Source organism: Psychrobacter sp. UBA6739 (assembly GCF_002453835.1).
Taxonomy (GTDB): Bacteria; Pseudomonadota; Gammaproteobacteria; order Pseudomonadales; family Moraxellaceae; genus Psychrobacter; species Psychrobacter immobilis_A.
In genome coordinates, this window is record NZ_DKHR01000031.1 from 1 (window position 1) to 101,106 (window position 101,106).

Annotated in this window: 85 protein-coding genes, 1 tRNA gene, 1 other RNA gene and 1 pseudogene; 47 read left to right on the forward strand and 41 right to left on the reverse strand. The window is 42.5% G+C overall.

Features of this window, described 5'->3' with window-relative positions; all coding sequences use genetic code 11:
* From B2575_RS07380 to B2575_RS07405, 6 genes are all read right to left on the reverse strand, one after another.
* On the reverse strand, positions 1-201 hold a 201-nt coding region (locus B2575_RS07380; RefSeq protein ID WP_414707426.1), incomplete at its 3' end, for a transposase.
* 62 nt (positions 202-263) lie between these two features.
* On the reverse strand, positions 264-827 hold the full coding sequence (locus B2575_RS07385) for a hypothetical protein (protein WP_238048849.1): 564 nt from the start codon (positions 825-827) through the stop codon (positions 264-266).
* Between the two features lie 239 nt (positions 828-1,066).
* Complete coding sequence (locus tag B2575_RS07390) at positions 1,067-1,480, reverse strand: hypothetical protein (protein WP_045443583.1); 414 nt, start codon at positions 1,478-1,480, stop codon at positions 1,067-1,069.
* Positions 1,481-1,815: 335 nt separating this feature from the next.
* Positions 1,816-4,275: a YgiQ family radical SAM protein gene (locus B2575_RS07395; protein ID WP_296240920.1), complete on the reverse strand. Its 2,460-nt coding sequence runs from the start codon at positions 4,273-4,275 to the stop codon at positions 1,816-1,818.
* 230 nt (positions 4,276-4,505) lie between these two features.
* Positions 4,506-5,261 (reverse strand): hypothetical protein, encoded by a 756-nt coding sequence (locus B2575_RS07400; protein ID WP_414707427.1) that lies wholly within the window; start codon positions 5,259-5,261, stop codon positions 4,506-4,508.
* A gap of 142 nt (positions 5,262-5,403) precedes the next feature.
* Entirely contained in the window at positions 5,404-5,871 is a 468-nt protein-coding gene (locus tag B2575_RS07405) for an Lrp/AsnC family transcriptional regulator (protein ID WP_250163675.1), read from the reverse strand.
* Positions 5,872-6,161: 290 nt separating this feature from the next.
* On the opposite strand from B2575_RS07405, the gene rarD reads away from it, so the two are divergent.
* Positions 6,162-7,172, forward strand: coding sequence for an EamA family transporter RarD (gene rarD / locus B2575_RS07410; RefSeq protein ID WP_250163676.1), 1,011 nt, complete (start codon positions 6,162-6,164; stop codon positions 7,170-7,172).
* 105 nt (positions 7,173-7,277) lie between these two features.
* Here the strand turns inward: rarD and smpB are convergent, their stop codons facing one another.
* Positions 7,278-7,754 (reverse strand): SsrA-binding protein SmpB, encoded by a 477-nt coding sequence (gene smpB / locus B2575_RS07415; RefSeq protein ID WP_011512728.1) that lies wholly within the window; start codon positions 7,752-7,754, stop codon positions 7,278-7,280.
* Between the two features lie 358 nt (positions 7,755-8,112).
* On the opposite strand from smpB, the gene coaD reads away from it, so the two are divergent.
* The 19 genes and pseudogenes from coaD to B2575_RS07510 all read left to right on the forward strand — a co-directional run bounded on the left by coaD (position 8,113) and on the right by B2575_RS07510 (position 28,164).
* On the forward strand, positions 8,113-8,631 hold the full coding sequence (gene coaD / locus B2575_RS07420) for a pantetheine-phosphate adenylyltransferase (RefSeq protein WP_238048852.1): 519 nt from the start codon (positions 8,113-8,115) through the stop codon (positions 8,629-8,631).
* Positions 8,632-8,732: 101 nt separating this feature from the next.
* Positions 8,733-8,981 carry a YfhL family 4Fe-4S dicluster ferredoxin gene (locus tag B2575_RS07425; protein ID WP_238048853.1) on the forward strand — a complete coding sequence of 83 codons (249 nt, stop codon included), beginning with the start codon at positions 8,733-8,735 and terminating at the stop codon, positions 8,979-8,981.
* Between the two features lie 3 nt (positions 8,982-8,984).
* Entirely contained in the window at positions 8,985-10,301 is a 1,317-nt protein-coding gene (gene bioA, locus B2575_RS07430; protein WP_238048854.1) for an adenosylmethionine--8-amino-7-oxononanoate transaminase, read from the forward strand.
* Positions 10,302-10,312: 11 nt separating this feature from the next.
* Entirely contained in the window at positions 10,313-11,053 is a 741-nt protein-coding gene (gene bioD, locus B2575_RS07435; protein WP_238048855.1) for a dethiobiotin synthase, read from the forward strand.
* A 113-nt stretch (positions 11,054-11,166) separates the two neighbouring features.
* An RNA gene (gene rnpB, locus B2575_RS07440) (RNase P RNA component class A) lies at positions 11,167-11,549 on the forward strand.
* Between the two features lie 119 nt (positions 11,550-11,668).
* Positions 11,669-11,745, forward strand: a tRNA-Met gene (locus tag B2575_RS07445).
* A 238-nt stretch (positions 11,746-11,983) separates the two neighbouring features.
* Positions 11,984-12,796, forward strand: coding sequence for an ABC transporter permease (locus B2575_RS07450; RefSeq protein WP_296240927.1), 813 nt, complete (start codon positions 11,984-11,986; stop codon positions 12,794-12,796).
* Between the two features lie 14 nt (positions 12,797-12,810).
* Positions 12,811-13,482: an ABC transporter ATP-binding protein gene (locus B2575_RS07455; RefSeq protein ID WP_045453663.1), complete on the forward strand. Its 672-nt coding sequence runs from the start codon at positions 12,811-12,813 to the stop codon at positions 13,480-13,482.
* Positions 13,460-14,566 (forward strand): capsule biosynthesis protein, encoded by a 1,107-nt coding sequence (locus B2575_RS07460; protein ID WP_226950228.1) that lies wholly within the window; start codon positions 13,460-13,462, stop codon positions 14,564-14,566. Before B2575_RS07455 ends, B2575_RS07460 begins: the two co-directional genes overlap by 23 nt.
* 55 nt (positions 14,567-14,621) lie before the next feature.
* Complete coding sequence (locus B2575_RS07465) at positions 14,622-16,403, forward strand: polysaccharide biosynthesis/export family protein (RefSeq protein WP_296240935.1); 1,782 nt, start codon at positions 14,622-14,624, stop codon at positions 16,401-16,403.
* Positions 16,404-16,483: 80 nt separating this feature from the next.
* Positions 16,484-19,066: a capsular polysaccharide biosynthesis protein gene (locus tag B2575_RS07470; RefSeq protein WP_296240937.1), complete on the forward strand. Its 2,583-nt coding sequence runs from the start codon at positions 16,484-16,486 to the stop codon at positions 19,064-19,066.
* Positions 19,067-19,226: 160 nt separating this feature from the next.
* The gene (locus B2575_RS07475) at positions 19,227-20,471 is read left to right on the forward strand and encodes a capsule biosynthesis protein (protein ID WP_296240939.1); all 1,245 of its coding nucleotides are present in this window, start codon (positions 19,227-19,229) and stop codon (positions 20,469-20,471) included.
* 362 nt (positions 20,472-20,833) lie between these two features.
* The gene (lepA, locus tag B2575_RS07480) at positions 20,834-22,630 is read left to right on the forward strand and encodes a translation elongation factor 4 (RefSeq protein ID WP_045443608.1); all 1,797 of its coding nucleotides are present in this window, start codon (positions 20,834-20,836) and stop codon (positions 22,628-22,630) included.
* Between the two features lie 104 nt (positions 22,631-22,734).
* Positions 22,735-23,637: a signal peptidase I gene (lepB, locus tag B2575_RS07485; protein ID WP_238048861.1), complete on the forward strand. Its 903-nt coding sequence runs from the start codon at positions 22,735-22,737 to the stop codon at positions 23,635-23,637.
* Between the two features lie 146 nt (positions 23,638-23,783).
* The gene (locus tag B2575_RS07490; RefSeq protein WP_227678196.1) at positions 23,784-24,176 is read left to right on the forward strand and encodes a DUF4845 domain-containing protein; all 393 of its coding nucleotides are present in this window, start codon (positions 23,784-23,786) and stop codon (positions 24,174-24,176) included.
* Between the two features lie 120 nt (positions 24,177-24,296).
* Complete coding sequence (gene rnc / locus B2575_RS07495; protein ID WP_045443615.1) at positions 24,297-25,094, forward strand: ribonuclease III; 798 nt, start codon at positions 24,297-24,299, stop codon at positions 25,092-25,094.
* Positions 25,095-25,455: 361 nt separating this feature from the next.
* Positions 25,456-26,424, forward strand: coding sequence for a GTPase Era (era, locus tag B2575_RS07500; RefSeq protein ID WP_250163685.1), 969 nt, complete (start codon positions 25,456-25,458; stop codon positions 26,422-26,424).
* Positions 26,425-26,480: 56 nt separating this feature from the next.
* The gene (gene recO, locus B2575_RS07505) at positions 26,481-27,257 is read left to right on the forward strand and encodes a DNA repair protein RecO (RefSeq protein ID WP_296240948.1); all 777 of its coding nucleotides are present in this window, start codon (positions 26,481-26,483) and stop codon (positions 27,255-27,257) included.
* Between the two features lie 118 nt (positions 27,258-27,375).
* Positions 27,376-28,164 (forward strand): annotated as a pseudogene (locus tag B2575_RS07510) (pyridoxine 5'-phosphate synthase).
* A gap of 52 nt (positions 28,165-28,216) precedes the next feature.
* Here B2575_RS07510 and B2575_RS07515 read toward each other — a convergent pair.
* Positions 28,217-28,942 (reverse strand): pilus assembly FimT family protein, encoded by a 726-nt coding sequence (locus B2575_RS07515; protein WP_296240950.1) that lies wholly within the window; start codon positions 28,940-28,942, stop codon positions 28,217-28,219.
* A gap of 560 nt (positions 28,943-29,502) precedes the next feature.
* Between B2575_RS07515 and B2575_RS07520 the strand changes: the two genes are divergently transcribed.
* The 3 genes from B2575_RS07520 (at position 29,503) to mscL (ending at position 33,749) form a co-directional block, all read left to right on the forward strand.
* A complete protein-coding gene (locus tag B2575_RS07520) occupies positions 29,503-30,813 on the forward strand; it encodes an OmpA family protein (protein WP_060490426.1) in 1,311 nt (436 codons plus the stop codon).
* 356 nt (positions 30,814-31,169) lie between these two features.
* Positions 31,170-33,020, forward strand: coding sequence for a translational GTPase TypA (gene typA / locus B2575_RS07525; protein ID WP_055125731.1), 1,851 nt, complete (start codon positions 31,170-31,172; stop codon positions 33,018-33,020).
* A 285-nt stretch (positions 33,021-33,305) separates the two neighbouring features.
* Positions 33,306-33,749, forward strand: a complete 444-nt coding sequence (mscL, locus tag B2575_RS07530; RefSeq protein WP_055125730.1) for a large conductance mechanosensitive channel protein MscL — start codon at positions 33,306-33,308, stop codon at positions 33,747-33,749.
* Positions 33,750-33,872: 123 nt separating this feature from the next.
* Here mscL and B2575_RS07535 read toward each other — a convergent pair whose 3' ends face one another.
* The 6 genes from B2575_RS07535 to cysM all read right to left on the reverse strand — a co-directional run bounded on the left by B2575_RS07535 (position 33,873) and on the right by cysM (position 42,059).
* Complete coding sequence (locus B2575_RS07535) at positions 33,873-34,313, reverse strand: hypothetical protein (protein WP_060490428.1); 441 nt, start codon at positions 34,311-34,313, stop codon at positions 33,873-33,875.
* A 328-nt stretch (positions 34,314-34,641) separates the two neighbouring features.
* Complete coding sequence (gene mutM / locus B2575_RS07540) at positions 34,642-35,580, reverse strand: bifunctional DNA-formamidopyrimidine glycosylase/DNA-(apurinic or apyrimidinic site) lyase (RefSeq protein WP_250163688.1); 939 nt, start codon at positions 35,578-35,580, stop codon at positions 34,642-34,644.
* A gap of 53 nt (positions 35,581-35,633) precedes the next feature.
* Entirely contained in the window at positions 35,634-38,186 is a 2,553-nt protein-coding gene (locus B2575_RS07545; protein WP_296240957.1) for a RelA/SpoT family protein, read from the reverse strand.
* A gap of 383 nt (positions 38,187-38,569) precedes the next feature.
* Positions 38,570-40,111, reverse strand: a complete 1,542-nt coding sequence (gene rlmD / locus B2575_RS07550; protein ID WP_250163689.1) for a 23S rRNA (uracil(1939)-C(5))-methyltransferase RlmD — start codon at positions 40,109-40,111, stop codon at positions 38,570-38,572.
* Positions 40,112-40,199: 88 nt separating this feature from the next.
* The gene (locus B2575_RS07555) at positions 40,200-41,024 is read right to left on the reverse strand and encodes a 3'-5' exonuclease (protein WP_250163690.1); all 825 of its coding nucleotides are present in this window, start codon (positions 41,022-41,024) and stop codon (positions 40,200-40,202) included.
* A gap of 66 nt (positions 41,025-41,090) precedes the next feature.
* The gene (gene cysM, locus B2575_RS07560; RefSeq protein WP_250163691.1) at positions 41,091-42,059 is read right to left on the reverse strand and encodes a cysteine synthase CysM; all 969 of its coding nucleotides are present in this window, start codon (positions 42,057-42,059) and stop codon (positions 41,091-41,093) included.
* A 512-nt stretch (positions 42,060-42,571) separates the two neighbouring features.
* Between cysM and B2575_RS07565 the strand changes: the two genes are divergently transcribed.
* From B2575_RS07565 to tsf, 10 genes are all read left to right on the forward strand, one after another.
* Entirely contained in the window at positions 42,572-46,120 is a 3,549-nt protein-coding gene (locus B2575_RS07565; RefSeq protein WP_296240959.1) for an ATP-binding protein, read from the forward strand.
* Positions 46,121-46,281: 161 nt separating this feature from the next.
* Positions 46,282-47,094, forward strand: a complete 813-nt coding sequence (locus B2575_RS07570; RefSeq protein WP_296240960.1) for a crotonase/enoyl-CoA hydratase family protein — start codon at positions 46,282-46,284, stop codon at positions 47,092-47,094.
* A gap of 317 nt (positions 47,095-47,411) precedes the next feature.
* A complete protein-coding gene (locus tag B2575_RS07575) occupies positions 47,412-48,671 on the forward strand; it encodes a multidrug effflux MFS transporter (RefSeq protein WP_055125721.1) in 1,260 nt (419 codons plus the stop codon).
* A gap of 369 nt (positions 48,672-49,040) precedes the next feature.
* Complete coding sequence (locus tag B2575_RS07580; protein ID WP_045443631.1) at positions 49,041-49,925, forward strand: transporter substrate-binding domain-containing protein; 885 nt, start codon at positions 49,041-49,043, stop codon at positions 49,923-49,925.
* Between the two features lie 12 nt (positions 49,926-49,937).
* Complete coding sequence (locus B2575_RS07585) at positions 49,938-52,148, forward strand: ATP-binding protein (protein ID WP_201552887.1); 2,211 nt, start codon at positions 49,938-49,940, stop codon at positions 52,146-52,148.
* Between the two features lie 62 nt (positions 52,149-52,210).
* Positions 52,211-52,573, forward strand: coding sequence for a response regulator (locus B2575_RS07590; protein WP_045443633.1), 363 nt, complete (start codon positions 52,211-52,213; stop codon positions 52,571-52,573).
* A gap of 29 nt (positions 52,574-52,602) precedes the next feature.
* Positions 52,603-53,052: a chemotaxis protein CheX gene (locus B2575_RS07595; protein WP_045443636.1), complete on the forward strand. Its 450-nt coding sequence runs from the start codon at positions 52,603-52,605 to the stop codon at positions 53,050-53,052.
* Between the two features lie 41 nt (positions 53,053-53,093).
* The gene (locus tag B2575_RS07600) at positions 53,094-53,543 is read left to right on the forward strand and encodes a chemotaxis protein CheX (RefSeq protein WP_250163697.1); all 450 of its coding nucleotides are present in this window, start codon (positions 53,094-53,096) and stop codon (positions 53,541-53,543) included.
* A 361-nt stretch (positions 53,544-53,904) separates the two neighbouring features.
* Positions 53,905-54,702 (forward strand): 30S ribosomal protein S2, encoded by a 798-nt coding sequence (gene rpsB, locus B2575_RS07605; RefSeq protein WP_045443642.1) that lies wholly within the window; start codon positions 53,905-53,907, stop codon positions 54,700-54,702.
* A gap of 346 nt (positions 54,703-55,048) precedes the next feature.
* Positions 55,049-55,933, forward strand: a complete 885-nt coding sequence (tsf, locus tag B2575_RS07610) for a translation elongation factor Ts (protein WP_045443645.1) — start codon at positions 55,049-55,051, stop codon at positions 55,931-55,933.
* A 212-nt stretch (positions 55,934-56,145) separates the two neighbouring features.
* On the opposite strand, the gene B2575_RS07615 is transcribed toward tsf, so the two are convergent.
* The 4 genes from B2575_RS07615 to hflX form a co-directional block, all read right to left on the reverse strand.
* Positions 56,146-56,958, reverse strand: a complete 813-nt coding sequence (locus tag B2575_RS07615) for a lytic transglycosylase domain-containing protein (RefSeq protein WP_250163698.1) — start codon at positions 56,956-56,958, stop codon at positions 56,146-56,148.
* A gap of 406 nt (positions 56,959-57,364) precedes the next feature.
* Entirely contained in the window at positions 57,365-58,054 is a 690-nt protein-coding gene (locus B2575_RS07620; protein ID WP_201539772.1) for an LrgB family protein, read from the reverse strand.
* Positions 58,055-58,076: 22 nt separating this feature from the next.
* Positions 58,077-58,511, reverse strand: a complete 435-nt coding sequence (locus B2575_RS07625) for a CidA/LrgA family protein (RefSeq protein ID WP_250163699.1) — start codon at positions 58,509-58,511, stop codon at positions 58,077-58,079.
* Between the two features lie 384 nt (positions 58,512-58,895).
* A complete protein-coding gene (gene hflX, locus B2575_RS07630) occupies positions 58,896-60,359 on the reverse strand; it encodes a ribosome rescue GTPase HflX (protein ID WP_296240972.1) in 1,464 nt (487 codons plus the stop codon).
* Positions 60,360-60,663: 304 nt separating this feature from the next.
* On the opposite strand from hflX, the gene B2575_RS07635 reads away from it, so the two are divergent.
* Positions 60,664-61,464: a lysophospholipid acyltransferase family protein gene (locus tag B2575_RS07635; protein WP_109591016.1), complete on the forward strand. Its 801-nt coding sequence runs from the start codon at positions 60,664-60,666 to the stop codon at positions 61,462-61,464.
* Positions 61,465-61,606: 142 nt separating this feature from the next.
* On the opposite strand, the gene B2575_RS07640 is transcribed toward B2575_RS07635, so the two are convergent.
* Positions 61,607-62,647, reverse strand: coding sequence for an aldo/keto reductase (locus tag B2575_RS07640; RefSeq protein WP_238048875.1), 1,041 nt, complete (start codon positions 62,645-62,647; stop codon positions 61,607-61,609).
* 50 nt (positions 62,648-62,697) lie between these two features.
* Positions 62,698-63,195 carry an FKBP-type peptidyl-prolyl cis-trans isomerase gene (locus tag B2575_RS07645; protein ID WP_250163700.1) on the reverse strand — a complete coding sequence of 166 codons (498 nt, stop codon included), beginning with the start codon at positions 63,193-63,195 and terminating at the stop codon, positions 62,698-62,700.
* A 148-nt stretch (positions 63,196-63,343) separates the two neighbouring features.
* Here B2575_RS07645 and B2575_RS07650 point away from each other — a divergent pair, with 148 nt between their 5' ends.
* Complete coding sequence (locus tag B2575_RS07650) at positions 63,344-64,015, forward strand: DUF1294 domain-containing protein (protein ID WP_250163701.1); 672 nt, start codon at positions 63,344-63,346, stop codon at positions 64,013-64,015.
* Positions 64,016-64,231: 216 nt separating this feature from the next.
* The gene (locus tag B2575_RS07655; RefSeq protein WP_250163702.1) at positions 64,232-64,843 is read left to right on the forward strand and encodes a glutathione S-transferase family protein; all 612 of its coding nucleotides are present in this window, start codon (positions 64,232-64,234) and stop codon (positions 64,841-64,843) included.
* A gap of 110 nt (positions 64,844-64,953) precedes the next feature.
* Here the strand turns inward: B2575_RS07655 and lspA are convergent, their stop codons facing one another.
* From lspA to B2575_RS07685, 6 genes are all read right to left on the reverse strand, one after another.
* A complete protein-coding gene (gene lspA / locus B2575_RS07660) occupies positions 64,954-65,601 on the reverse strand; it encodes a signal peptidase II (protein ID WP_250163703.1) in 648 nt (215 codons plus the stop codon).
* Positions 65,594-68,440 carry an isoleucine--tRNA ligase gene (ileS, locus tag B2575_RS07665; RefSeq protein WP_296240976.1) on the reverse strand — a complete coding sequence of 949 codons (2,847 nt, stop codon included), beginning with the start codon at positions 68,438-68,440 and terminating at the stop codon, positions 65,594-65,596. The genes lspA and ileS overlap by 8 nt, the downstream gene beginning before the upstream one ends.
* A gap of 425 nt (positions 68,441-68,865) precedes the next feature.
* Positions 68,866-69,423 carry a protein disulfide oxidoreductase gene (locus B2575_RS07670; protein WP_296241021.1) on the reverse strand — a complete coding sequence of 186 codons (558 nt, stop codon included), beginning with the start codon at positions 69,421-69,423 and terminating at the stop codon, positions 68,866-68,868.
* 145 nt (positions 69,424-69,568) lie between these two features.
* A complete protein-coding gene (locus B2575_RS07675; protein WP_045453728.1) occupies positions 69,569-71,206 on the reverse strand; it encodes a carbon-nitrogen hydrolase family protein in 1,638 nt (545 codons plus the stop codon).
* Between the two features lie 279 nt (positions 71,207-71,485).
* Positions 71,486-72,010 (reverse strand): IS630 family transposase, encoded by a 525-nt coding sequence (locus B2575_RS07680; RefSeq protein WP_349681514.1) that lies wholly within the window; start codon positions 72,008-72,010, stop codon positions 71,486-71,488.
* On the reverse strand, positions 71,985-72,335 hold the full coding sequence (locus B2575_RS07685) for an IS630 transposase-related protein (protein ID WP_296240977.1): 351 nt from the start codon (positions 72,333-72,335) through the stop codon (positions 71,985-71,987). Before B2575_RS07685 ends, B2575_RS07680 begins: the two co-directional genes overlap by 26 nt.
* Before the next feature lie 347 nt (positions 72,336-72,682).
* Here B2575_RS07685 and B2575_RS07690 point away from each other — a divergent pair, with 347 nt between their 5' ends.
* A complete protein-coding gene (locus B2575_RS07690) occupies positions 72,683-73,312 on the forward strand; it encodes a BLUF domain-containing protein (RefSeq protein WP_201602099.1) in 630 nt (209 codons plus the stop codon).
* A 98-nt stretch (positions 73,313-73,410) separates the two neighbouring features.
* Here the strand turns inward: B2575_RS07690 and B2575_RS07695 are convergent, their stop codons facing one another.
* Positions 73,411-74,781: an FAD-binding oxidoreductase gene (locus B2575_RS07695; protein WP_296241028.1), complete on the reverse strand. Its 1,371-nt coding sequence runs from the start codon at positions 74,779-74,781 to the stop codon at positions 73,411-73,413.
* A gap of 556 nt (positions 74,782-75,337) precedes the next feature.
* Between B2575_RS07695 and serA the strand changes: the two genes are divergently transcribed.
* Positions 75,338-76,564, forward strand: coding sequence for a phosphoglycerate dehydrogenase (serA, locus tag B2575_RS07700; protein WP_201602093.1), 1,227 nt, complete (start codon positions 75,338-75,340; stop codon positions 76,562-76,564).
* Positions 76,565-76,703: 139 nt separating this feature from the next.
* Positions 76,704-77,132 (forward strand): hypothetical protein, encoded by a 429-nt coding sequence (locus B2575_RS07705; protein ID WP_087814015.1) that lies wholly within the window; start codon positions 76,704-76,706, stop codon positions 77,130-77,132.
* Positions 77,133-77,198: 66 nt separating this feature from the next.
* On the opposite strand, the gene B2575_RS07710 is transcribed toward B2575_RS07705, so the two are convergent.
* From B2575_RS07710 to metX, 5 genes are all read right to left on the reverse strand, one after another.
* Positions 77,199-78,281, reverse strand: a complete 1,083-nt coding sequence (locus tag B2575_RS07710) for a rhodanese-related sulfurtransferase (protein ID WP_227697620.1) — start codon at positions 78,279-78,281, stop codon at positions 77,199-77,201.
* 265 nt (positions 78,282-78,546) lie between these two features.
* Complete coding sequence (locus B2575_RS07715; protein ID WP_198329678.1) at positions 78,547-79,047, reverse strand: DUF2569 domain-containing protein; 501 nt, start codon at positions 79,045-79,047, stop codon at positions 78,547-78,549.
* Positions 79,048-79,193: 146 nt separating this feature from the next.
* Positions 79,194-79,775, reverse strand: a complete 582-nt coding sequence (locus B2575_RS07720; protein WP_045443681.1) for a tetratricopeptide repeat protein — start codon at positions 79,773-79,775, stop codon at positions 79,194-79,196.
* 560 nt (positions 79,776-80,335) lie between these two features.
* Positions 80,336-80,953, reverse strand: a complete 618-nt coding sequence (metW, locus tag B2575_RS07725; protein ID WP_296240991.1) for a methionine biosynthesis protein MetW — start codon at positions 80,951-80,953, stop codon at positions 80,336-80,338.
* Positions 80,950-82,356: a homoserine O-acetyltransferase MetX gene (metX, locus tag B2575_RS07730; protein WP_296241030.1), complete on the reverse strand. Its 1,407-nt coding sequence runs from the start codon at positions 82,354-82,356 to the stop codon at positions 80,950-80,952. The genes metW and metX overlap by 4 nt, the downstream gene beginning before the upstream one ends.
* Positions 82,357-82,878: 522 nt before the next feature.
* On the opposite strand from metX, the gene hemH reads away from it, so the two are divergent.
* Positions 82,879-83,898 carry a ferrochelatase gene (gene hemH / locus B2575_RS07735; RefSeq protein ID WP_109591036.1) on the forward strand — a complete coding sequence of 340 codons (1,020 nt, stop codon included), beginning with the start codon at positions 82,879-82,881 and terminating at the stop codon, positions 83,896-83,898.
* A 200-nt stretch (positions 83,899-84,098) separates the two neighbouring features.
* On the forward strand, positions 84,099-84,914 hold the full coding sequence (locus tag B2575_RS07740; RefSeq protein WP_250163709.1) for a BPSS1780 family membrane protein: 816 nt from the start codon (positions 84,099-84,101) through the stop codon (positions 84,912-84,914).
* 118 nt (positions 84,915-85,032) lie between these two features.
* On the opposite strand, the gene B2575_RS07745 is transcribed toward B2575_RS07740, so the two are convergent.
* Positions 85,033-85,368: a hypothetical protein gene (locus tag B2575_RS07745; RefSeq protein ID WP_250163710.1), complete on the reverse strand. Its 336-nt coding sequence runs from the start codon at positions 85,366-85,368 to the stop codon at positions 85,033-85,035.
* A gap of 224 nt (positions 85,369-85,592) precedes the next feature.
* Between B2575_RS07745 and B2575_RS07750 the strand changes: the two genes are divergently transcribed.
* Positions 85,593-86,888, forward strand: coding sequence for a right-handed parallel beta-helix repeat-containing protein (locus B2575_RS07750; RefSeq protein ID WP_250163711.1), 1,296 nt, complete (start codon positions 85,593-85,595; stop codon positions 86,886-86,888).
* Positions 86,889-86,953: 65 nt separating this feature from the next.
* Here the strand turns inward: B2575_RS07750 and B2575_RS07755 are convergent, their stop codons facing one another.
* The 5 genes from B2575_RS07755 to B2575_RS07775 all read right to left on the reverse strand — a co-directional run bounded on the left by B2575_RS07755 (position 86,954) and on the right by B2575_RS07775 (position 90,933).
* Positions 86,954-87,739 carry an SDR family NAD(P)-dependent oxidoreductase gene (locus B2575_RS07755; RefSeq protein ID WP_198329684.1) on the reverse strand — a complete coding sequence of 262 codons (786 nt, stop codon included), beginning with the start codon at positions 87,737-87,739 and terminating at the stop codon, positions 86,954-86,956.
* Positions 87,740-88,033: 294 nt separating this feature from the next.
* Entirely contained in the window at positions 88,034-88,582 is a 549-nt protein-coding gene (locus B2575_RS07760) for a hypothetical protein (protein WP_227697621.1), read from the reverse strand.
* Between the two features lie 251 nt (positions 88,583-88,833).
* Positions 88,834-89,994, reverse strand: a complete 1,161-nt coding sequence (locus tag B2575_RS07765; RefSeq protein WP_250163713.1) for a hypothetical protein — start codon at positions 89,992-89,994, stop codon at positions 88,834-88,836.
* A 106-nt stretch (positions 89,995-90,100) separates the two neighbouring features.
* Positions 90,101-90,484, reverse strand: coding sequence for a transposase family protein (locus B2575_RS07770; RefSeq protein ID WP_244656536.1), 384 nt, complete (start codon positions 90,482-90,484; stop codon positions 90,101-90,103).
* Between the two features lie 8 nt (positions 90,485-90,492).
* Positions 90,493-90,933 (reverse strand): transposase family protein, encoded by a 441-nt coding sequence (locus B2575_RS07775; RefSeq protein WP_193007402.1) that lies wholly within the window; start codon positions 90,931-90,933, stop codon positions 90,493-90,495.
* A gap of 70 nt (positions 90,934-91,003) precedes the next feature.
* On the opposite strand from B2575_RS07775, the gene B2575_RS07780 reads away from it, so the two are divergent.
* Positions 91,004-91,780 carry a hypothetical protein gene (locus B2575_RS07780; protein ID WP_296241006.1) on the forward strand — a complete coding sequence of 259 codons (777 nt, stop codon included), beginning with the start codon at positions 91,004-91,006 and terminating at the stop codon, positions 91,778-91,780.
* A gap of 37 nt (positions 91,781-91,817) precedes the next feature.
* On the opposite strand, the gene B2575_RS07785 is transcribed toward B2575_RS07780, so the two are convergent.
* The 3 genes from B2575_RS07785 to B2575_RS07795 form a co-directional block, all read right to left on the reverse strand.
* Complete coding sequence (locus tag B2575_RS07785; RefSeq protein ID WP_250163716.1) at positions 91,818-92,609, reverse strand: WG repeat-containing protein; 792 nt, start codon at positions 92,607-92,609, stop codon at positions 91,818-91,820.
* A 122-nt stretch (positions 92,610-92,731) separates the two neighbouring features.
* Positions 92,732-95,722: a DNA polymerase I gene (gene polA, locus B2575_RS07790; protein WP_414707428.1), complete on the reverse strand. Its 2,991-nt coding sequence runs from the start codon at positions 95,720-95,722 to the stop codon at positions 92,732-92,734.
* A 197-nt stretch (positions 95,723-95,919) separates the two neighbouring features.
* Positions 95,920-96,333 (reverse strand): organic hydroperoxide resistance protein, encoded by a 414-nt coding sequence (locus B2575_RS07795; RefSeq protein ID WP_060490459.1) that lies wholly within the window; start codon positions 96,331-96,333, stop codon positions 95,920-95,922.
* A gap of 331 nt (positions 96,334-96,664) precedes the next feature.
* Between B2575_RS07795 and B2575_RS07800 the strand changes: the two genes are divergently transcribed.
* From B2575_RS07800 to B2575_RS07815, 4 genes are all read left to right on the forward strand, one after another.
* Positions 96,665-97,480, forward strand: coding sequence for a hypothetical protein (locus tag B2575_RS07800; protein ID WP_296241009.1), 816 nt, complete (start codon positions 96,665-96,667; stop codon positions 97,478-97,480).
* A 188-nt stretch (positions 97,481-97,668) separates the two neighbouring features.
* Positions 97,669-99,264, forward strand: coding sequence for a peptide chain release factor 3 (locus B2575_RS07805; RefSeq protein ID WP_296241011.1), 1,596 nt, complete (start codon positions 97,669-97,671; stop codon positions 99,262-99,264).
* A gap of 213 nt (positions 99,265-99,477) precedes the next feature.
* A complete protein-coding gene (locus tag B2575_RS07810; protein WP_296241014.1) occupies positions 99,478-100,332 on the forward strand; it encodes an RsiV family protein in 855 nt (284 codons plus the stop codon).
* 123 nt (positions 100,333-100,455) lie between these two features.
* Positions 100,456-101,106, forward strand: a 651-nt coding sequence (locus B2575_RS07815; protein ID WP_296241015.1) for an FHA domain-containing protein, incomplete at its 3' end; no start/stop codon positions are given.

The following is a 101,106-nucleotide window of genomic DNA, read 5'->3' on the forward strand; positions in this document are numbered from 1 at the left end:
TACGGTTTCTTCAGCATAGCTCAGGTCGGGTAGTTGTACCCATGCAATGATTTTAAAAGGATATTGTTGTTGAACTTGTTTGATGCTTTTTTTAAAGGCTTTTAAGAAGTCATCTTCACACAGTATTTTTCTTCGATCGTATGACACCAAAGTAAAAAAGTAGGTAGCACCTTTCGTGTATGAACGAATGTATTGTGACATTTATATTTACCGTATGAATTTTAATACTCTATAGGTGCGCAGGGCGCACCCTACAAATTAAATTACTCCACTACCTCTCCATGTGCCTTCGCTTCACCTTTTTTACCATCTGGCTGTATCACGATAGGCAATACCAACCCTTTCGCAAAGTCATCAGACAGCACATAATCATAGCTACTGGCAGCGATATCAGGCGTGGTATGAATGACAAGTTTCATCTCATTGCCATCGGTTAGCTCATGCGAGACATAGCTTTCACTGAGCTGATCCAAGGCTTTGGATAGTGCCTCATTACTTGCCATACTGATAGTGAGGTTGTGTTGAGCAGTGGCATTATCTACCTTGAAATACTCTGCGTAGTCGAGCACATTTTGGCTATCAAGCGCAAACGGATATTGATAATTGGCAGGGTCAGCGGGCTTCTCACCGCTCGCCATGACAGCCCAGTCGATAGTCTTAGTGGCTGTCGTTGAGGAGTCTGCGGTCGCCACTGCTGGCTCAGAAGCTTGAGCGGCCGTTTCAGCATTGTTGTCGCAGCCAGCCAGTGCCCACATGCTGGCAGTAGCGATGATTATCATATTCATTAAGCGCTTAGCCATCGACGTATCCTTAGTATTATTAATCATAGACAATGTCCTATCAGTGCTATTTTGACAGGTTTCTTGATGCTTCTCTAGACAAAAGCAGCAAACCGTTCATTCTCACCAATGCTTGACCTGAATCTGTGGTTTTGATGTCAGTTTTTATACAGATATTCAATGCAATATTGTTCAATCAATACGCAAAAAAAACAGCCATCCTATGATGACTGTCTTGTATATGTCGCTGGTTTTTTAAAACTGGCAGGCTGTTTATAGCTAGCTAACTAGATTTGGCAGTTTACTTGATATTCTTTACCGTTTGCCCATTTGATGGCAAAAATACCTTTATCGCCTTTCATGTGCCATGCATAGACAGCTTCTGGATTTGACTCATTAACGTAGCTTGCAGTATCACCTTGTACATCACCATTTAAGATGATTGGTTGCTCAGCCCATTTTACTTTAGGCAAGGTCGCATTGAGCATCACTTGTTTTTTATTGATAGATTGTTTAGCCATGATGGTGCTGTCGTCAGTACAGGTATAAGGTGCTGGTGCCATACGATCATAAGCGGCATCGGTGACGCTTTCTGATGCAGGCGTGTTTGATGCATTTGGCGTAGTAGGAGCCGTGGTCGCACAAGCACTTAATAAGGCAAGGGTAGGTAGCGCAACAGCAAATTTAGTTAGGGTGTTCATGGCATTCTCCAAAGATATAACAATCATAATGTATTTATTTTTAATAATGCGTTAAGCATATAGCGCATATGGTAACGAAAACAGCGCTCGAAGAATGTTAGAAATTGTTTGTTACGTGTTCATTAAGTTACTTAATCACTGACTAATGTAACGCATCATTTGGCGCGTTTTGATTGGTATTTAAACTTTGATTATGCATTTATTAAAAATAAGCTGCTTCAAATAAAAAAGCGCCTATCGATCTTTTGACCGATAGACGCTTGTTTGATGAGCTTAAATAAGTGTTCGTCACTCATTTAAGCATCTGCATTTAGCACTGAGATACAGAGCTTTAACTACTTGGTTTTACGCGGTGGCAGACCCGTATGCTGGGTTTGGAAATTGCCTTTGCTTACGCGCTTTTTGGTGTTTTTGCTGACCGTGTTTTGACCCGCAGTGCCTTTAGCCGATGCGCCATTGATTGACGAATTATTATTACGCTTCACCGAATCATTCCCGAGGCGGCTGTTCTTTTTACGCGCCGATTGATAGCTGTCTTGTGCCGCATCGCGCCCTTCTAAACTGGCGTTGAACGGCGGGATTAAGCAGCCACGGTTTTTACCAATCAAATCGCCACGACCCATATCTTGTAGCGCTTTACGCAGCAGTACCCAGTTTTTTGGATCATGATAGCGCAAGAACGCTTTATGCAATTTGCGCTGTTTACCAGATTTGACGATATCCATGTCACCTTCATCACGGCTGATCTTATGCAGTGGATCTTTATGCGTATGATACATGGTGGTCGCTGTCGCCATCGGGCTAGGATAAAACGCTTGTACTTGGTCAGCGCGGTAGCCATGGCTTTTTAGCCACAGCGCAAGGTTCATCATATCCTCATCTTTCGTGCCCGGATGCGCGGCGATAAAGTAAGGAATCAGATATTGCTCTTTACCGGCCTCGAAGCTGTACTGCTCAAACATGGCTTTGAATTTATCATAGCTGCCCATGCCCGGCTTCATCATTTTCGATAAGACGTTTTCTTCTGAATGTTCAGGTGCAATTTTTAGATAACCACCGACATGATGGCTGACCAATTCTTTGACGTATTCAGGGTCTTTCACCGCCAAGTCATAGCGCAAGCCAGAGGCGATAAGAATCTTTTTCACACCTTTGATATCACGGGCTTTGCGATACAGCTTGGTTAAATTACTATGATCGGTAATCAAGTTTTCGCAGACGTCAGGATAGACGCAAGACGGCTTACGGCAATTCTTTTCAATGGTCTCGTCTTTACAGCTCAGACGATACATATTGGCCGTTGGCCCGCCAAGGTCAGAGATAACGCCAGTGTAGTTAGGTGCGGTATCACGAATCGCTTCGACTTCTCGTAGGATAGATTCTTCCGAGCGGTTTTGGATAATGCGTCCTTCGTGCTCAGTGATCGAGCAGAAAGTACAACCACCAAAACAGCCGCGCATGATATTGACTGAGAATTTAATCATGTCATAAGCAGGGATGCGTGCATCGCCATAGCTTGGATGCGGCAAACGTGCGTACGGCAAGTCAAACACATAATCCATCTCTTCGGTCGAGAGCGGAATCGGTGGCGGATTGAGCCAGACATCGATGGAGGTGTGTGAGTTACCAGCACCGCTACTATGACGTTGCACGAGGGCACGGGCATTACCCGGATTGGTCTCAAGATGTAAGATACGGCTGGCATGAGCGTACAACACAGGGTCAGATTTGACGTGCTCATAATCAGGCAGACGAATGACTGTCTTTTCACGTGGCGGCATTTTTATTTTATGCTTACGCGCCGTCATTGGCTTGTCAAAACCACGCATTTGCACCACTTGCGTTTCTTCGTCAACTTGCTCAGCATTTAGAATTTTATTGGCAACTGGTTCAGAAACAAAGCCCGGATACTGTGAAGCCATTCCTGAGAGCGCTTGCCCAACTGGTGAATCGCTGGGTTTGTCTTGCTCGATTGAGCATTGATCCACGTCTTCGGTCATCACATATGGATTGATAATCGGGTCAACACGGCCCACGGTATCGACGTCATTACTAGCAACTTCGGTCATATCGTCTTGCCAATGGCGGCGCGTTGGCGTCAATAGATATGAGGTACCGCGCAATTTGCTCATTTGCTCAAAGCTGTAGCCTTTTGACAGACCATGTACCACATCGACGATGGCGCGCTCAGCATTACCGTACAATAAAACATCGGCACGGGCATCCATCAAGATACTACGGCGGACTTTGTCCGACCAGTAATCATAATGAGCGATACGGCGTAGGCTGCCTTCGATACCACCCAAGATGATTGGCACATCAGGATAAGCTTCGCGGCAGCGCTGGCTATAGACGATAGCGGCGCGGTCAGGGCGTTTATTTGCCACGTTGCCCGGCGAGTACGCATCATCGCTACGAATCTTGCGATCGGCGGTATAGCGGTTGATCATGCTGTCCATGTTGCCTGCGGTCACGCCATAAGCATAGACAGGTTTGCCCAGTTCCATAAAGGCATCTTTGCTCTTCCAGTCTGGCTGGGCAATGATACCGACGCGGAAGCCTTGTGCTTCTAATAAGCGGCCGATAATCGCCATGCCAAAGCTTGGATGGTCGACATAGGCATCGCCTGAGATGATGATGACGTCACAAGCGTCCCAGCCCAAATCATCCATTTCTTTACGGCTCATCGGCAGATAAGGCGCAGGCTCGTAGCAGCTCGCCCAGTGTTTGTCGTAGTCGTAAAGTGGCTTGGTGCCTTGTTTAAAGGCGGTGCGGGCGATGGTATCGGCAGACATGAGCGGACCTGTTAATTAGAAAAATGGCACTAAAAAAAGCCGTTATTCATTAAAAATATTAACGGCTCATTTAAAAGCGCTCATTTTAACATGAATTGTCTTCATGATGTCATAAACGATGACAAAGGATTGACGATAAGTTATTGATAGTTTAAGTAATCTATGAATAAAAAGGCTTCTAGGAACTAAGCGCATCTTTATTTCAAATCATCGTTTATAGTAAGGATTTACTACTCTAATAACTGAAATGGGAAAGTGACAACGTCAAAAGCTAAGGCAAAAGGCAATAAAACCAGCTTCTGAGCTGTATTTGCGCCACTACGAGACACTTGATTTTGCTGACTTTGGGTATAAAAGCTCACCGTATAAGGCTTAGTTAAAGGGCGATAATTGGATTGGATTAAGCTGAGATTACTCACTTGCGGATAAATAGCGCCTTTGACAGGAACGCTAAAGCAAAAGCGCTGAGCATTGATACGCTGGTCACTGGCTGAGGTACATTCTTTGCCGTTGTTTTGCAAAAAGAACTGATAGTCAGAACGTTTAAATTCATCTCTTAGTTTGGCATAAGACAGCTTCATTTCACCCTGAAAGTAGCCATCGTTATTGGGCACATAAAAGTTCATCTCATTATCGACTTGGATATTTTTTGGTGTCAAATTGGTCAGTAAATTCACCATCTCTGTCCCACCTTGGGTCAGCACATAGCTGTTTTTTTCGCCAACGATAACCATCGTCGCATTTGGCATTTTTGGTAATGCTTGTGCAGGGCGACCAAAAGCCACGATTTGATCTTCAGACAAAACATGTTTAGTTGTCGTTGTGTTGACTCGATTGTCACTGTCTAATAATGAACTGGTTGCACAGCCAGAGCTGGCGAGCAATGCCGCAAGCGATGCACTGGCCATCACTGTTTTAAAGCTTAATCCTTTTAGTACTGGATTATTACTTTCTTCTTTTCTAATGGTACGGGTGTTTTTAGTCATGGTAAGGCTTCCTTGTCTACTAGGCGATGGACTACTGGTGCGGCATCTATTATTTACTGCCAAACTTTCGTTGATATCGTACCTTGTTTGACCGCGACTTATCTACTTTTAATTAAACAGCCAAGCAGTTTTCATAATCAAATTAATCGAGCAAAATCTTTGTCCCACTTTTAGTAAAGTTCATCACAAATTGGCTTTTAAAGTTGCGCACATTATTCTCATAGGTGAGCAAACCAGTCGTGAATCGATGGTAGTCGCTCATATTTTTGGCATTGACCATCAACATAAAATCCGCATCGCCTGATACCTCATAACAGCTCATCACCTGTGGCTGCGCATTCATCAAGCGCTCAAACCGATGTTGCATCGAGGTATTTGAGCGCGCCATCTCTATCATCACCACCGCGGTCAGTCCGTAACCAACCTTGTTTGGGTCAACGATAGCAACTTGCTTGGTAATGACGCCATTGCTGATTAATGCTTGGATACGGCGCTGAGCAGTAGCGATAGACACATGCACTTGTTCTGCCACGGTTTTTAATGGCAAGGTCGCATCGTCCTGTAGCAAGTTTAAAATCGCTTTATCGATATCATCTAAAACTTGGCTCATGGTGTTCTCTCTTTTAGAAAGCATTTCATTCACTGGATTTTTTATAATTATTATCACTATAAGTCAAAATTTAAGAAAATATTTATTTTTAAAGGTCATAAAAGCTAAATTTGTTCATAAATAGATTTTTATAGAAATAATATCTCACCGACACTCAGTAAAATGGACGCTATTAATCAAGGTTTAACAATCAAAACTTAGCAATTAAAGCCTAGCAACCAAAGCTTAACCATAACAAGTAAAAGCTCACAGCTGGTTTTCTAATATCTATTTAAACTTATGGTGCTTTTATGTCTACTTCAATGCTATCTAACGTCTTTGCAAATACGCTCGCAAGCTTGCCATTGCCAGCGATTTGGACGGCGGGTAGCGCACAGCAACGCACATTAATATTGGGCGTCATACTAGCCATCTTGTCGAATTTGTTATTTGGCGTACTTTATGCTTACAGCAGCTTTTTGGCGCCGCTATCAGGTACGCAAGTTTTTATCTGGCGGATGCTAGCGATGTGGGCGGCATTGGTGGGATATTTGCTGATCAGTGGGCGCTTAGGTTTTCACATCGATAAACTCAAAGCGCTAGGCACAGTTAAGCAGTGGGCGTGGTTGCTATTGCCCACACCGATATTCTTAAGCCAGTTTTGGTTATTTATGTGGGCACCCGTGAATGGGCAAGGTGTACAAACCGCGATGGGGTATTTCTTATTCCCACTGATGATGGTTATATTTGGCTGCGTCTTTTTTGGCGAAAAGTTAAGCCGTCTGCAATGGTTGGCGGTTGGCTTTGCCGCATTAGGGGTCGGCAGTGAAATTATCCGTACGCAAAGTGTCTCTTGGGCAACGCTTTGGGTCTGCGGCACGTACCCGCTATATTATATTTTACGCCGCATGCAAGGGATTGGCGCGGTGACTGGACTCTTGGTTGATTTGACGATATTCGCACCATTTTCTGTGGCTTACTTATTGCTGTTTGCGCCAAGTAGCTTAAGCTTAGTGAGTGGTTCTGGCTTTTTTATTCTGATGCTGGCGGGACTAGGCGTCATGAGCGTATTAGCCATGAAAACCAATGTCGATGCCAGTCAGATGCTACCAGTCAACGTCTATGGCATGATGAGCTATTTGGAGCCAGCATTATTGTTTATCTTAGCCGTGACAGTGCTAGGCAATCCTTTCGAGTCAGCGATGATTTATAGTTATGGCTTAATTTGGTTAGGCATCGCATTTTTAGTGGCTCATGGGGTGCGCAAATTACGTAGCGCTCATAAACAATCGCAAACAACAAAGATTGCGCCAGCTATTTGAAAATTAATAAGTAAGCTTGATTGAACAAATAAAAACGGACGATTCAACACTATGCTGAATCGTCCGTTTTTTTTAAGATTAAAACCAATCTGTTGAAAGATAGCTTTAATCTAAATCCTTCTTGAAACCACGCTGCTTATCACGTTCCCAGTCACGGTCTTTAAGCGTTTTACGTTTGTCGTGTTGTTTTTTACCCAGTGCCAAGCCAATTTGACATTTCACCAACGAGTTTTTCCAATAGCAGGATAACGGTACGCAGGCATAGCCTTTTTGGTTGACTGCACCCATTAACTTTTCGATTTCGCGGCGATTAAGCAGCAGTTTACGGGTACGGATACTATCAGGACTGACATGCGTCGAGCTTGAAAGCAGCGGTTGAATATGCGCGCCAAATAAGAATGCCTCATTATTACGAAAGATAATATAAGCTTCGGTAATGGTCATTTTGCCTGCGCGAATGGCTTTTACTTCCCAACCTTGTAACGACAGACCTGCTTCAAACGTTTCTTCAATAAAATACTCGTGTCGAGCTTTTTTATTGGCACAAATTTGATTCTCTGGTTTTTTTGATTTTTTTGACATAATTTCTCCATAAGGACTGCCTACAAATACAAAGTCCTTATCTGACTAGTCCTACTGATTCCTCATCCTAACTCAATAAATGGTATTGTCCTTTATTTGGTTTATAAAACGGATGAGTCGAACCGCCTATTGTAGCAAAGCCTCTAATAAAAATGTAAGTCGGCTATTAGGACAAATGTAGCCAATATAGTCGAAGTCATTTAAGGTGGTCACACAGCAATCGAGCGCAAACAGAAGACTGAGTACATTAAGTGAGGTTAAGGCGGTAACTATTTACAAATGCATCGACGATAAGTATTAAGTTTGAGAAAAATTTGCTAGCATATAGCCTACTATTACTGACCCTATTAGCCACGCTATGAGCCACTCTACTTCTGCTAACCCCTCAAAGCTGCACACCAGAATTTTATATCCTGGTACCTTTGATCCTATTACCAATGGTCATGTAGACTTGGTCACACGCGCCACCAAACTGTTTGATGAGGTCTTTATTGCGGTGGCCTCAGGACATCACAAAAAGCCTTTATTTAACTTTGAGGAGCGCGTCGCCTTAGTCGAGACAGTATTTGCTGACTTACCACAAGTATCGGTGGTGGGTTTTGAAGGTCTACTCGTTGACTTTATGCGTGAAAAAAACGCCACCGCTGTCTTACGAGGTCTGCGTGCGATGTCAGATTTCGAATATGAGTTTCAGCTGGCCAATATGAACCGTGAGCTTGATGAAAACTTTGAAGCGGTGTTTTTGACGCCATCGCAGAATTACTCATTCATCTCTTCGACGATGATTCGAGAAATCGCCAAACTCGGTGGTGAAGTGACTAAATTTGTCCCGCCATGTGTCTCACAAGCTTTTGCTGAAAAACTCAATCTTAGATAGCAAAATACCTGCTGACAATGAAGATGTGTCGAACATTTAAACGCATCGAAATCGTCAAAGCCAACGATACAAGTGCTATAAGTAAATATAAGGAGCAGTCTATGGCGTTATTAATTACTGATGAATGCATCAACTGTGATGTGTGTGAGCCTGCCTGCCCAAACGAAGCCATCTCAGAAGGCGATGACATTTATGTGATTGACCCTGATTTATGCACCGAATGTGTCGGGCACTTCGACGAGCCGCAATGCGTAGTCATTTGCCCTGTGGATTGCATCCCTTATGATCCCAATCATGTCGAGACCGAAAGTGATTTGTTGTCAAAATATAAACGCATTACTGGTCAATAAAATATGACAACATCACTCTTATCTACGAAATCAACGAACGACTTTGACCAGCAACATCTCTGGCATCCTTATGCTAGTCTACCGCCGACTTATCCTAATATTGTGATTGATCACGCTGATGGTATTTATATCGTCACGCAAGATGGTACGCGTCTGATCGATGGTATGTCATCGTGGTGGGCGAGCGTCCATGGCTATAATCATCCCAAGCTGAATGCAGCGATGATTGAACAATTGGGTAAAATGGCGCATGTCATGTTTGGTGGTTTGACCCATCAACCCGCAATAGATTTGGGCAAAAAACTGCTGTCAATTGTGCCTGCTGGACTGGATGCCATATTTTATGCCGATAGCGGCAGCATTGCGGTAGAGGTGGCTTTAAAAATGGCATTGCAATATCAAATTGCCGCTAAGCGTCCGCAAAAGTGCCAATTTGCCTCGACCCATTCTGGCTATTATGGTGATACGTGGCATGCGATGAGTGTCTGCGACCCTATCAATGGCATGCACAGCTTGTATGGTAAACAGTTACCTATGCAGCATTTTGTGCCAGCTCCGCCACTAGGCTTTGAGCGTGATATTAGCCAGTCTGAATATGATGAATTAACGGATTTCTTTGATAAAAATAGCGATAAGTTGGCTGGATTTATTATCGAGCCGATTATTCAAGGCGCAGGCGGCATGCGCTTTTATAGTCCTCAATATTTACAATTGCTTCGCAAATTGTGTGATAAATACAAAGTGGTACTAATTACCGATGAAATTGCGACTGGTTTTGGGCGTAGTGGCAAGCTATTCGCTTGTGAGCATGCAGGTATCAGCCCTGATATCATGACGATTGGTAAAGCATTAACTGGCGGTTATATGACTTTTGCGGCGACTTTGTGCACTCGCAAAATTGCCGATACCATTAGCCAAAGTGATTATCCATCCCTTATGCATGGTCCGACCTTTATGGGCAATCCGCTAGCTTGTGCCGTCGCTTGTGCCTCAATTGATTTAATACTCTCCTATGATATTGAAGCACGTACAGCAAATATCCAAACAATAATGAAACAACAACTTGCGCCAGTTGCGAGTTTAAATGGCGTTGCAGAAGTACGTTGTTTGGGTGCAGTCGCCGTCATTGAGCTAAATGAAGCGGTTGATATGTCGACCTTTCAGTCTTTATTGATTGAAAACGGTATTTGGGTCAGACCCTTTGGCAAATTGGTGTATATCATGCCGCCATATGTGATTAGCGAATACGAACTTGTCACTCTTTGCGAAGCGTTATTAAAAGTGGTGAGCACGTATTTAAGCCAAGCTTATTTAACGTAAAAAGGTCAAGAATGAGCGTTCTCTTTATCTCCGGTATCGATACCGACATTGGCAAAACCTACGCCACTGGTATGATTGCAAAGGCACTCATGCAGCAAGGCGTCAACGTCATCACTCAAAAGCTGGTGCAAACGGGCGTGGCGATTAATCCACTCAATGGCGAGATGGGCATTGCTGACGATATCATAGCGCATCGTCAACTCATGGCTATTCCTCTACAGCCATGTGATCTTGATTTTACCACTTGCGTTCATCGCTATGAAAAGCCTGCATCACCGCACTTAGCGACTCGATTATCAGGAGAAGTGCTAGATCCTAAACTGATCACTAGTGCCACCAAACGATTGCAAGCTACGTATGACTTGGTATTACTAGAAGGTGCTGGTGGATTGCTCGTACCAATAACGGAGCAATTATTAATTTTAGATTATATTGCTGCTCAAGGTTATCCGATTGTTTTGGTCACTTCTGGTCGTTTAGGCAGTATCAATCACACATTACTGAGTTTGGAAGCAATAAAAGCCCGTGGATTATCTGTACATAGCGTTATTTATAATCATATCCATGACGATGCTGCTCAGACAGATGCTGAGATTGCAAATAGTACCATGGATTTTTTACAAAATTATTTAGCTGCAAATTACCCCAAAGCGCATTGGTTACAGATACCGTATATAGATGGCAGTCATCAAGCCAATTATGAGGCGTTATCAAAAAGCTATTCATTGTCTTTACCAGTCGATTTCGTCTAAAAGCTTTATGAGTGTGGTTTCTTTTCTATCGCAAAATAGGCTTTTATCTCAAGTCTGCAAATAAATAGAAAACTCATTCCCAATTAGTCGATATGTTTGCTATACTAGCGCGCTTGGTAGACTAGGCAATCGCCGCTGCACACTGGCAACAGACATGCAGGGGAGGAAAGTCCGGGCTACATAGGGCAGCGTGCCAGCTAACGGCTGGGCAGGGTAACTTGACGACCAGTGCAGCAGAGAGTAGACCGCCTTTGGCTTATATGAGTATCGCAAGATGTTCATGTCATCGGTAAGGGTGAAAGGGTGCGGTAAGAGCGCACCGCGTGGCTGGCAACAGTTCACGGCATGGTAAACTCCACGCGTAGCAAGACCAAATAGGCATCGGCATGGCGCGGCCCGCGTTCGATGCGGGTAGGTTGCTTGAGCGTACGAGCGATTGTGCGCCTAGAGGAATGATTGTCCACGACAGAACCCGGCTTATCGGTTTACCAAACCTTTTTTATTGTTCGTGATAAAAATGCAGAAAATATGAATAAATTTCATATTTTCTGCAAAAAATGCCCTTATAGGGGTTGACGACAGTCAACAGCTTGGGTAAAATGTGCATCCTAAAATGGCGATGTAGCTCAGCTGGTTAGAGCGCATGACTCATAATCGTGAGGTCAAGAGTTCAAGTCTCTTCATCGCCACCATTTTTAGTAATACCTGCAATATTAAAAATGCCAATCATTATTTGATTGGTTTTTTTTTGCCTGAAATAAATTATTCCAGAATATGGTGAATGGCTCAAGCCGCCCCATAAAACATAATAATTACCTACTGATTTCTTGCTAAATCATAGCTTTATCTGTTTAGGTACAGATTAATTGTTGTAACTTATGTCCCGCTTACTTATCATAGGGGCTGTTTTCGGTAAAGTCCTGTAACGCCATGTCTGTACAACTACCTCCTTATCGTCCTATTAAGCACCGCAGTGGTCTAAAAGTCATGGGTGCCGCATTTCATGCTTTGCTGATGCGTGAGCTGCAAACGCGCTTTGGTGGTTATCGCTTGGGCTATCTATGGGCGCCATTAGAGATAATGTTTCAAGTTGCTATTTATTTGATAGTATTTGGCGCTATTATGACCCGTGTGCTGCCAGGAATGGACTACATGTTATTTCTGGTGGCAGGCCTAGTGCCTTTTCGTATGATGAGTACCATAGCAACACGAGCGTTAGGAGCAGTTGAGGCCAATCAAGGGCTTTTAATGTATCGATCAGTACGTCACATTGACGTCATTATTGCCCGCTCATTTTTAGAACTAGTGATTTACTTTTTTACCTTTGTACTGCTGTTAGTCATACTTGCTTTTATTGGTATTCCTATCAGTCTTGCACATTTGAATGTGGTTTTGTTTTGCTGGTTAACTTTATTCTTATTTGGCTTTGGATTAGCTATGATAATGATGGTTGTTGGCTATTATGGGGGTGAAATCAGCAAAATTATTGGTTTGATTTTTACTATTTTATATTTTGTATCTGGAATTATGTATTCTATTCATATTATTCCTGAACCATATCTGAGTTATTTATTATATATTCCATTTGTCCATAATATTGAACTAATGAGAAATGCACTATCTCCTACTTATCCTGCATATCATATTGACATAACGTATTTTTTAAAATGGATGGTCGCAGTCAATTTCTTAGGTTTATTGATGTATAAAGCGGTCGAAAAAGACCTTATCCGTTCAAAGTAGTGACAGGTAAATGAATGATTGAGATTAAAAATGTTTCTAAGTCATTTATGACCAAGCAAGGTCGGCATTATCTATTTAAAGATCTAAATCTGACTATTGGTGATAAAAAAAGTGTGGGTTTACTCGGTCGTAACGGGGCGGGTAAATCGACTTTGCTGCGTATTATTTGCGGACTAGATAAGCCTGATCACGGAGAGATTATTACCGACTCGACGATTTCTTGGCCAGTAGGGGTAGCCGGCGGTTTCCAAGGTAGTTTGACGGGTCGTCAAAACGTCCGCTTTGTTTGCCGTCTTTATTCAAGCGGTCCCTATATTGACGAAAAAATTCGTTTTGTGGAAGAGTTTGCAGATATCGGAAACTATTTCGATATGCCGGTAAAAAGCTACTCTTCAGGGATGAAAGCACGCTTAACGTTTGGCTTAAGCTTGGCCTTCGATTTTGATTATTATATGCTTGATGAAGCAGGCGCTGTGGGTGATGCGGCTTTTCGTAAGCGTAGTGAAGAGATATTGGCCGCGCGCCGTGAACAAGCAGGGTTTTTGATCGTATCGCATAACATCGGTGATATTAAGCGTAATTGTGATATTGGTATTGTGCTAATGGATCAAACAGCACACGTCTTTGAAGACACAACAGAAGCGATTGAGGTATATGAAGAGCATGTCCACAAAGCGAAAAAATAAGATAATTGACTTCTCGCTGTTTATTGGCTTGGTGGTCCTCCCTTGGGTATTGGTGATATTTTATGTCATGACCATTGCTCATCCGCGGTTTATTTCGACGGCTGATGTGGTGGTCAAACAAGTCAGTGATACCAGTGTGCCTTCTGGCGGTGGACTGTCGGCCTTGTTGGGTGTGAACAGTACCAGTAAAGAAGATGCGACTTATCTGACCGAGTATATTCTATCCAATGATATGGTGAAGCGCCTTGATAATAAGTTCAAGTTCCGCGAAGCGTATCATGTCGATGGCTCAGATCCGCTTAATGAGATTGAGCCTGATGCCACACAAGAAGAGTTACTTGAGTACTTCAAAAAGCGTGTACACATCAATCTGGACGAGCAAAGCTATGTGCTGTCAGTATCGACGGAAGCCTTTGATCCAAAGTATGCTTTTGAGCTGAATAAAACGATCCTCAATGAGTCTGAGCAGTTCGTCAACCGTATTTCACAAGAGGTGGCTCGTGATCAGCTGGTATTTGCTGAGACACAGTTAGATGAATCACAAGATCGCCTAAATGATGCCAAAGAGCAGCTATTAAAGTATCAAAACGAAAATGAGATTTACGATCCACAATCCAATGCTCAAATTGTGAATCAGCTGATTGGTAGTTTGCAAGCGCAATTAAGTTCATTACGTACCGAAGAGCGTCAATTACTCAGCTATCTGAACCCAGACGCACCGCAAGTAGTGTCATTAAGAAGTCAGATTAAAGCAGTCGAAGAGCAAATCAACCAAGAGCAAACCAAGCTGACATCACCGAATACCACCAAGTTAAACCGTCAAGCGGTACAGTTTGAGACTATCAAGGCAGATGTTGATTTCGCTACTGAGCTCTATAAATTGTCGTTATCTTCACTTGAGAAGGCACGTTTAGAAGCCTTTAAAAAGATGAAAAATTTGATTGTCATCTCAACACCATATCAAGCTGAAGAAGCAACTTATCCACGCCGTGCTTATATTATTTGGACGTCGCTAGCATTACTTTTGATGCTTTATGGATTTGTGCGCCTAGTGATGGCGGTTGTCCGTGATCATCGTAGCTAGTTTTAACACACCAGATATCAGTAATGATCGATAGATCAGCAAAGGAATACCACTCATGAATATGAAACCACGTCCTCTTGTGACCGTGATAAAAGTGTTAAGTTTGGCCATGGCAGCCAGTAGTGTGCCCGCGCTAGCAGCAGGCAGTTATGCGGATCAAATCTCAGGATCTAGCTTTGGCACCAGCAATAACAGCATGAGTCAAGACCAAAACCGCAATAACATCAATGTCTCAACACAGGCATTTGCAGGTGGTGTATCAGGACAAGCGACCCCGCAAGAAGCGGTTAATGCCTCAAGTTTGCCAAGTCAGTCAGTCATCAATACCACGCGCCCCTATCAAGAAATCAACACGCAAGACATGATGTTTGGTGAGCAGCTCTTCCGTGGAGCATTTTCGACCACCTCTGGCTCTACCTTTAATGACAGTTACGTGATCAACCCGGGTGATAACGTCCAAGTACGGATGTGGGGCGCTTATCAATATGCTGCTACCATGACCGTCGACCCACAAGGCAATATTTTCTTGCCAAATATCGGTCCAGTACGTGTCTCAGGTGTGCAAAATGGCAGTCTGCAAAATGTGGTAAAAAGTGCTGTCAGTCGTATTTATCGCTCGAACGTTGGCGTTTATGCCTCATTAGAGCAAGCACAGCCAGTAAAAGTATTTGTAACAGGTTTCGTTAAACAACCTGGTTATTACGGCGGTTTAGCAGCAGATTCCGTATTGTCTTATTTGGATAGAGCGGGCGGTGTTGATCCGACTCGTGGTAGTTATATTGATATTCAAATCAAACGTAATGGGCAAATGCTACAGCAAGTCAACCTGTATGATTTTTTACTGGCGGGTAAATTACAAGCATTCTCTTTTCGTGATGGTGATGTGATTACGGTCGCGCCGCAGAAAAAAACCTTTGAAGTAGGCGGTCAAGTCCAAAACGAATATACTTTTGAATTTGACGTGAACGATCTGACCATTGGTGATGTATTGCAAGTGGCCAATCCAGCAGCAAATGCGACCAACGTTAGTATCACTCGTAGTGCAGGACGCGCGCAGACGGCAGAATATTACTCGTTAGCAGAAGCTCAAAACGTGCCTGTTTATAATGGTGATCAGATGGTAGTTACTTCCGATCGCTATGCGGGCACAATTGCGGTGCAAGTAAAAGGTGCGCATACGGGTAATGGTGCCATGGTTGTACCATATGGTGCTCGCTTAAAGGACATCGTGCCACAGCTACAGCCAAGCCCACTCGCTAAACTGACTCATCTGACCATTTATCGTGAGTCTGTTGCTGAGCAACAAAAACGCATGATTAATGAGTCGCTCGATCGTTTAGAAGAGCTGACGCTTGCCACGCAGTCAACCACTCGTGAAGAAGCAGCACTGCGTCAAGACGATGCAGCGTTGGTTAAGCAGTTTGTTGCCAAAGCGCGTAATGTTAAAACGACGGGTCAAATTGTTGTCGTCCCGAATTCGTGGCAGGATATTATCTTACAGCAAGGTGATATCATTGAGATACCTGCGCAAACGTCTGTCATTACCGTTAATGGTCAAGTACGAGCACAAGGCGCGCTGACCTTCAACCCAGATTATACCGTTGGTGATTATGTTGCCAATTCAGGCGGTTTCTCTGACAATGCTGATGTTAAAGAAATCTTGATTATCCATCAAAATGGCGCCAGTGAGGTGGTCAATACCGCTTACCGTATCCAGCAAGGCGATGAGATTATGGTATTACCAAAAGTCAAAACCAAGCGCGTAGAAATTGCTCGTGGCTTATCGCAAATTGTTTATCAGTTGGCCATTGCTGCTAAAGTGGTTCTCGATTTATAACCATTATTGAAAAGTTGTATAACAAGAGAAAAAGTCATCTGCATAGATAGATGCAAAAGTAATGAATAAGGGTGTTAAAAATGGCAAAAAGTGCGGCAGATGATGTCAATGTGGCAGTGACCTCTCACTCTGATAATGCCCTGCTTTTGCCATCATCCCAATACCAATTGCCACAGCATTTGGCAGTCATTGGTAAGGGTATGCGTCAAAACAATGTACTTTTGTCCCAGGTATTGCAAGCAGATATTCAGCGCTGGTATCCGTGGTCAGGTATACCGCAACGTATCAATGCAGGTAAAACGCTTTTACTGTCTGCATTACCATTACCAAATATGATAAAAAATCAGATAACTCATTTGTCCAGTTCCTCTCTCTCTTTTCAGCAACCCGATGCCTTTATCGGTTGGGGTCGTAAAAAAAGTTATCAACGAGCTAATAAAGTGGCTAAGCGGCAAAAGCTTGAGACATTGAGTGTTGAAGATGGCTTTTTGCGCTCATTAGATTCTGGTATTGGTAGCCGTCATGGCCTGAGTGTCGTCGTTGATGACCTTGGTATTTATTTTGATATGACGCATGACTCACGCCTTGAGCGGCTGATTATTGAGCGTACTAAAAATGCTACTACGCCTAATAATCACGAAATAGATGACGCGCACGCGAGGCAATTGATTGCACGTATTTGTAATGAGCAGCTCAGTAAATATAACACAGTGATCGATTGTCCGTCCTTGAATAAATTGATAAATGAAGACGGCGTTAATACAACAGCAGATCCATTGAAATCGCATGTTTTATTGATTGACCAAGTGGTTGGTGATGCTTCTATCACCGGTGCGGGCGCGGATAAACGTCAGTTTAAGAAGATGTTAACATCTGCGTGTCGTAATCATCCTCATGCCCATATTTGGATAAAGGCACATCCTGCATCAAAATCGGGATACCTGACTCGTTTAAAACTACCTAAGCAGGTTCGGTTATTAACTCAAGCGCTCAATCCTATCGAGCTATTAGAGCAAGTTGACCATGTTTATACGGTCAGCTCCCATATGGGCTTTGAAGGGTTGATGTTAGGTAAAACAGTACATTGCTTCGGGGTCAACTGGTATAGTGGCTGGGGTCTAACTGATGACAGCGGCGCACCCAAAAATCTGCTTAAAGCGGTCGAAAAACGTCGTCAAAAACTTGTCAGCAAACAGCTAGAGTCTAGGGGACACTCAAATCCTGCGTTGTTTCCTACATCATTTGCTAAAAAAACATCTGCAACGTTAGAAACGTTATTTTATAGCGCCTATATAGATTATAGTCGTTATGTAGATCCAGCCACCAAGCAAGCCTGTGATATTGATACAGCGATAGAATGGCTAGTGACTAATCGATATTGGCAAGCGCGCCTTGAAGGGGATCTCACGATATATGAATTTAGTCGCTGGAAATTACCATTTGTAAAAGCTTTTACGAATCTACCGCGTACGACATTATTTATCAAACCCAAGCCACGTCTCAAGAATTTATTGCATCCTGATCATTTTCGTGTTGATTATCAGCAGCCTCTACTAGCGTGGGGTTTGGCTAAACGCCAGCAAGTACAAAATAAATTACAGCGTAAGCTTGAGAGACAGCCACATTTGTCCATACCGTCTATATACTGTATGGAAGATGGATTTATCCGCTCAAATGGTTTGGGCGCGACGTTGTTAGCACCGTTGTCGGTCGTCATAGACAAGCAAGGTATTTATTATGATGCGACCCAGCCTTCAGATTTAGAGACGTTGCTACGCCATTGTCAAGCACTGAACCCACAGCAAAGTGTCCGTGTACAACAGCTGCAAGATAAATTGCTGAATCAGCGGGTGAGTAAATACAATGTTGGAGCTGATGTCGCCAGTGCCAATAACCAGCATACTTCTTGGATGCATGAGGCTAGAGTATCTGGCAAGCGCCGTCTGCTTATCATCGGTCAAGTCGAAGATGATTTATCGGTGCAGTACTGCGGCTCGACGATCAAAACCAACAGCGGCTTGATTGAGCGTGTATGCCAAGATAATCCTGAGGCTTATCTTATTTATAAGCCGCATCCTGACGTTGAAGCAGGACTAAGGGCTGGTAAGGTTAGCGCAGAGTTTTTACAGCAGGTCAGTGCCGTCGCCTATGATACCGCGATGCCTGATTGCTTAGAGTGTGTTGATGAAGTACATACGATTAGCTCATTGACTGGCTTTGAGGCGTTGCTGCGCGGTTTAGACGTTACTTGCTACGGCTTACCGTTTTATGCTGGTTGGGGGTTAACGGCAGATATTGATGCCCAGTTTTCACCGAAAGCTGACTATTTAGAGAGACGAAAACGCGACACTGCATTAACGCTTGAGCAATTATTATATTGTGCGCTTATTCACTATCCCTTATATCGTTTACCTAATGGCTATGGGCTTGCACAAGTAGAGCAAGTGATTGACTATTTATACCCTCCTAAAAGCGCTCCTTTGCTTAAAGATATTCATAATGCAGAATCTCAAGCTCAAATATCCAGCCCTATAAATAGCTCGATTAACCATGCGACTTCAGTTTTATCAACGCTACCTGAAAATTTTAAACGCCAAATGACTACTCGTTTTATGCAGCAGCGTCATCAATGGCAGCAGCGCCTGCGTAAATTATCTCGTTAGTTTATTCTAAACTTGTGACGCAAATCCATTGCGACAAGTAGGGGCTTTTTCGGTATAATCAGTGATGATTAGTGTGTATTTACACGGCTTAATATTCAAGTTATTTAATAAATACTCTCGATTTTATTCTTCATCTTCTCATTAATGGTAATTCAATACTATGGCAGCTTCGATGTCTCACTTGCTTACTCATCGACACGTCTTGCTGTTACAAGGAAAGATGGGCGGATTCTTCAACCGTTTTTCGACATTTCTGCAAACTCAAAATATTAAGGTTAGTAAGATTAACTTTAATGCAGGTGATGCATTTTTTTATCATCATGATAATACCTATGAATATACCGATACGTTAGCGCAGTTCTCTTCTTGGTTGCAGGCTTTCATTGAAGAAAATAGCATTGATGCGATTGTCTGTTTTGGTGATTGTCGTCCGCATCACACCCAAGCTGCTTATATCAGTGAGCAGTTGGGCACCTCTTTTTTTGTATTTGAAGAAGGCTACTTGCGTCCCGATTACATTACATTGCAAGAATATGGCATTAATGGCTATTCGCGCTTAAATACGGCAGATATTAAAGCGCTCAAAAAAGCCAATGATAAACCACTGTATACTCATAATCGTTTTTATCGTTTGAGTATCGCTGCGATTGTCTACTATATTATCGTTTGGGTGTACAAAAGTCGCTATCCGCATTATTCGCACTATCGCGGTATGACAGCGTGGCAAGAAGCAATCGCTTGGCTCAAAGCACCATGGCGTAAATTGCGAGGGTATTTACCTGATAAGCAATTGCAAAATAAGCTGACCAAAGAACAAAGTGATAATTATTTTTTGATTAGTTTACAAGTGCATAATGACTCGCAGATTACCCATCATAGTGACTATCATGATGTGGTGCAGTTTATTGATGAGTCTATTGCCAGCTTTGCAGAGTATGCTGATAAGCCGCAATTACTGGTATTTAAGCATCATCCGTTAGATCGTGGTCATCGAGATTATCGCGAGCTGGTATCTAGCTTGGCTAGACGCTATCAAGTGGCGGATCGTGTGTTTTATGGTTGCGACATGCACCTGCCAACCTTGATGAAACACAGTATTGGGATGGTGACCATCAATAGCACGACAGGGTTGCAATCGGTATATCATAAAAAACCTACCAAGATCATGGGTCGCGCGATTTATGATACGCCGAAACTGATAGACCAAAAACCACTGAATGAGTTTTGGCAACGACCTAACCGCCCAGATAATGAGTTTTATCTTAGATTCCGTGAATACTTGATAGAGCAAACTCAAATCAACGGGGCTTTTTACGGTAAGTCACCATGGATGCATAAATATCTGCATAGCGCAGGATGTGAACCCATAGAGAGGGATCTGTCCAAAACCAATACCCCTCAGTAGATTATTGATTGTTCATATCCAGTTAGCATGAGTCTTGTTGAAGTAAGTAAGGTGCTATCAAGCGGCTCGCTTTCTATCTGTACAGTTATCCGCTCGTAACTTCACTTGTAAATCCTCCCTCTGCTAATAAAATCGCCTTACTTTATGGTAGAAAACTGCTAGAATACTCTTTCATGCCTGCGCGTAAGAGTTGACGTCCTGAGCGGTTGATTGGAGATGATAATATTGGCAAATAAGCTGATTCTAATTATTTTCTCTTGTTATTGCTCCCTTAATGATGGACAGCTATTTTAGCGGTTGCGCCTGACAGCATTTATTTCTTAATTTTATTATTCTATCACCCTTAATTTAGTAGGCGCTTTGTGACTGCATTAGCAAATATTCGTAACTTTTCAATCATTGCCCACATTGATCATGGCAAGTCGACGCTTGCTGATCGTTTTATTCAAATGTGCGGTGCCTTGCAAGATCGCGAGATGCAGGCGCAAGTACTTGACTCCATGGATATTGAGCGTGAGCGCGGTATCACCATTAAAGCGCAGTCGGTAACCTTATTCTACGATCATCCTAATGGTGAGCGCTATCAGCTCAACTTTATCGATACTCCAGGACACGTTGACTTCTCATATGAGGTGTCGCGTTCACTAGCCGCTTGTGAAGGCGCGCTATTGGTTGTTGATGCCGCGCAAGGGGTGGAAGCTCAGTCAGTGGCCAACTGCTATACTGCCGTTGATCAGGGTCTAGAAGTCATGGCGGTATTAAATAAAATTGATTTGCCACAAGTCGAGCCAGAACGCGTTATTCAAGAGATTGAAGACATCATTGGTATTGACGCAGTTGATGCGCCACGAGTTTCTGCTAAATCGGGTTTGGGCGTTGATAAATTACTAGAAGCATTGGTTGAATTTATCCCTGCACCGACTGGTGATCGTGAGGCGCCACTACAAGCATTGATTATTGACTCTTGGTTTGATAACTATCTAGGCGTTGTGTCTTTAGTTCGGGTACGTGAAGGTACTATCCGAAAAGGTGATAAACTTTATATCAAATCAACCAAAGAGTCGCATTTAGTCGGCTCGATCGGTGTCTTTACGCCCAAGCCTGTCGATACGGGTATCTTGGAGGCGGGTGAAGTCGGTTTTATTATTGCTGGTATCAAAGATATCGCTGGCGCGCCAGTGGGTGATACGATTACCCACGCCAAAACGCCAGACGTTGAGCGTATTCCAGGTTTTAAACAGATTACTCCGCAAGTCTATGCCGGTATGTTCCCTGTTGATTCTACTGATTTTGAAAAATTCCGTGAAGCGCTGCAAAAGCTACAAATCAACGATGCGTCATTGTTCTTCGAGCCTGATACCTCAGATGCACTAGGCTTTGGTTTCCGTTGTGGTTTCCTTGGTATGCTGCACATGGAGATTATCCAAGAGCGTTTAGAGCGTGAATATGACTTGGATTTGATTACTACTGCGCCATCCGTTATCTACGAGATCGTCAAGAAAAATGGCGATATCATGTATGTTGATAATCCATCAAGACTCCCTGAGCCGAATAATATTGAAGAGTTCCGTGAGCCCATTGCCCGCTGTCAGATTTTAGTACCGCAAGATTACTTAGGTAATGTCATGACGCTTTGTATCGAGCGCCGCGGCGTACAGGTAGATATGCGTTTTATGGGTCGTCAAGTACAGCTGATCTTTGATATTCCGATGGGAGAGGTGGTCATGGACTTCTTTGACCGTCTAAAATCCGTTTCGCGCGGTTTTGCCTCACTTGACTATAATTTTGAGCGTTATCAAGTCGATAAATTGGTTAAAGTAGATGTATTAATCAATGGCGAAAAAGTCGATGCGCTGGCCATGATTGTGCATGAAACCCAATCGCGCTATCGTGGTAATGCGTTGGTGACTAAGATGAAAGAGTTGATTCCGCGTCAGATGTTTGATGTGGCAATTCAGGCCGCGATTGGTAGCCAAATTATTGGGCGTAGTACGGTGAAAGCCATGCGTAAAGACGTCTTGGCTAAGTGTTATGGCGGTGATGTGTCGCGTAAGAAAAAGCTATTGTCTAAGCAAAAAGCGGGTAAGAAACGTATGAAGCAAGTCGGTAATGTGGAGATTCCACAAGAAGCCTTCTTAGCGGTATTGCAGGTTGAGTAAGTCATTACTAATTGACTGGTCAACGATAGTTTTGTTGGTGTAATTAGTGGCGCAGTTGATAGTATAGATAGCCAGATAAGTCGCTCGTTAATAGGCAATTGAGTATGGATTTTGATTTTAATTTAATTTTAGTACCATTAACCATTGGTTTGGGTATTATTTGGCTATTAGATAAGCTGACCCTGAAACAGCGTAAAACTCGCGGGCGTGGTCAAGAAAGTCTCTTGGTACGCTGGGCTTACGATTTTTTCCCCGTATTGGCAGTGGTGTTAATAGTACGCTCGTTTTTGATTGAGCCTTTTAATATCCCTTCATCTTCTATGGTGCCGACATTATATACGGGCGATTTTATTGCGGTTAATAAGTATGCCTACGGGGTGCGCCTACCGCTGACGTATAACAAAGTGCTGGATACGGGCGCGCCTGAGCATGGTGATGTGGCGGTATTCCGCTATCCTGAAAACCCAAGTATTTATTATATTAAGCGTGTCATTGGTTTGCCTGGTGATACTGTTAGTTATGATCAAGGGACACTTTCTATCAATGATGTCCCAGTTGACACTAAGCCTATCGATTTTGCGGCGAACCCTGAGTTGACCTCACAGCTTTATTTACCAGGACAAATCGGTCCAGGGCAAGTACTGACCGAAGACAGTGCGGCAGTGATGGGTGAGCAAGAAGAGGGTGAGGCGCAATACTTTCAGGAAACACAAGGTGAAAACAAGCATCTTGTTCGTTACTTGAATGGTATGAATAGCTCTCAATATGCACCATTTTTGCAGCAGCAATCGCCAGAAGTGGTTAGCTCAGCAGGTACTAAATGGCGTATTAGCGTTCCAGAAGGTCAGTATTTTGTGATGGGCGATAACCGCGATCGTAGTGCTGATGGTCGGTTCTGGGGTTTTGTTCCTGATGAGAATTTAGCGGGTAAAGCGGTTTATATCTGGATGCATAAGCCACCCGGACTTAATTTACCAACCTTTGAACGCAATGGTACTATTGATTAAGATTATGTAATTAAGATTATGAGACGCTCTATTGGTTGATTTATCGATAATAGTTTTATGCTAATATTGTTGCTATCTAATAAACGGCTACCTAGTATTTCGGTAGCTCCTAAAAAATAGTTGTTTACCAGTAGAGGGATATCATAGTGCAGCAATTATCTGGAATCGCCACACAGCGTGGTGCTAGCGTAACGAGTATCGTTTTAATTATTCTTGTGTTAGGAGTTGCTGCCAAATTGATGGTTGCTATCGTACCTGCTCAGATCGGTGATTATCAATTGACCAAGACCTTAAGCGCACAGCTTAAGGAAGCAAATAATAATAATGAGACGGCCAAGCAGTTTGTCGAGCGTGTTAATAGACAGCTATCTATTAATGCTGATTATGATACTCAGGCGGAAGACGTATTTACTTTTATTGATAAAAAGACGGGACAATTGGCTATTCGTAAAGAATATGCAGTCACCAACAATTTCTTTGGTAATGTTGATATCGTCAATCGCTTCGAAGGTGATATCGATATGACAACAGCAGAGTAACTAAAAAGAATGTTAGATCACTCTTAAACTTTTTAATCTCTGAATGTCTTTATAATATTCATTAATCCATACTATTACTAACCAAATCAGTAAAACAGAAGGGATAACCACAAGCCACGCATGAAACCAACTTTGCAGCATTCCCAAGCGATTACTACTCCTCAACAAAATAGCACGTCTGTCGACACGCTGATTGTTAGCTCAGAATTTATTCAGCAGTTAGCCGTATTAACACGCAAGTTAGGCTATGTGTTTAAGGACTTGAGTCTCCCCAAACTTGCGTTGACACACCGCTCATTTGATAGCAAAAAAAATTATGAGCGTTTAGAGTTTTTAGGAGACGCTCTGTTAGGAATGATTGTGGGTGAGGCTTTATATCATCGCTATCCTAGCCAAAATGAGGGTCGCTTGACTCGTATGCGTGCCACCTTGGTACGTCAAGAATCATTGGTCATTATTGCGCAAAACTTAGAGCTCTCTAACCATCTGATATTAGGGATAGGTGAGCGTAAAGGTGGTGGGCGCAATCGCGCTTCTATATTGGCTGATGCCGTGGAGTCTTTGATTGGTGCTATTTATTTAGACAGCCAAGATTTGGATATTACTCGCGATTGTGTTCTCTCATGGTATGGTGATTTGATTGACAACGTTAATGACCAAAAAGCCTTAAAAGATGCCAAGAGTCGATTGCAAGAGTGGCTACAATCTAAGCAATTTGATCTGCCACATTATGAGCTAATGGAAACACGTGGTAACGCGCCGCATCAAATTTTTGTTGTACGTTGCCATGTTAATATCAATAACTGTGCTGATATTACTGAATCTGGTGAGAGCCGCCGTATCGCTGAACAAAAAGCAGCAGAACTAATGATTAACCAATTGCATAAGCTGCCGAGCTCAGCTAAAAAGCGATCCTAACTAGGATTAACCTATGGATCGCACATACCACTTTTTTTGACAATATATGTTAAGTGACGTTTTAAGAATCGTTTATTTGAATTAGCGTAAACGTCACACATTTCAAAACCTTAAATACTTCCCAGCCGATGATGGTTTTGCTTTTTTAGTGCTGATACAGCCAATACATCATTAAGCACCATTTGACTGGATATAAATTCTATAGGATTAACCTATGAGCAATCGTACTGACTTGCCATCCAATGATGAAGATAATGCCAAAAATATGACCGAAAACACAGAATTGAATCAAAACCAAGATAATATCGATACTACTAACGATGGCATCAATCAAGCAGAAGATACTACTGTAGACAACGATATGGCAATTGAAGAATTCTTTGCCCCTACTAGTAGTCATGCAGGTATTGCTGATGATTTTAAAGCGGGTTATGTCGCGATCGTTGGACGTCCAAACGTTGGTAAATCGACTTTGATGAATCACTTATTGGGTCAAAAGCTGTCTATTACATCACGTAAGCCGCAAACGACTCGTCACCGTATCCACGGTATTTTGTCAAATCATGAGATGCAGGCAGTATTCGTTGACACGCCGGGTATTCATCGCAATGAAGTACGTGCTATTAATGAGCGTATGAATAAAGCCGCGGTATCTGCATTAGTAGATGTTGATTTAGTGTTATTCGTTGTTGATTCAGATCAATGGCGTGATGATGATTTGTTGGTTTTACAAAAGCTTGGCGATACCAATTTAAATGTAGTATTAGTTATTAATAAATCTGATACCTTAAAAGATAAAGGCAGCGTGTTGCCGCTGATTGAGACGTTTAATGACAGTTTTGATTTTGCCGATATCGTACCAGTATCTGCCTTAAAAAACAAAAACCTAGATCGTCTACAAGAAGTGATTGCTTCGCATCTTCCTATTGCTGCCCCTATCTATGATACCGAGCAAATTACTGACCGCTCAGAACGTTTCTTAGCCAGTGAAATCATCCGCGAAAAAATCATGCGTAGCGCTGGTGACGAAGTGCCATATGACCTAACTGTACAGATTGATGGGTTCAAAGATGAGCCTGCGCACACTGATCCAAAAACAGGGCGTCCACGTAAGGCTTGTACTTTCATCGATGCGACTATTTATGTTGAACGTAGTGGTCAAAAAGCCATTGTGATTGGTGATAAAGGTCAGCGTATTAAGCAAGTGGGTATGGATGCTCGTGAAGATATGGAGCAGCTGTTTGATAAAAAGATTATGCTGACACTGTGGGTGAAAGTGAAACGTGGCTGGTCTGATGACGAACGTGCATTGACTAGCTTAGGATATTGATTGAAGAATAGCGCTTTAATCACTTTTCTATATGCTCGATGCTGAGGTGATAAAAAATGCGTAACGAAGCGTTAATCGGTTATTTATTGCATCAGCGTCCTTATCAAGAAAAGCGCGCCTTATATTATCTGTTTTCTCAGCAACATGGCGTGATTCATGGTATTGGGAAAAAAGGCGCGCCATTGTTCATGCCATTGCAGCTCTTTTCCACTGGTAAACGGGATTTAAAAACGTTTAGTCAGATCAATATTGCATCGCAACACGCAACTCAAACAGGCATAGCAAAAGATGATGGCATTGCCACTGTTTTAGAAGCACTGCCCTACGAAAATATTACAGGTCAACATCAATATGCGGCGTTGTATTTAAACGAAATACTATGGCGGTTGTTGTCGACTGAAGATCCAATGCCAGTATTATGGCTACATTATCAGGACAGTCTGTCTCAGCTTAGGCGACCTCTGAGCGCCAACGAATTACGGTTGTGCTTGCGCCAATTTGAGCAGCATTTATTCAATGAGTTGGGTTTTAGCTTAATGTTGACTCACGATAGTGTTGAAAACATCATTCAGCCTGACGATTCTTATCGTTTTTTACCTGATGTTGGTTTAGTGCCTGTCTTGCAGAATGATATACAGACTGAGCATTTAGATAATACTATGGGGCAAATTTTTTTCAAAGGTACTGATATCATTGCGATGACGCAGTTAGGTATTACTGACAAAACCTTAAATAATTGGTCAAAAATGCATCGACAGCTTATTGACCATTTACTGGATTATCAACCATTGCAAAGCCGCCTACTGTGGCAGCAGCAACAGCGTTACCAATAAATAATAGTACCATCCTCAAAGTGCTATAACCAATCCGATTGCTACTGAGACTGTCTAAAGTTTCATATTCTTATACCGTTTATCAGTCAATTGGTTTTCGTTATCAAAAAAAATTCTTATGACCACTGCTTCGCTACCTTTATCCAGCAACCCTTTGCAAAAACTTTTATTAAGTGTAAACATTGATTACGTAGCAACTTTACGTCAAGCGCGTGGGGTTAGTTATCCAAGCCCTTTAGCCGAAGCTCTTTGATGTGAGAAGGCGGGAGCAAATGGTATTACTATCCATCTACGCGAAGATCGTTGTCATATTAAAGACGCAGATGTTTATGAGATAGCAGGGTAGTTGATGACTAGAATGAATTTAGAGATCGCCGCTACCAATGAGATGCTGGCGATTGCTTGTGAACGTCAGACAATTTTGGGTATGTTTAGTATCTGAAAAACGAGCAGAGTTGACAATAGAAGGCAGTCTTGATGTCGGAGGGCAGATCACTTGGTTGACAGACTATATTCGCAAGTTACAAGCGGTAGGTATAAAGGTTTCTTTATTCATTGACCCAGAAGAAAAGCAAATCGCTGCTGCTATAGAATGTGGCGCTGATGCTGTTGAGTTACATCAGGCGCTTATGCTGAGGCAAGCTTGGTAGCCGATATGAACATGCAAAATGCTGAGCTGAAACGAATTAAGCAAGCTGTTGCTACTGCTCGACGCAGTGATAATAAGCTCTTAATTAACGCAGATCATGGTCTGACATGTGATAATGTGAATGCTATCGCAAAAATTGAGGGTATTTATAAGTTGAATATTAACCATGCATTCATTGCAGGCGCTGTATTTGTAGGACTCGAGCAAGCCGTCATTATGATGAAAGAAGCAATATATACAGATCTACAAAGCTATTAAAAAATATCATTGGTAATTTATGTGAGTGGTAACTTATGCCATTAGTAATTTCTTATTCGTCACATTCGGTGGGATGATCTTCATTAAATTTTTGTTTAATAATACCTCCTTGGTTAAATGATATTAGATACATTGCTTCATTATAAGCAACGATGGGACAGTATTTTATATGGCCAAAATGTCCTCGTGGTTTGCCACTATCACCCCAAAATTTGGTGTAGTGGCGTCGACTTCCAACTCGTAAACTTAGCTTACTGTATTTAGGATTTAAAGACTGCTGAACGACTAATGAATCTACATGAGCATCAAAGTGATTATTGTCATTTTTATCTATGAATAACAAAAGCGTCTTATCGCTGTCTCTATGGCAGCGGCCTCCAGTATCAGACAAGCAAACAATGATATTCTGTCTTCTGATATAACTCTCAGCCTTGGCTAAGGCAAGAGAATTCTCTAACTGACTTTGAATCCGTTTGGCTTCCATACGTGCTAATTGCGTTCGTATGACTGGGGCTGCGATCGTCACTATAATTGCTAATACACATACAGTGACGATAAGTTCAACCAGCGTAAAACCCTTGTTATGTCTATTAACAGTGCTTGAGTCTGTTATATTGTTTGTATTAGGTGCTCTTTTATAGAGAGATACTATATATCTTTGATACACATAAAGAATCAATCGGCTTTGAGCTAGCCTGTGCTTATTTGAAGTAAAAACCCATAACATAAATGCTGAGAGCTTTTTATAACTTGATAATGTTTTATGCAGCAATGCCATGAGGCTTGTTACCTATAATAAGTAGTTTAGTTCAATAAAACAGTCTCGCTTCTTTAAATGTTATTCAATCCAATCATTGCCTAAAATCGAGCCAATATGCTCGTGAAATTTTGCAGTAATGATCGGATTTATGATGTATGAAATAATGTTGAGTGATATAATATAAACAGAATATATGTCTACTGTCAAAAAATGTTTCAATTAGTGAATGACTGGTTTTAATAATAGAGAAAAAATACTAACTGTACTAAAATACGCCCAGACAATAGATACTGTTAGGTTTACTATCTATTGTGAACTGACATACAAAAGATAAAAAGCGTAAGGTGTGTTAGTTCTAGGTAACTTAAGCTGGTTATTGTGTTTTAGTTACGACATTATCGTGTAATAATGTGTAGCTCGTTAACGAAAAAAGTTGTAAACTGAATTGATAATCGCTAAGCTACTCCTTAATTGGTTTTGCTTTGTCACTTAAAATTCGTAAAAGATGTCTATTTTAGAGCATCTTGAGAAGCGGTTTTGCTTAATGCATCACTCAAATTATCCTTTGGAGGAAGTCCATGAAATTGAATAAAATTGCTCTAGCTCTGGTTGCTGTAGCAGCTGCACCTTTAGCAGCTAATGCTGGTGTAACTATTAGCCCATTGTTACTAGGTTATCATTACACTGGCGAAGCTCATGACGAGCAACGCGAAGTCCTTAAGACTGGTAAAGACCTTTATATGAATGGTCAGAATCCATCACAACCAATTGATGGTCGTAACGGAAATCTAAACGGTGGCGTAGCTAAAGAAAGCAGTCTATATACTGGTGCTGCACTAGGTATTGAACTAACTCCTTCTACTCAGTTCCAGGTAGAGTATGGTGTATCAAATGCAAACGGCGAAGCTTCAGAAAGATCAGCAGACGCTGGTGTTAACCGTTTTGACGTAGAACAAACCATGCTTTCTGGTAACTTCTTAATCGGTACTGAAGAATTTACTGGTTATACTGATAGCGCATTCAAACCATATGTATTGGTTGGTGCTGGTCAATCTAAGATTAAAGTAGAGAACCAAGAGCAATATGTTGCGACGGGTAATGCGCAAGGTACTACAGCAGGTCAACCTGTATCAGCTGGTACTGAAGTTGCAGAGTCTAAAGATACCATTGGTAACCTAGGTCTAGGTGCTATGTATCGTATCAACGACGCTTTAAGCCTACGTGGTGAAGCTCGTGCGATTCATAACTTTGATAACAACTGGTGGGAAGGCATGGCTTTGGCCGGTCTAGAAGTTGTACTTGGTGGCCATTTAGCACCTACAGTAGCAGTACCACCAATGCAAGAGCCAGTTATCGATACTACTCCAGTAGTCGTAGTTGAATCTGATCTTGATTCTGATGGCGATGGCGTACCTGATAGCATCGATGCATGCCCAGGCACTCCTATGAATGTTGTAGTAGATGAGCGCGGTTGCCCAGTACCAGTAGATATTACTGATGAGCTGAAAATGGAACTACGTGTATTCTTTGATAACGATAAATCAACGATCAAATCACAGTATCAACCTGAAATCGCTAAAGTAGCAGAGAAGATGCGCGAGTATCCTAACTCTACAGCACGTATCGAAGGTCATGCTTCTAAAACTGGTCCTTCAGCACGTTATAACCAACGTTTATCTGAAGCCCGTGCCGTTGCTGTTAAATCTATGTTGACTAACGAATTCGGTATTGCTCCAAACCGTATATCAACAGTTGGCTATGGTTATGACCAACCAATCGCTCCAAACGACACTGAAGAAGGACGTGCTATGAACCGTCGTGTTTATGCCATCATCACTGGTGACAAAACAATGACTGTTGAACAAACTAAAGATATGGTTGTTCAGTAAATATTATTGGACCGATTGTTTTACTAAATATATAGTTACAAAAAAAGTCACCTAATGGGTGGCTTTTTTTTATTTATGGATTGAGAAAAGCAAGTTATTACATAAATTTGTGAAGCAATAATGTTATACTAGCTGCCCAAACATTCTGTAAATTGACAGAATGTACATTAGCATAGCTATCTGTATGATGAATTTATCAGTGTAGATACTTGATTATATTGAAATTATTTGATTAACCGCATCTATTGTGCAGTCTTCTAAAAGTAAGTACTCAATATCTATCTGGTTGATGATAAAAGTTTATCCAGCGGCGCTTATTGCTACTGCATTTTTTTAAGACGAAACGAGCATTTTATATGGCGAACGATATCAAACACCTGCGTAACATTGCAATTATTGCCCACGTTGACCACGGTAAAACAACTTTGGTTGATAAGTTATTACATCAGTCTGGTACTTTTGGCGACCGTGCAAACATTGCTGAACGTGCAATGGATTCAGGCGATATTGAGCAAGAACGTGGTATTACCATTTTGGCTAAAAATACAGCCATCCGCTGGACAGATAAGACTGATGATACTGAATATCGTATCAACATTGTTGACACCCCAGGTCACGCCGACTTTGGTGGTGAAGTTGAGCGTGTAATGTCTATGGTTGACTGCGTGCTTCTAGTCGTTGATGCGGTCGATGGCCCAATGCCACAGACCCGTTTTGTGACGCAAAAAGCGTTCGAGCAAGGTCTAAAACCTATCGTTGTCATCAATAAAATTGACCGTCCTGGCTCACGCCCTGACTGGGTAATGGATCAAATCTTTGATCTTTTTGATAACTTGGGTGCAACTGATGAACAGCTTGATTTCCCAGTTGTTTATGCCTCAGCATTGAATGGTATTGCAGGTTTGGAAGCTGACGATTTGGCTGATGACATGACACCGCTTTTCAAAACAATTGTTGATGTGGTTCAGCCTCCTCAAGTTGATGCTGACGCACCGTTCCGTATGCAAATCTCAAGCCTTGATTACAACAGTTTTGTTGGCGTTATCGGCATTGGTCGTATTCAGCGTGGTAAAGTTAAAACCAATACTCAAGTGACTGTAATCGACAAAAACGGCAATACCCGTAATGGCCGTATTTTGAAAATTATGGGTTATCATGGTCTTGATCGTATTGATGTTGAAGATGCACAAGCTGGTGACATCGTTTGTATTACTGGTATTGATTCGCTTAATATCTCAGATACGATTTGTGATCCTAGTGCTGTCGAAGCGTTACCAGCATTAACGGTTGATGAACCTACCGTTTCAATGAACTTCCAAGTAAATAACTCACCTTTTGCTGGTCGTGATGGCAAGTTTGTGACCTCGCGTAATATCCGTGAGCGTCTTGAGCGTGAATTGATTCATAACGTAGCATTACGTGTAGAAGATACAGAATCTCCTGATAAATTCAAAGTATCAGGTCGCGGTGAACTTCATCTATCTGTATTGATCGAAAACATGCGCCGTGAAGGTTTTGAGATGGGTGTTTCAGGCCCAGAAGTTATCGTCAAAGAAGTGGATGGTAAGTTACAAGAGCCGTATGAAAACGTTGTTTTTGATATTGAAGATGAGCATCAAGGTTCTATCATGGAGCAGGTTGGCTTGCGTAAAGGCGAGATGACCAATATGGAACTTGATGGTAAAGGTCGTATGCGTATCGAAGCGACGATGCCTGCCCGTGGTTTGATTGGTTTCCGTTCTGAATTCTTAACCTTGACTTCAGGTACAGGTATCATGACGTCAAGCTTCTCACATTACGGCCCACAAAAGATCGGTGATGTTGGTGGTCGCTCGAATGGTGTCTTGGTTTCTATGGCAAAAGGTGTTTGCTTAGGTTTCGCGCTATTTAACCTGCAAAAACGTGGTAAATTGTTTGCTGAGCCACAGCTTGAAGTTTACGAAGGTATGATCGTTGGTCTTAACTCACGTAACGATGATATGGCTGTTAACCCAACGACTGCTAAGCAGTTAACCAACGTTCGTGCGAGTGGTACTGATGAAGCATTGACGTTGACTCCAGCAGTCAAGTTCACACTTGAGCAAGCGCTCGAATTCATTCAAGATGATGAATTGGTTGAAGTAACACCTAAGGCGATTCGTCTGCGTAAGCGCTATTTGACTGAAAGTGAGCGTAAGCGTCACGGCCGTGGTAAAAAAGGTGCTTAATATTGAGCCATGAATTACTGAGTAATTTATTGGATTGATATTTTGTAGAAGCATTTGATGCCATTATTATTTAATAATGGGCATCAAGATAACTAAAAAATTAGCAGTATAGAGTGAACTGAATATGGTTCATTTTATGCTGCTTTTTTTTGTTGTAATTTCCATAGAATATAGACAGAATAACTGACAGTAGTAGTGTTTCTTACTATTACTCTTAAGGCTCAAGATTGGGTCGACTGTTGAGATACTTATTCGATTATAGATTGGTATTTTGAGGAGAAAATAATGAGTATGGTTTCTGAGTTTAAAGAATTCGCTCTAAAAGGTAATGTGATGGACTTAGCGGTCGGTGTCATTATCGGTGGAGCATTTGCTACTATCACAACGTCCTTAGTTGAAGACATTATTATGCCAATAGTGGCCTTCATAGCAGGTGGCGAAATCAATTTCAAAAACATGTTCTTAGTGTTGGGTGATGCGCCTGAAGGTGTTGCCATGACCTATGATGCTCTCAAAGCAGCTGGCGTTCCTGTATTAGCCTATGGCAGTTTCATTACTGTACTGATTAATTTCTTAATTTTAGCATTTATTATTTTTATGATGGTTAGAATGGTTAACAAAATGCGTCGTAAAGAAGAAGTGCAAGAGCTGGTAAAACAACCTTCAGAAGAGGTGCAATTGCTTCGTGAAATTAGTGCTAAGTTAAGTAATACCACTGTTTCAAAATAAAATATGATGATTTGATTAAAAACACAAAAAAGGCTAACGTCGTGTTAGCCTTTTTTATGGATAATTTATAAATGCATTGTCTTTAGCGCAGTTGTATCATTTAACCAGCTGTTAATATAAAGACTATGGCGTAACTACGACATAATCGTTGGTATTAATCAAAATCTCAGATGGTTGATCAACGACAATACGGACAACATTATCATTAGTCACTTGTGATTTGTAATAGTTGTCTTCAGCCACAGTACAACCTAAGCAGCGTCCCATCGCATCCCAAGGTTCAACAAAAAGTTTCTGCTGCGCCTGATCCGCATTACCACCGATAAGCGAGAAGGGTAGACTAACTAGGTAGGCGGCAGTACCAGCAACGGCACTGACCAGTTGTAGAGGTTTACCCACTACAGTATCAACCACCATTGTCTCATAAGAGGGCCCAAAGTCTGTCTCATCAATTTCTATGGCTGCCAAGGCAGGCTGCATAGTAGCAGCCATTAAACTTAAGCTTGCGGCTATAGTAATGGCTTTTTGCTTAACTGTGCGTTGGTTTTTGGCTTTAACAGTCATAACGATGTCCTAAAATTCATAATTGGTATGATTATTAGCTGCTGCTATTTCCACACAGAGACAATTTCCCTATATAAACAATGCGCAACGATAAGTAAGCTAAATATATTACAGATGTATAAACATTATGCACTATTTATGTAAGTGCTCATACTATTAAAGCAAGATGTGTGTCAATAAGCAACAAAAATGGCGCGCGATATAATAATCTTAGTGCAAAATAATAAGACACTTAGTCAAGAGTATTGTGCTGCCATATTCTACGACTTGATACCTAAGTTATTCTGGTACTTAAGGCGAAACAGATAGTGATAGTTTCAGATAATATTTAAAGGATTGGCTGACAGTTGGGGCAGAATACACTGGCGCGACCATTAATTTTGATATTCTCAAGCACCGCATCACAATGCGGACAAGTTTCCCCTTGTCTACCATAGACATTTAATGTCTGCTGGAAGTAACCGGTTTGGCCATCTGCTACGGTGAAGTCTCGTAGTGTGGAGCCACCAAGCGCTATCGCCTTTTTTAGAATAACTTTAATATGATCGACCAAAATAATCATCTGAGCATAGGACAGTTGGTGAGCGGGGGTGGCTGGATGAATAGCTGATAAATATAGGCTTTCAGTCGCATAGATATTACCGACACCCACGACGACCTGTTGTTCCATGATGACTGATTTTATAGCGCGAGCAATGGGCTGCTTCTTTGATTTGGCGTTGCCAATTGCTACGGTATCAGCACTGTGATCAAGCAGGTTTGTCCGTTGAATCAATTGATACAGGTAGTCTGCAGTAAATTCATCTGATAATGGTTCAGGACCTAAATGATCTAATAGCTTAGCACTATAATCCTTGTGCCATAACACTGACCCAAAACGTCTTGGGTCGTAGTAATGTAGCTGGACTTTTGTATTATTAACGCCCTTAAAAACAATGATGAGATGATCATGCTTGCGCTTTTCAGTACCGTAGCTCTGCTGTTGCAGGCTGCCCGACATGCCTAAATGAACCAAAATTTGACGCGGTACTAACGTAGCAGTTTGAGCCGCAGCGCTATCGTCATTGGGTAATAAAGGTAAAAAGTTAAGAATTAAATATTTTGCGCGGCGCTCAACGCTATCTAGTGTGTAATCAATCAAGCTATCTAAATCATCTGGCATCGCCCAGCGCAGCTTTGGCTGAAAAACTTTTATATCGATAATGCGTTGCCCTAATAACGGTGCAAGGCTGGTTTTGGTTGTTTCTACTTCAGGCAATTCAGGCATGATATTTTTATAATAACCTTATGATTCAGTGGATGTACTTTGTGAGTTTATATCTAAGCGACGGCGCGGCGAGCATGCAAGATACCATGCTGTTGCTCTAGTTTCGCCAAAAGCTTAGATAGGTGCGCCAATCCTGAGACTTCAATATGAAATTTTAAAAAGGCAATGTTATCATCATTACTAAGCGTTTCAACTTGACGAATATTGACATTTTCTTTATCAATAATTTGCGTCAAGTCACGCAACAGTCCGCGTCTATCATAGGCTTCTACGTGAATATCAACGGGTTGATAACGACCAGCTTGTACCCGCCACGAAGCTTCTATTTCGCGCTCAGGATCGCGTTCAATCAAGCGTGAATATTCAGGGCAACCACGATTATGGACACTGACACCTCGTGATAAGGTAATGTAACCAGCAATTGGCTCGCCATGCACAGGGTGGCAACAGCCTGCTAGATTGATTTCTATATTATCCAGCCCATCGATACGAATTTTATAAGCATCGATTTTGCCTGCCTCTCTAGCATCTATACTTGGCGCAAAATTTTCTGGCGGTCTTTCAGGTTCTAGGTGTAGCTGACGAGAGATGTGGCTGGTGAGTTGGTTGAGACCAATGTCGCCTGTGACCAATCCAACGATAATATCATCAGTCGTATTGACATGGAAATGCTGAATATAGTCGTTTAAATCGATGCTATTGGGATGTACCGATAATCGTTCAAGCTCTTTACTGAGCATTTGACGACCAATTTCAATGTTTTTATCACGGTCTTGCTTATTGAACCATTGACGCAATTTTGAACGTGCACGGTTGGTATGAATGTATCCAAGTGAAGCAACTAGCCAATCACGGTTGGGCTCACGTGATGCTTTGGTGATAATTTCAACTTGTTCACCCGTTTTGAGTTGATAGGTTAATGGTACATAGCGCTGATTGACTCGCGCAGCTTGGGCACGATTACCGACTTGTGTATGTACATAATAAGCAAAATCAAGAACGGTCGCCCCTTTTGGCAGTTCAGTAATGTCACCATCACGGCTAAAGATATAGATGCGTTCGAGCTCGTCAAAGTCAACGAGTTGCTCTTCTTCGTCAAACTCCATGCCCTCTATTTCTTCACCAGTTAGTAAAGGTGAGCGCGGTTGGTTACGAGTTTCATTATTGATAGATAACAGTTGGCGCAGCGAGCTGATTCTTTGATTAAGATAATTGTCTTTTTTATTCTTTAGACCTTCTTTGTAGTTAACATGAGCACACATGCCAAGCTCAGCTTCGAAATGCATTTCATGAGTACGAATTTGCACTTCCAGTGACTTGTTTTCAGCAATGACTGCCGTATGTAGTGAGCGATAACCATTGGACTTGGGGTTGGTAATATAGTCATCGAATTGTTCTGGAATATATCGCCACAAGCCATGTACCAATCCAAGCACGTGGTAACAGTCTGATGGATTGGTGACCAATACTCGCAGCGCGCGAATGTCATAAAGCTGATCAAACGATAAGCCTTTGAGCTTCATTTTTCGGTAGATAGAGTAGATATGCTTAACACGTCCAGAGACTTCACCTTCGATATTAGCCTCTGCTAGTGCCTCATTGAGCTTATCTTGTACGCGCTGAATATAGGACTCGCGTTCGCTGCGTTTTTCGGAGAGCAGTTTGGCAATCTCTTTATAGCGTTCAGGCGCAAGGTAGCGAAAGGCTAAGTCTTCTAGCTCCCATTTAAGTTGCGCGATGCCCAAGCGATGCGCCAGTGGTGCATAAATGGTCATGACTTCACGCGCCACCCGATTCTGACGCTCTTCATTAGAAAAGGTCAATTCGCGCATGGCGAAAGTACGCTCAGCCAATTTGATAAGGACGACACGTACATCATTGGTGACGGAGATTAGCATGCTATAAATATTAGATAGCTGGTCGCGCTGATTGTTTACGAAGTGATCTTCTAGACGCTTATTGCTTTCAATAATCTCAGACAGCTTACCCATTGCCAAGGTATCTTTGACGAGGGTCGATATGTCTACACCGAATTTTTTCTCGATATCAGCGAGGCTTATGATTGATTTTCGCGCACTACGATAGAGCATTGCAGCCACAAGAGCGTCTTCGTCTTGGTAGAGATAGGTCAATATGTCTGTCATGCCAATACCCGTGACATAAGCGCCTGAACGCTCAGACTCGCTGGTATTCATATGACTGCGAATAAATTCACAAGCAGCATTCAAGTGAGGTACAGACTCTTGTCCGATACGTTTGGCGACATTGTCTAACCAAGTGGGAACATCAATATTGACTTGATCTAAATCAATCGCTTCCAGCTCTTTATCTGAGAGAGCATTATTTTTATCTAAAAGCGGGTTATCAGAATATTCGTTTTCAAGCTTTGGATCATGACTATGAAAAGCATGTAGTGCTGAGCGATCAAAAGTGGTGTGTAGTTTATGAGTGGACAGCTGGTATTTGATATCGAGGGGGATTTGGGCATAGCTATTGGCAGACTGGTGCGAGCGTTGGCTCGCGACCAGTTGAGCGGCAAGTGCTGCACTATCGGCTTGGGTGGTCTGTCCATCCACCAGCGGTAATCCTTCACGAATTTTTACCATAGCCGACTCCTCTTAGCTATTTTGAATTGATTATAACCTCATCTACTATGCACACACGTTGAACTTACGATTCATAAAGTGTCAGCTATAAACCAATATAACTGCTAAAAAATCTGTTTTTTAGCAGTCATAAAATGCGCGTAAAATATATAAAGCTATGAGTGCAAACGTTCACAAGAATGGAAAAAACCAGTCTAGGAATATTGTTTACTATTATCTCACTTTAAAGAGACAAATCAAGCGAGGCTATGTAATGTCTGCGGTTAATCAGGATAAATAACCATCATTTTTTGCCACCGCTTGACTCAAATTTTGAATCAAGCTCAGTGACCTTTAGCATGGCTATTTAATGCTCTGAACCGCTCACTTAACCGTAAATTGAATTACACCGCTACTTTTTCAAAACGAGCGATGGACTCAACATGACCGGTATGACAGAACATGTCCATTACGCCAGCATGAGTCAGACGATAGCCTTGCTCTAATAATGCTTTTGTATCACGGGCGAGGGTTGCAGGGTTGCAAGAGACATAAACGATTCTCTCAGCGTTAAATTTCGGCAAGTACTGCATAATTTCCCAAGCACCAGAACGCGGCGGGTCGATCAATAGCGCATCAAAGCCCTGATTTGCCCAAGGTTTATCAGTACAGTCTTGCGTCAAATCTTGGCTATAAAATTCTGTATTATTGATGCCATTACGACGTGCGTTATCGGCTGCACGTGCGGTCATCGCTTCGCTGCCTTCAACACCAACCACAGAACCTGTCTCACCAACGAGGCGCGCGAGTGGCAAGCTAAAGTTGCCTAGACCACTGAATAAATCAAGTACGCGTTCACCTGCTTTTAAGTCTAACAAATCGCAAGCAAGCTTGGTCATTTGACGATTAACGGACAGGTTCACTTGGGTAAAATCTGTCGGGATAAACTCGAAAGTCAAATCGTATTCTGGCAATTGGTAATATAAACGACCAAATTGCTGGCTCATGTCATCATCTGCAGTCAATGCAATACGCTGGATACTGTCCGCACCTTTAGACTGCAAATATAGCTGCCAGTTGCGTGCGGCAAAAAATACTTTTAGCTTTTCTATATCCGCGTCTGATAATGGCTCCAAGTTGCGTACGATAAGGGCAACGGGCTGATTGCCATCTGGCAGCTCAGGCATCTCCTCACCCATGGCCAACTCAAGCTGAGCAATCTTGTTACGGCTCTCTAGCGTACTAATCAGTGTTTTTAAGTTTTCAATCTCAAAACCAATTCTTGGATCTAAAATATGACACTCATTTAATTCTGCCAAAAAGTTACTTGAGCGCTCACGAAAGCCGACAAGCGCGGTTTCTTTTTTGGTGACATAACGCACACCCAATCGTGCTTTGGTACGATAACCAAGACGATCACCAACTATTGGAGCAAGCCAGTTATCAGGCGTGACATTGGCTTGGTGTATCAGCATTTCAGCCAATACAGATTGCTTAAAGTTGATTTGACCGTCTGGCTGCCAGTGTTGCAAATTACAGCCGCCGCAGACGCCAAAATGTGGGCAGGGCGGTACGGCACGTTCAGAATTTGGGTTGGCAGTAATACTGACAGCCTCGCCTTCTTCAAAGCTGGCACGGCTATTGGTTATTTTGACCAAGGCACTTTCACCCGGCAATGCAAAGCTTACAAAGATTTTTTTGCCATGTTTGTCTTCGACATGACCATCGTCTATACCAAAACCATTACCATAAACGGCAACGCCGCGACCATCATGCGACAAACCATCAATGGTGAAGGGCAGAGGTTCTGCATCCTTTAGGCGGCGGCGTGTCTTTGATGAGGGTTTAGATTTTTTCTTATTAGGCGGAATAGTAATCGTTTGGGTCTCGCTCGTTGCTGGCGTAACATCAGAGGTTGTAGACGTTTTTGAATCGGTGGGTTGCATAAACCTGCCTTAATAATAAATGATAAATAACTAAAAAAATGAGGATAAACGCGATGTCTTATAACGCGCCTTCATATAACTTCATTTGTTATGATGTGGGCGCAGATGACCAATCAGCGATGAAGTCTTGATGGCGAGCATGACCATCCGCTTGGGTATATTTTACTAAATAGTCATAGCTCTGCTGCTGCCAAGCGTCAAAATCTTGTGAGGATAGTTGCCCAGTTAAACGCAACCAGCGCAAATAGATTAGCCATGTATTCATGACGTCAGACTCGCAATAAATAGACAGCGTTTGCCAGTCATTAGTGCTGACAAGCTCACCAACCATACTACCGTCGACAGCTGTTTTACCCGGTAGACCATATAAGCTTGCGACAATATCCATGGCTTCGCGGCGGCTGGCACCGTACTGGCTAAATCTGTCCATCAAATCAAGGTGACGGGTGTGGAAGCGATTGACATAATTATCAAAGCGCATGTTTTTGATGCGCTCGCCTTCTTCAAATAACCATGGCGCTGATAAATCGTATTGCATAGCCCGATATATCAGTACAGGAATATCAAAACCTGAGCCATTCCAACTAATAAGCTGTGGCAGTTTTTCAAGGTCACTAAATGCCCGAAAAAATTTGGCAAGAATATCTTTTTCACTAAATTTATCAGCGGTCAATGAGAACAACGACAACTTGCCATCTTTGATATATAACGCTGAGATACAGACGATACGCTGCAGTGGCAAGCGCATAAAATCATGCCCAGCTTCTTGTATTCGAAGCGCTGTGAGTGCGCTCAATGCATCTGCATCATTCAACTCTGCCAATTGCGGATAGATACGGCGCGCCGCATCGGTATTAGCGACAGTTTCGATATCAAAGACCAGTATAGGGTCGGATGGTAGAGCTTGTGACATAAGAAATCCTGATTGAATCAACTAAACTGAGCAGGGTTGTCTGTGCGTTAGGTAATTTATGTGCGGTTATCGATCGACATTGCTGGCGTCAATATTGTCGTCGTTAATATTGTATAAACCCGTCGACAAATAACGATCGCCGCGATCACAGACAATAAAGGCGATGACGGCATCAGGGTTTTCTTTAGCGACTTGTACGGCAGCCCATGCTGCAGCACCTGATGAAACGCCCGCGAAAACACCTTCAGTTTTCGCCAGTTTGCGCATATAAATTTCTGCGATACGCTGATCCACATCCATGATTTCATCAACCAAATCTGCGTTAAAGATACCCGGCATGTAAGCTGCAGGCCAGCGGCGAATACCAGCAATCGAAGCTTCTTCATCAGGCTGTAGTCCGATGATTTTGATATCTGGATTTTGTTCTTTGAGGTATTGCGATACACCGGTAATAGTACCAGTGGTGCCCATTGAGCTAATAAAATGAGTGATTTTACCTTCGGTTTGCGCCCATAGTTCAGGCCCTGTGGTCAGGTAATGGGCTTGACTGTTATCAGGGTTATTAAACTGATCCAATACGATGCCTTTGCCATCTGCTTGCATTTGCAGCGCTAAATCGCGTGCGGCTTCCATGCCTTCATCCACCTCGATTAACGTCGCACCATACGCAATCATAGCATCTTTGCGCTCTTGAGTTGAATTGGTTGGCATCAGTAGCGTTATCGGATAGCCACGCATCGCCGCGACCATGGCTAAAGCGATACCCGTATTGCCACTCGTGGCTTCAATCAGCATGTCGCCCGCTTTGATATCACCGCGCTGTTCTGCCTGATAAATCATATTAAAAGCAGGACGATCTTTAACAGACCCCGCTGGATTGTTACCTTCAAGCTTGGCCAGTAACGCAGCACCATTGGTCAGCTGCTCTTGCTCAGGTAAGCGCTGCAATTTAACCAATGGCGTCTGACCGACGCAATCAGCAAGTTTGGTAACTTGAGTAATGAAATTAGAGTTGGAGATAGCCGTTGCGGACATAAAGTATCCTTGCGAATTTTTAAAATTGATTTTTAATTACCGTTTATTTTTTAATTGTCATTTTGATTTTTGAATAAATATCTTGATACGGCTGCTATTGAGTGAAGTGAGTAATTTGATCGTTAATGATATTTCTACCGCTTTAACCAAATAGCAATAAATGAAAAGTTGCGTCATTATATCATTTTGTTTTTGGCTACGCTGAAGGCATCAAGAGATTTTGGTAAATGAGTGGTGTTTAAAAAGGGCTGGACAGTTAAAATGCCTTTGCATCATAGCCACTCACCATGATCGATGAAATGCGTTATAGTTATGGCAATATATAGGTACGGCAAGAACAAGAATCACTAAATTTATCATGGGTATGCAGTTATCATTTTTGAAATGACGATAGCTTTGAAATGAGGAGAGCTTTGAAATGAGCACAGCCCCTAAAAAAATTATGATTGGCTAACACCGCTTACCGCCGCTATTGATTCATAGTGCAATTTTCTGTAGAGAGTAAAGCTAGCATGGCATACAAAAAACGTTTTGATACTAGCAGTGCGTATGGCCAGTTGATTATATTGGTGTTCCTACCCATTTGTATCTTGGCAGCGGTGGGCGGTATTTTGGTCTTTTATGAGACCATGCGTGCCAGCAATTCCGAACAAGAAGTATTGGCGGAGGCGGTGCTGATTCGTTATACCCCAGCGATTGCAGAGCTAATCCCTGAGCTGTTGGCGCAAGAGCGCCAGCAAGCAGACGGCGAACCCAATGTGGATGGCGAAATCAGAGCAAATGATGCCACTCAAACGACCATCACGAAGCTTGAGGAAATTCAAGATAAGCTGGGTCGTATGCAGTCCGAGCAACATGTACAGCGTATTGCGATCATCAATGAAAGCAATCAAGTGCTCGCCGCAGTCGGTTATGGACTGAACGAAGCATGGCCTGCAATAGACACAAAAAAGAATTTTTTATCGCAGCAACCAACGCCTATTGGAACCGCTTATGGCAGTGTGTTAGGGGAGTTTGAAGGACAAAAACTGTGGCTACTCGTCGATATGGACAATGAACCACTCTACATCGCCCGCTACCGTATCGCCATGGCGTTAGTGATTACCGGCTTGTTCACCATTTTGATTTTATTGCTGAGTTTAAATATTTATTCAAAGCGCTGGATAGCACCAATTTATGAGCTACGTTTGCAGTTGCAGCGTACCCATGTCGACAATCTGTATCAGCCTATTCCTGTTGAGTCAGATGGTGAGCTGAACTTATTGCAGCAAGACTTGGTCAAAACGCTACGCCGCCTGCATAGAAGCTTTCAGGAGTTAAAAGACCATGCCGAGCAAACCGAGGATGATTTGCGCCTTGCGTTTGATGAGATGGAAATGCAAAACATCTCTATTCGTAATGCACGTGATGCGGCAATTTCAACCAGCCAAGCCAAATCGGCGTTTTTGGCCAATATTAGCCACGAGCTGCGCACGCCATTAAACAGTATCGATGGCTTTATCAATTTGCTGGCAAGGCATGGCGAATTGAATCCTGAACAAGATTTGTACGTGCAAACCATACGTAAGTCATCAGCACACTTGCTTGCCTTGGTTAACGATGTTTTGGATTTCTCTAAGATCGAGGCGGGCAAGCTGGTACTTGACCGTCATGAGTTTGACCTTTATGACACTATTTATGATGTGGTCGATATGCTTTCGCCCGTATCCGCAGAAAAAGGTCTGCGCATGGCGGTGCTGTTTTATAATGATGTGCCGATGCGCATCAATGGCGACGCCCTACGCCTCAAGCAAGTATTGACCAATATCGTCGGCAATGCGATTAAATTTACCGATAGTGGCGATGTGGTAGTGCGTGTCAGCTTGGATGATCATCGTGATAATTATCTCATGATCAGTGTGCAAGACAGCGGTAAGGGCATCTCTTTAGCCGATCAAAAAATGCTGTTCCAAAGCTTTAGCCAAGGCGACCCTTCAATCACTCGTCAGTATGGCGGCACAGGGTTGGGGCTCGTTATCTCCAAGCAATTAACGCGGCTAATGGGCGGTGATATTGGCTTTCATGATAACGCTCAAGAGAATATTGCCAATCAGGGCGCAACGTTTTGGTTTCGGATGCCAGCACATGTCGATGTGTTAGAAGCCGCTACTGGCCAGACAATTGAGCTTCCAGTCTTGGCTCCATTGGCGAGTGAGACCGATGAGTTTAATGTATTGGTATGGATCAATCATACCGCCTCTATCCAAGTGCTCAAAGCCAGCTTGCAATATTTGCCGATTAAATTGACCCAAGCCAATTCCTTACCAGGCGTACTTGAGTCATTAAAAGAGTATGGTAATTATTGGGATTGGGTCATCGTCGATGATGATACCCAAGACGATATGATGGCATTACTCAAACAAATTCGTCTGCATTATCAAGGCAAGCTTGCGGTATTTGGTTATCAAGTTGCTGCCGATCAAGCATTATTAAATCGTTATCATGCCAATATTTTGTATGAGCCTTTAGACAAAAGACAGCTTTATGCCATGCTCGACACCCAAAATCGCAGTACCAAAAAAAGCGTGCAAGAACCGCGCTGGACAGGGGTGACGGTACTGGCAGTCGACGATCATCTGCCCAATTTGTTGGTGCTCGATGCATTACTTAGTGAGCTTGGCATCCAAGTCATCACAGCGAGTAGTGGTTTTGACGCCATAGAAATTATCAGCAAACAACAAACCAAAAATCTTAAAACCACAAAGAATGATAAGCAAAGTCTGTCGAATAAAACGCAAATCTCTAAAGCTGAAACGCGCGATGAGGTAAACAAGAAATCAAATAGTACGCTTCATGAAGAGATGAATACCGACGATAAAGTTGCTACTCAGGATAAAGGTCATATTGATCTAATATTCATGGACATCCAAATGCCGCGTATGTCAGGGCATGAAGCCGCAAGACAAATTCGCAACATTGAAAATGATGATAGCCGTATCCCGATTATTGCGTTGACTGCCCATGGTTTGGCTGATGAGCGAGACAAACTGATCGCCAGTGGCATTAATGACTATGTGGGTAAGCCCATTAGCCAGCCTCAGTTATTACAAGTACTGCAAAAATGGCTTGGACGCACAACGACAATGCCGCAGTTAACAACGTTGCCTGATACCAATCTGCACAGTACGGATGTGCACAATACTGATGTGCAGGTTATCGATTTGTCAAAAGATAACTCACACTCTACTGATTTACAGAATAGGGAGGCTGAAACGTATTCAACGTGGCCATCAGACTCTACAACCATTGCCTATCCTATGGTGAAAGGGGATGAAAATAACCGTCATAGCGATTCTAATACAATCAATCAGCCAAAAATAACGCGTCCTTTATCATTGAAGAAAATTCGTGATAATTACTTGCGAGACAGCCAACCTCGTGAGGATTATAGACGCGAAACACCGCGTGACACCCAGCCACGCTATGAGAACTTGCGCTTACATAAACAAGGACAGTCGCCACTATTAAAGCCATCGGAAACACCGATAAATAGTGCTCGCGATGGAGTGGTAACGCCTACAAATTCCCACACATATGCGCAAGAAACGAAGAATTGGGACAGCAGTCACCACCATTTAAGCCATCACTCTTTGGGGGCTAACGAAAGTGATGGGTTTGCTATTTTAGATTGGCAAGACGCGTTGACCCGCTCAGCGAATAAGCCCGACTTGGCAGCCAAGCTTATCATTATGATGCTTGATACGATCAATGATGAAAAGCAGGCGCTGACGCAAGCGTGGGACGCCCGTGATCGCAGTATGCTAGCGCAAATTGCTCATCGCATCTTAGGCGGCAGTCGTTATACTGGTGTGCCGCAATTACGTCAGGCCAGTCAAGACCTAGAAGATAAATGCTTGCTGAATGTCCAACACACCACCCCTGCGCAGTTTGCTATGCTTGAGCCATATTATGCCGCATTAATAACAGCGTTAAATAATTTGCAGGCGCTAGATTTGTCAGCCTATCCTCAGCTCAATTATCATCGTTTGAGTGAAAATGATATGACGTGGAAAATGATTTAGAGATGATGGTTTTATGACATAAATGGTGAATCGAATCGTTGCAGTCAGTTATTGATGAGGTAGCGTCGTAACAAGGCTGTTAATATTGTTGCCATCAGCTTTAGACGTATCGGCATCATATTTAGATGCCATTTCTATTTTATTCATGAATAAGGATTGTTATGAACGCGATTGCCACTTACCAATATGAAACCTTACAAGTTAGTATGACTGACAATATACTTACGGTAACCTTAAATCGCCCACACAAAAAAAATGCCATGAGCTTTAAAGTGGTGAAAGAATTGATTGCTGTCGCAGAAAGCATTGGTAAAGACAAAACGATACGTGCGGTGATTCTCAATGGTGCTGAAGGCACGTTTTGTGCGGGCATCGATTTGGGTGATTTAAATCATCCGAAAAATCAAGCGTTCGCCGTTTGGGAGCTGGTAAAGCCATGGCAGAGCTCGTTCCAGCGAGTTTGTCTGGTATGGCGCGATGTGCCTGTACCGGTCATTGCTGTATTAGAAGGCTATTGTATCGGTGCAGGGCTTCAGCTAGCGCTGGCTTGCGATGTGCGCATCAGTCATCCAGATTGCAAACTGTCTATTATGGAAGCTAAGTGGGGGCTGGTACCAGACATGGGTTTGACGCAATCGGCGTTTGGCGTGGTACGTGAAGATGTGCTAAAAGAGCTTGCCATGAGTGCGCGTATCGTGACTGCCAGTGAGGGCAAAGCATTGGGTCTTGTCAGCCATTGCAATGAAGCGCCACTTGATCAGGCGCAAAAGCTCGCTGCTGAATTTGCAGAGCGCTCTCCTGATGCGGTGTTGGCGAGTAAGCGTGTGGTCAATGCTATGTTCCAGCAGCCAGCCACTACTTTATATAAAGAAAAAGTATGGCAGCTTAAAATGATGCTCGGTCGTAATCGCAAGCTTGCTTTAAGAAAAGCCAAGCAAGCCAGTACGGCATTTGGCAAGCGCCAGTTCCGCTAAATATCTTTTACTAATTATGCCGCTATGCTAACGCTCAGACCTATTTTGACAAATTATTGTGATTGTTTTTAGTTGTTATTGTTTGTTTTATTCACGTCATACCTCTATTGAAATGTGAGGGGATAGTACGATATATCACTATCCACTTGCGCCGCTGCATGCAAATGTGCACTAATGGTGGCAATGACCCTTGTTTTCAGTATTGAGTAAAGACTAAATATTAAAGACAATGGAAGCCTGAATAATACAATAACAATCACTAGGGTGTATTGAACCTTTATAACGATTCAATACACTCTATATAAAATGGTCTGAATATGTCTGCTCCAAAATCCTCTCTACCCAATCGACCCATTGCTTCTGAGCGCGTACGCTCTGCTGATTTGCCTGTTGCATGGATTATGATGCTTGGACTTATCGTGGCAGTGGGGCCATTGTCTATTGATATGTATCTGCCTGCATTACCATCTATGGCAGATGACTTTGGCGTATCTACAGCCTTTATGGCCAATTCTGTTCCTGCTTATTTTTTAGGCTTGGTATTTGGCCAGTTATTTTATGGACCATTTAGTGATCGTGTCGGTCGTGTTAAGCCTTTATATATCGGTATGACGCTATATGTCATCGCCTCCATTGTTTGTGCGACTACTAATAACGAGTATGTATTGTTTGTTGGACGGACGATGCAAGCGCTTGGTGCGTGTGTTGGCGCGGTGGTCACTCGTGCCGCGATTCGCGATCGATTGACTGCTAAGCAAACCGCAAAAGCCTTTTCTATTATGATTTTGGTGATGGGTTTAGCGCCGATATTAGCCCCATCGCTTGGTGCGCTATTTCTACAGTTTTTTAGCTGGCACTCTATTTTTTGGTTTTTGGCTGCTTTTGGCACGTTGAATTTATTACTCACAAAGTTTTTCTTCTTTGAAACGTTGACGGAAGAAAATCGTAATGTACGTCCTGCAAGAGAAGTACTGAGTCAGTACTGGGACTTATTAAAAGACCCGACGTTCAATTATCCAGCGATTGGTGGCGGCCTGCTGATGGGGGCGATGTTTGTTTATATCAGTTCAGCCTCTGAGCTAATTATGGATACCTATGGGGTATCCGCAACCCACTTCGCTTGGCTATTTGGGATGAATGCTGCTGGTTTTGTGGGTTTGACTCAGCTGAATCAGTGGCTCACCAATCGCTTTCGTATTTTGAGTATTTTGCGCTTTGGTGCGATGATGCAGGTTATTTCTGCAGGCGTGCTATTTGTAATAGGTCTATTTTTGGGTACTGATGCTTGGCTTCCACTGGTGCTGGCTTGTATTTTCTTCTGTATCGCAGGCTTAGGTCTTACTCAGCCAAATGCTTCTGCTATTGCGCTGGCCTTTCAAAAACGCCGAGCGGGCATGGCAAGTGCGCTACAAGGCTCGCTCATGTTTTCAGTCGGTATCTTTGGTGGATTATTATTAAACCTATTTCCAGTTAATCCCGTACTCAAAATTGGTATTGCGATGTTCGCGTTAATGAGTCTTGGCTGTTTTTTAATTTGGCAGATAGATCGTAATTTAAATCTGGACGATGCGGAGTAAGCCAGAAGCTTTATAGTTTTTTGCACTAGAATCTTAAAAGGCATTCTTAAAAGGCATTCTTACATTAATTATGTAGGGATGCTTTTTTTGTACTTTTTATTTTATTTTTTGCATAAGACTGCGCATAAAACAAGGACATATTACAAGTTTTCAGTCATATAGATAGACTTATGTATGCCCTTAATATCCTTTATTTGCCATATATAACAAATTGTACGTAATAACTAAACATAATTATTGCAATCATAAAGTTAGGCAAGTATTATCAAACGTAACTTTCTGTAAGTAAGTATTGTGAAGATATTACCTAACCTTGCTAGATTGTCATTAATTAATATGTACAACCACGTGAAGCTTTAAGGGTAAATTATGATGCAGTTATATCGAGTGTTACCAATTGTATTGAGTGTTGGCCTGTTTGGCTGCGGTAACTCTTCCACTCAAGAAAATGCCAATTCGACTGGTACGCCAGTAACAGAAAACAAAGATAATTTTGTCAGTAATTTGCCTGATACGGCACCAACATTAAAGGTCGCTATGACGGGTGATTTACCACCTTTCTCGTTTCAAGATGACTATGGCAATATGCAGGGCACGGACGTTGATTCCATTAGAGCTATCGGCGAGGAGCAAGGCTTTAAGGTCGAGTTTTATAAAGAAACTTGGCAAGATATGTTCGATAGTGTGGAGTCAGGAAAACGTGATTTAGCTATTTCTGGTATCTCTTATAAAGATGATCGCGCAGTAAGATACGGTCTATCAACGCCTTACTTTTTTAACCCAGCTACCATCATGTACTTGGAAGGTAAGTTTGATATCAAAGGCTTAAACGATATAAAGGGTCTAAAAACTGGTACGTTGGCAGGTTCTAAAGAAGAAGATACTCTGAAACAGATGGGTAGCTCGGTTGAGTTGGTTTCAAGATCTACTGCATTTTTGGCTTATCAGGACTTAGTGCAAGGTAAGACTGATGTTTTCTTATACGACATGCCAGTGCTGCAGTACATCATAAAAGGTTATCCAGAACATAAAGTGAAGATTGTACCTTATGAAGCGGCAGACGCACCTTCAGCGCAACAAGTCGTATTAATGGCAAAAGAAAATACTCAGTTGATTAATACGGTTAATGAGGGTATTGCTAAACTGAAAGAAAAAGGGACATTTAAGGAAATTGAAGAGCGCTGGTTAGGTGAGGCTGTACCTGCATCTGCTGATAAGAGCAATTCTGATACTAATACTACGCAATTGAACTAAGGAATTCTGAAGATGGCAACCACTCCCAATGTTGACAATAAGCGCTATCAAGGTCTGATCATTTCAATTGCACTATTTTTATCGCTCATCGGTGCTTTGTTAGCCTTTACGTTCTATACCTCAAACTTATTAGAAAGAAATACCGCGTTAATTGACCAAACCAACCAAGTCGCTAATAGCGCGCAGGCGGTAATTAAAGATTTATTCGATTTAGATAATAGCTATGGAGAAGATACGAACTCTCCACATATTCAGCGCGTTTTGGAGCGTTTGGAGGAAAATACGGCGTTGATTACCAGCTCTATTGCTGCTATTGAGCAAGGTGCAACGATCACTGACGTTGATGGCAAAACTTATGATCTGCCAAAGATTGACAGCAACGCACAAGTAAACATTACCGCGGCTAATGAGCAGTGGAAAGCGTTAGAGCCTAAGATTCAAGCATATCTCAAAGATGCTGATAATATTATGGTTTCCTCTGAAGATGATCTGACCCAAGCCGTTGAACAAGCCAAGACGTCAAGTCTATTGATTAACGATTCGTTAGACAATTTGACCAAAGATGTTTTCAATAGTGCCGAACGCCAAGCGACGACCATTCGTCTTATTCAGGTACTTGGTGTTGCCGCCATCTTTACCTACTTTCTAATCTTTGTATTCTTCTTTGTACGTCGTTTACGTGAAACCGATGCTGAAGCGTTCGCTGCTCGTCGCGAGACGCAAGAGATTATGGAGACGGTAAATACGGGTCTATTCTTACTTGATAAAGACTTGAATATTGGTCAGCAGCATTCTCGCGCACTGAATGATATTATCGGTGAGGACAGATTGTCAGGAGAGAACTTTACCAACGTTTTACGTGGGCGTATTTCTGATAAAGATCTGAAAACCACACAGCAATTTATTGAGCAGCTTTACAATCCACGCGTTAAAGAAAAATTGGTAGATTCTCTCAATCCACTGCACAAAGTCATGCTACACAACAATGCTGGTGATAAAGCACAGAATAATCGCTTTTTAGACTTCAAGTTCTCACGTGTTTATGACAACAAAGACATTGCCCGTATTTTGGTCAACGTCAACGATGTATCAGATGCCGTATATTTAGAGCAGCGTCTAGAAAAAGAGCGCTCGCAAAATGATATGCAGATTGAGATGCTCACCACGATTCTAAATGTAAATCCAAAAATCATTAATGAGTTTATTGATAATACGCAGATGCACATTGAGAAGATGAACAATATCTTGAAAAATCCTGGTAGCTCTCAATACGAGCTTGAGGGCAAACTAAAAGCCATCTATCGCGAAATGCATAGCTTAAAAGGTGAGGCATCTGCGCTAAAACTGCACAGCTTTACTAAAATTGCCTCAGATGCAGAAGACAAACTGCACGCATTGCAAAACCAAGGTCAATTATCTGGTAACGATTTCTTGCCATTGGCCGTACATTTGGATGACTTATTAAGCCTATCAAATACCATCGCAACCTTGGGCGAGCGTATTAACCGTTCAGCACCAGCGACTGCACCAACTGCAAATGGGTTAGATGACAATAGTGCTCAAAACAGTATGTCAAAAACGGTAGTGACTGACAGTCAGACATCAAATCCTTCAATCAGTAGCATGGATACTGATATTGGTCAGGATATTGACCTAGATAATGAAGCAACTGATGACCATCTGTCTTTTTATAAAGCATTTGCAAAAGATATTGCCGCAAGACAAGGTAAGCAAGTAGAGCTAAAGAGTAATACGCTGATGCAAGCGGACATACCAGCGCATCTGGTAAAGCCGATTAAAGAGATTAGCATTCAGCTACTACGTAATGCCGTGGTGCATGGCATTGAAGCGCCAAGTGTTCGTCATTCGATTGGTAAGACTGCGGTTGGGACGATTGATTTAGAACTAAAAGACAACGGCTCAGATTTCATGCTGATGGTGCAAGATGATGGTCAAGGTATTGATTATGACAGCATTCGTGCCAAGTTAAGCAGTGATGGTCGTTTTAGTACAGAAGAAGCCAGTCAGCTCAGTCAAAGCGAGCTGCTCAAACAACTGTTTTCTTCGGGTTTCTCTACCAAAGAACATGCAGATGAAGATGGCGGACGTGGTGTCGGTCTCGATATCATTAAAGCAAAAGTAAAAGATTATGATGGCAAGCTTAACGTAAACAGCGAATTTGGTCAGATGACACGGTTTGTTATTACTTTACCAAAAGCTTAATTAGAAACAGCAGGTATATTGTCAAGGATGACAAGCACTTCATTAAAGGTAATAGATCAGTTATGCATAAGTTAATGATTGTTGATGATTCAAATATTATTAGAAATCGTATTCAACGCGCGTACGATTCAGGGCAGTTTATGCTGGTTGCGACGGCAACCAGTGGCGTCCAAGCCATTGAAAAGTTCAATGTCCATCGTCCTGATGTAATCACCATGGACTTGACCATGCCGCAAATGGACGGACTTGAATGCATTGAGAAAATCATTGCGATTGACCCTGAAGTACGTATTTTAGTGGTGTCAGCACTGTCTGATAAAGCCACTGGCATTGAAGCATTGTCGTTGGGTGCCAGCGGATTTTTGTGCAAGCCTTTTTCAGAAGAAGAGCTTGTAGAGTCTTTGTATGAGCTAATGCAAGACTAAACCATTCAACGACTTAAGTAGATGTCATTATGAAAGAACAAAAGCTACAGATTTTTTTAAGTATTATTAGTAATTATTTTAATCAGTTTGGGGGCGAGGAGCTTGTCGCTGACACCCCATATCTGTTAGAGAATAAACAGCCAAAAGTCCATGATTATACGGGTGTGATCGGTATATCGGGTGGACAAAAAGGCGTGGTGTATTTTTCGGCAACCCGTCAGTTATTGTCCGCTATACTAGATAGCATGGGTGAAACGGATAAAAGCGATGAAAACTACATCGATTTGGCTGGTGAAGTGGCCAATACAATCGCTGGTAACGCGCGTAAAGAGTTTGGCTCAGAGTTCCATATTTCTGTGCCGTTTGTATTTAAAGGCTCTCCACAAAGTATTGTGTTGCCGAATGATGAGCGTTCTTTTATCATTCCCATCACTTGGAACTCGCAGATAGGCGAGATTGTGGTCTGTTTGCAGGATTAACGTTGCTGCCACCGCGTCATAAAGATGGATATTAATATATTATGGTTAAATTAGAAAAATTGGGTGTGTTTCTGAGCTCGATCAATGCATTTTTTGCACAAATTGATGGCTCGGAAGTGTCCATTGATACCCCTTATTTAAATCATAACAAGAGTGCTGTTGGTTATGATTATAGCGGCGTTATCGAGATATCAGGGCCTCTGGAAGGCTGTGTGTATGTGAGTGCACCAAGCGTGATGCTGCGAGAGGTCATAAAAGTGATGGGCGAGCCTGACTCATCGATCACGATGATGAAGGATCTGCTCGGTGAGATGGCCAACACTATCTCTGGTAATGCTCGTACTGAGTTTGGCTCAGAGTTTATTATCTCGCCGCCGCATATTGTTGAGAGCGCACCAAGCGTGTCTTATTTGCCAAAAGATCGCCAAAGTTACGTCACACCATTTACGTGGCGTGGGTATAAAGCGGTCATTGGTATCTGTATCGCTTAATCTACAGCTGCTCATTTATTCAGTATAAAGAACGACGTTAATGCGTCGTTTTTTTATGCGTTATCATCTACTTAAACAGCATAATAGCGCTAGCAGTCGCTAAGCATTATATGATAAAATACAGCCCAGCTATTTTTTATCACATCGTATTTTTACGTTCAAATGATAGCTCAATTTTTTAAACCAACCCATCAACCAATGACACACACATCATGGCAAAAAATTGCTGGGTGTTTGGCGACTTGATTAATTTGCAAAAAGTTAGTGCTGCCACAATAAGCATTAACCGTTAGCAGATGCGTGTCGCTAGATAGGCAGTTTTTGTGATGTGGAGGCATAACCCAACCAATAGGAATTTCACATGTCTACAAAGAATCCAACCAAAATCGAAATGCGCGACTTACTACAAGCCGGCGCTCACTTTGGTCACCAAACACGTTTTTGGAATCCAAAAATGGGACCATACATTTTTGGTGCTCGTAATAAGATTCATATCATCAACCTTGAGCACACAGTAAAAGCGTTTAACGAAGCATTGACTTACGTTAACGGCTTAGCTGCTAAGAAAAACAAAGTATTGTTTGTTGGTACTAAACGCGCAGCAAGCGGTATCATCGCTGAGCAAGCAGCACGCGCTGGCATGCCATACGTTGACCATCGCTGGTTAGGTGGTATGTTGACTAACTGGAAAACACTTCGCCAGTCAATCAACCGTCTAAAAGAGCTAGAAAAACAAGCAGAAGACGGTACTTTCGCCAAGCTTACTAAGCGTGAAGCGTTAGAGCGTACTCGCGATATGGAAAAACTTGAGCGTTCACTAGGCGGTATTAAAGATATGGGCGGCCTACCTGACGCAATCTTCGTTGTAGACGTAGATCATGAAGCGATTGCTATCAAAGAAGCTAAAAATCTAGGTATCCCAGTTATCGGTATCGTTGATACTAACTCTAGCCCAGATAACGTTGATTACATCATCCCAGCAAACGATGATGCTATCCGTGCTGTGACCTTGTATGTGACTTCTATGGCTGATGCGATTATCGCTGGTAAAGAATACGCACAGACTCAAGCGGGCGGCAAAGCTGAGCAAGAAGCACCTGCTACTGAAGAAGCACCAGTTGAAGCCAAAGCAGAAGAAGCAGCGACTCCAGCAGAATAATTGGCTGACCCCAAAGGTTTAACTTTGTAAGGATAGCTTGATAGTCACACTATCTGCATCCATATAACGTTATTAACAGCGTATAAGCTCACACGTATAAGCTCACAATAGGCATGATGTAGTTTTACTCGTCATGCCTTATTGTTGATGGAACACTCGTTAATAAGCGAGTATTATCGCTTATATATGCCCTCGTGATGCACAATATCTGTCATTACAATGATGTCTGTTATCACGATCAACCATGAGTGCTTCCGTTACTATAAGAGCGATATAGTACCAATAGATAGCAAAGATATATCTCATAGAAATTAAGCACTCCCATACATAATAAAAGGTAACTCTTATGTCAGAAGTAAAAGTATCTGCCAAAATGGTAAAAGAATTGCGTGACCGTACTGGTCTTGGCATGATGGAATGTAAAAAAGCGTTAGAAGAGTCAAACGGCGATGTAGAAACTGCCATTGATAACCTACGTAAATCTGGTCAAGCCAAAGCAGCTAAAAAAGCGGGTAACATTGCAGCTGATGGCGCTATCATCATCGCTCAAGGCGACAACAAAGCATTCTTGTTAGAAGTAAACTGCCAAACTGACTTCGTTGCAAAAGACGAAAACTTTACGGCATTTGCAGAAGCAGTAGCGAACATTGCATTAGAAAACAATGTGACTGACGTAGCTGCTATCGCTGAATTGCCATATGGCAATGGTCAGACTGTTGAAGAAGCTCGTGTATCTTTGGTACAAAAAATCGGCGAAAATATCCAAGTACGCCGCGTTGAAGTATTAGAAGGTAGCAACCTTGCTTCATACCGTCATGGTCTACGTATCGGTGTTGTGGTATCTTTTGAAGGCGGCAACGCAGATACTGGCAAAAACCTTGCCATGCATATCGCTGCGTTTAACCCAGTTGCGGTTGATGACGAAAGTGTAGATGCTGATTTATTAGCACGCGAAAAAGACATCATCGAAGCAAAAGCTCGTGAGTCTGGCAAGCCTGATAACATCGTTGAAAAAATGATCGAAGGTGGCCTACGTAAGTATTTAGAAGAAGTGACTTTATTACGTCAGCCATATGTTATGGACAACGAGAAGAAAGTTGGTGATGTACTAAAAGCTGAAGGCGTAAAAGTACTTGCTTTCAAACGTCTAGAAGTTGGTGAAGGCATCGAGAAAAAGCAAGAAGATTTCGCTGCTGAAGTTGCTGCAACACAAGCACTGGCTAACAAGTAATTTTTAAATTTTGCTAAGAAGAATGGTGAGTGCTAAACTTTTTGGTTTGGTACTCGCCGATCAGCTTTATTATTAATCTTGTATCGAACTCAAAAAAATATGACAAGATAGATTATGAATGAATAGATAAAGCCTCTTATCACAAAAAAGCCCGTTAATTATATTAACGGGCTTTTTTACGTTTGGATTCAACGGTTCATATAGTCTTCATTTTAGCGTAGCGCATCATATGCTGAGTTGGCATAGCTGGCACTATTGCTATTACTGCTGGTACCATAGCTGACGTTTTGTAAGCCGCTACTGAGACTAGGATTGGCGATTTGATTGCTAGCGTTCATGGTACTGCCTGATAGCCCTGAGTCGTTTTTATACAAGCTATGGTAACGGCTCATGACATTTTTGACATAGTTACGGGTTTCTTTAAAAGGCGGGATGCCGTTATATTTATCAACGTTACCTTCACCCGCATTGTAGCCCGCAACCGCAAATTCTACGTTGTTATTAAAACGCTTCATCAGCCATGCAATGTATTTAGCAGAGCCTTCGATATTATCTGCAGGGTTCCAAGGGTTGCTGACTTTAAAGCGTCGCGCAGTCGCTGGCATTAGCTGCATCAAACCTTGTGCGCCAACAGGTGAGCGTGCATTTGGGTTAAATGCGGATTCGCTATGCATCATTGCTTTTATAAGCCCAGGATCTACGCCATGACGCTGAGCTGAGGCGCGAATATAACTGTCGTATGAGTTGCGGCTTCCGCTACTGCTGGCAGAGCTACTACCATAGCTATCGCCACTGCCATCATACATTTTGGATTTTTTATAATGGGTAACTTTGACTGTTTTAGTAAACTTATTAAAGTTACCACTAGGTTCACTGCGATTGGTAAGTAGTATCTGACCGTCGTTACTTTTTTTAATATACATACTCTCCGCGTGAGCAGTAACAGAAAAGGCAAGTGAGCTAGTAATGACAATTAATAGAAGAGGAGACAAGCAGCGAGTCACTAAGGTTGTAACATTTATCATAGGGTTATCACTTTTCATCGAGTAATAGCAAATTGCTTTGCCTATAGGCGCGTCGTTCTGCGCATTTAAGCGGTTATCGTGCTGGTAGGATTTTATCGCTGTAAACGATATAGCACCCTAGCAAAAACCACGTCTAACTAGAAACCACTCGCATTGGATACAAAAAATAATAGTTGCTTACTATAACATATAATAACTTTTCGACGCATACGATTATCAGTACAAAGTATAAATGTCATTTTTAATTTGTAAAAAAATCAACACACTACCGTTTTTGAGTACGTTGATTGAGTATCGGTTTTATTATTTTTAGGCGTATGTGGTACGTGAATATTCTGGCTGTGGCAATGAATGAATCATGAGAAATAAAAGCTGTTCAAAGCACTGAAAACTGCTTTGAACAGGGTTATATAGAAAGTGCACTGATAAAAATAGGCACCCAAACGGCGGTGACCAGCCCGTTTACTGCCAATCCAAATGCCGCATAACGCCCAGCAGTGTGGCTAATTTGCCATGCTTCGACGGTACCAAAAGCATGCGCTGCCAATCCAAGTGCTAAGCCCTTGGCACGGTCATCATCGATACCGCGAAATAAAAAGCGCGCCAAAGTACCACCGATAAGCCCTGAGACAATAATAATTAAGTTCGCCATGGCTAGTGGTGCTTTAATTAAATCTGCGACACTCAGACCGATGGGTGTGGTCACTGAACGCGTTGCGAAAGCGAGTATGGTGTCGTGACTTAATGAAAATAAATAAGCCAATGACATCGGTAGCAATGCACCAACCACGCTTGCAAGGATAACTATGAGAGTAAGCTTTTTGACTGGCAGACCTTTAAAGTTCATTGCTGCTAATGGTACTGCCAACAGTACGGTGACATATCCCAATAAGTGATCAAATACAGGCTTGGCAACATCGTAATAATCGTTGTAATCCCATTGTAGGATAAACAAAAATAAGAGAACAAGCGCCAACGCCGTAATCACCATCGGCAGCCATGAGAGCTTACGTGCCAGTACACGAGCAGTCACATGGGCGATTAGCGTTAATAATATCGCCGCAAAGGTTGCCACAAACACGTTATCAAAAATCATTGCATTTCCTTGTTCATGCAGCTCATAGCTGTCCTTTGTGCTCTTCAACGGTGGTGCTATCGATGCTAACATCGTGATTGAGCGAACGGTTGGCAAGTATGGCAAGTCCCCAAAGCGGTATGAGTGTGCTAATAATCATCGTCAGCATAACGCCCCAAAGCTCATCACCTAAAGCAAATAGCAGTAAGCCTGCACCTGCAGACACGGGCAAAAAAGCAAAACCGCTATCCACCAATAAAGTGTTACTGGCTTGGGTGAGCCAACTGGGCAGCCCTTTAAGTAATCGCCATGCCATCAAAATAAAGAACATGGCGACCAATCCAACGATGTTGGCAGCCTTTTCTATTCCTGCTAATTGACAGATGATAACGGCTGATTCACGAACCACGATGACCATCGTGAGTGTCAGGATTAAGGCAAGCCATAGCGGCAAATGGGCGGAATGAGTAGATTTCATAAGAAATACTGGCCGATTTAGAAATAGATAGGATGGGAGCCACAAAATAGGTAACCGCACTCTAATGAGTGTGTTCTATCTATCAATGATATGAATATTGGTTGAACCTATAGCCGATGATTATATAGAGAGTAGGCAAACTAATAAAGCTTATAGCATATCGTCAGTGCGATTATAAATAGCAACAGTGTTAAGCTCGCTTACTATAATGAATGTATCATTTGCGCCAGGCTACCTTGTGCTCACTTTGAACGACATAGGCTATGGTAGCGCGTTTTGGTGATCGGAAAGCCCCAAATTTAATGCTATGTGCCAAAAAAAAGGATGATATCAATGGATATCATCCTTTTGTCTTTTATAAAGTTATTTTACAGATTCAGTCATTTATATCTTTAAGTCAGGAGTTTCCGCTTCTACTGCTAATTCCTCTGACTTAGCGGCTTCAGAATTCAGCGCATCAAACTCATCAAACGCTTTTTCTTCTGCCTCGGTCATCGTCGGCTCTTCAACCTCATCAGGCCTTTCGAAGTCTTCAAGTACTGGCATCAATAATGTGGCTTGTGCTAATGGCAGTACATCTAAAGGCTCTAAATTGGCCTGACCCAGTAGCTGTCTTAGCGTATCGCTTGGCAAGCGAATTGTTAAGCACTCATGACCACTGTCATCGTAGCTCTCTTCCTGAATAACACCCAGCTCATATAAGGCGTTTTTTAACTGACCTGCATGATAAGGTAAGGTCAACTCAAAGGTGGTGAGTGTACCAGTAAGTAACTGCTGGACGGCTAACGACAACTCTTCCATACCTAGGTTTTCTCTAGAAGAAACATAGACGCGATTGGGTTGTCCTTCGCTAGCATAACCAATATGTGCAGGCTCATCTGTCAAATCAATCTTGTTGTAGACATTGAGCACTGGTACATCATTATCAATCTCTGCTAATACGTCTTTGACCGCTTGAATTTGCTCATGCATATCTTCACTAGAAGAATCGATAACGTGTAGCAATAAATCTGCTTCCAAGGTTTCTTCTAATGTCGCATGAAAGGATTCGACCAACTCATGCGGCAGATGACGGACAAAACCTACCGTATCGACTAAAACAACACGACCAACGCCCTGCCAGTCTAAACGGCGTAAAGTAGGATCTAGCGTGGCAAATAGTTTATCCGCTGCATAGATATTCTCGTCGACCAAGCGGTTAAATAGTGTCGATTTACCAGCGTTGGTATAACCGACAAGCGAAATCGTCGGCACATCTGATTTTTGGCGACGGGCTCGACCTTGCGCACGTGTCTGTCTGACTTTCTCGATTCTGCTTTTAAGCTGATTCACGCGCACTTGTAGCAATCGACGATCGGTTTCAAGCTGGGTTTCGCCGGGACCACGTAGACCAATACCGCCTTTTTGACGCTCCAAATGCGTCCAACCTCGTACCAAACGCGTCGATAAATGGTTGAGCTGCGCCAGCTCTACTTGTAGCTTACCTTCATAAGTACGGGCACGCTGCGCGAAAATATCCAATATCAAACCCGTACGATCCAGTACGCGACATTTAACCAAGGCTTCAATATTACGCTCTTGTGATGGCGATAAGCTATGGTTGAATAAGACGATATCCGCATCATGTTCGCGTACCAATTCTGCTATTTCTTCTGCTTTACCGCTACCAACGAAGTATCTGGCGTCGGGTCTTTGGCGTGAGCCTGTGACTAAAGCCAAACGATCAGCCCCTGCTGAGTCTGCTAACAGCTCAAATTCACCTAAATCATCAGGATCTTGAATTTGACGGATGTCTAAATGTACTATAATGGCGCGCTCGCCACCTTCGTGTCTTTCAAAATAATCCAAAGAGTATCACCTATTTAATAAAGTAAATATATCGCTATTATCCATTCAGTAAACGTCGATATAGCGTTCATATGACCATATATATGTGGTCTCATCAGTTAATATTAAAGCGTTATAGCACAATTAACGATGGTTTTATGTTACAGCGTAAATGAAAGCAATAGGCAAATCAGTGAACGCAGCAGAACTGGTTAAATAAACAGCAACTCAGTGAACAAATCGTCACTGACTGAATAAATTTTGTTATACTCATGGCGCTTGTTTACGATATATAATCATAAGTTTTTAACCACGAGGGACACAGATGAGCCAATCTAAGTCAGGCTTCTCACTCAGACAACAGTTGGGGCGCGGCAAACAAATTGCTGGCATGACCACCACTATCGCTGGTGGATTGCGCGCCGCCCAACGTATTGGCGCATTTAAGCAGCCCCCACGCGAAAAATTGCCACGCTATATTCAAGCCTTTTGCCGCAAAATGGCAGGCTCTTTTGGCGTCAAGGTTGTGGCAGTCGAGCGGGTAGAGCAGCACCACGGATTATGGGTATCCAATCATGTGTCATGGATGGATATCCCTGTGGTGGGAACACTGAGTCCTGCTTTTTTCTTATCCAAAGCTGAAATCGGTGAATGGCCTGTATTTGGTAAGCTGGCTCATGCAGCAGGCACGGTATTTATTGAGCGTGGTTCTGGTGATGCAGGGTCGGTCGCCGCCCAAATTGCCAGTTTTTTGACCAAAGGTTTCTCGGTCATATTCTTCCCTGAGGCGACCACCACCGATGGCAAAAAAATCAAACGTATTCATGGTACTTTGCTACAAGCTGCCATAGATGCTGACGTGCCCGTACGCCCGCTGGTAATTGCTTACGTCAATAAAGACGGCACGTTAAGTGAAGAGTTGCCTTACTATGGCAAGCTTACGATGAAAGAGAGCATAAAAAAGGTGCTCGATACGAAAGATGTGACCGCCTATGTATTGCCACTGGAGCCAATAGATCCTAAAGGGTTGAGCAAAAGTGAATTGACGGATTTGTTACAAGCCCGTATGCAAGAAGGTTTGGCGGAACTGCATTCGCGAGTCTTAACGAAAGTCGCTAAAGTTTAAGCGCTGACAGCTTAATAGTTTCGAATATTTAACACGCTCTAATAAAAAAGGCGCAAATCGCTCAGTTTATAACTGCGATTTGCGCCTTTTTTGTTTACTAAATACTCAAACATTAATTTATAAATGCTTTACCTATATCAAACTAAGGTGATGGATTGGGATGCTGTGTATGCACGGCTTCAATCGCTTCTAATATTTCTGAGCTTAAGGTTAAATGGATACTATCGATGTTGGATTTTAGCTGCTCGATTGTAGTAGCGCCAATAATGTTACTGGTAACAAATGAGCGTGAGTTAACGAAAGCTAGTGCCATCTGTGCCATATCTAAATCTGCATCTGCCGCTATTTTGGCGTATTGAGCAGTGGCTGATAGCGCTTCTTCATTGGTATAGCGCGCAAAGCGATCATACATCGTCAGACGCGCACCCGCTGGACGTTTGCCATCGAGATATTTACCAGATAAGACACCAAAGCCAAGCGGTGAATAAGCCAATAGACCTACATTTTCACGGTGCGTAATCTCGGCCATAGCGACTTCATATAAGCGATTTAGCAAACTATAAGGATTTTGCACCGTGATAGGAGCGATCAAACCATTTTTATCAGCCTCCCATAGATAGCGCATCAGTCCCCAAGCGGTGTCGTTCGATAGTCCATAAGCGCGAATACGCCCTTTTTTAATCTCATCATTTAACGCTTGAATGGTCTCTAGAAATGGTGTCAAATCATCTAATGGTTGCGATGCCATCTCTTCGGTATAGCCAAGTTGACTAAAAAAATTTGTTTGGCGTTCAGGCCAATGGAGCTGATAAATATCAATATAATCGGTCTGCAAACGCTGAAGATTGCCATCGATGGCGCTGCTAATATGTTCGGCATTAAAACGCGTTTGCCCATCACGCAAAAAATCCATCGGCGATATTTTGCTAGCAAGGATAACTTTATCGCGCTGTTTGGTTTTATTAAACCATGTGCCCATGAAGCGTTCAGTATCGCCTTGCTTGTCTTTATCTGGCGGCGATGGATACATTTCCGCCGTGTCCCAAAAATTCACCCCTTCGCTTAGCGCCATGTCCATTTGTTCATGTGCTTGGATCTCGGTATTTTGCTGTCCCCATGTCATCGTGCCTAAACAAATCTTAGAAACTTTTTCATTGAGTTGTGGCAACATTTGATATTGCATATGAATGTCCTTTGTAAATGTATTTTTATAGCTGACAGTTTTTCAAGCGATTACATGAGCTTTATACCAGTGACACCAGGCGGGGTAACTTTAAAGATTTTTACTTTAAATAACAGGGATTGTCCGGCAAGGGGATGGTTAAAATCCACTTCGACTTGATCGTCATCGAGTGCACTAATCGTACCCGGCAGCGTGTTTTTGCCTTTGTCTTCGAACTCTACCATCATGCCGATTTCTGGATTATCAGCGATTAACGCAAACTGAGTACGGCTGAAATGTTGGATGTTGTCAGGATTCCAATCGCCAAATGCCTGCTCCGGCTCAAGGTGGGCAGAGCGCGTGTCACCTGCGCGCAGGTTCATTAATACCTGCTCAAAGCCAGGTAACAAACTTTCATCACCAATGGTGAGCGTCACAGGCGCATCACGGCTAAAGGTAGAATCAATCATCGTACCGTTCTCTAGTGATACTTCAAAGTGCAGCTTTACAAGGCTGCCAAAACTGATACGGGTGTCTTCATTGGGATTGATAAATTGTGAGTCGGTCATAGTCAACAGCCATTTATTACGGGATTAGGAATTGGTTTGGCAAATAATATAAGAAATGATAAGCCATCTTGGAGAGTATGTAAGCGTAAATAGTGTAACGCAAATAGTGTAATATATTTGGCAATTCTAAGAGCAGGCAAGGGTTTTTATGGTAAATAAACAACAAGGTCACATTAAAAAGTGGCAAGACGACAAAGGCTTTGGTTTTATCGAAACACAGAATGGTGATTCAATATTCTTTCATATCAATGAGTTTAAAGCGCGCCGTCGCCCTGAGGTCGGTGAGCCAGTTGTTTTTACGTTTGGGCAAGACAATCAAGGGCGTATGCAAGCAAAAGATGTACAAGAACTGAGCTTTGTGCAGCAAAAAATGGCGCAAAAGAATCAGAAAATCCGTCAGCGTAATCACAAACGTAGCATGCAAGCAGACTTTGAAGCAGGACAAAAGAAACGTTTGTTCCTTGGTGTGGGCTTTTATGGCGTATTAATCTTGTTGGCTGCCATGAACAAGCTCAGCTGGCTGGTCGTGGGTTGGTATGTGGCCTTGGGTCTCATTACTTATATGATGTATGCCAAGGACAAAGCCGCTGCTCAGAATAATGATTGGCGCACACCTGAATCAACCTTGCATCTGCTAAGTGCGCTGGGAGGTTGGGTGGGCGCGATAGTTGCGCAAACGTATCTACGCCACAAGTCGCAAAAGCCTGAATTTCGAGTGGCGTATTATTTAACTGTCGTAATTAATATGGCGGGGTTATTGTTTATATTGACAGGGGGAGGCTTAGCATTTTTGCAAGGATTACTTGATTCTTTGGTATAAAAGCACTTGTTTATTTATCATAGTGAGCGGTGTAGTTTTGATGTTTAATGCTTAAGTCTAAAATAAACGGCTGATGAAACATCAAAGTTTTATATCTTGAGTGGCTGGTTGCCGTGCATTGGTATTTTGTGCGAGTATGACGAATCGTACGCAATGAGCACGATTTTTCAGAATAAACCTTAAATGGATTTCATTAATAATAAAAGGCGAACGTAAGTGATTACTTTATACAAATATAGCCATCCAAGTCGCGCTGAAACGGTCATTTGGGCATTACAGGAGCTGGGCTTAGAATATGAGACCAAAGAAATAGATGGCAAAAAAGGGGAGCAGCGAAGTCCTGAGTTTTTAGCCGTTAACCCCTTTGGTAAAATCCCTACCATCACACATGAAGGCAAACACTTTACTGAGTCGTTAGCTATTATTGAATATCTCAATGAGTTACACCCTGACAAACCTTTGACACCAAACACAGCAGATGAGAACTTCGCTGAGAAAAACTATAAACTTCGCCAAGTAATTTCATTTGGCATGATCGAGATTGAGAGTTATCTATGGATACTCACCAAAATCAAGGTATTAGACAATTATGAAAACTGGCCTGAGGGCACCGCTAACAACTGCCTGAAGTGTATCCAAAAAGCCCTGCCGATTGCTTATGCTTGGGTAGATGAGCAGGAGTATATAGCGGGGGACAGCTTTACGCTGGCAGACATTTATTATCAGCATTTGTTTTCATGGTTGAAGATGCTGGGTGTTGAGTTGCCTGAGCAGGTTCAAGATTATCTTGGAAAACTATCGAAGCGTGAGAAGTTTCCTAAGAGATAATCAATCATGANNCTTTATCAGAAAAAATGATGAATAAAAAAGGTGGGTTACGACTGAGTAACCCACCTTTTTTATTTATAAATTGAATTAATATCTCTAGCTGTAGACGGTTACGACCGTGGCATTTCACGCTTTTTTTCTAAAAACAGCATGTCAATGACAATCAACGCCACACCGATACTAATGCCCATATCCGCAATATTAAAGATAGGGTAATGCCAGACATCAGCGTTGTGTACATGGATAAAGTCGATGACGTGACCATGTAGCAAGCGGTCAATGAGATTGCCAATCGCACCGCCGAGCACTAGCGCTAGACCTGTCGATAGTAGCTTGGCTTGGCGCGGGGCTTTTATCAGGTAGCCAATTAAAAATAGCGACATTATCAATGCCAATCCCGAAAAAAACCACTTCTGCCAACCACCAGCATCTGCCAAAAAGCTAAATGCCGCGCCATAGTTGTATGCCAATGTCCAATTCAGAAAAGGCTCAATCACAGGCACTGGCTCATGAAAAGTCAGCTTAGTTTCAGCCAGCCACTTCGTCCATTGATCGATGATTAGCACGACCAACGATAGGAGATACCACGTAAACGCACGACGGCCATTCGCAATCATTTTTGGCGTCTTATTCAGACGACTTTTCGGTGTCGTTGAGCTGCCTGTGGTTGCATGAGCTGGCTCAGGTGATTTATCGACTTCACCATATGGCGGCTTGTTGTCTGATGATTCTGTTGAGTTAGGCGTATGGTTAGGCATAGTGGCGCACCTCACCATCACCGCTGACGTTAGTCACGCAGCGTGCGCATAATTCTGGATGTGCACTATCGGTACCGATATCATCACGGATATGCCAGCAGCGTACGCACTTGGTGCCAGCTGCGGCGCTCACATTGACCACTAAGTCTACTGATTCATCCGTGCTGGCGTCAGTTTGCTCATCTGTGCTTGTTTTATCGGCAGGAGCGTCGCTCATAGGTTTCAAAGTTGCGCTACTAGTGATTAGTACAAAGCGCAGCTCTTCACCCAGCTTGGCCAAGCTTTCGTGCATTGCACCGTCAGCATATAGATTAACATCGGCAGACAAGTTAGCGTTGATGATTTTTTCACCACGTGCCGTTTCGATATGTTTATTGACCATATCCTTTGCCAACATGATACGTTGCCAGTCATCGTTGCTGATCGCGCTTAGCTCAAATTCTGGAAATGTATACCATTCTTCAGTAAATACATAATTGTCAGCGCCATGCAATACTTCCCACGCTTCTTGTGCCGTGAATGACAAAATCGGCGTAATCCAGCGAATGAGCGCCTGAACGATATGATAAATAGCCGTTTGCGCAGAGCGGCGTGGCTGTCCATCAGTCTGAGTCGTATACTGACGATCTTTGATAATATCTAAATAGAAGCTGCCCAAATCTTGCGAGCAGAACGCAGTAATATGCTGGGTGACTTGGTGAAAATCCATGGCATCATAAGCACTGATGATTTGTGCTTGCACGGTTTGCGCGCGCTCAATGATGAATTTATCAAGGCTGACCAGCTCATTGATATCGACGCTGTTGGTCGCAGGATCAAAGTCATCGGTATTGGCAAGTAAGAAACGCAGGGTGTTACGGATACGGCGATACATATCGATTGCACCTTTAAAGACCGTTTTACCTGCGCTCATCTCATAGCGATAGTCGCTTGAGGCAATCCACAAACGCAGCATGTCCGCGCCTGTTTTGTTGATCTCTTCCTGCGGCGTGATGATATTGCCCAGTGATTTACTCATCTTGCGACCGTTTTCATCAACCACAAAACCATGCGTCAGTACTTGCTTAAATGGTGGGCGACCGTATATGGCTTCTGAGGTCAATAATGAAGTCTGGAACCAACCGCGATGTTGGTCAGAGCCTTCCAAGTAGATATCTGCTGGATTGGTCAATTCATCGCGCTGCTCAAGGACCGCAAAATGCGTCGTGCCAGAGTCAAACCAAACGTCTAAGGTATCGGTTGCTTTATCATAGTCAGCAGCCTCGTTGCCTAAGAAGTCTTCACAGCTGGCATCAAACCAAGCTTCCACACCGCCCGCATCGATTTTTTGTGCAGCGACTTCCATCAGCTCAAGCGTGTTTGGATGCAGCTCGCCTGTTTCTTTATGGGTAAAGAAAGTAATCGGCACGCCCCATGTACGCTGACGTGAGATACACCAATCTGGTCGACCCGTCATCATGGCTTCGATACGGTTTTGTCCCCATGCTGGTGTCCAGCTTACTGCTGGGATATCTGCAAGCGCACGCTCACGCAGACCTTTGGTTTCCATATTGATAAACCACTGCGGCGTTGCGCGGAAAATAATCGGTGACTTATGACGCCAGCAATGCGGATAGCTGTGCTCAATCTTGGTATGACTGATTAGATGTCCATTGTCATGCAGTGCGGCGATGATTTTTGGATTGGCCTTATAAATGTGCTCGCCCGCAAATACCGCTGCGCTGTCCAGATAAACGCCCGTACCACTGACTGGGTTTTCAACGGGTAAGTTATATTTAAGACCGACGATATAATCGTCAAGACCGTGACCGGGTGCTGTATGGACGAGGCCAGTACCACTATCTGTGGTTACGTGATCTCCTAGGATAAGCGGTACTTGACGGTCTGCAATCAGTGGATGCTGGGCACGCAAGCCTTCAAGCTCGCGCCCAGATACGGTCGCTAGCACGCCTTGATTGCTAAGTTTGAGTTCCGTTAATGCTGTTTCAACCAAGTCCGCGGCTAATAGCAAATTACCTTTTTCAGTCGCCACCACGCTATAGTTGTGTTCAGGATGTACAGAGATGGCTTGGTTAGCAGGTAGCGTCCAAGGGGTCGTCGTCCAAATAACAGCGGCGATATTGCCTGCTACATCAGCCAACGAGGCAACCTTATCCGTATCTAAAACATCGAAGCTCACATAGATAGCATCAGACACTTTATCTTGGTATTCCACTTCCGCCTCAGCCAGCGCAGAGCTACAGTCTAAGCACCAGTTGACCGGCTTCATACCGCGAGTCACATGACCATTGTCATAAATTTTGGCCAATGCGCGCACGATGTTGGCTTCTTGATGGAAGTTCATCGTTAGATAAGGATTGTCCCAATCACCAAACACGCCTAGACGTTTAAAATCCGCCTTTTGCAATTCAATCTGGGTACTCGCATACTCGCGGCACAGGCCACGGAATTCAGTGGCGGAGACTTTTTGACCAACCTTGCCGACTTTGGCTTCGACCTTTTGCTCGATAGGCAGACCATGACAGTCCCAACCAGGGACATAAGGCGCATCAAAGCCGGATAGCGTTTTTGACTTCACGATAATGTCTTTGAGTACTTTATTAACCGCGTGACCCAAGTGAATCTGACCGTTGGCGTAAGGAGGGCCATCGTGCAAAATGTATTTGGTCGCCCCAGCACGTGCCTGACGAATTTTGCCGTACACATCATCCGCTTCCCAAGCAGCAAGCCAATCTGGCTCACGCTTGGCAAGGTTGGCACGCATCGCAAATGGCGTATCGGCAAGGTTTAGCGTGTCTTTATAATCTTGGCTTGGCGTATCAGTACTTTTATCAGTCATAGAAGGTGTCTTTTTAGAAAATGGATTAAAAATCGATGTAAAGTCAGATGTGACATTTAGGGTAATGCTTAGCTGGCTGCTTAACCGTTGATGATCGCTTTCTCACTTATAATATATCGCTGTGCATCAACGTCATAAATATGCTTACGTCAATAATAAATGCTATCGAGACGAATGCAACATAAAATATGCTTATGGATAATAAAATACCGTGATAGCAATAAACTAAAAAGAGGCAATGAGATTGCCAGCTATTATATGACAAAAAGGCTAGGGTAAAAAGAGCTGGTCAGTATTGTCCTTATTTTAGCCAAAACCAATCATTTATATGAGTGATGCATCACCTATTGAATCATACGGATGGCAAGTGCCATTGTCTATCGATTGGGCTCTAAATAATTGGACTCTAAATAGCAGGCTAAGCGTTAAAAAACGGATGATAACCATAAGCGCAATTTAAGCGACCATAAGGGTTGAATGCCCGTCAAACCTTGAGTCATCTCGCCATTCTTTAAGATGACATACGAAGGTGTCACTTGTCCTTGCCAATCAGCGAAGATGCTGCCTTCTTGATCATTTATCGTCGTAAAGCGATAGCTGTTTTTATTAAGGTAGCGGTGCAGCTCTTGGTCAGTGCTTGATTTAATGGCAATCGTAACGACTGGATAATCATTTGCGGCGGCAAGTTTGTCTATGGTCGGCGAGGTGATACTACAAATGGGACACCACGTGCCCCAAAAATACACCAGCGTTGGTTGTTCATTGCTCAGCGCCGCTAAGTCAACGACTTGCCCTTGATAATCGGTCAGTTGCAATTGCGGGTTGGCGGGCATGATAGGCTGTCGCCACCAATTGATAGCGGTATAAATAACAGCAAATACCAAGCCATATATGAGTAGGTTTTTAGCGATAGACAACCCCTTTTGCTTGGGTGTTTTCTTTGGCTTTTTAATGGATTTTTCAGTATCAGTATCAGTCGTCATAATGGCTGCTTTTTTGCTATAGGTTTTGTATAAACGGCTTTGATAAGTAGTTGTTGATAGATAAAAATAAACGGCTGAAATGTCAGCCGTATTACTCATAAATTTTATTAAACCGTGTTCAGTGTTGGTATTTTAAAGTGACTGATTAAGGTTTTTGCGCACGGTTTTGTAATGGGTCACCGAGCAGGACACTACCAGAGTTTTCGAGGCGCTCATCATCGCTTAGCTTACTGGCTGATACTTTAGATTTTCTCTTCCACTTCAAACTATACAAGTCGTCACGGCGATCAAGCAGATTATGTACCGAGCCTTCGTTACGGACATGAATAAGCTTGTCTAAGTTCACATCTGAGAAAAATACCATCTCAGTGTTGGCGGTGGTTTCTGCCATAATCGCATCATGCGGGAAAGCAAAATCTGATGGCGAGAAGATAGAAGACTGTGCGTATTGAATATCGAGACTTTCAACCTGTGGTAAGTTACCAACCGAACCACAAATCATCACATAGCATTCGTTTTCAATCGCACGTGCTTGGGCGCAGTGGCGCACGCGTAGATAGCCGTTTTGCGTATCTGTCCAAAAAGGCACGAACAAGATATCCATATCATCAAGTGCCATGAGGCGGGCAAGCTCAGGGAATTCAACGTCATAGCAGACCAAAATACCGATACGACCGGCATCGGTATCAAACACCTTGACCTCGTCACCGCCTTCGATGACCCAAGCGCTACGCTCATGCGGGGTAATATGGATTTTGCGCTGCTCTTCGACCGTACCATCGCGGCGGCACAAGTAGCTGACATTATATAACGTATCGTCCTCGTCCAAGTACGGCATCGAGCCTGTAATGACGTTGACGTTGTAGCTGACCGCTAAATGCGATATCTCATTTTTAAACCATTCGGTATAACCGGCCAAAAATCGAATAGCGACGTTTTGATCCGTCGATTCACACAGACCCATCAGCGGTGCGTTAAAGAACTCTGGTAAACAAGCAAAGTCAGAATTGTAATCAGCCATAATATCGACAAAGAATTCGACTTGCTGCAGCAGCTCTTCAGGTGACTCGACTTCACGCATTTGCCATTGGATACCACCAATACGCACCTCAGACTTACGAGTGTTTGGCTTATAGTCCTGCGGCTCGTAATAAATATTTGCCCACTCAAGTAAAGTAGCAAAACCTTTAGATTGTTTATCGTCAGGCAAATAAGCCGTTAAGATGCGCTTGACGATAAAGCCATTTGAGAGTTGGAAAGACAATGCAGAATCATGAATTTCACGAGCCGCGACGGCTTCAATATATTCGCCAGGTGTGAGATCTTGATGGTTATGATAGTTCGGGATACGACCACCAGCCAAAATAGCTCGGAAGTTTAACTGGCGACACAGCTCTTTACGGGCATCGTATAATCGACGTCCTAGGCGATAACCACGGTATTCAGGGTCGATCAGCGCATCTAAACCGTAAATAGCATCGCCTTCAGGGTTGTCTCTGATAATCTCTTTATGACCAATCAAGTCGTCGTAGGTGTGCGGGTTAGAAAACGTGGCATAATCAACACGCATAGATAACACGATACCAATCAATTGATCATGATCAAATAAAGCGATCTGACCTTCAGGGAAGGCATCGATTAAGGTATTAATAGTGTTCTTTGACCATGCACCGCCCAAGTTGACATAGACGCGATCCATCAGTGCTTTTAATTGTGGATAGTCTTTCTTCTTGATTTCAGCGATGGTTAGATGAAAGTCGTCTAGTTTTTCTATTTTGCTCATAATGTTCCTGCTTTGGATCTTTATTAATTTTAGTGATATCAAATAGCATGCGTTGCCACAATTTGGTTGGCAATTTTTTGTGTAAAAAAAGTGATAAAAATATTCCAATCATAAAATATTACCGTTACAATAAATTATCATTGTATTTACAATAAGTTATGAAGATAGTTTATCTTATAACTTCTGTCAGCTTTGGCGTTACTGATGTGTTTTTTGAACCTCATATCATTTTAAAGTAGCTATAAATTTAAATTAAAGTGACTATAAATTGAAGTATAGTCAGTTCAAAACAAAATTGTTATGGTTAGGACAAACATCATAAAACAACTTGGATAAGTCGTTTTCCAACCAGCCTTGGCGTAGAAACTTTACTTGTGCCCATTTCTTTTCAATAGGGTTCAAATCAGGGCTGTACGGTGGCAGCCATAGAATACGATGACCATGCCTGTTCAGTAGCTTTTGAATACGCTTACTCTTATGAAATCTGGCATTATCCATCACAATCACGCATTTGGTTTTAAGACTTGGGATTAGGGTTTGTTTGCACCATTCGTAGAATATGCTGCTGTTAATGTTGTGCTTAAAGTAATCTAGTGCAAACAGCATCTTGTTATACAGAGCGCCGATAACGTTGGTTCGCTTTTTACCTTGCCAGTTGTAGCTATCGATACAAGGCTTACCAATCGGTGCATAACCATGAGAGCGAATGGTCTCAGACTCAAAGCCACTTTCATCCATATAAACGATGGGATAGCCTTGCTGCCTAAAGCTATTAAGCTTACTCTGATATATCGCTCTTTTGATCGGACAGGCTTTTGGGTGTTCTAAGGTCTTTTTTTTGACTGATGCCTAGGCGCTTTAGGGCATGATAAATGCCTGTTTTACTACAGTTTAAGCGACGAGCTCGCTCATACTGGTAATCATCAGGATGTTCTTTGACGTCATTAAGTAGCACGTCATCTGGTATTTTATAGGGCTTGGTTTGCCTGGTTGTTTTACTATGAACACGCCGCTTCCAGTTCTGTATGGTGGTTGGGCTCAGATTATAAAACTCAGCCGCCTCGGCAAAGGTCATACCCTCGTCTAAGCTTTTTAGTACCTGTTTGCGAAAATCTAGTGAGTAAGTCATGGTCTTTATAATAACAATTGGGTTTGATAATTAGTTTATAACACTTTTAGGTGGAATTGACTATAACTATAAAATTTTTCATAATGTTCACAAACAGTCGTTGGGGTTAATACAAGCCAAGTGTTTGGTACAGATTTTAACCTGAGGGTGTCAGTACAGATATTCTGTTAGCTTAACATTATTTTTAAATANNTCTATTTGTTTTGCTGGTTATCATAACAAGCTACTCAAGTAATGACAGTTTAACGTGGTAACTATTTGCTACGTTTTTGTGAGTCGCTGTCTTTTTTCATTGGGGCATCGTTTTGTTTAGCCGTATTTAATCGGCTTTTTAGGATTGTTTTATTATGCCCTCAAGTCACAACAATAGAGTCAGTAGCTGGGATGAGATAGAAGACTCAGCGCTGGTTCAATTGGTGTATGTTAGTAGTTTGACACTTGTCTCACGTTTAAGCGCCTCTATATTTGATGAAGTAGAATGTCATGCGCGTAACTATAATCAACAGCATGGCATTACAGGTACTCTATGTTATGGTAGTGGTCATTTTTTGCAATGCATCGAAGGTGAGAAAGCGCACGTATTTGCCTTAAAGCAACGCATATTTGCGGATAATCGTCATAAGAATACTGAAATATTGCTGTTGCAGACGATAGAACATCGCCGTTTTGCGGATTGGCGTATGCGCTTATTATTTTTAGAGCGTTGGTTATGGTCACCAGCGAGCAAAAAGCAAGCTGCACAGTTATCGCCATATTTGCCATTTGCGCCGCATAATTGGTCACCTGATCGTACCGAGAATTTTTTACAAATCATCAAAACCTTTGATACGCCGCCACATATCAAAGCGGCTGGTATTACCTATAATGCACTGGGCAATATGTTTCGTCATATCGCCGCCCCGCACCAAGCATTTTTAATCGTTCAAGGTTTTTTAAGTGTGTTATTAGTGGTAGCGCTAGTGTTGTTATTTTTATAAATAATCGCTTTGATAAGCCAAAAAAAGACGCTAAACCATCACGTTTAGCGTCATTTTTTATGCCATTTTAATTATGAGCTTAATCATTGAATAAGCACTTACATATCAAAAATCTTGCCACGGTTCATAATATTATTTGGATCAAAGACTTTTTTCACCTCTCGTAAGTACTCAATCTCAGTCTCACTGCGGCTATAATGTAGATACGGCTTTTTAGTCATACCGACGCCATGTTCAGCCGAAACCGAACCGCCATACTTCTGTACCGTCTCAAAAACGTGTTTGTTGACGATTTGACACTCTGCAAAGAAATCATCTTTACTCATGTTTTCAGGCTTTAGAATATTAAGATGCAAGTTACCATCACCGATATGACCGAACCAGCAAACCTCAAAGTCAGGGTAGTTACTGCTGACGATGTGATCAATCTCGGTGATAAACTCAGGGACATAGCTTATCAGTACAGATACATCGTTTTTATAAGGCGTAAATACTGAGATGGTCTCAGAAATGTATTCGCGCAATTTCCACAGCTCTTCAGCCTGTGCCAAGCTCTGGCTCATGACACCATCGACGACCCAGCCTTGCTCCATACAATGCTCAAATATCGCCATGGCTTTATCCATGATAGGCTCGTATGGTGCTTCAAACTCTAATAGCGTATAGAACTTGGTGCGCGACTCAAATGGCTCTTGTACTTGACCATGTGCCATCAACTTATCAATCGCCACATCATCAAAGAATTCAAACGCGGTCAAGTCAATCTTCGCTTGGAAGGCTGATAGCACATTCATGACATCATTAAAGCTGTCCATGCCCAGTACCATGACATTTAAGTCTTGCGGCTGACGCTCAAGCTTAACTTGTGCATGGGTCACAAGCCCAAGTGTGCCTTCGCTACCGATAAACAATTGACGCAAGTCATAACCAGTGGCGTTTTTGACCATACCGCGGTTGAGCTGCAAGATATCGCCTTTACCAGTGACCACTGTCAGCCCCATAATCCATTGACGAGTCATGCCATAGCGTATGACTTTGATACCGCCTGCATTGGTGCCAATATTGCCACCGATTTGACTTGAGCCAGCTGAGGCAAAGTCGACAGGGTAGTACAAGTCTTTAGACTCTGCGAATGATTGCAACTGCTGAGTAATGACGCCTGCTTCGACTTCAACTATTCGATCGGCTGGATAAAACTGTCCGATACGGTTCATTTTATCCATACTGACGACAATCTCGCCATTGGCGGCGACGGCACCAGCTGACAAACCGGTACGACCGCCACTTGGCGTTAGTACCACATTGTGCTCATTGGCAAGCAGTACAATCGCTTGTACTTGCTCAGTAGTCTTCGGAAAGACGATGGCAGCAGCAGCAGGCGCAAAATGCTTAGTCCAGTCTTTGCCCCAATGCTCTAAGCTCTCAGGGTCGGTTTTGATTTGGATGGCGTCAAACTGATGAACATCCATCAAAGTGCTCAAAATAGTTTGAACAGCAGCTGTTGTATGGGTTGCAGAGGTGCTTTGGCTAGATAAAGAAGTCATGGTCAAATCTCGGTATAAACGTAAGCGCTATGCCTAAAGGGGATTATTATATCGCTAAATGGATATAAACATAGCCACATAGGTATGTTTATATAGTACGTATTTATATGATTATAAGTGAGCCAGTAAAGCAATGATAGAAAGATGTCATGTTGCGTGCTTATATGGCGGTAAATGGTAAAAAATAGTTTAATAAACGTCGAACAGCGTGATTTACTATAGCATAAAAATTTTTCAGGCTTGATAACCAATAATTCATCTAATCTGCTAACATCGCCGCCCAATTTTGTGTAAGATATCCAGACTGTTTTCGTTTCACCCACCCTATAGTTAAAGCATTGGTAAGTGGTTACGACGTTAACCTCATTTAATGTACTCAGTGTATGGTTTGCGCTTGGTTACTTTGTACCTACTTTAAACGGCTTCGACTACAGATTATCCCTCAGATAATTTTACAAGACAATTATAGGACAGTTCTCATATGGCGTTATCACTACAAAAAGACAAAATCCGGTTTTTATTGCTTGAAGGTCTACATGACAATGCTTTAAAAGTATTGGAAGGAGCTGGTTATCATAACATCGAGAATATCAGTCACGCATTAGATCAAGATGAGCTGATCGAAAAGATTAAAGACGCTCACTTTATCGGTATCCGTTCGCGTACGCAATTGACACGTGAAGTACTTGAGCACGCGCACAAGCTCATCGGTATTGGCTGCTTTTGTATCGGTACTAACCAAGTAGACTTAGACGCCGCTCGTGATTTGGGTATTCCCGTCTTTAACGCGCCATACTCAAATACCCGTTCGGTGGCTGAATTGGTATTGGCCGAAGCCATCATGCTATATCGCGGCATTCCTGAAAAGAACGCGACCGTACATCGTGGCGGTTGGGGCAAGTCTGCGACCAACTCACATGAAGTACGTGGTAAGACGATCGGTATCGTCGGTTATGGTTCTATCGGCTCGCAACTGTCTGTCTTGGCAGAAAGCTTTGGTATGAAAGTCATTTATCATGATGCTGTGACCAAATTGCCACTAGGTAATGCGGTACAAGTAGGTAGCTTAGAAGAGCTACTATCAACGGCTGACATCGTGACTTTGCATGTACCTGATGTACCAAGCACCCGCTATATGATGAAAGCTGAGCAGTTCGCCCATATGAAAGACGGCAGCTACTTCATCAATGCCGCTCGTGGTACTTGCGTAGAGATTGATGATTTAGCCGCTGTGCTTGAATCTGGTAAAATACTGGGCGCGGCGATTGACGTGTTCCCGAAAGAGCCAAAATCAGCTGATGAAGAGTTTGAATCTCCACTACGTAAGTTTGATAACGTTATCTTGACGCCGCATATTGGTGGTTCAACGCAAGAAGCGCAGGCCAATATCGGACTTGAAGTCGCTGATAAGTTCGTTAGATACTCTGACCAAGGTGATACGGCAACCGCAGTCAACTTCCCAGAAGTTTCTGTTCCGTTCAAAGAAAACTCACACCGTCTGCTACATATTCATAGAAACGTACCAGGCGTGCTGTCACAGATTAACCGTCTGTTTGCAGAAGCAGGGATTAACATCCTCGCGCAAAGCCTGATGACAGAGGGCGATGTCGGTTATCTAGTGATGGATGTTGATTATAACGATTCAGATGCCGCACTAGATCAACTAAAAGACGTAGAAGAAACGATTCGTGTGCGTATTTTGTTTTAAGTTATAGTGATAACTTATTCATAAAAAAGAGGCTAATAAGCCTCTTTTTTATTTTTAAACTATTATTCAGTAAATGCTTACGATATCATTACTACTCAATTGTTGATTAATTATTCATGGACTACTACAGGAACATATTATGTCAATGGCTTTTGGCTTCTGCACAGCATCTGATGACCAACTAGAAAATATAATTAATGGTAATATCGACCTTCATGAAATGCGTTGGAATACTGACAATCAGTATGAAAATTTCATTCAAGAATCATTCGAGTTTTATTCCATGGAAGTGCTAGAAATTTTGGGAAGTGGTGATTACCCGTTATCCAACTTATTATTTTTAGCAAAGGAAGATAAAGAGTTTTATGAGGCACAGGAAGGTCTTTTATACGATTCTGATGCAGTGACGCAAATTGTATCAGACTTTCAAGAGACAGACTTAAATGAAGTGGTATCAGATATGGGTTATGCAGAAGATCAAGATGTAATTAACCTGTTCCAAAAAGTTCAAAAACTATTTGAGTTCGCAAATGAGAAAGATATTAATGTGATAGGTTTCATAATTTAAAGTAATGTGGCAAGTTTTCTTACAATAAATCTGCCACATTTTTTAATAGACAATATTTACTTGCAATTATTTTTTAGCTTGATTAGCGTCTTCCGCTTGACGACGTGCTTCAATTTTAGCGGCTTTGCGTTTCTCAATCACATCAATCACATCACTACCAATATGCGCTTCGCCACGTTTCTTCGCCAGCTGCATTTGATGCTCGCGCTCACGAAAGCGTGCTTTTTGCTCGTCGGTCGCTTTATCAATGCAGTGTGGGCATGACTCGCCTTTGATGTAAGCAAGGCTTTGCATGTCATCGACAGTAATGGGCATACGGCAGGCGAAGCATTGCTCATAGTTGCCTTTTTCTAAGTTATGATTGACCGACACGCGGTTATCAAAAACGAAGCAATCGCCTTGCCACATAGAGTCGCTGGCTGGGATTTCTTCTAGATACTTCAAGATGCCGCCCTCTAAATGATACACCTCTTCAAAGCCTTGCTCACGCATATAAGCAGTCGACTTCTCACAGCGTATACCACCAGTACAGAACATCGCGACTTTTTTATGTTTGGCTGGATCCATCTCTTTTGCGACGTATTCTGGGAACTCGCGGAACGTTTCGGTATTTGGATTGACGGCATTTTGGAACGTACCGATTTTAACTTCATAATCATTACGGGTGTCGATAAGAATGACGTCAGGGTCTGAGATTAACGCATTCCATTCGCTTGGTTTTACATAGCGTCCAACTGATTGCAATGGATCAATATTCTCTACGCCCATTGTAACGATTTCTTTTTTGAGCTTCACTTTGGTACGATAAAAAGGCTGAGCATCGGTATAAGATTCTTTAAAGGTAAAGCTACCAATCGCTTCGATACTGCGCAGATACTCAAGGACGTTATCGATACCTTGGCGTGTGCCAGAAATCGTACCATTAATGCCTTCATTGGCAATCAATAACGTGCCTTTGACATCATTATCGAGCATATTATTTAAAATTGGCTCGCGGTATTGCTCAAAATCAGCAAAACGCGTGAACTTATATAGAGCGGCAACGACGATGTTATTGGTGACGCTATCGTAGGCTGGGGCTGATTTGTTGTCGGTGACAGTGCTGTTTTGGATATTGCTAGCTGTATTATGGTCTTGAATGGTACTCATTTTTTTCTCCTGCTGGCTAGGTCGCAAACCTAGTGCGTTGGGTTTAAGGTGCTTTTTAAAATTAACGGTTGAAACTAATTGGTAAGATTCATAACACTAGCGCAATTGTGGAATTGGCTAATGGGGGCGTAGTGTAGCAAATTTTGCAGAGTTTTTGAACATAACTCATACCCATAATGTTCGCAATATGAAGATATAGTGTACGAAAAACCTCTCATGGATTGAAATCTCTACAGTTGAAACAAAAAATAGGTAATTGTAGTCATCACAGTTCTTTCACAAAAGTAGCTTGTACTCGCTTCGAAATAAGAATGTAGGGTATCCATATAAGACAAGCGACAAGCGTTCGAACCAGCTCTTTAGTCGTATCAGGATCGAAAATAGGATCATTAGGGAAAATAATTTTAACCGCCATCGCATCGATAATGATGAATACGAGAGTAAACAGTAGAATGCCGATATAGAACTTTGGAAAGACAGCCTTCTTCAAGAAGAATAAGAATCCAACAAATATCCATGTGAGCACTAATGCACCATTAATAGTCATTTCTGCTAATATGATTGGCGCCCACATAGGATGATACGCTTCGGTTCCTGATGAGGTCAATATATCCCAAGAACCATCTTTGAATATTTCAGAATAAAGTGGAAAAATAAGAAAGATGATTCGTAAAGGTGAAGCTACTATCCCAAGAGCAACCAACCACAGCCAACCGCCTATCCCTTCTAACGGTTCTTCGCCTATCCCTTTTAAGTGTTCTGCCACCAAATTCTCCTTTAGTCATTGATTTAAAATTAAGCTGTAACTAGTAAACGTTGTCTCATGATAAGTCAACCTAAGCTGATATTATAGATAATAAAAAACCCAGCAGTTACGCTGGGTCTTTATTGTCTCAAATTTTATTAACTGGTTTACTTACTCTGGAACCAAGTATCCGCTTTGCTACGAGCGCTAGCGATATCTGAGCTTGATAAGTTCAATGCCAATTGTCCGATTTTACCGCGTGCTTTATTACGTACTTTTTCATCAAGCATACCATCACGGGCAGCCAAATCGTACCATTTATAAGCATCGACGAGATTTTTTTGCTTTTCATCGAGCAATGCAAGGGTATAGCTGGCACGGTTATCGCCACGCATAGCGGCTTTTTCTAACCAAACTTTCGCTTGTTGCAAGTTAGGCTGCACACCTTCACCACGCAAATACATGATGGCAAGATTCAACTGAGCAGGGGCAACGCCTTGCTGAGCCGCTTTGGTATACCACTGGATAGCTTGTTGGGTATTCTTTGCAATGCCTTCGCCTTTCTGTAAGCGCTTGGCTAAATAAAACTGAGCGTGATCGTTACCTTGGGCAGCGCGGTTAGACAGTTCACTAACTGGCATTAGCTCAAAACGTGACGTATCAAGTGGCACGTTTGATATTAACTCAGCGTTTGCTAGACCTGCACAAGAAAATAAGGCAGTAAACAACGCAGCTTTTAATAATTTCATAGCAGCTCCAAAATTAGGCAGTTAATAAGCAAAAAAAGTTGCACCGCTAAAAGGGTTTAGACGGCGATAACAATTAGGTGAAATCTTGCGATACCAACTTACCTAATCATTAGCAATATAATTAATCGATGTGTTGTGGCAAATTCCTTTAATCGAACCGATAAACGGTCAGAATCAGGGTGCGATTGACACTATTTTGCTAGCTTAACACCCAAACTTACGAAACTCAAATACTAATTACATGATTTAATGCTTATTCATACCTCATTGTCCTCAATAAAATCATAGAGTTACTTAAGCGTAAGAATAAATTAATAAGTCATTAAGGTTAAAATTTGTATTTATGAGTCGTGCTACCGCTTTGAACCAATGCTAGGGCGTGTCTTCAATTCAATCGATTATCTTCTAAATGGGCAAAAATGATTAAATTTTGCCAAACATCGTCAAATAGCTTAGCAATATCTCGATATTATTTGCGCTACTATCCTTATTTGACAGCAATTTATCTCATTTTTATCACCATTTTTAAAATGAAGACACGCCCCAGGTAGATAAACCTATTATTCAGGTTTTTGTTTGGTGACACGATAGATAGCGACGTCTGCCAATAGGTTGGGTGCTTGGCGTATCAATGCTTTCATAAGTGACGTATGACCTTTTTCAGAATCGCTGACGGCAAAGCGGTTGACGATATGAATATCATGCTGGGCGCAAAGCTGCTCAAAATCCTTAAACGTACACAGATGAATGTTTGGGGTGTTATACCACTCATAAGGCAATGCCTCTGAGACAGGCATCATGCCTTTAAGCCCTAAATGAATGCGGTTTTGCCAATGAGCAAAATTGGGGAAGGTGATGACGGCTTCGCGGGCAATACGTAGCATGTCAAGCAAGAGCACATCAGGCGATTTCACCGCTTGCAGCGCCCGTGCCATGACGACGGTGTCGAAACTGTTATCAGCAAAACGTGCCAGACCATCATTCAGGTCTTGCTCGATGATAGATAAGCCTTTGGCGATACCATCATTGATTTTTTCTTCGTCAATCTCAAGTCCGTAGCCAGTGACGCCGCGATTTTGTTGTAAATGCGCGAGTAGCTCACCATTGCCGCAGCCCAAGTCCAGTACATGTGAGTGCGGCGCAATCCAGCGCTCAGCCAATTGATGATCCATTCTCATGAGCGTGCTCCTGCTTTTTGCTGGCTATTTTGATTTGTGCCTTTTGCTGGCTGTTTTGATTTGCTGTCGGAGATAAATGGCGCAGTCAAAAATCCTCGGACGGAACCCATATAACGAGGAATATCAAATAAGAAAGAATCATGACCATGCGGCGCATCGACATTGATGTAGCTAACTGGTTTGCCAGTGGCCATCAGTGCATCGACAATCTCTTGTGAGCGCTCGGGTGCAAAACGCCAATCCGTGGTAAATGAGACCACCAAGTATTGGCATTGTGTATGGGCAAAGGCCGCTTTGAGCGCAGACAGCTCTTGCTGACGATTCTGTTCACTCTCATCTATTGTTGCCACCGTATCTTCTAACGCAGGTTGCGTGCTTTGTTTACTAGATTCGACTGATGTGGTGATTGAGTCCTTAAGCTGCGCTGCTGATTTTGTCGAATCTGTTGCCATGGCTGATGGATAATCACGTGTTGGATCAAAATAATCCAAAGCTTTGGTCATGAGCAAATAAGTATTGGCATCGAAGTTTTCGCTAAAGCGCTCACCTTGATAGCGTAAATAGCTCTCCACTTGGAACTCAACATCGTAGCCATACATAAATTTGCCAGACTTTAAATCACGACCAAATTTCGCCTTCATCGCGTCATCGGTTAAGTAAGTGATATGCCCAACCATCCGAGCCAATATCAGTCCGCGACGAGGGTAGGTGCCTGCTTGTAAATAACGTCCCTCTTTGAAATCAGGGTCGGATAAAATGGACTGCCGCGCCACTTCGTTAAAGGCGATATTCTGTGCTGAGAGCTTTGGCGTGCTGGCAATGACCACGCAGCGTTTTAACCGATTTGGATAATCAACTGACCATTGCAGCGCCTGCATACCACCCATTGAGCCACCAACAATGGCATGCCAAACGTCAATACCGAGACGATCTGACAGCATCGCTTGGGTTTTTACCCAGTCCTTAATAGTGACGAGCGGAAAGTCAGGACCATAAACTTGCGGCTCACTGGCTGGATTGTTTTTGTTTAAACTGTCTTTGTCTAAACTGTTTTTGTTTACATTATTCTGGTCTGAATCGATACTGTCAGGATTAATCGTTGTTGGACCGGTAGAGCCGAAACAGCTGCCGATGTTGTTGACACATACGACATAAAAATGATTGGTATCGATGGCTTTATTAGGGCCAATCATATTGTCCCACCAGCCAGCCTTTTTATCATCAGCACTATGAAAACCTGCCGCGTGATGACTGCCGGATAGGGCGTGGCAAATGAGTACCGCGTTTGATTTATCACTATTTAGCGTGCCATAAGTTTCGATGATTAAATCAAACGATGGCAAAGTACGATTACATTCTAACGTCAACGGCTCAGCGAAATGAAAAATCTGAGGCGTGACAATGCCGACTGAACCGACTGAGTCAACGGGATTAACTAAGCTGGCCGAATGAAGCGTATCTGTCGGGGACTGGTCACTGGTATTATTAGGGCGTGCGTTCAAAGCTACCTCGCAAGACAACAATCATCAATAAAATAAAAAGGGCAAACTGTCGATAGGCAGTGTTGCCAATACTGCTTTGCCGACACTGTTTTCTAAATGTTTTTCTTACAATGTGCTTGCCTATTGTATGGTGATGCGCGTAGGAGTACAACCGTCGAGCGAGTCTTTTGGGCATAGTCTTTTAAGCATGGTTCTTATGGACGATGGGTGGTAGGCAGAGAAGGGTTGGGGTGAATGGATGATTGATGACTATCCATAAATAGCAATAAATAGCAACTAAGTATCAAATTGTATAAGGGTGCTTTTACCATGCGTTATTAATGGATAAAATGCTACACTAATAAAGCATTTAATCAATCATGACTTAATAATCTTTTATCGCATATTCTTCTTTAATTAACCTAATAATAAAATAGTGCTGCTATGAAACCTGAACTGCCTCCCCGTATTGCCGTCCTATTAGTGAACCTAGGTACGCCAGATGAGCCAACAGCGCCTGCCGTACGTCGTTACTTAAAACAGTTTTTGTCTGACCCCCGAGTAATTGAGATTCCGAAATTCTTGTGGGCGATTATTCTCAATTTGTTTGTATTGCCAAGCCGCCCTAAACGTGTGGCAAAAGCCTATGCCAGTATTTGGGAAGGCGACTCACCGATTCGTAAGATACTAAAGAGCCAAGTGGAGCTATTGGAACCACGGCTTGCAAATAGTGCCGCACCATTTCGGGTTTCTGTCCATCCGGCGATGAGCTATGGCAATCCTGGTTTGCCTGATGTGATGGATACCTTGCGCGGTGAAGGCGTTGATCACTTTGTTATCTTGCCATTATTTCCACAGTATTCCGCTTCCTCTGGTGGCGCTGTTTATGATGCACTGACAAAGTGGACGCTCAAGCAGCGCAATTTGCCGAACTATACTATTGTCAAAGATTACTTTGCGCATCCGCTGTATATTCAAGCATTGGCTGATTCGATTAGCCGCTTTCAAGCAGAGCATGGCAAGCCTGACAAGCTGATGTTTAGCTTCCACGGCATCCCGCAGCCTTATGCTGATAAAGGCGATCCCTATCCTAAGCGTTGTAAATGTACCGCCGCACAAGTGGCTCACGCGCTTGGTCTAAAAGATGACGAATGGATTATCAGTTTTCAATCACGCTTTGGCAAGCAAGAATGGGTCAAGCCCTATACCGATGTGGTACTAGAAGATTGGGGCAAGTCAGGTGTGCGCTCGGTACAAGTCATTAGTCCGGCTTTTTCTGCTGATTGTCTGGAAACGCTAGAAGAGCTGGCCATCGAAAATCGTGAAAACTTTCTCCACGCGGGTGGACAAGAATATCACTATATTCCCGCATTGAACTTGGATGAGGCGCACATTGATTTGCTCGAAGCGCTTAGTGCGCCATTGGTCAAAGGCTGGGCGGGAACGCTAGATGGTTGGGCTTGATTAATTGAATTTGTAAGTTATAAAAAAATACCGGACATCATGTTCGGTATTTTTTTGACTAAATGATTTGAATGAATTTGATTAAAATAGAATAAAGTTGGGATTTTTGGTGACTGATATGTAAAACTATGCCAAATAAACCTTTGTTTCATTGTCATTGTTAGTTTCACGTTTGCTTAACTTTATTTTTGAGGATAAAAATGTCCAGCTCCAATTATTCACAACCTTCTGTGTCTCTACAAAAACCCGATAGTCAACCACCGAATTTACCGCCCACTGACGAGTATGGCGGCCTATTACCGCAGTTATTGGTAGAACCTCGAATGTGCCAAGCAGGGTGGGGTATAAGTTGGATTACCAAAGCATTTGCAATATTTAAAGATCAATTTTTATTATGGTTAGCTATTGGTGTTGTTTATTTAATCATTGCTATGATTGGTAGTAGCGTACCCGTGGTAAATTTCATCTTCCCTTTTCTTTCCTTTGTGTTTGTTGGTGGAATAATAAAAGGTTGTGCCGATCAAGCTGTAGGTAACGAGCTGAGATTTGACCATCTTTTTTCAGCCTTTTATACGCATCTCAAGCCATTAGTTATTTTATTCGTCTTGTATTTAGTGGCTGTTATTGTTGCAATGATACCTATGCTGATTATATTCGGTGGTATGGCTTTGTCTTTAGCTCAGGAGTCAAGTGACGTTGCGATTGCAGGTATGGTATTGAGTGTTTTATTGGTTTTTGTACTATTATTTCCTGTACTTATGGCTATCTGGTTTGCACCTGCTTTAATTGTGCTTCACAACATTGAGCCTGTTCAGGCAATGAAAATGAGTTTTAAAGGGTGTTTAAAAAATATCTTACCATTTTTCGTTTTTTGGTTGATTGCTCCTATAATAATGATATTGATGGTAGTTTTTACACTAGGGCTAGGTATGCTAGCACTGCTTCCAATAGGTATGATTACCTACTACACCAGTTACCGAGATGTTTGGACAGATCAGCCATTGTCAGCGCTATAGTTGGTTGCTCAACAGACCCTGATATCAGAAGTACGGTAAGCACAATAAAAAAGCACGCTCGATATAACGGGCGTGCTTTTTTGTTATGAGAGAGCTTTTTTATCATGAAAGAGCGTGGTTAAAAATCGTCATCATTACTACGTTCCGCCGCGTCTCTATCAGCGATATCGACAATATCTGGATAATCGCTGTCATCCAAATTATCGTCCACTAGTACTTCATCGATTCGCGATTCGTCTATATTTTGATGATGCATGGGTGTCAGCCCTTGAATCGCATCACTGCCGGCTTGCGAGTTGTCAAATCCTGCGCTATTGTCAATGACATCATCATTATCAATGGTATGCAACATAGGGTCAGCCAAATCAATTTCTTGGCTGTTATTATTGACGTCCGTATCACCTTCAATGTGATCCATTGCTTCTGGTAATGGGCTTTTTGAATTGTCCATCATAGTTTCCTCATTATTGATAGTTATTATTAATGGATGTGACTGATTTATTTATTAAGATTTATTTATTAAAAGCATTGTGATTTTATTAAAAACATTGTGACGTGTTATGACGCTTGCTAATAGTAGTAAGGTGTCACAGGATGTTCAAAAAATGTAAGACGGTCAGTAAAATTAGTACCCCTCCTAATAAAATAATAAGACTTTATAAAATGAGAAGACTCTATATGTTATCTCCTAATAAATTACTACTGACTGCAACCTTGATAAGCAGTGCGCTAGGTCTTATCGCATGTGAACGTTTAACGTTTGCCAGCAATGATGTAGGACTGGATGAAGGCATAGCAAAGCCGCCGCTTGTGATTGATGCCAAACTGCCAAAAGCCACGACAGCCATAGACTGCGCACAATTAACGCCGAAGCAAATAGTTAAGGTAAAAGGTCACAGCGTACTCAGTGCAAGCTGTGATTTGACAGCCAAGTCGATACGCTTTGAGTTGAATGATTCGCACAGCTCTCTCGACTGTCAGGGCGCACTACTCAGTACTCGCGCTGATGATGCGTCAACGGCCAGCGCAATTATGATTAAGCCCAAAACAGATAGCGCTATCGAAGATATTACCGTTGCCAATTGTCATGTGGATGGCTATGGTCATGCGCTACATATTCGCCAATATAGCCAGCCCAACCAGCGTTATGCGCGCGGCTTGATAGACCCTGCTGCCAATCGTGCGCTTGCACCAAGCGATATTCGTGTGATTAATGTGAGTAGTCAAAACAGTATCAATAGTGGCATATTCGTCGGCGATCATGTGCATGGAGTGAGCTTTGATAAAATACGTATTCAAAACGCAGGCACCGTTGGGTTATATCTGGAATTTGGTAGCCGCGATAATGTGATTCAAAATTCGGTGTTTGTCGGTAATGGTTTCCGTACCTTTAAGCCCAATCGTGAGGCCATTGCCGTGGATTCGTCGAGCAATAACCGTATCGAGAATAACCAGTTTATCCATAATGGGGCAGGCAGTATTTTGCTGTATCGCAATTGCTTTGAGCATGCCGATGATCAGGCGCGTGGTAATCATTTTAAGCGTACCGAGTCAAGCCGTGACAATATGATTCGTGGCAATACTTTTAACGATGAGCCAGTCGGGGTTTGGGTGGCGTCAAGGCAGTCGCGCAATCTCAAAGGTTTTGAATGCGGTGCTTATTTGCTGAAGCAAACGCCATTTGCCAGCTATCATTTAGACAGTGCTAAGGACAATCAGATCATTGATAATCGTTTTGAGCAAGTAGCGCAGGGCATTGTCGTGGAGGGTGACGGCACGCTAATAGCTGACAATAAGTTTGCAGCGAACGTGCGTTTGCCCATTCATGTCGGTTCTGAGATTCGGGAGGACAGCGCAGCAGGGGCAATAAAAAACACCATTATTAAAAACAATATTTTTACTGGCAAAACTGCCGAGCAAGCTATAAAAATTCGTGAGGCAAGCAAAACGGCTACTCATATTGAGCAGCCGTAAGTGTGGTTTTATATTAAAAAAGCGTTATCGGTAAACAACAGTATAACGAATAGGCGATGTTGTTATTAAGCACCAACCTTGGTATTGACCCAGCGGATTACAGAATCTGGCGTGACTTGCGAGACTGCTTGAAAGATTTTTGCTGGCATGCCCACAGAGTAATGCGTACTTTTGAGTTTACGATTGGGACTGGTCGTCAATTTACACAATGTTTTGGCGACATCGTTGACCGTTAGATGGATGCCCAAGCGATCCATACTGGTCACTTCGATATCGGCAGTCATGTCAGATTTGACCCACAGCGGCATCACATCGATCACCTTGATACCCAATTTTTCGTACTCAATATTAAGGCCTTCTGTGAGACCTCGCACAAAAAACTTACTGGCCGCATAAGTCGCAACTTCGGGTTGACCATAGATAGCAGAAGCAGAGGACACATTGATAATTTTGCCGTCTTTGCTATCAGCTAGATAAGGTGCCAGTTTATGACAGCCAATCAAAACACCTTTACAGTTGACGTCAATTAAAGCCAATTGCTCATCTAGATTGGTCGTTGGCAATGCGCCACTGACCAGCACCCCAGCATTATTAATGAGTGCATCAATACCACCGAAATGTTCAATCATTTGCTTGATCGCATTGTCCCACGAATCAGGCTGGTTGACATCCAGCTGACCTGTGATAACACGCTGTTGTTTGACGGCTTTCTTAAAAGATTTGTCTTTAATGGCGCTTTCAAGTGTGGCAGTATTGGTCGCAAATAACCCAATATGATGACCTTTTTCCGCCAGCCTTTTGGCGGTGGCCAAGCCGATACCACGTGATGCGCCTGTAATCAATATATTCATAATAAGTGACTTAATCGTTATTAATCATGAGTAAATCGAGGTCGTATATTAGGATGCTTATCCCTCGGACTTATTATTATAGTCATTCCACTATAATAATATTACTGCGTTAGCCTCGCTTGAAGTATTAAATATACATCTACACTCGGTTGCTTTGTACTGTTTTTAAATTGAACCGACTATAGTATAACAAATTCGTCTAAATGTATTTTGCTAGAGAGTATAACTATTGATGTAGAGCGCATGGTGATTAATATAACGAGTAGTTATCACTGTTAGCAGAGACACTCTGCGTTAGTGTGAAGCCGTTTGACAATGCAGCTCGCTCGTCTCTTCTGCTTGACAGTCGTACTCGTTTAAGTTTAAGCGCCACAAATAAATCAAGGCAATGCCATAAATAGCAGTCTCTGATAGCTCTTCTGTAATGACGCCAAAAGCTTCGGGAATCATAATGGCGTTTTCGCCCATATATTCTAATAATGCCAAGGCAGCGACGCTAAAATACAAAGAAACGGGTACTTTTTTTAATATTGCCCAAAGATAACGCCATGAATAAGCCAATAAACCAACGATCAGCACATAAACGATGGTCAGGATGAGGTCTTCCCACCAGTCATAAGAATGGCTGAACAACACAAAATCAGCGGGAACCAATAAGTCTGGTAGATAATTTAACTCACGGCGTATCACAGCAAAGAATACCAGCACCGCTGCCAACCAAAAAGCTCGAATCTGTTTAAACGTATTTGTGGCAGAGCGCTGTAGTAAACACTGCACGCAACGTAGCAGACAGGCGAATAAAATAATAATGCCAGGGATTTCGATGATGCCATCTGAACTCAAAATAAAAACCTCCTGATTTTTTAAAATAAAAAAAGTGAGCACAAAGGCTCACTTTAGACCGAACATTATCCAATGACATATAACGCAATAAGCCGCTATTATAACGCCAATGTCAGCGCTATAACGTTATTTAATATAACTAATGAGTCATATGTCATTGTTAATACAAGCAAACAAATGCTCTTTGTTGTGCACATTGCTATCGGCTATGTATACCTATGATGATACAACCAATTCAATAGATAGTAGGGTTAAAATAACGCTTCCATCCGTAATAATGCTGACGGGTAATGGTCCTTATCCGCTGTTTTATCATTGTAATAATTTAGCTCTGTTTGTACATAAAGCCACTCTCGCCAGACAGGTTGGCGGTAGCTTATAGCAGGGCCATAGCTGTTTAATGTTGATTTAGCATGGTCAAAGTAACCGCCAGTAGAGACACCATAAGCCAACTGTTTTTCATTGCCCAAGTAGTGTACTTGTCTGAGGTCGTTGCTCCAGTCTGTGCTTTCTTCATTGTCTTGATTGCGATAACGGATGGCGGTGCGATTATTGATGAACTGGTCAGCATTTGTACCATATTGCAGATTTAGCCCGCCTTTTGCATAGTGCTCACTATCGAGTCCATAACGATAGTAACTATCACTAGTGACAGTCCATTTTTTGCTGTCATACCAGTCTTTATCGACGCTCACTTTTACGTATAAGTCATCGAGCGAGCGAACCCCGACATCGATATCTGTTTTGACCCCTAACTGCTGCTCAACCTCATGACTAAAACGTGACCAACGAAGGGCGATAGAACCATTGTCTTCTCGCGTTTTTCTTCTGTTGACGAGTCCGTCTTGGTTACTGGTATTTGCTTGGTAAGTATCGCCCGTCACATTCTGTTTTAAGAAAGTATCTTCATCCAAATCCTCATCACCGATAATCAGGCTCAATCTTTTTTCTAATACTGGCAATCGTAAGCGGCCGCGAATCCTAGGTTCAACGCTCACGTCACTGCCTGATTGTGGATCGTTGACCCAGCGGGTATCTAGTACAACTCGTAAACTGGCTTTGGCAGGTTTTTTGGGATCTGGTTCGCCGAACCAACCGTCCATTTTTTGTGCCCATTCATGCAGCTGTTCTTGGACCTCTTCACGGCGCTCGTCCGTCCAGTTTTGTGCTCCTTGTACTGATCGAGCAGACTGCTCGGCAGATGTTTCGGTAGGTTGAGGTCGATAGCCAAATTGATTGAGGTTTTCATCTCGATTAGAGTTAGCATCATGAGATAACGAAGCCGTGTCAGATTTTAGCGGTTCGACTTTCGGCTCTGTGGTAGACGTAGTATCCGCCCATGCTTGCGTGCATAAACTTAAGCTGGCAAGTGTGTAAAGGGTAATGGTGTTGAAATTTGCTGGTTTAATCATGGAGAGCTTCAATTACTTTGGGTAGCTAAAAAGGACAAACAAAAGTATTATGCCATAAGTCGTTAAGCACATACATATAGAGGCGCTATTAGACCTCTTGCAAAAGTCATAAACCAAGCTCGAAATTAACAACACTGGCGAATAGCTTCATTCTAAGATCATAACGCTGACGACGGTTGCGATACTTATGAGCCACGATTTTGAACAACTTGATTAAGCCTATTTTGTGCTCAACCATAATACGAAACTTAGCCAGATAGTGATTGGCTTGTTTGCAGAGCGCTAACAGCTGACCACCACGTGGCTTTTTAAAGGGGGTGAAGCTTTGTTCATGTAACTTTGCAATGCCCTGATAGCCACTATCGGCTAATAGTTTAGTGTCACAAGGAAGCCAGTCAGGACAAGTATCTTTATACAGCTTAAAATCGTGCACTGACCCTTTGGACGTTTGAATATCTAATATTAAGCCTGTTTTCCAGTGGACGATCACTTGCGCTTTTAAGGTGTGTTGTTTCTTCTTGCCGCTGTAGTACTCTCTTTGGTTTTTTTTGGACGCTCAATTGGGGTTTCAGTGGCATCGACGATGACGACTGTCCAATTAATATCGTCATCGACTCTACTAGGCAGCTTTTTAGGCAGTTCAAACTTGCCTGAATCAATAAGAACATCTTCTACTTTACGAATGATACGACTGGCAGACGACTCATGAATGCCAAAGTCCATACTGATGTGGTACAGCGTTCGATACTCACGCCAATAAGTAAGTGCTAGTAGTATTTGTTCTTCAAGACTAAGCACGCTTGGTCTACCTGATTTAGTCTTTTGTGCTTCACATTGCTGCATAGCATCCAGCATTTCATGGAAGGTCGCTTTATGAATGCCTGTATAGCGTTTAAAGCCTGCATCATTTTTTTTGAGTAGTTTATCTATGTTTGGCATGGTTCCTAGCCAGTTGTGGATGTGTTTCTTATATTAAATCTCTTTGCTACTTTTGCAAGAGGTCTATTATATGAAAGTTTTAATCATTGTAAGCTTGTTTCTGATGGTCTTGCCTTCAGCACATGCTGAAATATCTCTTGATGCTAGGCAAGCTGTTGAAAAAATTATGAGTGTTTATTACAGTTCAAGCTATGATAAGTTGCGTGGTTGTACCTTATATGATGACGGCTCAGAAATCTATTGCCTTGCTCCTAAGCATTATGAATTTAAAAACATCGAGGGAGTAGATACTTTATATGTATTGGTTTCTGGTGATACGGTGGAAGATGGTGCACGAGTGACACCAGGACTTGGCGGATTATTCATACTTTATAAATTAGGCAATTCTTGGGTCGTCTCTGCAAGCAGTCCTTATATAAAAAATGGCGGAGCGGGTAGAAGTCAGCTCAAAGATTTTGATTTAAGAGAAGTGGGTGCTGATAGGTACGGTTGGGTAGGTAAGTTTTGTGGCTCCGGTGCAGGTGGTCAAACCAATTGTTCTTGGAGTATGTACGCTGCTATGACAAGTGGTAAAGTCGAAGAAGTGGCAAGATTGGATTTAGATTATTCGTATGAGCTTATGAGTAAACCGTCATATGGTGAAGCTGAAAGTGATGTTAGTATCAATACAGGTGGGGTTATGACTCAAGGCTTTTATCCCTTAAAAGTCACTGTCAATTACGAACACGGTCTTTATGATAACAACTACGAGCCAATACCCTCTAGTCTGGATAAAGGTACAGATAGCTTTATTGTAGAGTTCAACGAGCAGACACAGATGTTTAACTTGCCAGATGATAAAAGTTAAGATGAAAAATTCTTATTATCTTTAGCGGTTACTGTATTTATCTTTGTCTATCGAGTATCACTTCAGGCATCGTGTCAAGATAGCTGCTAACAGCTAAGCGATCACCATTTGAATCAAAATAATAAAAATTATTGCCTTTCAAAAACTTAAAAGTATCTATGTAATAATTATCAATGAAAATAGGCATGTCATACTCCGTAGGGACGATTATTTTATTATCTTTATTTATCATGCCATAACCATTCTCTTTTGCCACGACTGCCAAGCCATTATGAAATGAATCAGCATTCAGATAGTTTAAGGGTACAACAGTCTTTCCACTGCTATTAATATAACCCCACAGTTCATCCTTTCTTACAGGTGCTAGTCCTTCTGAGAAATACCTGATTTCGTCAAACTGATATGGAATAGTAAGTTCGCCAGTATCATTAATAACACCCCATTTACCCTCGTATTCAACAGCCGCCTTACCTTCAGAAAAAGGTCTGACATCATCATATATTATCGGAATAATGACTTGGTTTTTTTTGTTGATGTATCCATGATGTTCATTTTTTTTAACGATGGCGAGTCCATCAGAAAACTCAGCAGTAAAGTTATAACTGAATGGAACGATGATATTGGCTTGTTTATCAATAAAACCATATTTCCCATCTTTCTGAGCACTTGCTAAACCTTCATTGAAGTCACATAGCTCACCCCAACTTACTCCCTTCGACAACTTATATCCTGGCAATAATCCGCATGCTATTACGTAATTGCTTAAAGACAAGCTAAAAGCTAGGATGAGTGTGGTCGATAATTGTTTGATAACGGAATCCTTAGTCATCAACGTCAGCTCCTACGAATTAGATACTATCGATTGGGTATGATATGGGCAATCTAAAGAACAGCCCATATCCTATAAAATAAAAACGTTAGGTCTTGAGCTGTTTTATTCTACAAAAACGCTTAATGCGCCTCATCCCAGTTCTCGCCCGCACCCGTCTCAACCAATAATGGCACAGCAAAGTCCACATTCCAGCCTTTTTCAACGGCAGTGGTCGTTAAGACGTCTTGCATTGCATTGGTAATGAGTTGGCTAATCTCATCTACCTTGTCACTATCCACTTCAAACACCAGTTCATCATGGACTTGTAGCAGCATTTTGGCGTGCGCTTTTGGCAGTACTTTATCGACGGCAATCATAGCCAGCTTAATTAAATCAGCCGCTGAGCCTTGTAGTGGCGCGTTAATCGCAGCACGTTCAGCGCCTTGTTTGACCATGCGGTTGCTATGAGTGATATCAGGCGTGTAAAGCTTACGACCCAATATCGTCTCGACATAGCCTTGCTCATGAGCACTGGCGCGAGTATTGATCATATAGTTTTTGACACCCGGATAGCGATCAAAATACATATCGATATAATCTTGTGCCTCATTGCGGCTCATTTGTAGTTGCTTGGCAAGTCCAAAGGCGCTCATGCCGTATAGCAAACCAAAATTAATGGCTTTGGCATTACGGCGCTCGGTCGAGGTTACGTCGGCAACATCCTTGCCAAGTACTTCAGCAGCAGTCGCAGCGTGAATATCTAACCCTTCGTTAAAGGCATTCGTGAGGGTTTTGTCTCCTGAAAAGTGTGCCATGAGACGCAATTCAATTTGTGAATAATCCGCCGCCAAAATAACGCGACCTTCTGGTGCGATAAAGGCTTGGCGAATCAAGCGACCAGTCGCGGTACGAATCGGAATGTTTTGTAAATTGGGATCAGTCGAAGACAAACGCCCAGTACTGGTCAATGCTTGATGATAGCTGGTATGTACGCGGTCAGTCTCAGAATCTGCGACATTATCAAGCGCATCGGTATAAGTGCTTTTGAGCTTAGATAGACCGCGATATTCTAAGGTGATATCGACCAATGGGTGATCTATTTTTGATAATACCGCTTCACCAGTAGAGTATTGACCGGATTTGGTTTTTTTGCCGCCCGGAACGCCGAGTTTCTCAAATAACATTTCGCCGAGCTGCTTAGGTGAGCCTAAGTTAAATTCTTCACCAGAGATTTCATAAGCCTGTTTTTCAAGCGCGATAACTTCTTCGTCGAAGCGCTTTGATAGCTCATTTAAAAATGGACGTTTGATTAAGATACCGTTTGCTTCCATCTGGCAGAGTATCTCCGCCGTTGGAATCTCTAGCTCGTGTAGCAATTTGGCATTATTGGCATCGTTCGCCAGCTCAACGCTGAATACCTCAAATAGCTGATAAGTAATGTCAGCATCTTCACAAGCATAGTCGCTAGCGATATCGATGGCGACTTGGTCAAAGGTGACTTGCTTAGCGCCTTTACCAGCAACGTCTTCATAGCTGATGGTTTGCGTTTGTAGATAATGGCGTGCCAAATCATCCATGCCATGACGAGTGATAGCGGCATTAATCACGTAGCTGGCAAGCATGGTATCCATTGCCCAGTTATTGGGACGAGAATGAATGCTACCCAATAAATCGATATCATAATGGCTGAGAATATGCGCATCGTATTTTAAATGCTGACCGATTTTACCGATATTTGGGTTTTCTAAAATAGGTTTTAGACGTGTTAAAACGGTATCACGGTCGAGCTGTTTAGCCGTCAGCTCGTCACCCTCTAGCGCATGTGTCAGTGGTATGTAATAGGCTTCATGCGCTTGTACCGCAAAAGACAAACCGACGATTTGTGCTTGACGCCAATGGACGCTAGTGGTTTCGGTATCAATGACAAAGTGCGGCGCAGACTCTAATAATTCAATCAAACTGTCAAACGCATGCTCATCTAAAACGGTGTGCCACGCTCTATCATGCTGTTTGCCGTTTTGGACATTCTCAATACTGCTTGATTGTAGCGACTTAGCGATTTGTGCTTGTGATTCTGCATCTGCTTGGCTACTTGCAACACTTTGTGCGCCGTTCCCATTAGCATTGGCTGGATGGTTTGGGTGGTCAAGAGAAGCAAGCTCATTTCTAAACTCAAGCTCGCTATATAGCTCGCGCAATTCATCTATATGGGCACAAGGATTGGTATCGATTTTCAAATCATTCCAGTCTTGACCGATATCTAAGTCTGTGACGATAGTGGCCAGTTTGGCATTGAATGGAATTTCCTCTGCATGCTCAATCAAGCCTTTAGCGCCGCGTCCTTTAATAAAGCCAATATGCTTTAACATATTGTCGATATCACCGTACTCAACGAGTAAGTCTTTCGCCGTCTTTTTACCGATGCCGGGCACGCCTTTGATGCCATCAGAGGTGTCGCCCATCAAGGTTAAAAAATCAATCATTTGGTTTGGATTAATACCGAATTTTTCGATGACCGCTTGGGTGTCTGTTACTTTGCCCGTGAAGCTGTCTTCCAATATGACGCAGTCATTGACCAGTTGCATCATGTCTTTATCGCCGGTTGAGATAACCACATGATGACCTTGCTCGACCGCACGGTGCGCCAGTGTGCCTATAATGTCATCTGCTTCTGCACCTTCGATGCGTAATAAAGGGATACCTAGCGCGGTCACCAAACGATGGATATAAGGAATTTGCTCCACCAGCTCTATGTCGATGGGCGGACGCGCCGCCTTATAATCAGCAGACATATGATGGCGAAAAGTGGGTGACTTGGTATCAAAACAGACCGCCATGTGAGTAGGATGATATCGACGCATCAGTTTTAGTAGCGCATTGAGCGTGCCACGGATGGCATTCGTTATCAGCCCTTGCGAGTTTTGCATGGTTTTTGGCAAGGCGTGATACGTGCGAAACAGATAGTAAGAGCCATCAACCAAAATAAAAGGTGGCTGATTTTTGTCCACGTGACTGGTGTCCATAGTCGCTACGTTGGGCATGGTATCAAAATTTGGTAAGGCTTTAGGGTCAAGCGCTTGATGCGAGTTGTGGTTATTGTCTACGGAGGAGTCGGTCATATGGTCAGTCATAAAGGTCACTTATTATTAGGTATCAGATAGAGTCAATATCAGATAAAACGATGCTTCCATTATAACGATAAAATCAGACCTTGCCGAACTTCTCGATAGTTATGATATTTATACTGCTGACAGACGCTCATAAAAAAAGAACCCAGTATTCACTGAGTTCTCTTATAGATAAAGCCGACATTGTTATTGTTAAAAATCTATCTCACTTCTGAAGTCACTTCACTATCGATATTACCGTGAGTCGCTTTAGAATATGGGCAAACTTTATTGGCTTTTTCGACCAACTTTTGGAACTCATCCGCTGATAGCTCTGTGTTTTCAGCAGTAACATGAATTTTCACGGCTAATTGAAAATCTAAGCCTTCACCTTTCATTAAATCTACGGATACTTCAGTGGTAGAGTCAAACTTTGCTTTTTCTGCCCCTTTGACCGCAGCAAGTGCGCCATCAAAGCAAGCTGCATAGCCCATCGCAAATAACTGCTCTGGATTATTACCGTCCTTACTGGAACCCGGCGCGACCATATTAATCGTCAAATCACTGTCTTGCAGACTGGCATTACCTGTACGGCCGCCAGTAACTGTTGCTTTGGTGGAATATAGTGTTTTCATAACATATCCTTTGTTGTGAGTTTTTATGTTTAAGCAATAAATTTTGATAGGAGATTCAGCATAACAAACCAGTGCATGGGCAATATAGGTCAGTCGTAAGTATATACTGTGGATTTGTAAGTGAACTGTTAGTAGAATCTTTAGCTGCATTTAACTATCGCAAGAAAAGCTTAATCGCTATAAGTGACAGAAGTATTAATGTAATATAGGAATATAGCTGTAAAAAATAAAGTTATCAAAATAGATGATAAAAAATCTAACCAATAAAGGTCTTATTCGATGAATAAATCAATAGTGTTACCTATTGCACTTTCTTTGCTAACATTTACCCTTGCTGACCAGCTTTGACAATAGCTATGATAAGCAAGCGAAAGATAGCGCTATTGCACGCATCGATGAGACCTACCGTACTGGTGAGCGTGAAATCAAGATAAAAGATATCGTTAATAATTATAGTAATCAAGGTTTGAATACTTTGGACAGAACGGTATTATCAGACAATTTTGAAGGGCGACTGGATAATAAGAATATTGAAGTTGATAACCGCACTGTCAAACGTCCTGTCTATGAAAAAGACAGTAATAACAAGCTAGACTACGAAACCAATTATAAGACGCTTAACTTATCAGGCTTGCAGGCAAACAGTTATAGCGCTGGTACAAACATAAATAACAGTCGCGGTATTCTCACCGACTTAAATAATTATCCTAAGATTCCGGCTAATGCAGAGTTTCCGATAGGCTCTGTTTGTTATATTCCAGTAGTTGAGAGCGAACGCTCGTTTTTAGCTTTTAACGACAAAAACAAGACGGGATATACATCGCTCGATAAGTGGATTGATGCAGCTGAAAACCGTTTTAGCGATGATAGAGGCTACAGAACCTCTGAGTTTGGTGTAGGCATAGGCAATAAGCAAAAAGCGGCACAAGTGACGTTCTTTGAATACCGGAATCAGCCTGCTTATCAGTACAATGGTGTCGAATATAACGATAGCACGGATGATAAAAATGCTATTTATGAAGCAAATTATGTTGCCAAAGGTGTGATAAATCCGAATACCAACAGTATTCGCGGTGTGGTGGATTGTACGATAGTCAATGAAGTCGCAGGAGATTTCTTGGCCGCACAAATCAAACGTTACTATTAATCATAAAAACTTATCATGTTAAAAAACTGACCAACACTCTCTATTTGACTATCTAGGGAGTGTTTTTTTATGCGCTAATTCTGCACCTTGACGCTAAATCCGCTACAATACGCTCATTATTTATTCTATTTAGTTAGATTACTGTCTAAAAGACAGCCTTTTTGAAGTTAAGGTTGAAGCCAAAAATTATGAGCGTAGATCCAAAGAAATTAAACAAAGAAGTGGCTAAACGCCGTACTTTCGCCATTATCTCGCATCCCGATGCAGGTAAGACCACCATGACTGAAAAGTTACTGTTATGGGGTCAGGCAATTCAGGTAGTAGGCGAGGTCAAAGGCCGCAAAACTGATCGCCATGCGACATCAGATTGGATGAGTATGGAGCAAGAGCGTGGTATCTCGATCACCACTTCTGTCATGCAGTTTCCTTATCAAGACCATGTGGTCAACCTATTGGATACACCGGGTCACGCCGATTTTAGTGAAGATACCTATCGTACCTTGACCGCTGTCGATAGCGCGCTGATGATGGTCGATGGGGCTAAAGGGGTCGAAGAGCGAACCATCAAGCTGATGGAAGTCTGCCGCATGCGCGACACGCCAATCATCTCATTTGTCAACAAGCTGGATCGTCAAATTCGTGAGCCGCTTGAGTTGCTTAGCGAGATTGAGGCAGTGTTAAAAATTAAATGTATTCCAGTGACTTGGCCTATCGGTATGGGACAAGATTTCGTTGGTGTCTACCATCTGACCGAAAACAAAACCTACCTTTATGAAAAAGGTAATGGCGGCAAGATGACAGTCTCTGAGACTCGCGAAGGCTACGATTATCCGGACATTCGTGAGCGTTTGGGTCAATTGATGTTTGATGCTTTCGAAGAGTCACTTGAGTTGGTACAAATGGCGTTAGAAGAATTTAGCGTTGAGGCGTTCTTAGCGGGCGAGATGACGCCAGTATTGTTCGGTACAGCATTGGGCAACTTTGGCGTAAACATGGTACTTGATACCTTGATCAAATATGCACCGCCACCCAAGTCGCATCCGACCAATGAGCGTGAAGTAGCGGCAACAGAAACAGATTTTAGTGGTTTTGTCTTTAAAATTCAGGCCAATATGGACCCACGCCATCGTGATCGCATTGCCTTCTTACGCGTGTGTTCAGGCAAGTATGAAAAAGGCATGAAGCTAAAGCATGTACGTTTGGGTAAAGACGTACGTATTGCCGATGCACTGACCTTTTTGGCAGGGGACCGCGAAGCGTTAGAAGAAGCGTATCCGGGTGATATCATCGGTTTGCATAATCACGGCACCATCTCTATCGGTGACAGTTTTACGGAAGGCGAGGAGCTGAACTTTACGGGTATTCCGCATTTCGCGCCTGAATTGTTTCGCCGCGTCATTCTAAAAGATCCGCTCAAATCGAAAGCCTTGCAAAAAGGGCTACAGCAGCTAAGCGAAGAGGGCGCGACACAGGTCTTTATGCCGCAGATTAATAACGATTTAATCTTGGGTGCGGTTGGTGTACTACAGTTTGAAGTGGTCGCGCATCGTCTCAAAGAAGAGTACAAAGTACAGTGTATCTTTGAGCCGATATCGATTGCCACCGTACGCTGGATTCATTGTGATGATGAAGTGGCATTAGCGAAATTTAAACGCAAAGCTCATGACCAATTGTCGCTAGATGGCGGTGGTTATTTAACGTATCTTGCCCCATCACGGGTCAACTTGCAGCTGATGCAAGATCGCTATCCAGAAGTCACTTTTAGCAATACTCGTGAGCATTAAAATTCATCATTTCATGAGTTAGTTTATCTTTTAAGACACGCCAGCCGTGTCTTTTTTATTAGCTTAGATTTAGGCATTAAACGAGAGAGGGTAGGTAGCTATTCGTTAGCAGGAGACAGCAAAACCCTAAAAACACAAACAGTGTTCCTACAATACATCGTCATTGTTACGGTAGAATATCAAGTAACATCTTATGTTTATGAAAGAGGATATATGAACGCTGCGAATCAAATTGATATCAATAAGCCAACAATGAATCCGCATTTATCGATGACAGCAAGTCGTAGTCGTCTGCTGAGACTGCTTGCCGGCAGTTTACTGCTAGGTAGCATCGCGATGCCTGCAAATGCAGGTAATCTCATCAGTAGCACGGATTATCTAGAATATGAGCTGCCTAAAAAAGTGCAAGCACAGTGTGTTGAGCGCGATAATTGTCCAGAAATTGACATCAAATATCTGAAGACCAATCACGGTTGGATCAATGATATCGCCAATGCGCGTATTAATAATTTAGTCGCCAATAGTAAACCGACTGAATCTGCGCCTATCAAAACGAACGTCAATCAGACAATGGTGAAAGCCGCCATTGATGACTTTGCCAGCTCACAGTTTATAGATATGCCAGAGGGCGGTTCATGGGCTTATAGCCTAATGGTAACGCCTGAGTATTTGGGTCATGTCAGTGATTTTGAACTGTTTGAAATCAATACTTATGTCTTTACTGGTGGCGCTCATGGCATGCCTTATAGCGAATACTTGATATTTGACCTTGGCACCAAAAAACAAATCAAGCTTGAGGATATGCTTCAATCAGGCAAGGAATCACGTTTTAAAGCGCTTGCTTATGATGCTTATAAAACTTGGGTTAAAACGGTTGACGACGATGTCAGCAGTTATGAGAAAAACTGGCCATTTACCTTAAGTGACAATGCGACACTGACGGACAAAGGCATCGATATTCGTTATCAGCATTATGCTATCGGCCCATATGCTTATGGTATGCCTGTACTTAGTATTCCGTACAGTAAGCTCGACGGTGTCATAAAGCCGCACTTTATACCTAAATAGTTCGGATGGTCATTGCATAACTTATTACGGTTTATATTAAAAAAATCGTAAAATCTCTTAAAAAATTGGCAATGATTTATCTAAAACCATTTGAAATTTAATAAAAGAATAAGGAGTTACCGCATGACGAACAATACAGATAGTATGAAGGCGACAGTCGACACAGAGACTTGGCAACTTAATGCATTAACAGAAGCGCTTGGTGACCTAACGTTGACGGTCAATGACAGCCTGTCTGTTGGTCGTGGCAGCGACAATGACGTGGTACTTGGTAGCAAGCAAGTATCGCGTAATCATGCGGTGTTAAGCATCTTAGATGGTCGATTGTATGTCAAAGATTTAAACTCATCGAACGGCACATTTATCAACGAGCAGCGTATCGAAGGTAATACATCGAGCCTTTTACAGGTAGATGATACCATTGGCTTTGCCAGTTTCAGCTTTCAGGTGAACGCGCCACTTGCTGCTACAGATACTGATGTATTAGCGCCCGTAGCAGTAGAGGGTTCAGTGGCTGAGACTGAGACAGTGGCTGCTGAAACGACTGCCGAAATACAGGCTGTCGAAAACTCGACGGTGAGTGAACCTGTTGTGCATGAATCAGTAGTAAAAGAGCCGATTGTTAAGCAAACGGGCGTCGAAGCTATTCTGCCTGTGACAGCTGATGTGAAGACAGTACCTGTTGATAGCGCCTCGGATAGAGTAGCAGACTCAGTAGGGGTAACTGAGACCAGTGTTAATGAAACGGTTGAACCAGTCTTACAGGAGCCGATT

Bases quoted from the DNA above. Each gene is read 5' to 3' on its own strand.
- B2575_RS07385 (WP_238048849.1), bottom strand. From the start codon at position 827: ATGATTAATAATACTAAGGATACGTCGATGGCTAAGCGCTTAATGAAT.
- B2575_RS07390 (WP_045443583.1), bottom strand. From the start codon at position 1,480: ATGAACACCCTAACTAAATTTGCTGTTGCGCTACCTACCCTTGCCTTA.
- B2575_RS07395 (WP_296240920.1), bottom strand. From the start codon at position 4,275: ATGTCTGCCGATACCATCGCCCGCACCGCCTTTAAACAAGGCACCAAG.
- B2575_RS07400 (WP_414707427.1), bottom strand. From the start codon at position 5,261: ATGACTAAAAACACCCGTACCATTAGAAAAGAAGAAAGTAATAATCCA.
- B2575_RS07405 (WP_250163675.1), bottom strand. From the start codon at position 5,871: ATGAGCCAAGTTTTAGATGATATCGATAAAGCGATTTTAAACTTGCTA.
- rarD (WP_250163676.1), top strand. From the start codon at position 6,162: ATGTCTACTTCAATGCTATCTAACGTCTTTGCAAATACGCTCGCAAGC.
- smpB (WP_011512728.1), bottom strand. From the start codon at position 7,754: ATGTCAAAAAAATCAAAAAAACCAGAGAATCAAATTTGTGCCAATAAA.
- coaD (WP_238048852.1), top strand. From the start codon at position 8,113: ATGAGCCACTCTACTTCTGCTAACCCCTCAAAGCTGCACACCAGAATT.
- B2575_RS07425 (WP_238048853.1), top strand. From the start codon at position 8,733: ATGGCGTTATTAATTACTGATGAATGCATCAACTGTGATGTGTGTGAG.
- bioA (WP_238048854.1), top strand. From the start codon at position 8,985: ATGACAACATCACTCTTATCTACGAAATCAACGAACGACTTTGACCAG.
- bioD (WP_238048855.1), top strand. From the start codon at position 10,313: ATGAGCGTTCTCTTTATCTCCGGTATCGATACCGACATTGGCAAAACC.
- B2575_RS07450 (WP_296240927.1), top strand. From the start codon at position 11,984: ATGTCTGTACAACTACCTCCTTATCGTCCTATTAAGCACCGCAGTGGT.
- B2575_RS07455 (WP_045453663.1), top strand. From the start codon at position 12,811: ATGATTGAGATTAAAAATGTTTCTAAGTCATTTATGACCAAGCAAGGT.
- B2575_RS07460 (WP_226950228.1), top strand. From the start codon at position 13,460: ATGTCCACAAAGCGAAAAAATAAGATAATTGACTTCTCGCTGTTTATT.
- B2575_RS07465 (WP_296240935.1), top strand. From the start codon at position 14,622: ATGAATATGAAACCACGTCCTCTTGTGACCGTGATAAAAGTGTTAAGT.
- B2575_RS07470 (WP_296240937.1), top strand. From the start codon at position 16,484: ATGGCAAAAAGTGCGGCAGATGATGTCAATGTGGCAGTGACCTCTCAC.
- B2575_RS07475 (WP_296240939.1), top strand. From the start codon at position 19,227: ATGGCAGCTTCGATGTCTCACTTGCTTACTCATCGACACGTCTTGCTG.
- lepB (WP_238048861.1), top strand. From the start codon at position 22,735: ATGGATTTTGATTTTAATTTAATTTTAGTACCATTAACCATTGGTTTG.
- rnc (WP_045443615.1), top strand. From the start codon at position 24,297: ATGAAACCAACTTTGCAGCATTCCCAAGCGATTACTACTCCTCAACAA.
- era (WP_250163685.1), top strand. From the start codon at position 25,456: ATGGCAATTGAAGAATTCTTTGCCCCTACTAGTAGTCATGCAGGTATT.
- recO (WP_296240948.1), top strand. From the start codon at position 26,481: ATGCGTAACGAAGCGTTAATCGGTTATTTATTGCATCAGCGTCCTTAT.
- B2575_RS07515 (WP_296240950.1), bottom strand. From the start codon at position 28,942: ATGGCATTGCTGCATAAAACATTATCAAGTTATAAAAAGCTCTCAGCA.
- B2575_RS07520 (WP_060490426.1), top strand. From the start codon at position 29,503: ATGAAATTGAATAAAATTGCTCTAGCTCTGGTTGCTGTAGCAGCTGCA.
- typA (WP_055125731.1), top strand. From the start codon at position 31,170: ATGGCGAACGATATCAAACACCTGCGTAACATTGCAATTATTGCCCAC.
- mscL (WP_055125730.1), top strand. From the start codon at position 33,306: ATGAGTATGGTTTCTGAGTTTAAAGAATTCGCTCTAAAAGGTAATGTG.
- B2575_RS07535 (WP_060490428.1), bottom strand. From the start codon at position 34,313: ATGACTGTTAAAGCCAAAAACCAACGCACAGTTAAGCAAAAAGCCATT.
- mutM (WP_250163688.1), bottom strand. From the start codon at position 35,580: ATGCCTGAATTGCCTGAAGTAGAAACAACCAAAACCAGCCTTGCACCG.
- B2575_RS07545 (WP_296240957.1), bottom strand. From the start codon at position 38,186: ATGGTAAAAATTCGTGAAGGATTACCGCTGGTGGATGGACAGACCACC.
- rlmD (WP_250163689.1), bottom strand. From the start codon at position 40,111: ATGCAACCCACCGATTCAAAAACGTCTACAACCTCTGATGTTACGCCA.
- B2575_RS07555 (WP_250163690.1), bottom strand. From the start codon at position 41,024: ATGTCACAAGCTCTACCATCCGACCCTATACTGGTCTTTGATATCGAA.
- cysM (WP_250163691.1), bottom strand. From the start codon at position 42,059: ATGTCCGCAACGGCTATCTCCAACTCTAATTTCATTACTCAAGTTACC.
- B2575_RS07565 (WP_296240959.1), top strand. From the start codon at position 42,572: ATGGCATACAAAAAACGTTTTGATACTAGCAGTGCGTATGGCCAGTTG.
- B2575_RS07570 (WP_296240960.1), top strand. From the start codon at position 46,282: ATGAACGCGATTGCCACTTACCAATATGAAACCTTACAAGTTAGTATG.
- B2575_RS07575 (WP_055125721.1), top strand. From the start codon at position 47,412: ATGTCTGCTCCAAAATCCTCTCTACCCAATCGACCCATTGCTTCTGAG.
- B2575_RS07580 (WP_045443631.1), top strand. From the start codon at position 49,041: ATGATGCAGTTATATCGAGTGTTACCAATTGTATTGAGTGTTGGCCTG.
- B2575_RS07585 (WP_201552887.1), top strand. From the start codon at position 49,938: ATGGCAACCACTCCCAATGTTGACAATAAGCGCTATCAAGGTCTGATC.
- B2575_RS07590 (WP_045443633.1), top strand. From the start codon at position 52,211: ATGCATAAGTTAATGATTGTTGATGATTCAAATATTATTAGAAATCGT.
- B2575_RS07595 (WP_045443636.1), top strand. From the start codon at position 52,603: ATGAAAGAACAAAAGCTACAGATTTTTTTAAGTATTATTAGTAATTAT.
- B2575_RS07600 (WP_250163697.1), top strand. From the start codon at position 53,094: ATGGTTAAATTAGAAAAATTGGGTGTGTTTCTGAGCTCGATCAATGCA.
- rpsB (WP_045443642.1), top strand. From the start codon at position 53,905: ATGTCTACAAAGAATCCAACCAAAATCGAAATGCGCGACTTACTACAA.
- tsf (WP_045443645.1), top strand. From the start codon at position 55,049: ATGTCAGAAGTAAAAGTATCTGCCAAAATGGTAAAAGAATTGCGTGAC.
- B2575_RS07615 (WP_250163698.1), bottom strand. From the start codon at position 56,958: ATGATAAATGTTACAACCTTAGTGACTCGCTGCTTGTCTCCTCTTCTA.
- B2575_RS07620 (WP_201539772.1), bottom strand. From the start codon at position 58,054: ATGATTTTTGATAACGTGTTTGTGGCAACCTTTGCGGCGATATTATTA.
- B2575_RS07625 (WP_250163699.1), bottom strand. From the start codon at position 58,511: ATGAAATCTACTCATTCCGCCCATTTGCCGCTATGGCTTGCCTTAATC.
- B2575_RS07635 (WP_109591016.1), top strand. From the start codon at position 60,664: ATGAGCCAATCTAAGTCAGGCTTCTCACTCAGACAACAGTTGGGGCGC.
- B2575_RS07640 (WP_238048875.1), bottom strand. From the start codon at position 62,647: ATGCAATATCAAATGTTGCCACAACTCAATGAAAAAGTTTCTAAGATT.
- B2575_RS07645 (WP_250163700.1), bottom strand. From the start codon at position 63,195: ATGACCGACTCACAATTTATCAATCCCAATGAAGACACCCGTATCAGT.
- B2575_RS07650 (WP_250163701.1), top strand. From the start codon at position 63,344: ATGGTAAATAAACAACAAGGTCACATTAAAAAGTGGCAAGACGACAAA.
- lspA (WP_250163703.1), bottom strand. From the start codon at position 65,601: ATGCCTAACCATACGCCTAACTCAACAGAATCATCAGACAACAAGCCG.
- ileS (WP_296240976.1), bottom strand. From the start codon at position 68,440: ATGACTGATAAAAGTACTGATACGCCAAGCCAAGATTATAAAGACACG.
- B2575_RS07670 (WP_296241021.1), bottom strand. From the start codon at position 69,423: ATGACGACTGATACTGATACTGAAAAATCCATTAAAAAGCCAAAGAAA.
- B2575_RS07675 (WP_045453728.1), bottom strand. From the start codon at position 71,206: ATGAGCAAAATAGAAAAACTAGACGACTTTCATCTAACCATCGCTGAA.
- B2575_RS07685 (WP_296240977.1), bottom strand. From the start codon at position 72,335: ATGACTTACTCACTAGATTTTCGCAAACAGGTACTAAAAAGCTTAGAC.
- B2575_RS07690 (WP_201602099.1), top strand. From the start codon at position 72,683: ATGCCCTCAAGTCACAACAATAGAGTCAGTAGCTGGGATGAGATAGAA.
- B2575_RS07695 (WP_296241028.1), bottom strand. From the start codon at position 74,781: ATGGATGTTCATCAGTTTGACGCCATCCAAATCAAAACCGACCCTGAG.
- serA (WP_201602093.1), top strand. From the start codon at position 75,338: ATGGCGTTATCACTACAAAAAGACAAAATCCGGTTTTTATTGCTTGAA.
- B2575_RS07705 (WP_087814015.1), top strand. From the start codon at position 76,704: ATGTCAATGGCTTTTGGCTTCTGCACAGCATCTGATGACCAACTAGAA.
- B2575_RS07710 (WP_227697620.1), bottom strand. From the start codon at position 78,281: ATGAGTACCATTCAAGACCATAATACAGCTAGCAATATCCAAAACAGC.
- B2575_RS07720 (WP_045443681.1), bottom strand. From the start codon at position 79,775: ATGAAATTATTAAAAGCTGCGTTGTTTACTGCCTTATTTTCTTGTGCA.
- metW (WP_296240991.1), bottom strand. From the start codon at position 80,953: ATGAGAATGGATCATCAATTGGCTGAGCGCTGGATTGCGCCGCACTCA.
- hemH (WP_109591036.1), top strand. From the start codon at position 82,879: ATGAAACCTGAACTGCCTCCCCGTATTGCCGTCCTATTAGTGAACCTA.
- B2575_RS07740 (WP_250163709.1), top strand. From the start codon at position 84,099: ATGTCCAGCTCCAATTATTCACAACCTTCTGTGTCTCTACAAAAACCC.
- B2575_RS07745 (WP_250163710.1), bottom strand. From the start codon at position 85,368: ATGATGGACAATTCAAAAAGCCCATTACCAGAAGCAATGGATCACATT.
- B2575_RS07750 (WP_250163711.1), top strand. From the start codon at position 85,593: ATGTTATCTCCTAATAAATTACTACTGACTGCAACCTTGATAAGCAGT.
- B2575_RS07755 (WP_198329684.1), bottom strand. From the start codon at position 87,739: ATGAATATATTGATTACAGGCGCATCACGTGGTATCGGCTTGGCCACC.
- B2575_RS07765 (WP_250163713.1), bottom strand. From the start codon at position 89,994: ATGATTAAACCAGCAAATTTCAACACCATTACCCTTTACACACTTGCC.
- B2575_RS07775 (WP_193007402.1), bottom strand. From the start codon at position 90,933: ATGCCAAACATAGATAAACTACTCAAAAAAAATGATGCAGGCTTTAAA.
- B2575_RS07780 (WP_296241006.1), top strand. From the start codon at position 91,004: ATGAAAGTTTTAATCATTGTAAGCTTGTTTCTGATGGTCTTGCCTTCA.
- B2575_RS07785 (WP_250163716.1), bottom strand. From the start codon at position 92,609: ATGACTAAGGATTCCGTTATCAAACAATTATCGACCACACTCATCCTA.
- polA (WP_414707428.1), bottom strand. From the start codon at position 95,722: ATGACTGACCATATGACCGACTCCTCCGTAGACAATAACCACAACTCG.
- B2575_RS07795 (WP_060490459.1), bottom strand. From the start codon at position 96,333: ATGAAAACACTATATTCCACCAAAGCAACAGTTACTGGCGGCCGTACA.
- B2575_RS07805 (WP_296241011.1), top strand. From the start codon at position 97,669: ATGAGCGTAGATCCAAAGAAATTAAACAAAGAAGTGGCTAAACGCCGT.
- B2575_RS07810 (WP_296241014.1), top strand. From the start codon at position 99,478: ATGAACGCTGCGAATCAAATTGATATCAATAAGCCAACAATGAATCCG.